Genomic DNA, 115,343 nt, shown 5'->3' on the forward strand with positions numbered 1-115,343 from the left:
ATTGCGGGTACGGCTAAAAATACGCCACATGATTTCTTGTTTACTGAAACTTTAAATGAAGCAATCACTTCCGATCCAGGTTGGAATGGCGGAGATTATCGTTCGCACACTGAAGTCGCTGACGGTTTAAAAAGACATGCAAACATTTGGGCAGTTTTAGGATTGTGTACGGAATTTTATCAGCAGGAAAAATGGAGATTATTCGGTGTGAATTCGGTAGAGGAATTTACGAATGGTTTCCTCCAACCTTTATTCCAAGGCATGGATCCAAATGCTTTACTTACAATGGCTTGGAAATGGCAACGAGGAGATGTGAGCAGAAATACAAATGGCAATCTGGAAGAGGCTCTTGGTAGCATCAAAGCGAAAGTTTTTGTTATGCCGATTGATGAAGATATGTTCTTCCCAGTGAAAGACTGTGAGGCTGAACAAAAACTGATTCCAAGTAGTGAACTCAAAGTGATTAAAAGCCTCTGTGGACACTTCGGCCTGTTTGGTGGAGAAGGTGCGGACTATCATAATCAAATTGATCACTATTTGAAAGAGCTACTAGAAGTTCCTGTTAATGCGGAGGCTTGTGGGAAATAACTTTCAGAGAAAATTATGTAATTCAATAAGGAGAGAACTCGATTATCTAGGATATTCTTCATCTTGGTCCCATTCTCTTCGCTCCCGAGAAAGACTTCGACGTCTGGAAGAAACAATGAACTATTACTTTCGAAATATAAAAATAGTATTTAAACTGGCTCTTCACCAAAGCATGTACTTGACTACTTTTATCAGCTAAAAAACTCATCGCTACATTCCAGCAAAATCCGGTTGTTTGCTGGTACTTTCAATTGTAGGGGATACAGGTGTTTTTCTGTATAATTTTTCATGACAAGAACAGACTTTGGTGTTGAGCCAAAAAACCATTACTTTATCTCATACTGTACCCCCTCGTTAGGATACTAATCATTCATAATTTCGTTATCATGTGATTATTTGAATCATTTGTCTTTCCGAATTTGATTATTGTATTTGGGGATTGAAGCATCCTAGACGGGTGCTTTTTTGTTGAAGTTATTAATTTAAAAGGATATCGGGGTTTATCACCAATCGAAGTGAAAAAATGACCAATAGGGGGTTAAAAGCCTTCCTCCCGTTGGTCAATAAAATATTTCATTCCCCTTGCAAAGCCCTGTCAATGTACTGATAAATTTCCGCATCCACACCATGTTGCAAATCATTTCCTGGATTATCTTTCGGTGTGAACTTTTGTCTGTTGTGCATATGCCAAAGCCATAATTTTAACAAAGTATTCAATCCAAGGAGCCATATCATCTGGGTTATGATGTCCGCTGTAATATAGAACCGGCAATCCCATTTGTCAATGTCTAGAATAGCCATTCAAATCTTCTACGCAATACTCTTCCAAGGATTGAAACCCTTTCATATCATATTTCTCCATAATTTCCTTAGTAGTTGATTTACCCTCACTTTTATCTTTGACAACAGCCCACTTAATTTCACTTGTATATACGTTTTTCCCTACTGAAAAACACCTCCGCTAAATGCACTTTGAACAAGTGTGTAGCATTTACGTAGGTGTTTTATATTATCTCAGCTGTTTAGGTTAGTTCACAACCAGTTCATGGTTAGAAGATGTTTTGCTTTTAAAAAGGGGGTGAAGTGTTTCAGAATTACTTTATATGCCGACGTTTATAAGCGATATTTGCTAATCGTTCCATTTACTTTTTCGCTCAAGTCCGTTAAGCCTTGTGCAAGTGTTGTAACAATAGCGATCGTTTGTGATTGTTCATCTACAGATGCCGTTACTTCTTCTGCAGAAGCGGCTGTTTCCTCCGCAATTGCAGATACATTTTGAATTGCATCAATGATAAGCGTACTTTGTTCGGTGACATGTTGAATCTCTACAGTTAACTGCTCCATTGCGGCTGCGGTCTCTTGAACAGTCGTTGCGATTTTATTGAATTCATCTTCAGTATCATTCACTGCACCATCCAATTTGTCAGCAATGGAAGCAGTCATTGCCATTGCTGCAACCGTTTCTTCGACTTCTTTTTCAATCCCAACAATCATTTGTTGAATTTGTATTGTCGATTCATTCGATTCTACAGCTAATTTCCTAACTTCCTCCGCAACAACTGCAAACCCTTTGCCGTGTTCGCCAGCACGTGCAGCTTCAATACTTGCGTTTAATGCCAATAAATTTGTCTGCTGTGAGATGTTATTAATGGCATCTGTAATGGTCGAAATATCTTTTAGTTTCGTATAAAGATTGGAAATGCCAGCACTTATTTTTTCAGATGCTTGCGTTGATTCATCGTTGGATTTTTTTAGGATTGTGACAATGTTTTTCCCTTTTAATGTCGCATCTTCAGAAATAGCAGTGATTTCTTTAATTTGTTGATTTTGATTGTTCATTTTTTGAACAGAAGTGGTTAACGTATTAAGACTCTCACTTGTATCTTCTAAATTAGCTGCCTGGCCGATTGCACCTGTCGTAATTTCTGTCATTGCAACGCCAATTTCATCACTACTTGCAGACGTTTCTTCCGACACAGCAGATAAATCACTTGCCGAAGTAACCAACAATTCACTTGTTTTTTTCACATCTTGTAGTAACATGCGGAGATTGTCCGTCATTTTATTGAAGGACACGCCAAGCTGGCCAATCTCATCATCCGATTCAGGGAGCTTTTTACCTGTTAAATCACCTGATGCGATTTGAAGAGAAATTTGTGAGACGTCACTTAATAAAGCAAACTTCTTCCTTGTGGCGAAATAAAAAATGCCTATACCAATGACAACTGTTGTCAATGTTAATACGAAGATAATCCACTTTAAGTCATCTAACGATTCATAAAACTCATCTGTATATGCACCGATTCCGATATTCCAATCCCATGGCTCAAAATAAGTCATATAGGCAATTTTTACTCTTTGCTTATTTTCACTAATATTCATCCAATTATATGAATAAAAACGATCCTCGTAGTTGTCAGACTGAGCAATGTCAACTAAATTTCTGATTGTATACTGTCCATCATTATCCTGAACATCCGTCTGATCTTTGTTTAGTGGGATAACAGGGTTCATGGTAACAATATAGTTTGAATCAAAAGCAAATAGATAGCTATCTTTCTTATACACAAACGCTGACTTGCTAAAGTCATAAAAAAGCCCTTCTTCACTTGTTGCTGGTCCAGTTATTAAAACACGCGCTCTTTCTTGTGCTTCAGCTAATGTAACGTTTCCTTTTTCGACCTCTTCATTCAATAGAGTTAGTACTTCGATTGATGTGTTTGCTAGATGAGCTAAGTCCATCTTTCCACTGGCAATCAATTCTTTTTTAGCGAAATGAAAGCTTGTCGCGCCAATAATCGAGCCAATGGCCGTAATCATAATAAAGATAAGAAATAATAACTTAAACGATATTTTGTTTGAAAAATCTTTTTTCTTTTGCATTTACTTACCCCTTTTATATGTGTGATGTGGTTGTGTAAAAAACAAAGAATGAATGACAACTCCTCTGAAGGAATAAACGACCACCTACTAAAGTAGATGGAATCCATTTAGACCAAATACTAACAAAGAATAAATTCCGGGAATTCAAAAATCAAAAGACCACGCTAAAGCGTATACAGTCTAAAGATGGTGATCTTTAATCACACATTTAAAAAATAAAACTTTAGGTTTAATTCAGATAAAAAAACCCGCATCTATTTTTTTGTTCTAGATTTGGGTTATTTAGTTAGATTAAACTTCAAGTCCTATAAAGGTATATTTCTATTTCTTAAATTTACAATCACTTCATTTTCACAATAATCTATGAGCTCTACTAGGTTTTCAAGGAATTTCTTATGATATTGTTCACCTATCAAACTGGAAGCATCAGTAGCATCTCCCATGATGCCTATTCCCTTGGTATCTTCTTTATAAGTATATACGTCACTTGAATTCAAAATACGATCACCCTCCACAAATGGGTCATGTTGGAAAAATCGGTGTTTTTCAGGTATATTTTTGGCTACTTTTGAAGGGTCACAAAGCTCCGGATATAGAAAAAACATATGCGAACTCTCCATCTCTTCGGCATGTCCAATTCCACCAGGTTCAGATTGTCTTAACTCCTTCCCTTTTTCAAAATTGAAATAGAAAGGGTCAACAATTGGTAGAAAAGCACCTGTTGTATTTCTTAGTCTTGCCGTTGCAATTTTTATAGGTGGTAAGTTAGCTTCCCTATGCCCATTAATAATTATTATTTTTTCGAATCCATGATAAATTAAACTTTGACAAATATCTTCTACTAGAGCTGTTAACGTTTCAGGTCTTAAAGTGATTGTTCCCGGATAAGCCATATGATGAGGCGCCCATCCAACCCATGATTGAGGAGCAACTAGTGTATTCGTTAATTTACCTGCGTCTTCTGCCAACCTTTTTGCAACAAACGAATCTGTTCCTAATGGTAAATGTGCAGAATGTTGTTCTACACTTCCAAATGGAACAATAATTGTTTTCTTTTTTTGTAAATAGGTTTCAATATCTTTCCACTTATTTTCTTGTAACCATATACTCCTCATCAGACGAAACCTCCATTAAATACTATTTTTAAATATCTCCTGTAATCTGTTTCATATCTTCTTCACTCAAATAATCCCAGCGTTTATGTGCATATGCAAAATACCAAATTGTAAGTAGTACGACCCATGAGAAACCAATGATAAGTGCAATTGGTTTAATGAAGGTAAGTATCCAAATACTTCCTACAGTCGCCACAATAGCTAAGATTGGTATATTTCTAATATTTAAAGGGAATCTGAACTTAGGTTTTAACTCGGGTCGGGTGACTCTCACAACAATCAATGCGATATTCATGATAGCCATCATAAACCAATTTGCAAATACGGCTGCACTTACAAGAATCCCAATTGCGGCTACATAGCCTAATGAAGCAGTAAAAGTAGCACCTAAAGCAATAATCCCCGTGAAAATAATCGCAAGACTGGGTGCTCCAGTTTTCTTATTGACTTTCCCAAATATAGTAGGGGCTGCATTTTCTCTAGCTGCAGCATATAGCATTCTCGAAGAACCTAATATACATCCGATTGTAGACGTTCCTGTTGCCGTCAAAGCGGCAATTGCAATTAATATAGCACCAATACCAGGCAATACATTTTCCATTACCAAAGATAATGGAGCGGGTGAGTTTGCTAAGTCCATTGGCGAAGCGGAAGATACGACGCCATAGCCAGTAATAATATACAAGATAACAACGGTAACTAAAGCAGATATTTGAGCAAGCGGCAGGTTTCTACGCGGGTTTTTCGCTTCTTCTCCTAACGTCAAGACAGCTTCAACTTGCATTTGACCGAAAGCAATTAGTGCTGTAGCCGCGAAGACACCATACCATCCATTAGGTAAAAACTCCGGATATTGAAAAGGTCCTCCTGGATTTGCGAATAACGCAATGATTGCGATTGCAAATAGTGAGACCACTTGAATGATTGAAAAAAACGTGTTAATTTTTCCGGTGGCCTGTATTCCCCCTAAAAGGAGTAAGGTAATCAAAATAGAAATGAGTGGTGCAGCTATTACTGGCGAGATGCTTGGAAAAATATAATTAAGGTAACCTGCAAATCCTAAGTTTACCGCACCTGCAGCAAATGCAAATGATAAAAAGTATAAACCCGCACACCATAAGGCAATTAATTTTCCTAGAGTTTTAGATATCGGTGCAAATGCGAATTTAGCGTATGCATAAGATGCACCTTGATAAGGCCAGATTGAGGCCATTTCTGCATAACTCATAGTAGATAATAACGCAACTACTCCCGCTATGATAAAAGCAATGAACAAAGCAGGTCCAGCTTGGGCTACTGCAGGACCGATTACGGTGAAAATTCCTCCTCCTATTAACGCACCTACTCCCACGCTCCATAAATCTACAAAACCGAGCCCTCTCTTTAAGCCAGATGAATTTGCAGACCGTATATCCGTAGTAGTTACAGATCCTTTAGCCATTATTCTGTCCCTCCATTCCGTATAATGAATTCCAAATTCCATTATAACACATTTCCAGGACGATGAAACTAAGCATTCTAATTTTTTCAACAAAAAAAGGAATCTGTTTTAGATTCCCATAAGTTAAGTAGTAGATTTAATTTTATCTGATATTTTTTCGGATGATTCTTTTAAAATATTGATGTACTTTGAAAGCTCAGACTCAAAATCACCTTCAATACCTACAATGCTGATTGTAGCAATAACCTCCTTAGTTATAGTGTTGAATATTGGGACGGCTACGGCTATAGTACCTTCAAATAATTCGCCTTTGCTTATACTATAACCATTTTTTCTAATCTCAATCAAAATTTCTTTGATTAAATCAGGATTCACCGGCGTATATTTAGTGAATTTTTTGTATTCGAAATTATTGATTAAAAAATTCTGCTCTTCCGATTCAGTATAGGCTAATAGAACTCTTGGACAAGCAGCGACATAAAGAGGTGCTCTTTTCCCAATAGTCGGATAGAGACGGATTGGACGCCAAGATTCAAATTGTTCAATATAAACGGCTTCTGAATTGTCGCGTATTGCTAATTGTACCGTTAAATTTGTTTCATTTCTAATATGAATCATTTCGTTTCGTGCTAATTCTCTTATATCCAAACCACTTTTAACAAGCTCTCCTTTTTCTAAAAAAGCGTAACCTAATGAGTATTGTGATTTACCCTGTACTAATACTTTCTTTATATACGCATAATCTTCTAGTTGAGTAAGTATTCGAAAAACCGTTGTTTTAGGAACTTTTGTTTTTAAAATTATTTCCTCCAAAAAAAGTGAGGAATCTTTACTATTAAAACAATTAATAATCTCTAAAGCTTTTTGAATGCTGGATGTTGGTAAATCGTTAGTAGTCATATTTTGTCCTTTCTTATAAAAATAGTTTTCAAAAGTATACTAATTTAGACGTACATGAACTAAGGGTGTTTTATTGTAGTATTCCCCAATCTTTATCTGGAATACATACGGGTCTTTGTCTTCGCCAAATGCTTCACAAATCTGGAATTTGTAGCTCGTTAGTCTTTTATATTTATCTGTAGTTTAGTTGCATAAGCAACCTGAAATAAATGTGCTAGACTTTAAAATGATCCTCGTATTGGTCAGACTGAGAAATGGCAACTAAATCTCTGCTTGCAAACTGCCCATTACTATTCTGAATATCCTTCTGATCTTCATTTAGGGATATAATAGGGTTCATGATAACAAGGTGGTCTGAGTCAATAGCAAATAGGTTGCCATTGTTCTTATACAAAAATGCTGACTTGCTAAAGTCATATAAAAACCCTTTTCAGTTATTTCTGGCCCGGTTAATAGGTTACTTACGTGCTCTATCTTTTGCTTCGTCTAATGTAATATCTCCTTGTTCGACCTCATCGTTCAATAGAATAAGTACTGCGGTTGCTGTGTCTATTAGGTGAGCTAAGTCCATGTGTCCACTGACAATCAATTCTTTTTTAGCGAAGTGATAGCTTGTCATACCAATAGCCAAGCCAGTTACAATAATCATGACAATGATAAGAACTAATCACTGAAACGATAGTTTGCTTGTAATACCTTTCTCCTTTTGCATATACTCACCCCTATTTTACGTACTAATTGGTCATGTGTAAAATTAAATAAAAGATTAGCATCCATCGAATCCAGAATATCACTATTCCAATATTTTTCCAAGCACCCCCCAGCCCATTCTACATGATTATATTTACTGAGGTAAGGAGGATAATCCGCTGCTGCCTTCGTTTCTGTAAACACAAGTTCAAGGGGGTCACTCGTCAGATTTAGTATTCCAAGGGAGGTTACATAGTCGTTCGCCGCGGAATTCCTTCGAGAAATGTCACAAGCCCCTGCTCTGCTATTGTCATGGCTTCTGTGTCGCTGTTTTCATATTGACTTTTCATGTACATCCCCTTCTTTTGCGTTAGCTGTTTACCGGTAAGTTCACTAGGAGTCATGAGGTAACTGACTTTTGTGCTATAATGGGAAAAAGAATTCGGAGGGGTTTTGATGGCACAATCAAAATCAAATCAGCGATTTACAATTACTGAGATTAACACCTGGGATGGAAGTTGGGAATTGATTGACGGCGTGCCTTATAATATGACGCCAGCCCCTTCTCCACTTCATCAACGAATCGTTGGCGAGCTCTTTTTCGAACTTCGCACACATTTTGGAAGTAGTGGATGCGCTGTATACGTTGCGCCTTTCGATGTCCAAGTAGATAAGGCGGATGACTACACGATTGTGCAGCCGGACATTTCTGTTATTTGCGATGAAAGTCAAGTCGGGACGAAGCGTGCAATAGGGGCACCTGAACTCATCATTGAAGTATTATCACCATCCACCGCTTTGAAAGACCGTAACAATAAGTTTAATTTATATGAGCGGACGGGTGTGAAAGAATATTGGCTGGTGGATCCGTACAATGAAACGATTGAGGTGTATGGCGTTTCGGGAGGCCGGTATCGGAAACGGAAGGTGTTTGGGCGGGATGATTCGCTCCTATCGTTTGTTTTTCCTGATTTGAGGGTTGAGTTAAGTGCTGTATTTGCGGATTGAAGCATCCTGGAAGAGGCGCTTTTTTGTTGGGCAATAGTTAATTATAGGCATTGTGAAGTTTATCACCGCCTTATGGTAGTTTATCACCGCCTTGGGACACTTTATCACCGCATTGGTATGAGTTATCACCGACGCTGGTGTGTTTATCACCACCTTGGACGCATTCTAACCTGTTGGAATAAAATAAAGCAAAACATCTTCCAACCAGTTTAGGGTTGGAAGATGTTTTGCTTTAGATACTGACAATTATAAGCGATATTTCCGAATGGTTTCATTCACTTTTTCACTTAAGTCTGTTAAACTTTGTGCAAGGCTACTCACGCTGTTGATCGCCCGTGATTGTTCGTCAACGGATGCTGTCACTTCTTCTGCAGAAGCAGCTGTTTCTTCCGCAATTACAGATACATTTTGAATCGCATCATTGATGATTGTACTTTGTCCCGTAACATTTTGAATCTCCACATTTAACTGTTCCATTGCAGCTGCAGTTTTTTGGACTGTTGTTGCAATTTTATTGAATTCATCCTCTGTATCATTTACAGCAGTATTTAATTGATGGGAAACGGAAATTGTCGTTGCCATTGCTGCAACGGTTTCTTCTACTTCTTTTTCAATACCCACAATCATTTGCTGAATTTGTTTAGTCGATCCATTTGATTTTTCCGCTAATTTCCTGACTTCCTCTGCTACAACCGCAAATCCTTTTCCTTGTTCGCCAGCACGTGCGGCTTCAATACTTGCGTTTAGGGCCAATAGATTTGTTTGCTGTGAGATATTATTAATGGCATCTGTTATGGTTGAAATATCCTTTAACTTCATATGAAGATTAGAAATGCCCACACTTATTTGTTCGGATGCTTGCGTTGATTGATCATTAGATTTTTTTAGAATTGCAACGATACTTTTCCCTTTTAATGCCGCATCTTCAGAAATCGCTGTAATTTCATTGATTTGTTTGTTTTGATTGTTCATTTCATCAACAGAAGTGGTTAATACACCGAGGCTCTCGCTTGTATCTTCTAAATTAGTTGCCTGCCCGACTGCGCCTGTTGTAATTTCTGCCATCGCATCGCCTATCTCATCACTGCTTGCGGACGTTTCTTCTGCTACAGCAGATAATTCATTTGCGGAAGTAACCAACAATTCACTTGTATCCTGTACATTTTGAAGTAATCCACGTAGATTAGCCGTCATTTTATTGAAGGACATGCCAAGCTGACCGATTTCATCATCCGATTCCGGTAGTTGTTTACCTGTCAAATCACCATCCGCTATTTGAAGGGCAGTCTGTGAGACGTGACTTAATGAAGCAAACTTCTTCCTTGTAGCCATATAAAAGGTTCCTAAACTGATGACAACTGCTATCGTTGTTAATACAATGATAATCCATTTTAAGTTAACGAGTGACTCATAAAATTCATCTGTATATGCACCGATTCCGATATTCCAATCCCATGGCTCAAAATAAGTCATATAGGTAATTTTCGTTCGTTCGGTCGTTTCACCAGGATACTTCACGTTACTTGAAATGAAATGATCTTCCTGATTGGAGGACTGAGAAATTTTTATCAAATCTCTGATTACATACTCTCCTCTATCATTCTGATAATCCGTCAAATCATCATTTATTATTCTAATAGGATGCATTGTAACACGATGGGCAGAATCGTACGCAAATACAAACCCATCTTTCTTATACACAAATGCCGACTTGCTATAATCATGTAAAAGTCCTTTTTCGGTTGTTGCTGGTCCATTTAATATGTTACGTGCTCTATCTTGTGCTTCGTCTAATGTAATATCCCCTTGTTCGACCTCATCGTTCAATAGAGTAAGCACTGCGACGGCTGTGTGTGTCAGATGAGCTAAATCTATCTTTCCACCGACAATCAGTTCTTTTTTAGCGAAGTGATAACTTGTCGCACCAATAATCGAACCAACGACTGTAATCATAATAAAGATGTGAACTACTAACCGAAAAGATAGTTTACTTGTAAAGCCTTTCTTCTTTTGCATATGCTCACTCCTATTTTACGTACTAGTTGCTCATGTGTAAGGTTCAAAAAGATGCACGATGACTTTATATATATATCGGATATATAGCCAATTAGTGAAGAGAACTTAAGATGCGGATTATATCCTTACAAGATGCTAGCTAACTTTTTCTTCGATCGATTCGATCAAGCTTTATATCACTCAACTCCGATAACCAGGATCAAACAATGTCAGATCTGAAACCATTGTGTCTGCATACATGAATTTAGGGTTGAATAGCGGCAATCACTCCTATTAAGGAATATATATACCTTAATTACACCTCATTCGCTCCTTATTAAGTCACTATTTATTATTTCGGACACCCTATTTGTTCATTAATCACAAAAACCTCACTTCACAGTGAGGTTTTTGAGTCCATTTTATTCTCTAACAACTGGCATGGAACAACATCTTTAGCCACTTCCTACTTTTCGAACTTTAGTGTACCCGCATATGAATAAGGTATCTTTTCACTATGCCCTACTTCGATCCAGCACTTTTCTTGATGGGAATAATCCGCTATTTGTGAGGCATTCATCGTACTGAATCTCTCGGATACAAATTTAAGAACAGCCGCTTCCTCTTCGGTGAGTGAGCTTTCCTCTAAATCTTGTATGGCTATTGCTTTAATACCGTAACCGTCTTCAACCATCTCAATACTAGGTATACTTTCATATAGGGTATTATATCGTACCGGTACAGGTCCATATTGCAAACGGTTATATGTTGCACCGCTTATCGAAGAATTATAGAGCCTAAAGTGGAAAAAGTCAGCGTAAAACATCAGTTTGTTTAATTTTGTGATAAAGGGTTTTTCCTTATCTGCGAAAAACGTGGCCATGCTTCCAAATTTTTCGAAACTAAATGGCATTTGACCCGTAAAAATAGTTGGCATATGTTGAAAGACATCTCTGATTTCTTTAAAAATAATTTCCTCGTATTTCTTTTCCATTTGGGATCCATTCAGTATATCCAGTAATTGTTCCGCTTTTTCATGATTTATCTCTCCCTTATTTTCTTCTAAAAGTTTTTTCATCCGTTCAGGTCTTCTACTTTCTTCGATCAGCTGACTCTGCACTTTAGTTGGCAAGGAACCGCGCTCATACCTTGAAATCGTAATTTCCCCAAAACCTAATAAATGCGAGTATTCTCGTTGTGTTAACTTATACTTTTCACGAGTCTCTTTAATTTCATCAACTGTGACAAGCCCGTTTGCCTCTCGGTAAAGATTAAAGGCTGTCTGCTGATTTGCTCGATCATACTCTTTGTGAAACAGTTCTTCATGATGAATTTCACAATATGCACGTTTGCCTTTAATGGTGAAATGCTCATTTTTAACGGGATAATTGAAGGTTTCATCAGCTATATAGAATTCAGTTTGTTCATCACACAAGTGACAAAATAGTGTTTCCTTCATTTTTATACCCTCCTATGATTAATCTAGATTCAATATATGCTTAATCCTATCTATTACTATGTTTCACAAAATGGATTTAAACACGATTCCCCCGATAAGGAAATCTCATTGCTCTTTCTGCACTGTGAAAAGACATCATCAGTATATCTGTTTCTTTAGGTTCTTTTCTTTTTCTAATGGCTAGTTTGATATATAAGTCACTCATTGGCTTTTCATTTTCTTGGAAGATGTTTTCTAAGCCAAATTCCCATACCTGCTGCTTAGGAAATTTGTGATCAGGATTAGGACCTCGATAATAGTTCATGGCCGTTAAATCAATAACTAGTGCGAAAGCATCGTCAAAACTTATTCCAAGATTACTCAAAGCATATTTGTTTTTACTGCTAGGCAAAAAATCAATTTTACCTAAACTAATAAATTTACGTACTTGTTCTAAAAATAATTCGATGTCTATTATCGTCGGCATGAATCCCCCTCCTCACAACATATGCCTAATTCTAATTATAAAGGATATCACACGCGTTATCAATTGATAACGAAGAGTTCATTCCTTAATCATAAAAACCTCACTCCACAGTGAGGTTTTTGAGTCCATTTTATTCTCTAACAACTGGCATGGAACAACATCTGAAGGAGCCGCCAGATTTGATAATTTCGGAGAAGTCGACTTCGATAACTTTGAATCCGTGGTCGCGCATTTGGGCGTTGACGTTTTTGTTTTGAGGTAGGCTGAATACTTTTTTGTCACCGATGGATAGGACGTTCGTACCCATAGTGAATTGTTCTTCTTCGGATACTTCGATAAACTTATATTGCCTGGATAACTTGTCGATTGTTTTCCGGTCGAGCGCTGTCGGGAAAATGAGACCGACTTCAGGCGACAGAATATTGAATACGCAGTCGAGGTGCAAGTATTTTTCATTGAACGGGACGGATACGATTTCGTGATTGGGCAGGTCATTTTTTAGTTTTCGTACCGCCTCTTCGGATGTACGGCTACTGATGCCCACGTACACTGTATTGCGGTCAATAATAACGTCGCCGCCTTCTACACGGTTTGTTGTTGTCTGGAATGGAATTTCCTCGTCATCTAGCCATTCTTCAAGGGCTTCTTCTTCACCTTTACGGATGTCACTTGCCATTTCAGCGACAAAGATTTCTTCGCCTACTGTAAAGCCGATATCGCGAGTGAATACTTGTTCCGGGAACTGTTCGGAAGAGGGGAGCTTAATCACTTCTACGCCATGTTCTTTGAGTGTTTTTTCGAAGTCTTCATGTTGTTTCATCGCGATGTCTACATTTATATTTTCGTCTTCGTATTTTTTCTGTACATCGTTGATTACTTCTTCGATTGCCATGAATTTTGGCTGGCATAGTATGACACGGCGTAGCGTATCATATTCTGTATGACATTTTGTTGCAGATGTTTCTTCCGTAGGGGAATTCATTGTCCATCCTCCAGATAATTTTTATCGTCTTCCTTGGTGTTCCCCGTTCGGTTTAATTTAAACATTACACAACCCCAACACTGGTATGGAGGCGGTTTTTTGACTCGAACAAACAAAGTGTTATTGTCGAAAGAGGATTTTGGGGAACGGCCCGATTTGCCGGATTGGTTGTTAAATGAGTACAAGTCATTCCACGAGACAGTAACAAACAAGACATTTCCGTGCTATTTCGGGATGGTTGGTGAGCTGAAAGGCGAGTTACGCTATGCCTATATATTGCAGAGGGATTGGTCGAATTTGCCGGCTGCGTTGAAGTCTTTTTTGGTACTTTTTGAAAATCCGATACACAAGCGACATGGATTATTCGTCTTTGTCGAGCCACTTGAAAAGGAGGGCTCGTTGGGAGATTATCGCAAGCAGTTTTGGGAAATATTGCAGTATTTACATTGGGTGGATGAAGTCGAATGGCCATCAGGAAGTCCACGTGATCCTGCGCATCATTTATGGGATTTTCGTTTCCATGGCGAGCCGATTTTCGTTTTTGGCAATACACCTGCTTACAACCAACGGAAAACACGCAATCTCGGCAATGCAATGGTACTAGGATTTCAGCCACGCCGGATTTTTGAAGGTTTGGAAGGGACGGAAAAAGGTGGCATCATGTCGCGCGAGAAGGTCCGCGAACGCGTTGAGGTGTGGGATCAGTTGCCAAAGCATCCGGACATTAGCCATTTCGGCGATCCAGAGCATAATGAGTGGAAACAGTTTTTCATCGGGGATGATAGTGAACCGATTGTCGGGAGATGCCCGTTTTCTCATAAGGAAATGAATTAAAAGCCGTCCTAGGTGGGCGGCTTTCGCTGTTAGGCTCATGATTCTTTTAAAGCCGTTTCTGTTGTGTCATAGTTTTCAGACGCTTCGTTTAGCGTTTGAAAATAGTCTGCTGATAGTCCGTCAGACGAGTCAACAGGGATAATTTTTCGAATGACCAATTCATGTTCTCGCATTTCCACTTGGACATTTTCTCCTTCAATTACTTTGAGATGGTCGAGCATTTCTTCGGATAGGGTGACAGCGTATGCATCGCCATTCTGGATGATCTGTTGTAGCTGGATTGTTGGTTCTTTCGGGTTCCAATCATTGTTCAATGAAAATCCCTCCATCTTTTGGATTTATTTATCACCATGGACTAAAAAAAGGCCTAACTCTTCAACAATTTTCGCAACTTCCTCTTCTGCACAATCGTGTTCATCATGTGCAATTTTTACTGTGTAGTCTTCCAAGAAGATGTCCTCTACATTCAATGTGTAATTATTTATCTCCAACAAGACTAGGAATACGGAAAGTGCGGTCCGTTTGTTGCCGTTGAAAAAGATATGCATTCTAACAATCGTGTGATAATAACAGCATGCTTTATCAAAAAGTGTTGGAAACAATTCAACTCCGAAATATTTCGCATAGGGTCTTGCCAACATCGCTTCGAACTTCGCTTCTATTTTCACCCCCGCTTGGTTATCTTCATGATGCTCTCCCATGATTGCATAATGAATCAGCAAAATTTCTTCTCTAGTCAAGCAATTCATTAGCGGTCCTTAAGATTGCTTAGTGTTTGACCATATCGTGTCATGACTTTGTCAAGTGCTGATACAATTTCTGGACGGACGTTTTCTGGGAGAGACGGCCTTTTTTTAACAATGAATTCATTGGCAGACGATTCGTAGATGACAGATACGTCATCTCCTTTTTGGATACCCAACTGTTTCACCACTTCAGATGGGATGCTAACAGTAAGGCTATTGCCTGTTTGATTTACTTTTCGGTTGTATTCATATGCCATTGTAAAATGCCTCCTTTGTAATTACAGTAATTATATACTTACCTTGTAAGGATTACAACTTATAAATAGCGAATCGTACTTTTTAAATGTGATGAGTAGTAAACACATGTATTTAACTTGTTTAGCCACAGTACCTTTCAAGGCACAAAGTTTTGTTTTGCTGATAAATGTACTGCTCTTGCTGATATAATTCGGCTGAGTGCTGGATTAGTTAAAACATGAAAAAACCCCACATCTCTGCGAGGTTTTTCATTATTCATATGACTTTTCTTCATGCTCTACCGATTTCCTGGGGAATAAAGTATGTTATTTCCTGGCCATGCCGTAATATAGAGCCATTTCAGATTCGGGAACCATGCTGCCACCTGTTGCCCAGACAAGATGGGTTGCATTAGCGGAGTTGGCGTCTTTCACGTTGTCACGGATAACGTTTACGGGTCCAGTCATACCAGCGAGTGCGGATGGTTCGAGTCGGATGTCTTCTGTGTCGGCGAGCAATTTTAATAGGTGGAACATTGTTGAGTCGGCGATTGTGTAGCAGCCGGATAAAAGTGGTTCCATCGTTTTCCCGACGAAGCCAGATGCTGTGCTAACTGCGAGTCCGTCTGCTGCGGTTTTATTGTCGAGGCCGAAGTCTTGAACGGCTATTCTATCGTGCAAACCGGTTATCATGCCAAGCATCATAGACGGAGAATGTGTCGGTTCCGCGAAGAAACAGTAGACGTTGTCGCCGAATGCGAGCTTGAGTCCGAATGCCACTCCACCTGGTCCACCGCCAACACCGCATGGTAAGTAGACGAATAGCGGATGGTCTTCATCGACAACCGTATCACGTTCTTTTAATTGTGTTGCAACACGTTCACCTGCTACGGCATAGCCTAGAAACAGATCGCGTGAATTTTCATCGTCAACAAAGTGACAGCTTGGTTCTGCATCAGCTTGGCGACGACCTTCTTCAACCGCCTTGCTGTAGTCTTCGGCATATTCGACGACCGCCACGCCTTTTTCACGTAACAGATCCTTCTTCCACTGTTTTGCATCGGCAGACATATGGACAGTAACATTGAAGCCAAGTTTTGCACTCATGATTCCGATGCTAAGTCCAAGGTTGCCAGTTGAGCCGACTGCGATTTTATGCTTTGCAAAAAGGTTTTTGAATTCAGGTTCAGCAAACTTTGCGTAGTTTCCTTCTGGTGTTATTAACCTGTGTTCGATTGCAAGTGTTTCTGCGTGTTTCAGAATTTCATAGATACCGCCACGGGCTTTGATGGAGCCAGAAATGGGCAGCGCATTGTCTTGTTTCAATAGAAGTTTACCTGATATGAGTGTCTTGTATTCACTGCCGATTGCTTCTTTCATCTGTGGGATCGACGTAAGTGGTGATTCGATGATGCCATTTGATTTCTTTGTTTCCGGGAAGACACATTCAATATACGGCGCGAAACGTTTTAGTCGGTCTGATGCATCTTGCACATCCGCTAGGGTTACACTCGTTTTCCGGAGTCCGGTTGCTGTCGATTCAATCAGTGGGTTAAGCCAAAGGACTTCTTCGTGATGAATCATGTTTTCGATGAGCGGAAGCTTCTTTTTCCACTTGTTCACTTCGGTTGTATTCAACATGTTTGTCGCTCCTTTTTCGGAATGTCGTCGTTTTCATTCGTTAATTGAGCTTGATAAACGATATTTTCTCAACAAGAAAAAAGTCAATAGAAGCGAAAGTATTGAACATAGCAACGCCGGGAAAAAGTGCGGCGGATAATACGTTAGTTCAATATCATTCATGCCTTCCTTCAATTTCAAGCCAGTGAAAGCGTAATTCGCCCGTTCAATTTTTTGCTTTTGCCCATTAATTTTCGCTGTCCAACCCTTTTCAAAAGGAATCGGGAGTGTCATATGAGTTTGGCCTGTGTTATTGTCATACGCCAAGGCGACACGCCCACCTTCCCATACCACTGGCACCTCAGGCTCAAGTTCACTTGCCCCTTTTAACGTTTTGAGAAGTTCATAATTCTCTTCATGAAGTTCAAAGTTTGCAATCGTATAATTTCCTTTAGGAAGTCGAATCGAAATTCGATCTGTATGTGAAACTCTTATTGTAATATCATTCATATTTGTGCGATAGATTGAGGTACTTCTTTTGCGATAGGTGTTAAATTCATTCACTTTCAACTTAAATGATTCGTCATGTTCAATGCCTTCTATGAAAAATGATATGAAATAATCGCTGTCATCTTCGCTCGGATTCGTAAGCACAAGATCCAATCCGCCTTCATCTCCCAAAACTGTTAACTTATTCTCTTGGTACGTTGAAGCAACTTCTTCAATTTTCGTTTGTTTGATGATATTTAAGCTTTCTGGGATTGGGTTCCCTTTACCTTCATCTACTATAATTCCCTCAAGCATTGCCCGCTCTTTTGCAATAGGCGAGGCGTTTTCTAAATCAGTTTCTGAAAACACCTTTTTCGTTGTACGGACAAACGGCAGTATATAGTCATTCTTGTAAGCAACAAAGTCCCCTACTTCAGCAAACCGTGAAAAACCATAAGGGATTGCTTTCTTCGGTTTTTCAGCAATATAATACTTCCCACTAAGTACACTATATAGATTCGCGCGGTCTCCAAGCGATGCATAACGACTTACACTTTCTCTACCCATCGCAATTCTCAAGTCAGTCAAATAGAACGTTAGAAGCTCTTTGTTTAAAATACTTGAATACACACTCATCCCTTTAAACTCTTGCACAATGGGCGTGTTGTTCCGACCTCTAGCCATCCAGTCAATACGTGCTAAAGGATCGCTTTCTTCAGCTTGAATCATATTTATTAACTGACGCTGATCTTTTCCATAATAAGCTTCACTCATCATGAATTCTTTAGTAATTCCATATGTGGTTCCCTTATTGTATGTCAGTGTTTGTTTTTGATAAATATTTGCGGACAAAAGGCTCGTTACAAGTACTAACGACGTCAAAAGCACCAGCGTCCATTTCTCCTTCTTCCATGTGTATAACAGAACGGCTGCAAATGTTAGCAATATGCCTGCCAGTTGATAGTTATCGAGTAGGATTGAAATAACTAATGTTGGATCCACCCAATATGCAAAGGTATACAGACTTGCTGTGATGGAGATTGCAATGACGAGTTGCTTAATTTTCACAGTAGAAAATTGTTGAAGACTTACGGCGACAACTCCCGCAACGGTGAGGGACATGAAATATTCCCAACGGTATTGAGGTGCTGAAAGCCCATTAAATAGACTTCCGACGACAGGGCTGTAGTGCATAACCGCCAATAGTAGCGTTAAACTAGCAAAGAATCGAAAAATGCGGATTTTATAAAACGCAAACAATAATAGGCATATAACAGCAAATACCGGCAACATAACAATCCGGCTATTCAGTAGCAAATTATCGACAACACCAAATAACGGGATTTCCCCCTCGTATGGTGGTCTATGATTGTTTAAATAACCATACACAGATGGGATGAAAAACACTGCACTAATGCCAAAACCTGCGATTCCACTTAGTAAAAAGATCTTGACTTGCTGCATCTTTTTAACTTCGTTTTCACTGAGAGGGATCATCCAGCGTAAAAGAATATACATCCCTGCTACCAAGAAATTAATATACGCAAAGTAAAAGTTGTCAATCATACTTAAAGAAACAGCAGCAACAAACCACAACGCATTTTTTTCACGAATCACTTTTTCAGCACCGAATAACAGTAACGGCAAGAAAATCATTGCGTCCGCAAAGAACTCCCAATAGGTCACATGCCGAAAATAGATAATACTCGTTCCATACAATACCGCTCCAACGAAGGCTGGGATTGGTTTGAATTTTATGTACCGGAAATAGCCTATCGTTAGTAAAATCACGACCGTCATGCGCGCAATACTAACAAATAGTATTGCGTTCGCCCAGTATAATACATCTGGTTTGCCAATCACATTCATGGTTTCCAATAAAAAAGTTATAGCGACCGTCAACATAAAAACAATTGACGTGGAAAAATAGTACCCTAACTGTGAGAATGTGCCTCCCCCAAAACCAAATCCATTGGAATAAAAGAAGTTTCCACTTGTGATTTCATTGTACAAAAGGTGTTTAAAGGGAATCATTTGTGAAAGACCATCATTCCTACCCGTCATAAATCTTTCTTCAAGAAACTCAGTAAAAAAGAAGAAATGCGCCAGAAAAGCGATACTTAAACTTGCGAGTAGTAAAACGACTATGTGAACCTTTTTATGTTCAAAAAATCCAGCTTTTGTCATGATGATTTCATCACCCTCCCAGTAACCACAAACGTAATCGGAATTGTGACAAACAGTGCAGCGATTGGCGCAAAGCTGCTATTTAAATGAAGGATATCGACCAAAATGAATAATAAAATTGCTGTAATCGTTATATTGACCGCTTGGGTTAGAGGGAAATAGAAAAACTTCTTCCATGTAGGCTTCACTTTATAGGTATAGAGCGAGTTTAAAAAGAAGGATCCGATAATGCTGATCACGACGCCAATCACATGTGCCAAAAGATAATGCAAAGTGAACCCATGAAGACACACTAAATAGAACGCATAGTAAACGACCGTATTCACACCGCCTACGACTACAAATTTAAAAAATTCAGTATTAATAAATGACATTCTTCTCTCTTTTCTCAGTCACTTGCTCAATGTTTGACTGTTGAATTAAATAATGCGGCCTTTTTTTCGTTTCGTTATAAATTCGTCCAATATATTCACCGATGATTCCTAATGATACCAGTTGAACTCCACCTAAAAAGAGCACCGCTGAAATCGTTGTAAAGTAGCCAGGGACATCAACTCCGTGTTTTAAAATTTGAACAAACGTTGTCCCAATATAAAATAATGCCAATAATAATATAAAGGAGCCCATATAAAAACAAAGTCGTAATGGCTTATTGTTAAATGAAACAATTCCGTCAACTCCGTAATTCAACAGCGCCGCAAAGGACCACTTCGAATCACCTTTTCCGCGGACTACGTTTTCATATGAAATATTTTTTTGTTCCAAACCAATCCATGAGTAAAGTCCTTTAGAGAATCGATTTCCCTCACTTAGCTGCAGAAGAGCATTTACTGCTATTCGACTAAGTAATCTAAAATCGCCCTCTCCATTCGTCAATTGTACGTCTACAGTCTTATTAATGAGACTATAATAAATGACGGATAGAGCAGAACGTATACGTGAATCGCCTTTTCTATTCCTCTTCGCGACGACCTGGTCATAACCTTCTTCAAATCCTTTTAAGAACTCTGGTATCATGTATGCAGGATGTTGTAAATCGGCATCCATTATAATCACAGCGGCCCCAGTTGCATGTTGAAGCCCTGCCAAAATAGCCGCTTCTTTTCCAAAGTTCCGGGTGAATGAAACATATTTCACTTCTTGAAACGTAAATACCAGTTTCCGAATCACATCGATTGTTTCATCTGTGCTTCCATCATCTATGAAAATTACTTCGTATGCATAATGTTGTTGCCGCATTTCTTCATTGATTGCCTTCATGACATTTTCTAAATTGTCTGCTTCGTTATGTGCAGGGATGATAAAAGAAATCGTTAGCAAATCCATTATTCCACCTGTTTCTTTTTATATTCTTAGCGTACAAGTATTAGTTGAAACGTTCAATTAGTTCGCGGGTCAGATCGAATCGTGAGTTAATCGTATCCTCCCCCTCTACTTCGACGCCGATGACGACCGTTATGTTGCGTCTTCCGTCAAAAATCCCTGTACCTGCAAAGCAGGATCCGGCTTCGTCGGTGAATCCAGTCTTCAATCCGTCGATTCCAAGCATCGCTTGTGGCATACCCGCCAACATGAGGTTTGTGCTCCAAAGTGTGATGCCTTCACTTGTTTGGAAACTCGTCATTTTGGTGAATTCGAGCACTTCGGGATATTTACCAATCAATTTTTGGGCAATGACTGCGACATCCTGGGCAGAAGAAAGATTTGTTTGCTCTTTTCCTTGTCCGACGTAGTTACCATCAAGACCACTTGCATTGAAATAGGTCGTCTCTTTCATGCCAAATTTTACCGCCTGGTCATTCATTAATTCTACAAAAGATTCTTCCGTTCCGCCAACCATTTCGGCAAGCGCGATTGCTGCATCGTTTGCGGAGGCAACGGTCATTGCTGTGAATAGTTCTTTTACGGTGTAGGTATTTCCGGGCTTCATCCCTAGTTTAACGATTGCAGTGGACCCGAAAAGTCGTTGTACATGTTCGCTTGGTTCATAGGTGCTTTCCCATGTCAACGAGTTACTTTTAATGGCATCTAGTACAAGATACTGCGTCATTAACTTTGACATACTTGCGATTGGTAACGGTGTTTCGCTATTTTTTTGGTAGATGACTTTTCCTGTATCCGCATCCATAAGGAGCATAGCTTTCGCATTGACGTTCAAATCGATAGGTTCGGTATTTGATTTTTTGTCTTTCAGTATGATGGCAATACCTAGCACGCAAGCAAGTAGGATGACTATCATTTTCTTCATTAAATTCACGCCTTTTCAGTTATGGGAGTCTGTTCATCCTAATCATGCATGATAAGTATTAAGTATAACAAATCTGAAGAGATTCTTAAGGTTTAGTTTGTGGAAAGAAATAACCCCTCTGAGTTGGAAGGGTTATTTCTTTCATTATTGAATGAAGTTGATGAAGGATTCCACTTTTCCACCTCAATCGAATAACCTGAAAATAATTCAAGCTAGAAATCTTCCGTGCCGACCGCACACACGACAACCGGCTTTTTCGAATACTATAGGATAATGATTCGATGATGGGGGGCGTTTGAAGGTTGGGACAATGGGCCACAGCGGTTCGAGGAGGCGTTCCCACAGTCGATGGGCAATCATTTCGACGGTTCCATTGCCGGCACCTGTTTACGGGAGATGGACGGACTATCAAACTTTATAGAACGACTAAAAACTCCACCAAACGGCGGAGTTTTTCGGGTTATTATTTCATCCCTACGTCCCAATGGTCCTGGAATAATTAGTGATCGAGCCAAGCCTTAAATAATTCACACCAGCTTAGAATACAATCAGCCTAGAGGCTTATTCATTAGTCGTCACCGCCAAGTACCGCGTGGGTTTAGCCATCAAAATGTGCAAAAGTTGGCTAACACATTACAAATCGATTCTTACGGGCACTATTACACCAAGAGACATCTACTCAAGTTAGCCCTTCGATAACATGGTATCCAGCTTCATTTGGAGTCACAGCATCACTAATCAAGTGAATTTATTACCACTTCTACTCACGTACAAATTACTTTCTAGTACACCAAAAAAAGTTATGGGGGTGTCATACACTGTCTGTTGGCAAGAATAAGACCAACGAATCCGCCGGCTATTACACACTATTTGAACCAACCTTTTTCCTTGAACCGAGAAATCGCTTCAATCCGGTTGCCGACGCCTAGTTTTTCAAGAATCGCAGAGATGTAATTACGCACTGTTCCCGGCGTCAAATACAATTCACCCGCAATCTCCTTCGTCGTTTTTCCGTTTGCGATGAGACCAAGCACTTGGCTTTCGCGCTCCGTCAGCGGACTTTCCGTTTCATCGTTGTCACCATAAGCAATATCAACGAGTTCCGGCGCGTAAATTCTTCGTCCATCCATAATGGTTCGAATTGAACTGACCAGATCCTCAATCGGACTATCTTTCAATAAATACCCGCGTACACCCGCTTTCCGAGCACGTTCAAAGTAGCCAGTACGCGCAAATGTCGTCAAGATGATGATTTTGCAGTCGTTCCCCTGCAACTCCTCTGCGGCATCCAACCCCGTCTTCACCGGCATTTCAATGTCCATGATGCATACATCGGGTTGGTGCTCTTTCACTAACCCGACAGCCTCTTCGCCATTTTTAGCCTTTCCAACGACTTCCATGTCATCTTCCAAATTCAATAACGAACCAAGTGCGCCGAGCATCATTCCTTGGTCTTCCGCTATGACAATACGTATCATTTCAATCACTCTCCATAATATGTGTTATGACAGCCGGGACACGGATAGCTAATTTCGTACCCTTGCCACCTTCGACCCGAAGACTACCGTTCACGAACTCAAGCCGCTCACGCATTCCCCTCAAACCGTTCCCTGGCGACGATTCTCCACCTCTTGTGATACCGATGCCGTCATCCTCTATAGTAATAACAAATTCGTTTGGCAATTGTTCAAATGAAATACGGCAAGACGTCCCATAACTATGTTTCACGACATTCGTCACTGCTTCTTTCAGGCACATACTTAAGACGTTTTCCACGATTGTCGGGATATTTGTAAACGCCGGATCTCCTTCAATCGTAAAATTCATTTCAGCCGCCTTCAAAATTTGCTGGATACGTAGCATTTCATCTTCCAACTTCGTCGCTCGCATATTCGAAACAAGTTCCCGCACTTCCTTCAATGCCGTGCTCGCCGTTTGCCGAATATCATGCAATTCCTTCACCGCAGCTGCCGGATCACGTGACACAAGTTTCCCCGCCAAATCACTTTTCAAGCCAATCAAAGATAACTTCTGACCCAGTGTATCGTGCAAATCACGTGCAATTCGCTGCCGTTCCTCAAAGATAATCAGTTCCGAAATCCGCTCTTTCGCATTTTCTAACTGACCTTCTAATTTCTCTCGCTTGTTCCGGTTATACAGATTGAATGGGAGGAGCACCACACCAATCACCGTGATGAGTATGAAGTGGACTTGCGCAAGGAATAGGTCAATTTCGATGAAAAAACCCGCCACAATCGCACCAATTGTAAACGCTATATGCAGACCGTACATGATGAAAAAACCAACTGAGTTACGGATATTACCGATAAAAAACGCAGTGAATAAGGACAAGTAAACGTAGCCGAACAATAAAGTCATGACGACATTAATGACCATCTCGAAACTAAGCCACATATAAACAAGTCCACTTTTCGATTTGAAAGAAAACATATATGAAAGGAAAAATAAAAACAATATGAAAATCCCTACACTAATCTGAATCGACGACGATGACCTGAATATGAAAAAGAACGGTAGAAGACAAAATATAACCCACGCATAGATACTAAGCCATGGACTTTTTGGAAATATGCTATACCAGCTTTGCATTTTTTTCATTCACCGCCCCATCTGTTATAACTTCATTGTAACAAATTCCTCAGATAATAAAACAACCATCTCAGTGAATGAGACGGTTGTTTTCACTATTACTTATTTTCAAAACCCGTTCGTTTCGGTTTCAAATCGATTTTCGACCTTCCACTCGCTAAAATGTTTTTGATTTCCTTGAATGCCACGAACTTTTTTCGTTCTGGATCATACAGACGGTAGCTGAACGATTCCAAACTTGTTTTGATGTTGATTGTTGTCGCTTGTTGCAAAGGTGGAGTAGAATCATGCGCTACTTCCAAGTTGTAATTTGGTACACGTGGTGCTAGGTGATGCACATGGTGGAAGCCGATATTACCTGTCGCCCACTGCAATACACGTGGTAATTTATAATATGAACTGCCATCAATAGCTGCTTTGACATAATCCCATTCAGATTCCTCTTCGAAATAAGAATCCTCAAATGTATGCTGAATATAGAACAACCAAATGCCAAGCGCACCTGCGATGAACATGATTGAACCTTGCACGATAAGGAACGCCTGCCAGCCTGTCAGCAAGATAATTCCTGTGTAAAGCGCAATAAGCGCTACATTCGTTAAATACGTATTGTACCGTTCTTTCTTCCGCGCATCTTTACGGTTGAATCGGCTTGAAATAAGTACAAGATAAAGTGGGCCAAATCCAAACATGACCAGTGGATTACGGTACACGCGATAAGAGAATCGTTCCCATTTCGACGCTGCAAGATACTCATCAATCGTCATTACCCAAATATCACCTACGCCGCGCTTGTCGAGATTAGAACTTGTTGCATGGTGAATCGAATGCTCGCGCTTCCATTTTTCATAGGCAAACAATGTGAGTACGCCGGTAATTGTACCCACGATGTCATTCGCTTTTTTATTTTTAAAATAGGAACCGTGCGTACAATCGTGAAATATGATAAACGTTCGGATGACAAACCCAGAAGCCACAACAGCGATTGCGAGCGTCAACCAGATTGACACGGGCAAACTTTTATACGCTAAAAACCATAATATGAAAAATGGTGGGATTGTATTGATCATTTGCATAATACTTTTCTTTTTATCCGACTTTGCATAGGGTGCAACATTCTTGTGCAACTGCTTTGTTTTTTCTTTACTCATTGTGATCCTCCCTCAAATAGGTGATTTATTCGTTCAAACCTTAACTTAACTTCTATGATAAAGTGTTTTCACGCATCACAAAAGACATAAATGTCATGACTTTCAACATGACATCTGTCATTTATTGTGAAATTTTTCACAAATCGTGTGAAAACTTCCATGTACAAATCACCAATTACGTATTACAATACGTAATATAACCCGTATAATGAGTTAGAATAAAGCATATAGTAAAGGGAGGTCCAATGAAGGTGGGTATTATAATGAAGAAACCGACATTTAACACAGATCAGCTTGTTTCTGCTTCCACTGCTGCCAAAACATTTGGCGCGGTAAGAAAAAAAGCGAAAATACTTCCCCAGTTCATTACGGATAATGGCGAAGTCGATACAGTCGTGATGGAATACAGATATTTCGAAGAGATGTATGCGCGCCTACAAGAGTTAGAAGATAACGAGGAGGAGCGGGTTCTCCAGGAGAGAATTGAGCGTTTGGAGGAAAATCCTTCTGTCGCTATTCCGTGGAAATCTGTCCGACGTACTGAATGACTCCTCCTAAATTTGATGTCCGACTCGATCCCGACGCGCTAAAGGAATACGAGAAACTAGATGGTTCTGTTATTCAAATGGTCAATAAATCAATAGACGAACTTGAATATAGGGCCCATGAAGTTGGAAAAGTATTAGAGAACAAAAGAAATGTAAAACTTCACGGATGCAAAGAAATCAAGTTGCAAAGTTCTGGTATTAGGATTATCTTCAGAATCACTGATGAGATTGTCGAAGTCTTGAGAGTTGTATATGTCTTGGCAGTTGAACGTAGAAGTGATGACTTTGTTTTCAAAGTTGCGTCTAAACGATTTAAACGTTTTCATCACACTAAAGAGTTTTCAAAAACGTTGAGTGACTTAAAAAAATGGCGTCATCCACAAAAGGATCCGGATTGATTTTCCAGATTCTTTTTTCTATTCGGGCCCCCACCAAAACTGTCATGCCAATCCTACTCAAACAAGAAGGACTGTCCCCAAATTCACGGGTTCAGTCTTTCTTGTCCACAGTGGGATGAATACAATCCGTCGCTATCCACATGTGTACAGTCCGTTTTTCATCCCATCTAAACGATTTGTGGATAACCTTATTTTCAACAATTTATCACTTCAACATGCCGCCATCTACTTCTAAAACAGTTCCATTCACGAAATCGGATTCGTCAGAAGCGAGAAATAAATAGGCGTTTGCAATGTCTTCGGGTTTTCCGAATCTTGGATATGGTGTCATCAGCTGAAGTTGACCTAGGACTTTCTCCGGAATTGTGCCAATCATCTCCGTTTCGATGAAACCCGGTGCGACTGCGTTCACATTAATGCCTCTGCGACCGAATTCTTTCGCCCATGTCCTCGTCATCCCAATAACGCCCGCTTTTGAAGCTGCATAATTCGTTTGACCGACGTTACCACCCGTTCCAGCAATCGATGATGTGTTAATAATTTTCCCTTTTCCTTGCGCAAGCATTGCTGGCAGGAAAGCTTGTGTACAATTAAATACGCCTGTCAAATTCACGTCAATCACTCGTTTGAAATCCATGATGTCCATTTTCAACATCATAGCATCCTTCGTAATACCGGCGTTGTTGATAAGTATGTCCACTTTACCAAACCGCACAATGACTTTTTCCGCCATCTCTTTGACGTTGTTTATATCTGCAACATCTGCTTTGAAAAAGGCGACATCCACCCCTTCAGTTCGAAGTTGTTCCGCTGTCACCTCTCCTGCTTCTTCATTAAAATCCACAATCGCAACTTGCGCACCATGTTTACCAAAAAGCGCGGCGGCGACAGCTCCGATCCCATTTGCACCGCCCGTAATGACGGCCGTTTTCCCTTGTAAACGCAATTTACTCCCCTTCTTTCCTATTTTTCTATAATTCTTATTTTATCATAATTAAAAAAACAAGCACCTCCGTGAATTTTTATTAAAAGTCAATAGTTAAAGTGAAAGTCTATAGATAACAACATTGCTATAGAATGTGCAACATTATAATGAATAAAATCAAAACTGAACTAAAGATTATATTTACGTATAAAATTTAGTGATATGATCTTTGTGAAAAAGAATAGCTATTTGCCTCCATTATCGTTATAATATTACAACAATTGGATGTTTTATAAAATTAGTGGGGTGATGATGTTGAAAAGATATTTATATACTGGGGTTTTACTTGGAACTATCATTTTAGCAGGGTGTAGTGCAAATGAGGAAACTGAAGAACAGGTAAATAAAGAAACGACGGAAGGTTTGACTGATGGACAAACAGTAGAAGTTGAGGCTTTATCTGATACCGATAAAAGAGAAGTAGTGGTGTCAGTAACTCCTTTAGATTTAACTCAAGAACAAAAAGAAGACTATCACAAGCAATATTTTGAGATTGTAGAAGACCTAAAAGCTGAATATCAATTCTCGGATATGACTCTTGTACCTTTAGACGAGTTTCTTAAGGTAGATTGGGTTGAACCAGAAGAATTTAAAGGGAAATTAGTTGATATTTTGGAAAAAGGGTGCATTTCATGCTAATTAAAGAACATAAATAAAAAAGCTTGTTCAACTAACGGATGCGCGTGACAAGTTCTGTTATAAACGCTTCTCGGCGTGAAAATACAGGTAATTTTTAAAAAAATTCCAACTTTACAACGGAGGATAGGAATGACCCCCTCTGTTAGGATAGAAGTCGTACAAAGTCTTATGCGCCATGAGAAAAGTGAAACTACAAGGATATACGCTCAATTAAGGAGAAGGTTAAGGAGAAGGTTAAGGAAAGAGTATTATCAGAAGTACTTTTAAATGTAAAAGGAGCAACGTCTAAAAAGACGTTGCTCTACTTGACTAAAGCACCCCGTTAGTTTAATAAGCACTATATGAATTAGATAGACTTTTATTTTCTAGCTCAACTTCCTGATTGCAATACTCATCATAAAGTAATTTCATTGCATCAATAATTATTTCATCTGCTAATTTCTCTTTATATCGATTTGGTAGCCCCTTTGCACCCAAAACAAATAATAGTGGTTTTTTGGAAAACTCCCCCATTACACCAATGTCAACTACTACATTATCTAATCCACCAGTCATATGATTTAAGAAATGGCTTGGTATACCTTCTATATCACCTCGTTGCCTAACTAAACCATTAATAACTGGAATCCATAAATCAGGATTAGTTTTGTATCCATGATGTATTAATCGTAAAAGTTCCAGCATCTCACTCAATTCTCCGTTGTTATCCAAGTCTCTTGGATTTTGAGTAATATTTATGTTTTTAAAATATGATTTTATTTTATTGTTAATCATTTCCCATCCACCACAAAATTGAACAATTCTATCTGCAACAAAGCTATCGTGACAGGCTATCATCACTTCTACCGCATCTTGGAGTGCCAAATTTTCTCTACTTTGAAAGTGAGGATACAATTCGTTACTATCCTCTTCTGGATTTAAAATTATATTTTCAATAATGTCAGTCCATTTATAGTGTCTTTCTTCAACTAATTTTGCTATACAAAAGGCAATTGCAACTTTTGCCGCAGAAGCAAGAGGCATTAATAAACCTTTATTTAATGATAAAAGTATATCCTGTTTTACTTGAGAATATATAATAATTCCCACTTCACCTGACTCTAATTCCTTTAGTTTTTCAAGAACTTTCTCCATTTTCGAACCCACTTTCCACTATTTTTTATTTACTTATTCTCACTGTGAACTTGTCCTTGTTCAACTAAACTGCTACGTTATATAAGTTGAATTTAAGTTTTACCCTTTTGTTGAATCTACATATGCTTGTTTGACGCGTTTGTTTCGACTATTCAAGTATAAATGGGCCGTTGATCTTTCGTTCAACTTATATAGTTGAATAATGAACAAGAAGTATTTTATTTTGTTATTATACACCAATCACCCCATGAATTTTATAAATATTATCTGTATTCAGAATAAAAACTGAACTAAAATATAATCTTTAGTTCAGTTTTTATTTTATTCATTATAATGTTGCGCATTCTATAGCAATGTTGTTGTCTACAGACTTTAACTATTGACTTTTAATAAAATTTAAATGGAATGCCTGCTTTGATTCAACAGAAATCTTCTACCGCGTTTTTAATTTTACCTTTGTTAATTTCATAATGCGTAGCCTGCCAGATCGCTTTTCCATCTTTCAACAGAAATAATTGTGGCGATTGGTGTTGAATGCCGAGGTCGTCCTCGATTTCATTGGAAACGGAACGACTATCCTGCACGATTAAGTAGTTTTTCTCTAAATCTGTTTCGAATGCTTTGAATTCCCGATAGGCCGACGCACTAATTGGGCATGTCGCACTATGTTTCAAAACGAATACCGGTTGCTCTCTCGACTGCTCCAACACGTCGCGCCATTCATTGACTACCCGAATTTCTTTCACGTCCATCATCTCCCTTGTTTATTTACTTCAATACCCCTGAGAGCTATTCGTAAACACCTGCCTGTTTGCAGTAACTAATCGACGCAATACATCAAGCATGCGATTGAGTTCCTTTTCCGGCACGTCGTTCATGCAGGCAATTTGGAGCCAGTTCCTTTCCCGCAAATAAGCACTTTCATAATGAACGGTGAAATTATTCAAAAATAGGTTATCACCTAGTTGCATCGCGGAAAGTCCTCCTGGCATTAGAAGCGTCAATATAGCAGGCGTTGCGGATTCTTCTGGTATAAGAATTTTAATGCCCATACTTTCTACTACACTTCTTACTTTATGCGCGCGCACTTCGATAGCTTTGAACACTTCGCCTGGATGATCATATTTCAACAAAGCCACGTCGAGAGCAGAAACCAAGTTAGACGATTGGGAGTAAGGGATTCCACCCGCCTCCATATAAGCGCCTAAGTCAAGATAACGTGGCAAACGGTCACTTTGCGTTACAATTTCGTTGTGGAATACGAATGAAAGTCCTGTATAACTGGCGAGTCCCTTACCGCTGACACCTGATGCGAACTTAACACCCGCAAGATCGGTTGGCACCGTTCCTATTGCACTCACACAATCGAGAGCAAGTGAAATTCCGTGTTCTGAACATACCTTTTTCAGCAAATCAATATCGTTAAGCACACCTGTTGATGTCTCACTATGGACAGTCCATAACCAAGTGTAGTGGTCGGTCTGAACGGCTTCAATGATGCTCTTTTCATCAAAGATACCGCCCCATTCCGTTTCAATCACATCGAATTTCATACCGAAGCGCTTTGCATGATCCGTAAGTCTTAATCCGAACTCTCCATTCACAAGAATAAGACCTTTTCCTTCTATTAAACTTAACTGCGCAGCAACAACATCGTTCGCAAGCGTTCCAGTCCCTTGTAGAAGTTGAACATGTTTTGAACCAGTCAATGCGGTCAATTTGTTTTTCACGCGTTCCATTTTACTTTCAAATTCAACTGAACGATGCGAGAACGGTTCTCCCATCATCGCTGTCCGTACCTCATTGGAAATCGTCGTCGGTCCTGGTAGGAGATTGACGTAGGGTTTCGATAATCTTCCCGCAATCCCAGCTTCGAACGTCTCCTTGGTTAGATACATCGGTTGGAACGTAGCTTCCTCAGTTCCCGTCAAGTGAGCGAATGGTAAAAATCCAAATTGCCCATATAATTTTTGTTCCCGCGTTGTACCTGAAATAAGCGCAGCATCATAGCCCACTTTCAGGCAATAACGCACAAGTGCCTGCATCAATCCGAGAAACGTTCGGCCATTCCGATACTTAGGATCAATTGCTAGGAGTCTGACTTCAACAGGGCTTGTTATTTGAATTGGCAAATGATTTTCCACTTCCCCAATTTTCCCGTCGAGCGAAAAAGGCCGTTCGCCTCTTAATGCACACATTCCAACGACATGCTCCCCTTTCAAGCAGATGATATATGTATTTTCATCATGGAACTTATCAACGATTTTTTGCTGTTCGTTCCGTTCATGTTGTGGAATCTCCTCGGCAAACGTCCGATAATTTAATTCGTGAATCTGCTCGAATTCGGAAGGTGTTTCTGCTATTTTATAGATAAAACTCATTAAACCCCTCCCCTTTCTTTCATAAATTTCTCTTTCAAATCATCTTTATGGGCAAGGAGGACTAGACTCGACAAGAAGCATGTTGCGATAAATACCTGAAGCCCAAGCGAAAGTGAAAGAACGATAACTGGCACCACTACAATCGCACTCAGCCCGGCAACTGTGAAACTTCTTATAAATGCATAAAGAAGTAGGAAAATCCCGACAAATACAGCGAACGTAGGCAGATTGAATGCCAGCAAGCCCCCTATGAACGCCGATATCCCCTGCCCACCACGAAACTTGAAGAATACAGGATAGATATGCCCTAACAGGACAGCTATAAGAGCAAGGATTTCGATTGTCATTCCAAATCCGAGCCACTTTGTAGCTAATACCGCCAGTGCACCTTTTATAGCGTCTCCAAAAAACGTCGCAACGAAGGCTTTCTTGCCAAAAACGCGTCCCACATTTCGTGCACCGGGATTGCCGCTGCCTTCTGAATGAATTTCTTTCTTATAAAAAAGATTGCTGATGATAGTGGCGGTCAGGATGTTCCCAAGCAAATACGATCCTAATAATAGATATAATAGCGTCATAATCGGTCCTTTTTGGAAAATGATATGTTCCTTCTAGTTTAGCATCTTTATGGAAAAATGATAATGAATTTTCAATCTTTCTATATAGGTGTTTTCTACTTTATTTTAGGGAAGTACTGTACAATGTTTGAAAATGAAAGGTGTGTAACCTCTGCGCGAACTTTCACTACGTCTGTTGTTGGCTTTTATCCTCTGTATCGGTCTCGGTGTTCTATTTGGTTATATAGTAACTGGTATCAGCAACGAAACGATTTTAAACTTTGACAATACAATCATCACGTTTGTACAAGGATTGGAAACGCCTTGGCTAACCGTTATTATGAAAGGGTTCACTTGGGTTGGTTCCGGTTACGTCGTTGCACCGATTGCTTTGATCACGATTTGTGTTCTCTACTTTATGTTGCATTATCGACATCAAGCATTTCTCTTCGTAGCTGTTATCGGTGGGACAGCCGTGTTGAATGGCCTTTTAAAAATATATTTCAAACGGGAACGCCCTGAAATTCACCGAATTATGGAGGCAAGTGGGTTCAGTTTTCCGAGCGGTCATACGATGATGGCGTTCAGTTTATATGCGATTATTGCTTATATCGCTTGGCGCAATGTGAAGACTGCTTTAAGCCATATTCTTCTTTTTCTATTTTCCGCCTTCATGGTCATTATGATTGGGACAAGTCGGATTTATGTCGGTGTTCATTACCCAAGCGACGTTTTGGGTGGAGTTGCCGCGAGTGCTCTTTGGGTGATTGTCGCAATTTCAGTTTATACATGGTATCAAGAGCGGTGGGAGAAGAAATTCACTTCGTAAGCGCTTCATTGAATGAATTTGGTGGTTATCACCGCCTTGCGGCTCGTTTAAGGTTAATCAAAATACAGCTTGCCATTCCATTCATTTCCGGGGAAATACTCCTGCAAATAGACCTGTATATTTGGTTTTGTCATCAATATTTTTCCGCTTCGACTTCCAAGAGTATTCGTGGTGTGAATCCTCCTAGTTCGACGTATTCTGTACGACCATCGACTTTTACAATGAAAATATCGCAATTCTTCGTTGGTGAAATCATGTCGATTACTTCGTTTTTATTCGCATAGAATTCTGTCAAGTATTGCTCAGATTCGAATGGAATAGTTCCGAAAGAAGTAGGAGTAGGTGAATCCAGCTCTTTCATCTCCATTTCGGGTTCGTTCTGATCGTGAATTTTTTGCAATAAGTCTATCACTTCACCAAATCCGATAAACAGCGCCCCAACAATAACTGGTGTGAATAGGATGGTGATGTTCAGCACAGGCATTATTCCTTCGAACTCCGGCGATACTTCGCTTATGATAATAATGGTTCTAACAGTTCCTCCAAAAATGATGATAAGTCCAATAATTTTCAAAATAAAACCCATTAAGCTACGTCGTTCAAATAATTTTTTCATGATAATTAACCCCCATTCCGATTTTATACCTTGCCCCATACTATAACTATACGAAATTGGATTGGAATTGGTTGCATCCGTACATTTGCTATAATGAAATAAGCATTGGGAGGTTATTTTATATGACTGATTTTACTAAGCGAGTGCTTCAAATTATCCAAGGAATTCCACCAGGGAAAGTCATGACATACGGGCAAGTTGCCGCGGTTGCTGGAAGTCCTCGGGGCGCAAGACAAGTTGTGCGGGTTCTTCACTCAATGAGCGCCAAGTATGGGTTACCCTGGCATCGAATCATCAATGTACAAGGCGGCATCTCGGCTCCAGATGAATCTGAAGGGAAAGTAAATTATCAACGAAGTTTGCTGGAAGCGGAGAGCGTTCGGTTTGATACGGCAGGGAAAGTGGATTTGACTGTGTATCGTTGGTTTCCGGAGGATGCAAAGGAGAGTTAGATTCGCAAATGGGTGATATTTTTTAGGACGCTGATTGGTATTCTTTTTCGAAAGTCTGTTTAGCGGATTAGTTGAACGGAAAATTGTTATGCCTATTATAGTTGATGTTTTCTTAGGAAATCTGATAGCATTCCTGATTTGCAGGAAAAAATCTTTGTAAGAAATGGATTTGCGCACTTCTTTTTTCATAAGAAAAGGTTTATAATATTATAGTTGAGGGTATGGGTGTTATGCAATACTATCGCATACGAAAAAGTAGGAGTGAGCATATATGTGGAAAGATTTTAAAGAGTTTGCGTTCCAGGGAAATGTATTTGACCTTGCCGTCGCAGTTGTTATCGGGGCAGCGTTTGGGAAAATTGTTTCATCGCTTGTAGCAAATATAATTACGCCAGTCATCGGCGCCGTTTTTGGAGGGATCGATTTGAGCCACTTAACCGCTCCAATAAATGGTGTAAACATTCCGTTTGGTGAATTCGTCCAATCTATTATTGATTTTCTTATCATCGCGTTTGTCATTTTCATGGTTGTTCGTTTACTATCGAAGTTTAAACAAAAAGAAGAAGTGGTTGAAGAAGCAGCACCAGAAATCAATCCACAAGAAGCACTTCTCACAGAAATTCGTGACTTGCTAAAAGAAGGAAAGTCATTATAATGTTGCATTAAGACAGGACAACCTCAAGACATTTGAGGTTGTCCTGTTTTAATTTAGTCCTTTTCCATTAGAGCCTCATCGCAATTGTAGAAAGCACAATGGGATATCCGTCAAGTCGACGAGGATATCCATCACTTACGCGTACATATCCATCACCTTGTAAAATATATCCACCACTTTTACACATATATCCGTCACATTCACAGATTTATTCACAAAACATGACTTTGGAATCACTACTTTTGAAGTTGAGTATAGAGCTGTGCAATCTCTTGCAAGCGCATTTCATATACTCGCCCCTTGTTTTTTCCTTGAGGTAATGCATTCATTTGTTTCATCAAACGGGTTGTTTTATTTGTATTGGAAAGATGCAGAAATTCTCTACATTCCCTATTCGTCATTGTGCAATTTATTAACATAAAGTATTCAAGAAATGCTTGCAAATGAGCTTCTCTACTCACTTGTTTGCATCCTGCACATACCCATCCTTTAAAGATTGGTTGCATGCCGTGCAAATCACAAACTTCACACCGCACACCAGTTATCAGCTGTGCGGCATCAATATTATACGTTTTACATATGGGAAATGGGTTATATTCTTGGTGAGCGTTTGCAAGATTTTTCGCTACAGACTGAAGTGTGGTTGCATCGAGGGTTGGGGGAGTCGCCTCTATCTTACGTAAATAAACAGGGATTTCAAGTGGAAATAAGATTTTCATATGTCCTCGAATGTTTTCGAATTGTTGCTGTGGCTTGGGGAATACCACTGCGCCACTAATTGGGATGGACAAATGACGTGTGTGAAACCAATCTTCTAAAAGCATCATATTTCTTTCTAGTTGAATAGATGGACATTCAAATGCATCGACTTGTCCATTTTCAAGTGTGCGAACGAGCTGATTTTGTTTCTCCGGAAAGCTTATACGCCCTGCGATATTCTTCATTTCCAGAATAACAGCACCATGCCTCGAAAGAAACAGCGTATCTATTTGAAACAAGCCGGTTGATTTTAAATTCAAGTCATGAAGTATATAGTGTTCATTTTGGAATCGATACTTCTGAAAAACGTTTGTTAGAATTTTTTCACCATTTTCACCGGCACGTACAATACGAAGTCCTCTCTCGACTTCTTTGAGCCTACTATGACTTTCAGGCAACCTTCGTATTAGCGCCTCCAGTCCAATCCGCTTGTAGGACAATGATTTATTTTTGATAATCAATACTCGAACACCTCCTCGGATAATCATAACATGGTAAACACGAACTAACCACAAAGGGTCTGAATATTGAAATTTGAGTACTTTTTTAAAATTAGTGCTAATGAGTTTTTCGTGTCTAAAAAGTATCCGTCACTTACGCGTATATATCCATCACTTTACAGAATATATCCGTCACTTTATAGAATATATCCGTCACTTTTACACATATATCCGTCACTTTCACACCTTTATCAGTAAAATATGACCTTTGACCCATCTCGAAACAGTTCCGCCACAACTTACTACAGCCCAAACCCACACACCATTGCCTGCTCCACTATGAGATGGTACACTAGAAATAGGATTTTGTATAAAGTGAAACTTCAATCAGAGGGGGTCTTCATCCCCCACTGATTGTTAGTTGAACCATTCGGGCATTTACGGGCAGTTGATCCCCAACCTAGTCTTTTTCGGATATCCTTAAGCTATGAAGTGGGGATCTTACTGCCCGTTAATGCGGGATAAAAGGAGTGATAGTCTTATGTGGTTTCTATACATCATGTTTACATTGTTCGCATTCGTTCTTTTAGGCGTAGGCGCAGGCCTTGTACGTACATTCAGCAATCATAAATAATCAAAATGAAAAGGGGCAGTACCGAATACCGGAAATTCCCGGTTGTCGGCACTGCCCCTTTCTTTATGCTGTCACATCACGTTTCGTAAATGATACCAAGCTTAGCACGAGGAAAATAATCACATACCCAATAAGAACAGCAATCGAAAACGGCATCGTCATATCATCAAAAAACGTCTGGCCCGTTTCATATTGCGTCAAATTCGCATTGGCGAATAAAACATATTTCGCGATTTCATACTTTGATAAGAAAGCAACAATGACTGGTCCTGTAAAGAACAGAAAAATGGATACACCATTCGCCATCGAAGTTGAACGGAAAACAGTCCCAAGCATAAACGCTAACGTCGAAATAACCGCCGCATTAATGAACGCTAGAAACATCATATACAGTGATTTTCCCAAAAATGCGGATGTTGTAAGTTCAGTTCCATAAAACATAAACGAATTTTCCACGCTTGCCGGGAAGAATATAAATGCACCTATTGCACTCGACACGTACGTAATCGTCGTCGCGAGTAAACAAAATAATAACACGGTGATATATTTAGACGTAAGTATTTTCCATCTTTTAACCGGCCTTGAAAGTAACATTTTAATTGTCCCTTGTGAGAATTCCGTTGAGACAATCCCCGACGCTACAATAATTGTAAGAAGCGTGACCATCGACATAATCCCAAATGTCTCCGTAATCACTTTCTCACGAGTTTGAGGTTGACTACTTTCGATACTAAACGAAATATTTGATTCCATTTCTGACTTGCGCTCTTCTAATTCAACTTTTTTATCTTCCGTTAAATCTGGTGAGGCGAGCTCTTTCTCTACTTCCGCAAGATCTCCCTGTAAAGTTTCTGTCCAGCGGGAATCATCCATATATTTTTCCGATAATTTTGCAATCCCTTGAAATCCGATGATAATGGCCACAAGAAGGATTGCCATCACCCACGTCCCTTTTTTACTCCACAACTTCATCCATTCATTCTGTATGAGCTTCGGCAATTTGGCCACCTCCTGTCATTTCTAAGAATTGATCTTCAAGCGTTTTACGATGCGGTTCGACGGCGTATAGTTGCAAATCCTGCGCGGATAGTTGTTGAATAAGACTCGGAATCCGCGTCTTTTCCACATTGATAATGAACCCATCTTTATGCGGCTCAACAGTGAACCCTTCAGCGACAAACAAGTTTTTCGCTGCATCTGCTGGAAGCGCTTCGATGTAATAATGAGACTCCTGCTCCGCCGACATTTCACGGATATCAATCAATTTACCATTCTGGATGACTGCAATCCGATCACACATCAGTTCAATCTCCGACAGCATATGACTTGAAACGAATACTGAAACGCCTTCTGTTTCCGCAATCTTTCGCAAATACGTTCGGAACTCTCGAATACCAGCCGGATCTAATCCGTTCGTGGGTTCATCCAAAATCAGGAACTTCGGACGATGTAAAAGTGCTTGCGCCAAACCGAGTCGCTGCCGCATCCCAAGTGAATACGTCGACACTTTCTCATGGATCCGTTTTTGCATACCGACTTGATCCACAACCTCGTCAATCCGTGCTTTCGTGACACCTTTATGCATACGTCCAAAATGCACCAAGTTTTTATAACCGGACATATACTTATACATTTCCGGATTTTCTACGATAACGCCAACTTTCGACAGCCCTTCTTCAAAGTCGTCAGCAAGTGATTTTCCTTCTATGATAACATCTCCACTTGTCGGACTCATCAGCCCAACCATCATCCGGATTGTCGTTGTTTTCCCCGCACCATTCGGACCAAGAAACCCCGTAATTTGCCCCGGATACAACGCCAAATTCAAATCATCAATGATCTTTTTCTTGCCAATTGTTTTCGATAAATTCTTCAGTTCTACTACTGGTTTCATTTCCATTTCCATTTCAACTTCCCTCCCTAAACAATGACACCATCCAACTCGTGGCGTCTTTCCCGTATGTATCACGGATTTCGTCAACTGCCTCGTGCGCGATTACACGACCCCCTCTTAGTACTACGATTTCATCGAGCAATGGTTCCACTTCTTTTAATTCATGCGTCGACATGAACACCGTTTGTCTTTCCGTATCCGTATAACGAATAAGCCCTTTCGCAATATCATCCCGTACCATCGGATCTAGGCCGGAGAACGGTTCATCCAACAAATAATAGTCTGCTTCACGTCCAAGCGTCACCGCAATTTTGACCCGGCCCCGGTTCCCTTTGGACAGATTTTTTATTTTCGAATCAAGCGATATATTTACAAACTGCGCAATTTCTTTCGCTTTAATTAAATCAAAATCTACGAACTGTGATTCATAGAAATCGAAAAGCTGACCCACCGTGAAGTATGGATAAAACAAGTCTGCATCCGGCATATAAGCAACACTTGCAGCCACTCTTCGCGTAATACGACTTCCGCTAAACGTCGCACTTCCCGAGTCAGGTGTCAACAACCCCGCAACCAACTTAAGCAACGTCGTTTTCCCACTGCCATTTTCTCCGACTAAACCGATGATTTTTCCTAATGGCAGCATTAGCGTCAACCCTTCGAGTGCTTGCTGTCCCCCGTACTTCTTCGACACATTGTTCAGTTCAATCATTTTTCTTCACCCCATTCCTGAAGATATAACACCATTTCATCTTTCGAAAAGCCAAGCGCCTCCACGTTTTGAATGAATGATGTGACAAGTTGTTCTCTCATTTCATTCCGGAGCAAAGCAATCTTTTCCACATCTTCTGTTACGAAAGATCCTTGTCCCCTCTTCGTTTCAGTGATTTCCATCTGCTCCAGCTCCTTATAGACGCGCTGCATCGTATTGGCATTCACACCGGCCTCAATCGCATAATCACGAACAGACAGCAACTTCTCCCCGGGTTTCAACATTCCTCGAATAATATCGCCCATAATCCGGTCGATGAGCTGCTGATAAATTGGTTTGTCTGGAAGAAAATCTATGCCCATCGCTTACAACCTCACTTTCTTTTCAAACAGCATTGACCCGACTGCGAAATAGATTGCCGTCATAACACCGTGAAGGACAAGACTGCCGATTGTTAAAATGGCTCCGCCTGGGATAATATAATTGGGCTCCATCATCGTCAGCACCCCATTCATTGGACCCATTTCCTTAACGGTTTGAAACACTCCCGTAAACCAAATCATCCCCCATGCATACGCCCAAATGATGAACAAGACAAACATAATAATGACTGAGAAAAACCAATCCATACGCGAGCGAAACACCTGGTAAATTGACCAGAAGAAAAAAACGAGTGCCATTACATAAATGGCATTCAACAAAATGACTGCACCCACGCTAAACAATAGAGCAAGACCATCTACAATAGAAACTGTTCCACCACCCATATAATAGGAAACACCTACAATTGCTCCACACAATAAAAACGAACAACCTATGATGATGGTGATGAATACAACTTTTGCTCCAACAAGCTGCCACATGGATGTAGGAGAGTGGAGCCAAATGTCCAGTCGCTTCATTTCCTTGTTCAGACTATCCCAAAACCAAGACACTGCCGAAATCATATGAAGTAGAAAGCAAAATACTATCATGGATTTAATATCGACGTCAAAGTTTCCCAATGGCCCATAAAATGTGTGATTAATTATCAAAAACACAATCGTACTATTTAATAAGAGCTGTGGAATAACCCCCCATTTCAACAATGCCCATTCTTTGCGCACTAACCCTCTCCATCTTTTCATACGCTTACAACCTCACTTTCTTTTCAAACAAGACGGTTGCAACGATGAACATGATCACTGTGAAAAGTACGTCAAATACAATTTGTCCTGTATAAAAAGTCGCGCCGGTCAGTTCAAAATAACCTTTTTCAATATCGAGCTTAGGGTTTTTTAATTGTAATAAATCAACCGGGCCGACTTTTACTATCTTGTTGTATAGATCTGAATTCCCCGTTATTTGGACTACGTACGATGAAAAGAAGAACAAAATAATCGTGACGGGAATTGAAAACCCTTTAATATAAGGCCTCATCAATTGATACAGCACCCAGAAAAAGAATCCCGTGCACAGGATTGAAATCGAAGCTACAAATAATACAACCACGAAAATACTGCCATAAAACAGGAGTGCATTGAACGTTAGAATAGATGGTGTTAAAAATGCATAGTATAGCGCGAGAACAATTGTTGGAATGAACAATCCACCAGTACCAATTAGCATCGCAAAAACCACTTTCGATCCAATCAGTTTAAAAATAGATGCATTCGAATGAAGCCACATATCCGGACGCTTCATGTCCCTCTCCAACATGGTAAATAACGCAATCACTGGTGCCAACACACTTGCGCTCGCCCACATAAAACAAATAACAAGGGCAATTTCAAAAACATGCACACCCGCTCCCAAAAATCGGGTTATGATTATCGGAAGAATCGACATCGTAGCAACTGCAAATAGTGCACTCACAAGCAACAGCCTCTTCATCGTCACCCATTCTTTTCTCAATAACCCATTCCACTGTTGCATCAACTTACCTCCTTTCATACTAGTGTATTAGTTACATAGTACACTATATATAAAGAAATTGTAAAGAGATTTGTTGAGATGAAATTTTCAATATCATCATGTTGATATACAAAAAAGTTTCTACATACCTTTTCTGCTAGGCAGACAAGAATAAGAAACTCGCAGTCGTTCCATCTACTCAATCTATCAGTAAATTCAATGGAATTTAATCAAACCAATAAGAATTACTTATCAATTAGTATCCAAAAAGGTTCATAGTGCTTCGATGTATGGAAGACTATACTAAAGATACAACGTTCAAAGGAGAGATGGACAATGAGTACATTCCTTACAGGTATTGATCACATCCAAATTGCAGCTCCAACTGGTTCAGAAGATGCAGCTCGTCACTTTTACGGGGAACTGCTCGGTATGGAAGAGATTCCGAAGCCAGAAAACTTGAAAGGACGAGGCGGTTGCTGGTTCCTATGCGGTCCACATGAGGTGCATATTGGCATCCAAGCTGAGTTTACCCCAGCGAAAAAAGCGCATCCCGGATTTACCGTGAATACGCTCGAGCAGTTGAAATTACGATTGAAAGAAGCCGGCTCTATCATTAGTGAAGAACCGCCAATTGAAGGTCGTTGCCGCTTTTTCACACATGATCCGTTTGGTAATCGGATTGAGTTTTTAGAGTTTGAATGAAGAATGAATGACGGTTGGATTGCCATGGTAGTTCGGGTGTCCCATGGCAGTTTTTCGATTTGCCATGACAGTTTTACGGATTGCCATAACAGTTCCGCCGCGCCATTACAGTTTTTCACTTTGCCCTCACAGTTTCTCGATTTGCCATGACAGTTTCGTCGCGCCATTACAGTTTTCCACTTTGCCCTCACAGTTTCACGGATTGCCATGACAGTTCAGCCGAGCCATTACAGTTTCTCGCTTCGCCCTCACAGTTTCACGGATTGCCATAACAGTTCAGCCGCGCCATTACAGTTTCACACTTTGCCCTCACAGTTTCACGGATTGCCATGACAGTTTCGCCGCGCTCTTACAGTTTAGGAATCTTAATCCTAATAGTCGTCCCTTGTCCGCTCGATTCCACATCTATTTCACCGTCGTGTGCTTCGACTAACTGCCTTGCAATCGTTAATCCGAGTCCCGTTCCACTTTCATCCGAAGTCGTATTCGTTCCTCGGTAATATCGATTGAACAAATTCTCCACTATATCAGCAGTCATTCCTTCCCCTTCATCTCGCACTTCAAGTAGCACTGAATCATCCTTCGCAGAAATAGCTATATGAATCGGTGTGTGATCTGGATTATGCTTTACTGCATTTCCAATCACGTTATCGAGCACCCGGCTAAACCGTATGGGATCGATAAAGACGTAAATAGACCCTTCCATTTCGGACAAACGAATATCTTCCGCAATATACCTTTTAGCATACCCCACAATATATTCGCCAAGTTCAACGCGTTCCTTTTCAAGTAGTACCCCGTCATTTTTCAACTGATACGTATAGGTCAAGTCATCAATTAATGCGTCCATGTAATCCGCTTTGTCTCTCATCGTACATGCGAAATCCCTCACTTCATCACCCGTCCATGAATGATCCGATGAAAGCATAACCGCATATCCATATACTGAACTTAATGGTGTTTTCAAATCATGGGACAGGCCCGTAATCCACTCCTCCCGCAGTTTTTCCGTCAGTTGTAACTTTCGTTCATTGTCTGCAAGGTTCATCGATAACATGAAAAGTGAACGATCTATATCTTCATAAATCCGGTATTTCCGCTTCAATCTGCCGTCTGAATTTACACGAAGCTTAGTATCCTTAAGTTGTGAATAATCTTTTCGTGCCAACTGCTCGATCCGTTTAAGGAAATAGAGGACAGGTCTCCCAAGCCTCGTTCCAATCCACAGTGAATAGATAAGCGTGAATAATAGCAAGAAGACATGAAAAATAAGGAAAGCAAGTCCCATTTTTTTAAGTATAGTGATCATTTTCGAATCAAACGAGAAAAAATAGGGATTTTCCATTCGGACAACAGCTGTACTTCCATCAGAAAGTAAAACTGTTGCAATAATTTCCTTCTGCTCCGTTAATAAATTAGACGCACTTAATAAATCCGTGCCTCGAAGCGCTTCTTTTGAAGAGCCATTCACAACTTCAATACGATTACCAAGCGCATCATATCGTTCAAAAACCGCATCTGCCACTTTAACATATTCAGTTCCTTCGGTCGATAATAGTGGGAAATCCCTTTCTCTTTGGAGTGTCTCCAATAACGCATCGGCTTTTGTATACTCTGTAAAAAGTAAAAACACCCCATTTTCAAATTGCCATAAATAATTACCCTTGTCGTTTTGAAGTTTGCTGAAATCAGAAAAGGTATATATGTCGGGATGAATTTCTCCCTTCCCTGATGTTGCGACAACTCTCCCATCTCCTGCAATAAGTCGGACAATCCCCCCGCTCCGTTCCGCTAGCTCAATTAAATCATTGGACATTGAATATTTTCCGATTGCTGTTCGACTGATCCCCTTTTCCAAATCAGAAGAAACGGCCTCTCGAATGTCTTCTTCAAAACTAGAAAATGTCATCGTAAATGCACCCATTAAAATTCCGAATGAAACCACTATAAGGACAGCGTAAAACATGAAAAAATAGGTAACAAAACGAATGGTCATCTTCCGTGATAAATTCATTTCATCATCCCCTCGTTTGCAACTTATAGCCAAGTCCGCGAATCGTAACTAGAAGTTCTGGACTTCCAGGACTTTCTTCGATTTTCTCTCGTAACTTACGAATATGAACCATAATCGTATTGTCGTCGATAAAACTATCCGCCCCCCATACTTGTTCATAAAGTTGTTCTTTTGAAAGTACTTGATTAGGATGCTGACAAAATAGATGCAACAAGTGAAATTGTTTTCCTGTGATGGGGACCGTTTCTCCGTCCACAGTCAATTTTGCGGCATTTACGTCCAATAGAAATCGCCCATAATCATAATGAACTCTTTCATTGTTCGTCGTAGATACATAGCGGCTCGTCTGTACTTTTACGCGTGCTGCGAGTTCCATCGGGTTAAATGGTTTCGTTATATAATCATCCGCACCGTGCATGAATCCACGGATTTTATCCGCATCCGACGCTTTTGCTGTCAGGAAGAAAATCGGCGCATCTGATTGTTTACGAATTTGTTCTGCAAGTTCAAGCCCCGTTCCATCTGGCAGCATGATATCAAGAATATGTAAATCATACGTCTTCCCTAGAATAAGCGCTTCCGCTTCCCGATACGTTGTACAAACGTCAATATCCGTGAATCCTTCCTTACGTAAAATAATATCTACCATATCTCCAATTGCTCGTTCATCATCCAAAACGAGTATTTTTGCCTGTTTCACTAAATTACCTCCAAAATTTAAGGTCCTGTTAAGGTTTCTGTCACCTTTTTATAAGCTTCATCCTTCATACTAACAAATGAGCGTGTAAATCAACCATGACAATGCCTAACTATCCACGTATTATTAAAAGGTCTAGTATAATACTCGCGGCGATTGGCATGGGTAGTGGTCTTTATCTCGGCTATGTCGGGATTAAACTGTGATAATTTCTGTCGGTGCTGATGAAAGACCTATTTTTATAAGGGGAGATAAAATTTTGCCATCAACTACAACTAGAGTTAATTCAATAGACGGAATACGAGGATGGAGTTTGTTTGGAATCCTTCTTGCCAACTTACTTATTTTTCAATATGGGATTTTTGGAAAGGATGAAATTGCATACTTTGACCTTTCATCAGGCAACCTGTTTTCCTATTATTTCACAAAGATATTCATAGAGGGCGCGTTCATGCCGATCTTTACGTTCATATTTGGCTATTCACTTATTTTAATGAAGAATAGCCTTGAACGTAAACAGCTACGAGTCAAATGGCATTTGTTTAGAAGATTTATTGTATTAATGGTATTCGGACTTTTACATAGTATCTTTTTGTGGGAAGGGGATATTTTATTCCTCTACGGGTTAATGGGGATCTTTCTTTTATTATTCGTGAATCGCAAACCTAAAACGCTGCTTATATGGGCAGTCATTCTTTTTTCAATTATCACGGCTGGGAGTTTCTTTAATTCAGGAGAAGATTTTGAACTAACAAGTGCGGAAAAAATGGCAACGTATCTTGATGAAACCATGACCGCATACAGCACTGGAACTTACGGGGAAATTAAAGACCACCGGAATAATGAAGATCCCATGGAGTTGGATGGAGGAGAAGCTGCCTTCATGCTCTTACTCATGCCAATCCTTTTGAGTCCTTTGTTTTTATTCGGGATGTATGCAGCACATAGAAAGTGGTTGCTTGATCCTCTCAAAGAAAAGAGAACCTATTGGATTGGAATTTTACTCTTTATTCCACTTGGGCTATTTCTAAAAAACGCGCATTATTTAGGCTCGTTACCCGACATGGCTGAAACAGGAGGAATTATCCTTTCACTTGGATATATAAGTCTCTTTGCTTTTGCCTACACCAAACTCCATGCACACCCATTATTAACTGCCTTTGAAAACGTTGGGAAATTGTCTTTGACAAATTACATCACGCAGACTGTTATCTGTACGTTTATCTTTTACGGCTATGGGCTTGGACTTTTCGGGAAATTGGGCGCTACTGGCGGAATTATTTTGGGTATCGCAATCTTTTCCCTTCAAGTCGTTGGGAGTACCTTGTATTTAAAATATTTCAATCAAGGACCTCTTGAAAAGTTAATGAGGGTTTTCGTGTATTTGAGGATTTCTTCTTCTAGAGGAAAGTGACAATTGAAGTAATATCAAGTGAAACAATAAAATCCGCATTCACAGTAATGAGCCCTATTGACGAGGACGGGTAGGGTAGAAAAACATCATAAAGAGCTACAAACCGCGATGGTTTGTAGCTCTTTATTTTTGTTGATATAACAATGCTCCAATATCAAAATCAATCTCTACAGTATAAGGTGCTCCTGAATAGTATGACAGTCCGACCGAGCCATTACAGTTCTACGCTTTGTCCTTACAGTTTCTCGATTCGCCATGACAGTTCCGCCGAGCCATTACAGTTTTACACTTTGTCCTTACAGTTTCTCGATTCGCCATGACAGTTCCGCCGAGCCATTACGGTTTTACGCTTTGCCCTCACAGTTTCTCGGATTGCCATGACAGTTCTGCCGCGCCATTACAGTTTTCCACTTTGCCCTTACAGTTTCTCGATTTGCCATGACAGTTCCGCCGAGCCATTACAGTTTTCCACTTTGTCCTTACAGTTTCTCGATTTGCCATGACAGTTCTGCCGCGCCATTACAGTTTTCCACTTCGCCCTCACAGTTTCACGGATTGCCATGACAGTCCGACCGAGCCATTACAGTTTTACGCTTTGCCCTCACAGTTTCTCGGATTGCCATGACAGTTCCACAGAAATCAGAACACTCACCTCAGACTAAACCACGACTAAACATCGAGCCAAATAGTTTCTTCGAATACGTATGCGAAAACTCGAATTCACCATCCACCTTAACGCTTTCCTCCACAATTTTCCCATCTTTCATGATATAAATGCGGTCGCATATATACTCGACAACTTGTAAGTCATGGGAAATGAAGAGCATAGCCATGCCAGTTTCACGATTCAACTCGATTAGTAAATCAATAATTTCTCTTTGTATTAAACGGTCCAGGCTTGAGACGATTTCATCGCAAACTAGCAATTTCGGATTCACAAGGATAGACCTAAGCAAATTAACGCGCTGTCTCTCACCGCCGCTCAGTTCGGATGGACGTCGATTCAAGTGTGCATCGGTCAGTTTTACACTCCCAAGCATGTCGCGAATATGCGCCGCCCGATCCCCTTCGCTATTACGTAGCGGTTCCATCAAAATTTCCCTGACAGTCCAGGATGGATTAAGAGCAGCTGACGCATTTTGAAAAACGAGTTGGCAATCTTCGTAAAAGGTTTTCCTCAAACGCTTAGTAACGGGCGTTCCATTGAATGAAATAACCCCCGTTTCAGGAGCTTCAAGCTGCATGATAAGCCGTGATAGCGTGCTCTTTCCACTGCCACTTTCTCCAATAAGGCCAACAATTTCGCCTTCCCCGACGGATAAATCAATGTCACGAAGAACCTTATTCCCTTTGCGATAGCTTTTCGACACATTTTCCACCGTTAATAACATCAGCTTTCCCTCCATTTCCCCAGATTAAGTACGCCCTGGCATATTTGCGACAATAAGGAGGAATGAAATTCAATTCCTCCCCGCTAACTGACCTGAGTCGCCAAAAACGCCATGTCCTGTGACATTGCCAACTTACCTACACCGAGTAGGTCTTCAAGCAGGTCCAAGCTTGCTCAATTCACTCCCTTCAAAATCGACTGTCAAGTAGTCGCTTTGTATAAGGATGCCCCGGCTGTTTAAAAATCGTCGCCACACTTCCTGTTTCCACTACTTTCCCAGCCTGCATAACAACCATTTCATGTGCCACTTCCACCACGACATCTAGGTCATGTGTGATTAATAAAATCGTTGTCCCCTGCTCTTCATTTAAACGCTTCAATAATTCGATGAATTCCTTTTGCAACACCCTGTCGAGTGACGACGTCGGTTCATCTGCGATTAGAAGGTCTGGCGCCACATACAAAGCGCAGGCAATCATGCAACGTTGCAACATTCCGCCTGATAACTCAAATGGATACTGTTTCAATATATCCACGGAAAGCTCGAGTTCATCCAATAGGCCAGTCATTTTCGTACGGAACTGTTGAACAGTGTCCCCTCTTCGTCCACCAGAAAACGTATACAGCTGTCGTTCCATTTTCACAGACGGATTAAAACTATTCGCCGCATCTTGGAAAATTGTGAAGATATGCGTTTTCCGTATGGCGTCCATCTCTTTTTTCGAAGCATCTAGTAGATTCCGTCCATTAAATAGAGCGTGTCCAGTCGCCTTCGCACCAAGTGGCAAGATAGTAAGTAGAGCCGCGATAGTCATACTTTTTCCACTGCCGCTTTCTCCAATAATCGATGTAATCTTGCCAGGTCGAACCGAAAATGCACTCTCTTCCACAACACATTTTCCGTCGATTTCAATCGTTAATCGATCCACATTAAGCATCCAATCGCCTCCGTCTTGGATCTTTCAACACTTCTCCGATGAAATTAATGGCTAGAATCGTCAAGAAAATCATGATTCCGGGAAACAATCCAATCCACCAAGCACCAATCAAAATATCATTTTGGGCGTAGAACAGCATATTCCCCCACGATGGAATCGCTGATGGTACGCCAATGCCAAGAAAACTAAGTGACACTTCGATGAATACCGCTCCCGTAAAGTTTACTAACGTGACGACGAAAATAGCAGGCACACTATTACGAAGCAGGTGACCAAAAATGATTTTCCACATGGGTGTCCCAAACATCTTCGCCATCTTCACAAATTCAGCTTCCTTCAATCGAATAAATTCAGAACGGACGATACGTGCCGTGACAAGCCAGCCTGTCACGCCAATAATAAGCGCCATACTCCACATGCCGCCTTGCATAAACGCTTGGAACGCCAAAATAAGTATGAGTGATGGAATCGTGATAAGTGCTTCAAGAAACCGCATCATAATTACATCAACAGCGCCACCAATATAACCGCTAATTCCCCCGTAAAGTACACCGATAATGAAGGACAAAATTACAGACACACCTGCAACAGTGAGCGTCACTTTGCCACCTTCTAGCAGACGGGAAAAAACATCGCGCCCGAGATGATCCGTCCCTAAAACATGTCCTTTTCCTGGTGGTTGATAGATTGTATCCATATCCATTTCATTGGGCCCATACGTTGAAAAGAGACCAGCAAAAACGGTCATCGCGACAATCAAACCGAGTACTACACACCAGAAAGCCAAAGATTTTCGTGATTTCATTTACTATACGCCCCCTTTCGCAATTTGGGGTCCACTCCGTACATGACGAGGTCGATGATGAGTAGACTACTAACAACGAGCAACCCAATAGAAAGGATTCCACCCATAATAAGCGGAAAATCTTTCGTCATAACCGCTTTTACCATCAGCTGGCCAAGACCCGCCCATGAAAAGAGGGATTCAACAATAACCGCCCCACCAAAGAACGAAGGTATCGTCATGCCTATGTAATTTAGATAGGGAATGGATGCATTGCGCAAAATCCCTTTTTGGATTTCACGTTTCGCGACCCCGTTCGCCCTTGCAACTAGTACATAGTATTTGTTGCTTTCCGTCTTTATACTTTCTTGAAGGAAGCGCGCGTAAATTCCTACGTGGGTTAAAATGATGACCGCTGCCGGCATAATAAGATGCCGAATTTTATCCATCAAACCCCCATCTCCTCCCACATCCTCTGTGCCAGATGACGGAAGAATCCCAAGCTTCACCGAGAAAAAGGAGATGAACAAAATCCCTAGCCAAAATGGCGGAATAGAAGACGACGCAATACTAATTGTCGATAGTCCTTTATCCCACATGGACCCAGCTTTCATACCCGCTACCGTTCCAAGCCAGATTGAACCCACTATAATGAAAAACATCGTCACGCTGAAAAGTAGTAACGTATTCGGCAACCGCTCAAAAAGAATGACAGAAACCGGTCGACCTTCCTTAGATGAATAGCCAAAATTCCCTTGTACAGTTTCCCAAAGCCAGGCACCGTATTGCACGATTACAGGGCGATCAAGCGAAAAAACACGGCTGATTCGTTCCTTTTCAGCGGCGTTCAATGTCTGTGCATTGCCGCCGTAAAAAGCCGTCGCCGGATCGCCAGGGGCCGCATGCATGATGAAAAAAGAGAGGAAGCTCACGATGAAGAGGACAATTATCCCCATCACCACTCGCTTCCCAATCCACTTACTGATCATTCCACTTCCACTCCTCAACGTTCCAGAGGAAACCAGATCCATGATGGCCCAGTATTCTTTCTTTCACGCCGCCCAAGTTTTTATTAATGCCATAAACTGCATCTTCGTACGCGATAAAGTCAAATGCAGGATCCTTGGCAAGCTCTTCTTGAAACTTCATGTAGATTACTTTTCGTTGTTCAGGATCCGTCGTTAAACGGCCTTTATCAAGTAATTCATCCACTTTTGCATTTGAATAGCTTCCGAAGTTATACCCGGAGCTTGTCAAACTCGACTGATTCGTATGGAACAAGATGTGGGTGTGCTGATTAGCATCGTAAGGACTGCCCCAGCCAACCATAAATGCCTCTGTTTCTTCAATCGTAATGGCACTCCAATCAAGCGCATCAACCTTGACATCCGCACCGATTTTCTTGAATCCTTCAGCGGTGTAGTTTGCCATATTAACACGGACTGTATCCGATACAGGGGCCGTGATTGTAAACGCTAATTTATCACCATTTTTGTAACGGAAACCGTCCTGTCCTTCTTTCCAGCCCGCTCCGTCCAGAAGTTCTTTCGCTTTTTTAATGTCGTATACATACTTCTCTACGTTTTCGTTGTTGAAAGCATGTTTTTGAAGCGGCGAATAAGCTTCCGTACCGTATCCTTTCAAAATACCTTTAACGATTTGAGTACGATCTGTCGCATAGCTAAATGCACGTCTTACATCAACATCTTTCCATAAATCCTTGTTCATATTGAAAAGAATACCGCGATAATCTGCAGATTCAATCGCGTAAATCTTGATGTTCTTTTCTTTTTCCAACTCTTCAACCTGTACAGGATCGAGTAGCGTCATATCAACTTCTCCAGATTTGAGTTGCAGTGCACGCACATTGCTGTCTGGAATGAATTTAAAAATTACTTTTTCAATCGAAGGTTTTGTTCCGTGGAAATTAGCATAAGCTTTTAGTGTTAAACTGGTTCCGCGATCCCATTTATCAAACATGTACGGACCTGCACCGATTGGATGACTGTTGAATTCAGCCTTCCGCATGTCAACATTTTCAAATGCATGCTTTGGCAGAATTGGAACTGTCAATTTATCAAGTATGGGTGCAAATGGGTGTTTCAACTTCAGTACAAGTTTGTGATCGTCAATTTTCGTAACCGAATCCACTTCAGTGAAATCCGCTTTTAAGAAAGATGCATTCTTATCATCCAAAATGCTTTCAATTGTGAAAATAAAGTCATCAGCTGTAAGCAGTTTTCCGTCATGAAACTTGATGTTGTCCTTTATGACGAATGTATAGGTTAACTGATCTGGAGAAACAGTATAGGATTCTGCAACATCTGTACTCGCTTTGTTATTTTGATCGAACCTCATAAGACCCCGGAATAACAATGCATCTAGGTTCGTTTCCTCGAGAATCGGATTGAGTCCCTCGAATTCAGATTCAGAGGCGTACACGAGGCGGCTTTCTTTCGTTTGAACATTATTCTCCTCTTTTTTCATACAACCGGAAATAACCAATACTAGCATAATGACAATAAGAAAATATTTTGTATTCTTTTTCAACATAATGTCCTCCATCTAGAAAAAAATTAACTCATTATCGCCGACATCCTAAATTCCAAACTTTTAAGCTCTCTATACACTATCCCCACATTTTTATTTCATAACCCAGCAAATAATAGTATTTACTGGGTTATGACCATTAATATTTCCTTAAAAAACTTGGAGTTATATTAAACCATTCTCTACTGATAATACTGTGACACTCAGCGAAAATTCGTTCGATGGTTTGCGTGCTATTCGCTAATACTCTCAGGGTAAATCCTGCAGTAGGTAGTAACGACAGTCCCACTTTAAACTCTTTCGTATCCTTATGAATCGCCTGATATAACCGGTCAATAAGTTCCGGATCCGTTTCTTCACCAATCACAATCATGGAACCTAAATGGGAAAAACCTTCCATGTAGCCGAGCGCATCCATGTTTTGAGTTGCTGGACTTAATTTAATGTGATCATAAACAACTAGTTCGTTTTCCATATAGATTTCATTGATTAATTGAAGCATATTATAGCTAAATCGGTCGCCATCCGGAGACCAGCCCGGCGTAATAATATCCGAAAAAAGGAGTTTAGCACCTTTTTTCATGCGAATCACCGTTTTTTGTTTATAGCAAGCATCTCGATAGCCAATGATTGGATCAGGTATATATTCAAGATAACTGCCTTCTTTCAGGTCTATTTCTGTTTCCTGATAGGCAAGTGATTTAGGTGTTTTGTATATTTTTGTTGCCGATTGTGTTGTTAAGGTTAATTTTGTTTGTTTGTCCAATGTAAGCTGTATTCTATAGCGGTCACCGTCTAAATAGCCTCCGCCGGGGTTTAGAATGTAGTAACAAGCTTGTCCGGATTCGTCATGATAAATGGGACGCATGACTTTATATGCCCCTTGGAAATACACATTTCTTGCAACGGTCTTTCCATTCCTCACCTCGGCATCCAAACGTAGGATCCCTGTCCAGTTTTCCATGTTACTCTAATCCTTTTAATAGCACATTTTTCCGAATCCAATCAATGATTTGATCCAGACCCGTGTCATCTTTTAGATTTGTAAAAACAAAAGGTTTATTTCCACGGAAAACCTTCGTATCCGACTCCATAACTTCCAAGCTTGCTCCGACATAAGGTGCTAAATCTATTTTGTTAATGACAAACATATCGGACTTAATCATCCCTTGGCCGCCTTTCCTCGGAATTTTTTCTCCTTGAGCGACGTCAATAATATAGATGGAAAAATCGACAAGTTCCGGACTGAAGGTAGCGGCGAGATTATCACCACCACTTTCAACGAAAATCAGTTCAACGTCTGGGTGCTTTTCTTTTAATTCATCGATGGCTGCAAAGTTCATAGAAGCATCTTCACGTATCGCCGTGTGAGGGCATCCCCCTGTTTCTACGCCAATGATACGATCAGCAGGCAATACGCCGTTTTGCATTAAGAATTTCGCATCTTCTTTTGTATAAATATCATTCGTCACAACAGCCATGCTGATTTCATCTTTGAAATAACGGGTTAATTTTTCAACCAACATTGTTTTTCCTGCACCAACAGGTCCACCTACACCAATTTTAATAGGTTCCATGACTAACACTTCCTTTTTTTTTATTCAGACTCAAGCACCTAGCACCTCGAGTCGCTTTTCGTTGTTGTCCAGCTTCAGCGCCTAAAGGCTCGGGTCATATGCCCGTCCGGCTATGCGGCAAAGAACGCCGCTCCGCCAGCCCGTCTTATGCCTGTCGCCTTTGAACAGGCGCTTTCGCTTTTCGTTATTAAGACATAAAGATTCGAATGTTTACCCGTTCGTGTTTCATTTGGGATAGCTCTAAGCCGGGGGAGACGATTCCGAAATCTTCTTCATCCAAGCCTTGAATTTTTTCTGTTGCCCTGTTTAAAGGACCCTGAAATTGTTGAATGGTTTTTTGACCAGCAGTCTGTCCTAAAGGGATAGCCCGTACAGCATTTTGAACAAGAGTCGAGATTGTGGAGTACAAATAATAGAGGGTAGTGGTTGATTTTGGAACTCCCAAATGATGACCTATCATCGTGAATACAATCGCGGGATGTCCAAATGATTGCTTATTGGTAATTCGTTCACGATAGTCTAAAAAAACAGGGATATCATATAAGGATTCCATAAGTTTCAACATCCGCTCCCCTATTCTTTGCGTCCCTTCTCTCGTTTCACGTGGCAGATTTTGCACAGTCAGCATACGGTCTAATTGCCATACTTTTTGTAAGTCATCTTTCTCCAATGCTTCATATACAAGACGGGAAGCGAGCCCATCTGAATAGATGAGCTGCTCATTCAAATACACGTTGAGCCATTGTAAAAATGATGCTTGATCATGTACCCGGTCTTCTTGAATATAGCTTTCCAGGCCATATGAATGACTAAAAGCACCTGTTGGAAAACTCGAATCACATAGTTGGAATAACGACAGAATGTTATCATCCATGGCTATGCCCAATATGACGAAATGCTTGCTTCACTTTTCGATCTTCACGTTTATAAGGAATTTGAAGCTCTTTCAGCAAATCTTCAACAAGATAATCATACTGGACGAGCATGTCGTTATCTTCAAATTGGGCAGGGAGATGACGATTTCCTAATTGATGGGCAATCGTCCCCATTTCATTCAAATCGCGCGGGCTTATAATCAATAAATCATCCGAGATAACTTCAATCACAATCAGGTTTTTATCATCCATATAGAGGACATCGCCTGCAACTAGGTCACGTGATTCTGTTAAGCGTATACCGATTTCTTTGCCGTGATCCGTCGTGACCAGTTGAACCCGTTTCACCAAATACGCACTTTCGAGATAGACTTTTTCAATATGACGTTTTTCAATTTCTTCTTTTTCCAGGTCTTCGATATTCAGTAGGATTTTCTCAACTATCAATACTTTCACCTCAAAATAGGAAATACCGTTGCCCCATCGATACTTTATCAACAGGATCACATGTAATTAATTCCCCGTTTATTTTTACTTCATATGTTTGTGGGTCTACTGTAATGTCTGGCGTTTCAGAATTAAGTTTCATGTCCTTTTTCGTTAATTTCCGAATACCGTGAACGGGAAGAACCACTTTTTCCAATCCTAGTTTTTCATGTACTTTATCATCAAAAGCAGCTTGTGAAATGAATGTAATTGCACTCTTGGCTAATGCTTTTCCCATTTGTGCATACATCGGACGATAGATAACAGGTTGTGGTGTTGGAATCGATGCGTTGGCATCTCCCATTAAACTCTCGGCAATAAATCCATTTTTAAGGACTATTTCAGGCTTCACGCCGAAGAATGCTGGTGACCAGATGACTAGATCCGCAAATTTCCCAACTTCTAATGAACCGACATAGTCAGAAATTCCGTGCGTAATCGCTGGGTTGATCGTATATTTTGCGATATAACGCTTCACACGATTATTATCGGAAAGCTCGCTGTCACCCTCCATTGTTCCACGTTGCTTTTTCATTTTATCGGCAGTTTGCCATGTACGCAAAATGACTTCCCCGATGCGGCCCATTGCTTGTGCATCTGAGCTGACCATACTGAATACGCCCATATCTTGCAGGATATCTTCAGCGGCAATCGTTTCTTTTCTAATCCGTGAATCTGCAAACGCAAGATCTTCAGGTATGGATGGGTTTAAATGATGGCATACCATTAACATATCCAAATGCTCATCCACCGTATTCACCGTATAAGGCAACGTCGGATTTGTCGAAGATGGAAGAACGTTCATATAGCTGGCTGATTTGATCAAGTCAGGAGCATGTCCTCCGCCTGCACCTTCTGTATGGTACATATGAATGACGCGGTCTTTAATGGCTGCTATTGTATTTTCCATAAAGCCGCCTTCATTCAAGGTATCCGCATGAACTGCTACTTGAACATCATACTTATCAGCAACTCGTAGTGCATGGTCAAGTGCTGATGCTGTGGATCCCCAGTCTTCATGAACCTTCAGACCGATTGCTCCGGCCATTACTTGCTCAATAAGTGGTTCTTCTGCTGCCGCTTGCCCTTTACCAGTGAATCCTACATTGATTGGCATTCCTTCTGCCGCTAATAGCATACGATGAATATTCCATTCTCCAGGTGAAACCGTTGTGGCTTTTGAACCTGCAGCCGGGCCTGTTCCGCCACCAATAAGCGTCGTAAGACCAGAAGCGAGTGCTGTTTCGATTTGAGCGGGGTTGATAAAGTGAACATGCGAGTCAATTCCGCCCGCAGTGACAATCATTCCTTCTCCGGCAATGATTTCTGTTGAAGCACCAATTACAATATCAACATGATCCATTATTAGAGGATTACCAGCCTTACCAATCCCAGCAATTTTCCCGTCACGAATCGCAATATCGGCTTTGTAAATGCCTGTGTAATCTAGGATAACGGCATTTGTAATGACTACGTCTGGAACGCCATCTTTTCTTGTTGCTAGCGGATGTTGACCCATTCCGTCACGTATAACTTTCCCGCCACCGAACAAAACTTCGTCACCATATGTTGTATAATCTTTTTCAATCTGGATAAGTAGTTCCGTATCCGCTAGGCGAATGGAATCTCCTGTAGTCGGACCGTACATTTGCGCATATTGTTTTCTCGACATTTTAAAACTCATTTGTTGGACCCTCTTTCTAGTGACCCGTCAACTTTATTGTTAAATCCATAAACACGTCGTTCACCGGAATAATCGATTAACTCTATTTCTTTTTCATCACCAGGCTCAAAACGAACTGCAGCACCTGCTGGGATATTCAAACGTTTCCCGTAGGCTTCTTCTCTAACGAATTTAAGGGCTTCATTCACTTCATAAAAATGAAAATGAGATCCTATTTGGACTGGGCGATCCCCAGTATTTATTACTAAAAGTGTAGATACGGTTTTCCCTTGATTTATGATAATGTCTTCTTCTTTTAAAAATAATTGTCCCGGTTGCATTTACGTATTCCTCCTATCAGTTCTATCCCGCATTAACGGCAGTAATATCCCAACTACGTTCACTTTATCTAATCGGGTTATGAACTGTTACCAATTTTGTACCATCAGGGAATGTAGCCTCAACTTGAATGTCGTGAATCATCTCTGGAATACCTTCCATGACATCTTCCCGCGACAAAATTGTTGCGCCGTATTCCATTAATTGTGCTACTGTTTGTCCATCCCTTGCGCCTTCAATCACTTCATAGGTAATGAGTGCGATTGATTCAGGATGATTTAACGTCAATCCTCTTTCTTTTCGTCTTTTAGCAAGATCTGCGGCGACAACTATCATGAGCTTGTCTATCTCACGCGGTAATAAATGCATTAAAAAGCCTCCTTGTTTTCTTACTGAGTAATGTACCCACCTTCATAAAGAAAATACCAGAACGGGGCAATCCTATTTCTGTTGAATAATAAAAAAATCAATCATTCACCACTAATAATATCCATTATTCACTAGCACAAAAAGAAAATAGGAAAACCGAGCTATTTTAATTGAAAAGATAAAATAGTTCGGTCTTAACTTAAAATTTTTGTCGGTTTTTAGCGAAACATAGAATATCACCAATAAAAAACCATTGATTCTTTTACTATGTTAGAATATCATGATTTATATGGAATAACCAGCTTCAAGTTAATTACATTATTTCTCAGGAAATTACAAACCAGAATTTACTTTTCTGCATTTTGAGTTAAAAATATTCTCTTTTCATTAAATAATTGCTTAAATAAGACGATATCTTTAATTCAATTAAATGGAAAAAATAAATAGGTTAGATTGTCTTTGAGAAAGGGGATAATAGCTAATTTAGGCTTGTCAAGAGGGGCGGATTTCTGCTTCCCTTTATTAAAAATCGGTTGCTAATAAAAGAGGAGCTTATTTATGCAAGAAAACAAACGCAATTCATTCATTTCTTTACTAGAAGCTTCTTTCAAAGGAGTCTCCCAAGTCATATTCATTGAAAATGTCGTCACTGGATTTATTATCCTATTAGCAATAACGCTATCTTCTTATTCCTTAGGTGTGATTGCGCTGTTGTCCGCAATCATAGGTACTCTTGTGGGGAAAGTCGGTGGTGCGGATGAAAAAATTATCAACCAAGGATTAATGGGCTATAACTCCGTGCTATCAGGAATGGCCTTAGCATTATTTCTAAGCGGACCTTATATGTGGATAGTAGCGTTAGTTGGGGCTGCTGTCGCTGCAATTCTTACAGCGACTATGATGCATTTTATGAAGAATACAGGAATTCCAATCCTAACATTCCCTTTTATCATCCTGACATGGTTCACACTGCTTGCTTCTTACAAATTAGATGGGATTCAGTTAAGTTCGACATTGGCACCTCAAAATTTAAACAGTTGGAAATTAAACACAGCAGGGGAGATTCACTTACTAGACGCAATTTTTAATGGTATCGGGCAAATATTTTTTCTTACAAATGCTATACCGGGAATTTTAATTTTTATTGCTGTATTTTGGGCGGGAAGAAAGCTTGGTTTCTATGCGGTAATTGGTAATTTCTTCGCTTTACTTACGGCATATGCGTTAGGTGGAGAACACACATTGATGATGCTAGGCCTATATGGTTATAATGCAATTTTAACCATTCTGGCTGTATCGGCAGTATTTACTACTGACCAAAATCGTTTTTCACCATTAACAGGCATTATCGCAGCTTGTCTAACAGTGCCTATAACAGCAAGTATAAGCATATGGCTTTTACCCTATGGACTCCCAGCCTTAACGATGCCTTTTGTTCTTTGCACATGGCTGATACTAGGCGCAAGGAAAATCCTTCCTAGATTGTGATTGGAAATCAGTCGCTCGCGCGGTAGATTGGTCGCTTCGACGATGGAATCAGTCGCTTGCGCGATAGATTGGTCGCTTCGACGTGGGAATCAGTCGCTCACGCGGTAGATTGGTCGCTTCGACGTGAGAATCAGTCGCTCGTGCGGTAGATTGGTCGCTTTGACGTGGGAATCAGTCGCTCGCGCGGTAGATTGGTCGCTTTGACGTGGGAATCAGTCGCTCGCGCGGTAGATTGGTCGCTTCGATGGTGGAATTAGTCGCTCGCGCGGTAGATTGGTCGCTTCCATGAGAGAATCAGTCGCTCGCGCGATAGATTGGTCGCTTCGACGATGGAATCAGTCGCTTGCGCGGTAGATTGGTCGCTTCGACGAGAGAATCAGTCGCTCGTGCGGTAGATTGGTCGCTTTGATGAGGGAATCAGTCGCTCGCGCGATAGATTGGTCGCTTCGACGATGGAATCAGTCGCTCGCGCGGTAGATTGGTCGCTTCGATGAGAGAATCAGTCGCTCGTGCGGTAGATTGGTCGCTTCGATGGTGGAATTAGTCGCTCGCGCGGTAGATTGGTCGCTTCGACGTGGGAATCAGTCGCTTGCGCGGTAGATTGGTCGCTTCGACGTGGGAATCAGTCGCTTAACACAAAAAAGTCCGCAAATGAATGCGGACTTTTTCCTTATTTAATGCTTCAATTCATTTCGTAATTTACGGTGTTCACGCCGGGCGACTGCTGTTTCGAATAATCTCGTTTCCACTTCGGTTTCCGGGAATACGCCCGGTACAGGAGTAGACTTATTATTTTCATCCATGGCAACCATCGTTAGAAATGATTCCGTCGTTAGTTTTGTTACACCTGTCAAAAGGTTCATGGAATGGACTTTAACGAATACTTCCATAGAAGAACGACCCGTTGAACTGACAATTGCTTCGAGTTCCAGTACGTCACCTACTCGCGCGGATGAAAGGAAATCTACTGAGTCAATTGATGCCGTGACAACAGCTGTGTGCGCATGTTTCATAGCCGTTATCGCGGCAATTTCATCTATATATGAAAGAACATGGCCCCCAAAAATAGTCTGCAAATGATTCGTATCTGGCGGCAATACAAGTTTCGTCTGGATTGTGCGAGACTGGCCCATCGGTCGTTTTTCTGTCATCTATTTTTCCCCATTTCACTAATCGAGTCTATAGCCAGTATACCTATTTTCGAGGGAAATGACCGCATTTCAATTTAATTTTTCACAAAAAATCAGAAGTCCATATTATTTTTTATGAACTAAACAACGTCAGATTGTCTCACTCAACACCCGGCAAAATCGTCAGTGTGCGATTATCCGCGTCGAGTTTCGCTCCAACGCCAAGTGGGATAGCGAAATGCGGCTGGCAATGACCCATTTTAAATCCTTTAACAACAGGTTTGCCAAGGTCGCCAAAATAATGAGCAAACACTTCAGCGAGCGTAAGCGATGCTTTGCCCTTTTTCGGTTCCACAGCCGAAAAGTCACCCACAACAATTCCAACTGCATCCTCTAATTTCCCAGCTAACCGCAATTGATTCAACAAGCCATCGATACGGTATGGCTCTTCACCGACATCCTCGATGAAAAGAAGTTTCCCTTTTGTATCAATTTCAAATTTCGTACCGATTCCACTAGCGAGAAGTGATAGATTCCCACCGACAAGTTCACCTTGTGCCACACCACCGTTAATGGTTTCTAGCGGTGAAATCTCCTCTGTATAATGAAGTTCCATCGGCTCGAACAGCTGTTGAAACATTCTAGCAGATAATTCATGGAATGTTTCCTTCCCCACACAGGATGCAAGCATTGGACCGTGGAACGTTACAAGATTCGAATACAGTCCCATTGCCGTGTGGAGGAATGTGATATCACTGAATCCCCAAAAGATTTTTGGATTCTCCTGCATCAGTTGCAAGTCAATCTTATCGGTATAACGTGCAGATCCATAACCGCCACCTGCACAAATAATTCCCTTCACACTCGGATCCGCGAACATATCATGTAAATCTGCTAATCGTTCTTCATCCGTCCCTGCTAAATAGCCGTACCCATTTTTCACACTCTTTCCAAACCGCCATTTCAAACCGAGCTGTTCAAGAAATGCGAGCGACCGTTCAAGATTTTCCTGATTCGGCGGACTGGCTGGAGCAATGATGCCAATTGTATCTCCTTGTCGAAGTCGTTGTGGACGTATTTTCATAGTAACTCCCTTTCCATTGCTTATTTTCATGTTTATGCATACAAAAAGCTATAACCCCAAAGGATTATAGCATTTTATCATCACTATTCCGACAAGACGGTCTTTTAGCAATCGTGAAGTGCAACTGCATCTTCACGAGACATAACCGTTTCATCATACAAATGGCACGCAACAAAATGATTGGGTTCAGCTTCCCTATAGACTGGTTCAATTTTAGAACAGACATCCATCACATTCGGGCATCGTGTTCTGAATCGACAACCACTTGGAATGTCAATCGGGCTAGGGACATCCCCTTGTAAAATGGTTTGTTCCCTCGACCTCTCCATATCGGGATCCGGAATCGGGATGGCCGACAGCAACGCCCGTGAATAGGGATGGAGCGGCTTTTCATAGAGTGTATCACTCGCTGTAAGCTCCACAATTTTACCCAAATACATCACTGCGATTCGATCACTGATGTATTTCACCATCGACAAATCATGCGCGATGAATAAATACGTTAACTCTTTCTCTTCTTGAAGCTTTTTCAGCAAGTTTACAATTTGCGCTTGGATTGATACATCGAGCGCGGCTATCGGTTCGTCCGCAACGATGAATTGGGGTTCTACCGCTAAAGCGCGGGCGATACCAATACGTTGCCGCTGTCCCCCACTAAATTCATGCGGGTAGCGTTGTGAGTGCTTTTTACTAAGGCCAACGAGTTCCAATAGTTCGTTCACTTTCTCTTCCCGCTCCATGCGCGAAAGTTCCGGAGAATGAATGACCAATCCTTCTGAAATAATTTCCATTACAGTCATCCGTGGATTAAGTGAAGAATAAGGATCCTGAAAAATCATTTGCATCGCACGCTTTTTTTGTTGTTGGACCGCCTTATTTTGTTTGGTATGGAGTACTTCATTATCAAAAATGACTTCCCCGCTTGTTGGCTCATAAATTTGCGTAATCGTCCTGCCAACTGTGGACTTCCCACAACCAGATTCCCCAACAAGGCCAAGTGTTTCACCTTTCTTTATCGTGAAACTAATCCCATCTATCGCCTTTAGTGTACTCGTTTTGCCCATTTTAAAATGCTTCTTTAAATCTTTTACTACTAATAAATCCTCGTTTTTTTTCATCATTTCGCACTCCCAACTTCTTCTGGGATATGTGTCAACGGAGTTCTAGCATCCTGCAACCAGCACATCACCGTATGACTCTCATTTAAATGTGTATGTTCAGGTAAAAAGTCATGACAAACCTTCATTGTATAGGGGCAACGCGCCGCAAAAGGACATCCCGTCCCAAGTGTCGCTAAATCAGGTGGCGAACCAGGAATCGGTATCAGCGGCTCTGACCTGCTTGCACTCAAGTTAGGCATCGAGCGTAAAAGCCCCAGTGTATACGGATGCTGTGGCTGATAAAAGATCTCGTCCAACGTCCCTTGTTCTACAATTTCGCCTGCGTACATGACGGCAACACGATCCGCCATATTTGCCACGACACCTAGATCATGTGTAATAAGGATAATCGCCGTATCCATTTTCTCCTGCAAGTCCTTCATTAATTGTAGAATTTGCGCTTGTATGGTGACGTCAAGGGCAGTCGTCGGCTCATCTGCTATCAAAATCCGCGGATTACAGGCCAGTGCCATGGCAATTACGACACGCTGTCTCATGCCCCCAGAAAACTGATGAGGATACGCTTCGAGTCTTTCTTTCGCATTGGGTATGCCTACAAGTTCCAGCATTTCTAACGCCTTCTGCTTGGCAACCTTTTTAGAAAGGTGTTGATGTTTTAAAAGCCCTTCCATAATTTGCTTTCCAATCCGCATCGTCGGGTTTAAAGAAGTCATTGGATCTTGGAACACCATCGCAATTTCCGAACCTCTCACTTTCTGCATATCACTCAATGAAAGATTGAGTAAATCCCGTCCTTCATATGTGATATCGCCTTCTGAGATCAATGTATTATGCTTTGGCAGAAGTCGCATAATCGTCTTTGCAGTTACGGATTTCCCCGAACCTGATTCGCCAACAATCGCTAACGTCTCCCCTTTATTCAACTTGAAATTCACACCCCGTATAGCCGTTACCGTACCGGTTTGGGTCTTGAAGGAAACGTGCAAATTATTGACTGCCAATATTTCTTCTGTCATTGATGACCCTCCCCTATTTCCTCATTTTCGGATCTAACGCATCTCTTAATCCGTCTGCTAATAAGTTGAAACAAATCATAATCGTACTGATAACAAGTGCTGGGAAAATAAGCTTATACGAGAAAAAACGTATTGATTTATAGCCATCTTCTATCAACACACCTAACGAAGCAAGTGGCGCCTGTAAACCCAGCCCTATGAAACTTAAAAATGCTTCAAAAAATATTGCAGTAGGAATCGTGAACATAACCGTGACAATGATGGGGCCCATAACGTTCGGCATCAAATGCTTCCAGATTAACCTAGCGTTTGAAGCGCCCAACGTCTGAGAAGCCAAGACAAACTCCTGCCCTTTCAGTTGTAAAATCTGACCACGTACGACACGCGCCATGCCAACCCATCCTGTAATCACCATTGCCAAGATAATCGAGCGAATACCCGGCTCCAATATGAGGATGAACAGGATGATGACAATCAAGTTCGGGATTCCTATAAGAACCTCTATAATCCGCTGCATAATAGTATCTATTCTACCGCCATAAAAGGAGGAAATTCCACCATAAATAACGCCTATAATCAAATCTAACGTTGCGGCAACAAGTGCGATGAAAAGTGAAATTTGAGTTCCCTTCCACACCCTGGTCCATAAATCCCGACCGAATTCATCTGTTCCGAACCAATAATTCGTTTCCACATGCTGCGCTTCATAGACATCCATCCCTTTAGAATTTTTACCATCAAAGCCGAGCCATTCAAGACCCGAGACTTTTGGCGGCATATTGGAATGTGCTAAGTTTTGGCTTCGGTAGGTATGGTCATTCATAGACGGTCCAACGATAGCAACAATGATCAAAATCACAAGGGCAAAGAGCGCAATCACGGAGCCTTTATTTTTAAATAGTCGATGGAAAGCTTCCTGCCAAAAAGAAACGGACGGTTTTGAGATTTCCTCTTGCCCTGCAGTATCCAGCGGTGCAGGTACGAACAGATCAGCAGTAATTTGATCACGATTGTTAGTTTGAGCAGCTTTTAATTCATCAAGATGCTGTTCTTTACTTGTAGTCTTCATACCTGTCCCCCCTCTTTGTATTCAATACGGGGATCGAGGAACCCATATAATAGATCCACAATGAAAACGATGACGATGAACAACGTACTATAAAAAAGTGTGATACCCATAATGACACTATAATCGAGCACAAGTATGGATAACGTAAACTGTTCCCCTAAACCGGGGACGCCGAAAATCTTCTCAATCACGAGCGTTCCCGTCATAATTGAAACCGCAAGTGGCCCAAGCATCGTCACAACGGGGATCAGTGCATTTCGAATGACATGCCTTGTCACAACGACCGATTCCCGTAACCCTTTGGATCTTGCGGTGATTACATAATCCTGTCCCAGCACTTCGAGCATTTCACTCCGGATAAAACGTGCAACCGTCGCGATGACGGTCACCGAAAGCGCAAACGAGGGCAGTAACGTACTGTCATAACTTTCCCACAAAGCAACAGGAAGCCATTCCAGCTTTACGCCGATATAATATTGGAGTAAAGCCGCAAAAACGAATGATGGGATAGACATGCCAAGCACCGCCAAGGTCACTGATCCATAATCGAGGATTGTATTATGTTTTAGTGCTGAAATGATGCCCAGTACCAATCCTACAAGCGTTCCAAAAATGAGCGCTTGCAATCCTATGAGCGCTGACGGGCCAACACGATCGACAATCATACTTTTAACAGTACGGCCCTCGTATTGAAATGAATACCCCAAATCACCTTGTAAAAGGTTGCCTATATAACGGACATATTGTATTGCGGCAGGCTGATCTAATCCGTACTTGGCATTTAATATGACAAGCTGTTTATCGGACAACTTTTCCGGGTTCGTAAACGGTGTTCCAGGAAGGAATTGCATAAGGAAAAAAGTTAAGGTAATGATGATAAATAACGTGACAATCATGAAACCAAGCCGTTTTATCATATATCGCTTCAAATCAGACACCCCAATTCTTTGAAAAGTTCATGTTCAACGTTCGTACAATTCAGACTAATTAAGCAGGAGTTATCCCAATCAAAAACGCGGATGCACCAGTTGGTTACACCCGCGCCCTTTTCCACTTTATTGTCTATTATTCCTCAATATAAGCCCATTGGTAAGACGTATCTGCACCTGTTGGATGATCTACAAGTCCTTTTACTTTATTGTTAAGAAGAACCGACGATCCCCGTTGATAAAGCGGTGCGACTGCAACGTCATCTTCTAAAAAGATTTTCTCAATATTAAGCAATAGTTTGTAACGCTTGCTTAGGTCTGTCTCTCCGCGCGCTTCTGTAACTAATGCATCGAGTTTAGGATTGTAGTAATCCATACGGTTTGCTGAACTTCCTTTTACCCACATATCCAAGTATGTCATCGGATCTCTGTAATCAGGACCCCATGTTGAAAGAGAAAGGTCATATTTAATTGCTTTTTCAATTTCAAGACGTTGTTTGAATGGTACAGCTTTGATTTCAAGTTTGAAACCAGGAAGATTGTCTTCAAGCTGAGCTTGTAAAAATTCAGCTACTTTCTTCATTTCGTCTGTATCAGCGATGTTCAATGAAACCTTCACTTCTTTTTGCCCGATTTCAGCTAGCGCTTTTTCCCAATACTCTTTCGCTTCTGCCGGTGTTCCTTTGTTGAAATCTCCATTGAGTTCTCGATAATCTACCTTATCCGGTGAGAAGTAAAATGATTCTGCAACCACCCCGTAGATTGGTGAAGAGCCATCTTTCAAAATAACATCCGTCAATCCCTCACGGTCAATCGCCATGTTGACAGCTTTGCGGAGATTGACATTTTTCAATGCAGGGTTGTTATGATTGAATCGTAAGAAAACTGTACCGGCGGCTTTCACATTTTTGAAGTCTTCCTTTTCCTTATATTGATCGACAAGTGCAGATGTCAACTTGACACGATCAATTTTACCAGTTTCATAAAGATTAATGCCTGAAGAGGGGTCTTTTACTACAAACACATTGACTTTTTCAAGTTTAACATTTTCTGCATCCCAGTAATCTTCGTTCTTTACCATTTCCCAACCCTGTTCTTGTGTCCAGTTTACAAGTTTGAAAGGGCCATTTGCTAAGATATTGTCCGCTTCAAGGGCATATTGATCGCCAAGCTTTTCAACAAATTTTTGATTTTGAGGTAGGAATGTTGCAAATGCAAGCAATGTTTTAAACAAAGGATTCGGACTTTCGAGCGTTACTTCAAGTGTTTTATCACCTGTCGCTTTTATGCCAAGCTCTTCAGCATCCATTTCCCCATTCATAATTGCTTCTGCATTTTTAACACCCGCAGTGACGATCATATAATTATAAGCGCCATTATCTTTCATAACACGTTTCCAAGCATATTCGAAGTCCGCAGCAGTTACGGGGTCACCATTACTCCATTTTGTATCCTTTAGAGTGAATGTATGAACCATTTCATCATCACTCATCTCGTGTTTTTCAGCTAATGCAAGGACAGAATCGTTATCCTGATTTTGACGATATAGCCCTTCATTCACATTGTTTAATACGTTAAAAGCAATTGCATCATGCGCTTTCGTCGAGTCCAAAGTAGGAATATCCGATGGCTCACTCAAATTGAGTACTTGGTCGACTTTTTCGCCGCCTTCTTTGCCATTATCCTCTTTCTTTGGTTCATCTTCTTTTTTGTTTGATGAACTGAAGTTACATCCCGATAAAACTAGCGTAAAAATTGCAAGGAACATAAACCCTAACCATTTTTTATTCTTCATCATCAATTTCCCCCTTGTTAAATCTTTTGAATTTTATATAATTATATATGTAAATATCACAAATTACAATAACATTAATAATATTCTGCACCTTCCAATATTATCTAATTCAAGGAGCTGTTTAAAGAGATGAAAGATAGGTCCCTCATACTTCTAGCAATTATATTCACAGTCTCGGTTTCCATTTTATTGTTATTTTTTTCAGAAAGTATTATTTATTTTTTTGATGGGATATTTTACATCGGATTAATTCTGTTAATAATCGGGAGTGTATTGATGCTCATTCAAGCAGAATTCTTCAACGCCTTTGTAAAAAGTTCAAAGTACTTTTTTTCTGCTGTTAGTAAAAAGGAACAAGTAATTCGGGATGTTGAAAGCAGAAAGATAAATACAACAAGTTATAAAAGACAATTTTCCATCACTAACTATTTTCTACTACTTGGGCTCCTTTACTGCGTAATTAGCCTTATAGGTTCAATTGTTTAGGTGCCTGGTACCCACATAATTAAGACTTCTTACTTCGGACGATGGTCTAGGAAGTTTTGGTAGGCGAAGCCCTTCACTGTGTCTTCACTGTATCGTTTTAAAAGTTCATTTACCAAGTTAGGATACATTGAAGCATCTTCCAAATTGATAATTTTCTGTGTAATTCCATCGAAGTCGGAACCTAAACCAATTTGGTTTGCCCCTCCTAATGAGCAGAAGTGATCGATATGTTCAATAAGATTGGAAATTGTAACGTCCCCTTGCGCTTTCACAAATGGAGGACAATAGACGACGTGAATCATTCCATTTTTATTGAACATTGCCTTCGCTTGTTCATCCGAAAGATTTCGAACGTGATTGCATAATGATTTTGCATTTGAGTGACTTGCAATAGGGTACTTCGCTTCACCCATGACATCCCAAAAAGCTTTTTCACATAAATGGGATACGTCAGTGAGAATTTTATGACGATTGTTAAAGTCAACAATTTCTCTACCAAATGATGTAAGACCTGCTCCACGTTTTTCCCCTGCTCCGTCTGCCGCCAAGTTCGCATTATTCCAGGTAAGGCCGATTGACCGAACACCTAATTCATATAAAATCGACAGTTTTTGAAGGTCATTTCCGATTGCATCCACACCTTCTAATGTCAATAAAGCTCCAATCTCTCCCTCTTTCAAGTGATCGATATCACTCCATTCCTTAATCAGTTTCATATTCGGATTATTTGCAAGGACATCCGAATAAAAATAATGGATCTGATCTAAAGCGACTTGAAATTTTTCGTCCGACTTTATATCTGGATAGATGAAAATTGCGAATGCCTGTACTTTGACTCCGCCTTGTTTCAGTTTTTCATAGCTCATATCAAGCTCTGGAGCATTTTGAAACTTCAATTTCCCTTTCGATTCATATAGCTTTAGCAATACGTCACAATGTAGGTCAATAATATTCATTTTTACTTTCCCCCTTTTAAACTTATGTAATTTTCCGCAAATTAAACCCTTGTTATCCCCTACTTCTAACTAACATTCTTAGTCCAAAAAATAATGCCCAAGCCTGGTTATTTTCATCGAAAAAGAACTGTATTGGTTTCTCGAGAGGCGTAATGACAAGTGTTCTCTCGTCGCTCGCTCTAAGTGTGTAGGTTTGACCATCGATTATTGCCTTTATATTTTGCTGCTCTACAGAAATTGTCACTTTCAATCCTTCATTAGATGTATATGTACCAACTAATCGCTTTAATTGCTCTTTGCTTAAATTATAATGGGGTTCATAACTTCTCTTTTGGTCTATTGGAATCCCTAATACAACATTAACAGCGGCTAACCAAATAGCATCAGCACTTACTCCACTCCTATTTGTTAAAACTACTGCTACAATTCCTTTTTCACGTACAAATCCGAAATGGGATGATCCCCCGGCTGCCCACCACCATGTTCAACTAATGTGATTCCTCCGTAATTTGGTGTCATTTGTAAAGCATATCCATACGAACTTGTTTCATTTATTCGATGTACAGGCTCAGACATTCCGCGTAAAATTTTATCTTACCAGGAAAATGCCACCTATATCTGAATACACCAATGTATTAGACTCGTGAATTAATTTTAATCCTAACAAATATTTATGAATAGTACAACATAATTATTCAAAACAAAGAAACCGTCACCAGTTCCCCAGATGACGGTTTTACGTTTTAATTATCAGCCAAAACTGATTCGTTTTTTAACTTCATCAACAGTAATTTTTGCAATTCTACATTCTTGGGTTTGAGTCATTAGATTTATTTAAGTTATTTTTAGTTTTTTGAGTCTGAATCAACAAATTTATTCTAACAATTTATAAGGTTTAAACCTTGTCCACTGGAGAATTTTCTATATAGCTCATGTGTACGAATAAGTTCTTCATGACTCCCTATCCCAGTGATGCGTCCCTCTTCAAGGAAAATTATCTTATCTACGTGTGTTACTGTGGCTAGACGATGAGCGATAATAAGTGTAGTTCTGCCAAACATAAGGCGCTGAAGAGCAGTTTGTACATGCATTTCCGAGCCACTATCCAAATTTGATGTTGCTTCATCAAGTAAGAGAATTTGCGGGTTATGTAATAAGGCTCGTGCAATGGCAATTCTTTGTCGCTGTCCACCTGAGAGCTTTATTCCGCGTTCACCTACCAATGTATCGAACTGATTTGGTAGCTCTTTTATGAAATCTAGGGCATTTGCATCTTCAGCTGCCTTACTAATTCGATCCATGGAAGGAATTTTTTTTAATCCATATGCCATATTATCGAGAATAGTACCGCTCATTAAAGGGCTTTCTTGAGAAACGTAACCAATTCTACCACGCCATTCGGATAATGAAAGCGTTTGAATGTCTTTTTCATTAAATAATATCCTCCCGTTTGAAGGAGTATAAAATCGTTCAAGCAATGAAAATAGTGTTGTTTTCCCTCCCCCACTCGGACCAACAAATGCTGTTACTGTGCCATTTGGAACCTCAAATGATAAATCGGATATTACCTCACCCTTTTTATCATAAGAGAATCCTACATTTTCAAACCGGATATTGCCTTCCTGATTTATAGATTGACCTTCATCTCGCTCACTGTCCATTGTCAATATTTGCTGAATACGTTCTGTAGCCCCTACCGCCCTTTGAAAAGAAGTGAAAAAGGAAGCCATTTGCGATGAAGGTAACATAATTTGGAATAGATAGAATATTATAGCAATAAGTGCGCCTGCTGACAAAGAACCACTAGCTACTTGTATCCCGCCGTAACCTAAAATTACGATAAAAATCCCCATCATAATAAGTGTCGTAATGGGCGACACTATTGCTTGTATCTTAGCGTCCTTCATTCCATAGCGAAAAAGTTGGTGAATTACACGGTCGCCATTTCCGCTTTCTGAGTCTTCTGCCCGGTAAGTTTTAACAAGTCTTATCTCACTCAAAACACGACCTTGAAGCCCTGAAAATTTCGACATTTCTTCTTGTGTAGAACGTGCTACCCTATACATGATACGTCCAAGAGGAATAATTACAACCATGCATAATGGCACACTAACAAGCATAATAAGAGTCATCTTCCAATCAATAAACAAAAGGATTGTTATTGAACCAGTAACAGAAAGAATACTTGAAAAGAAAGTTACTAAATGAAATGAAATAAGAAACTTCAACGTGGAAGTATCTTGTGTGATTCGACTCATAGTCTCACCAGTTTCAATTTCATCATAATAGGTAATAGGTAGCTTTAATATCTTGCGCCATATTCTCTTTCGAAGATTAGCAACAATAGATTCTCCTATATATGATAACAAATAATAAGAACCACCAGCTGCAACTGCTTGGCTAATGAAAATTAGTATAAGTATGAAACTAATCTCCCAATTGAAGAAGTCCATTGTCATTGTATCAATAATATTTTTTGTTATCAATGGAATGATCAGTCCAATTGCAGTCTGAACGATTGCGAGTATAATAGCAATAACAGTTATTACAACTGGCCATTCAAGTGACCTTAAGAGTACTAAGAAATCTCTAATCGGTCTACCTGACTTTAAACTTTCCGCTACTTCCATGGAGTTCACCCTTTCTAATAATCACCACTCAGCTTTCAGAACCTCCGCCTAAGCGTATTCATTAGGAGCTCTCGACTTTCTTCATGTCCCTTGCCATTTAAAATTCATCATGAAAACAAACACCCTCTATGGCAAGTCGGAATTGTTGAAAAACCAGTATCATATTATAGTAGTTGTCCTCTATATAATGAATTAAAAGCATACCCAATTCATACAATATCCAATTTCCTATACAATATCTTACAACCTATTGATCAATTTATTACCCTGTTCAATTCACCGCATCTGAAATACCACGGTCAACTTATATAAATCCAAGATTCGCTATTGATGACTTGACTAAGTCTAACCACATAGGATTTTCACCCGCATAATTATGCAATCTTATGTGGTCGCTCCGAGGTTTGGATTGATAATAAAATAATTCCGTTATCTCACGGAAATGGTAATGCTCTCCCTCTATTTGGAAACCTGGAGACATTTAACGAGGAAGAATAAATGTAATCGGTGGGCTCCAAAAATGTTGTCAGCATATGGGGATATCCATTCAAGCTAACTACCTTCACTATTTTAGTAGGTAAATTTTTAATAACCGAAGGTATAAAAACTAGTTGAATATCTAAATTTAACGTAGTGCAAATTGTGCGAATTGATTCTATATAATTGAAATCAATATCTTCAGAGCAACAATAATCAATACTTTTGGATTTATCAAATAAATATGAGTATACTTCCCTTAGCTTTTTTGAGTCATAAGTACTAAAAAAAGTATGTGCATAAAAATGAGGATCAGACGATCGATCACCTTCATAATCGGGTGATTTTTCTTCATTTGATTTTGCAAAATCCTTATGCGGGCTAGTGCTGAAAAATTCGAAAAACTCCTCTAATGAGGAAACAATAGCCTTTTCCATACCCCAATTAGCACTAATACCCATTCCCATATACCTCTCTCCAAATCCTAAAGTCAAAATAACAGATACGTCGGGATGTAATGAAATGTCGAAAAAATATATGTCGTCTATGAAGTTCTTGGCTTTTTTAATCAAATAAATAACTTTTTCCGATGAAATAGATTTTAAATCGATTTGTTTACCTGGGGATTCTGTTAACCAATTATGAATTAAAGATTGTCTTTCGAAAAACTCTAGGAATGCACTATTTATTGTTTCAAAAGATCTAATATGAGAAGCGACTCCGCAAGAATCATTATACGCAGTATCCTTATCTAGATAATCCTCTAACACTCTTGTATGATAACAATGAACAATTTTTTCAAGGGGTACATAAGACTCTTCAAACTTTCTCAGGTCAAAAGACTTTACATATCTATTTTTAAAATTTCCAGCATTTAAATAGAGAGAGGTTCTTTCAATTTGTTCTCCGAAAGCAGCTTTTATTACTCTATTACTACCAAAATGAGTTGCACTACCCAGCGCTCCTTCTAAATAAGATGGAATTACAGAAACTTTTATTGGTGCCTCCCTCAATAAAGATTTAAAAACACTTAGCTCTTTTATTAAAAATGGTATTCCACTATTAGTTAGACTGTACAATACATTCACCTCAAATAAATATACATTCTGGGATAACGTTAAAAGATTTTTCATCAATATTAATTGTCTGCAAGTTCACTTTACGTTTTAATATAATATACTTCTTGAGTGGCACATGATTATATAATTCTGAGGAAAAAACTTTAATACACTTCAGTGATGGGTAGATACTATTTCTCAAAAATATTATATGTAAATCAGATAACCATTCAGGGAAAAAACTTTTAGGGTCAGGTTTTTTATATTCCTTAAATACTTCTGGTCCTAAAAAAGGAAGTTTTTCGAATTCCGATAAATAGTCATTTTTTATTGATATATTTCCAGGTTCTACTATTGTATTAAAATAGTCTTCTGCAATAATATTATTAGACTCTTTGTGCCACTTTAATAAATAAGTTTCTTCCAAAGCTTTTTTTATTGCTTTACTAATACAATAAGAAGTTCCAATACCTGTATATATAATCGAATTAGTTTTTTTCAAAACCACAAACACTACAAATAAGCTATTGAAACTCATATTACAGTATAAATCAATTGAATTATTTTGCTCTTTTAAATGCTGAAAAATCTCTAAAGCTATTATACTTTCATCAACATGTATTCGTTTCCCAATTTTCCCATACCAAAATAGAAACAATGCATTTTTCTCCAATATTTCCATAACCGCTATTTCAATTGCTGCACTACTATTTTTATGTGTAGCAGTACCTGTTGTATCTGATGGATTTTCTCCAGTAGCTTGGTAAACCGTGGAGCTGTATGGTAGGAGTTCTACCGCATCAGTAACTAAATTCCAGCTGGGAACCAATTTATCCTGGTTTCCGTATCCTCCCAACAGTAAATTTCTTCTTTCCAGTAATTCAGAAAAGCTTTTTTTTAATGACATTATTTTGGATTGATCTAAGGCGTTTGCACCGTCAGGACTTGTGTGCCCATCGATTAATAAACAAGAGGCTTTTGAGTATGAAGGGTAAAAGGATTTATGAACTATTAGGTTATCAGGAACATTATAAAAACTATTTTGTAGATTTTCAAATAGCATAGTATTAATAGCTCCTTTTTCAAAATAGTTATGAAAGCCAATCTTCTTATTTATGCATGCTGCCCTTAAAAGTTATTAATAAGTTGTTTTTTCTTACCAAACCATTGTAATAAGGTAACTGGTGCTAATCTCACGTTTAGTCCAGCCAAATACGTAAGAGAATAATCGTTAAATCCAGACCAACAAAGATCACCATAATATACTTCCGTATCAAGAAGACTTTCTCTAAAACCCTGTGTCATACTCCCTAACTCTATCAAAGCATGTCGATATCCTCTTGTTCTATATTTTGTAATTGATCTTCTTATATCTATAGCATAACCAATCGCAAAATTTGAAATAAATTCATTATTTGTTTTATCTAGTACAATCGAGGATTTCAAATCCTCAATATCCTCCTCATCCCATCCCTTAACCTTATAAAGAGAATAATTAAAAGGATCAATCATGTATACACCGCAATCGGGAACCCTTTCAATAGAATTTTCTTTAAATATGAGTAGTAAGGGAATAATGGGAAATAAAGCGCCAGCCGATGGATATCTTTTAGACAAAGTGTGTGAATCTCTACCAAATGACTTGATTAAAACATTGGAAATCTTTTCAAAGGGAAATACATAGTCTAAATCATACTTAGAGGTACTTCCATTATTATTGATAATAGAAGTGTCTAGTTTTATTGTTTCTTCAAAAATATCTGGCAAAATATCTGTGTTTTCAACTGCTTCTAACCATGTATAAATAAGCGGCGAGGAAGAATTTTTTATTGAGTTTTTGTTTCTAAGTAGTGAACCTGATTGATGAAATTTTATTACATTGTTCAATAATTCAGTAGACAATATTTGGTTTTGGAATAAATCGGATTTTATTCTGTTTTTCGACTTATCATAGAATTCCACACTACTCATAACAATCACACATCTCCCAATGAATTGGATTATCTTTATGAACTTTTTTTGTAATTAAATTATACACACTACTTTCATTGAATGCTTCTGGATGAATAACAGTATTTATATCGGCGAGAAATAAATCTCCGATTCTATTTGTTAATTGGGTCGCAACATTTAAATTTCCATTAAAATTTAATGGAGTTTCTATTTGATAATAATTATTATCGGCATATAAGCTATCAACCATCTGCTGGTAAGTAATATTTTCTCCGTTTGTAATTCTCAATTGTGATTCTATATAAGAAATATGACATATATGGCATGGGGATTTAAAAAAACCGTTGTATAGGGAATCTATATAAAATGAGCTATTATATGTATATGAAAAAATTAAAAAAGTGTCTTTTTTTTGTGAAATTAAATCCCGAATTTCTTTAGCAAATTTTCTGTTGTAAGGATTCATAAAAACCACGATTAATTCGTTTGAATTCGTGTCAAAGTGATTAATGTTTAATTTTTCATCGTAAATATAATTACATTTCAAAAAAGGGGAATAATCCTCATCTAAAACATTTTTTAAAAGTGAGCCAATATTATCATTATTAGTATAAAAACTAATTGTATCAATACCTAAGTTGGGAGGCGTAAAATCAGTTATCACTAATAATGACTTCAAAAAATCAACAGCCGCGCTGGTTTCTTCCCCCATGTATACGTGTATATCATTGTATTCAATTAGTGAGTTCGATTTACTGTCCCACTCTAATAAAAATGCTTTTAATCTTGAATCCGTAATTCTAGATACTCCCTGAGAGTTTTGTACAATGAGTTCTCCCCCAGGTAATTCAAAACTAATATATTGATTTAATTTTAATTGTGATTTTATTTTCATCACGCCTTCAATTATCGTCAATTTTTACACTCCATTCCCTAAAAATATTAAATTAAAACTATTAAAAGGTTGATCTACCCCTAAAAATTCTATAAGTAATTTATATCATCCAAATAACATTTGAGGATTTCACTATGTTTACGAACAGAAGATTGGATAAGGGAGAAATCAGAAAAAGTACTTTATCAGCCCGAAGTAGAGAAATATAGTACTAAGATGGCCTAGTAAGCACGCTTAAAGCTGCTCTCCTCTCATAGATTAATTTATTGTAGAAAGTTTTTTTGAGTTTATAAGATATTCCTACCCTTCCCGAGGGCAATTAACTTATTAATTAATAAGTGTATTTCCCTGTTAGCAATTCGAAGGTACTAATAAAACCATTCCATCGAATATTAAATTCTCGATGGAAGGTTTTTTAATTTCAAACATGTTATCTGATATTTACTGCACCCGAACAAGTATAAGTACAACAACAACAATAATTACCAGGGCTCTGTCCCGGTATTCCTGTTGGTCCTTGTACTCTCAAAGTAGTGGCCCCACTTCCGAATAAATTACCCTCAGAAATTTGTTCAGGATAACGAGGTGCCCCTTTTGATGGTGGTGGTGATGATGGTGGTTTACTCATAGATCTACACCTCCCTCCAAAGTAAGATTAGAAAGAATGAAAAGACTAATATTAACATTCAAACTATTCAACTATAACTATATAACAAGTTGAAATAATTGTCAAATAAAAGTATTATATTGAATTTATGAAACTATCTAGGGGTTTTTAAGGAGAAAATAAGATTGTCCATACCAGAATAAATTACAAGAGAAAAGTACTATACATTTTTATTATTGAAAAGAAGAGCTGAATAATCCGATTTATCCGCATTGTTCAGTAACTATATTTACACGTGGAAAAACTAAGATTCTTCTTCTTTATTTCATCATTCGGGTATTCCGTCTTGCCAAAACATTTTCAAAAGAAAAGCGGTTATTCCAAATTACCCATATCGTCCGAGAGCGCAACTTCCATCCGAAGGTTCTAATAAAACCATTCCATCGAATATTAAATTCTCGATGGAAGGTTTTTTAATTTCAAACATGTTATCTAATATTTACTGCACCCGAACAAGTATAAGTACAACAACAACAATTACCAGGGCTCTGTCCCGGTATTCCTGTTGGTCCTTGTACTCTCAAAGTAGTGGCTCCACTTCCGAATAAATTACCCTCAGAGATTTGTTCGGGATAACGAGGTGCCCCTTTTGATGGTGGTGGTGATGATGGTGGTTTACACATAGATCTACACCTCCCTCCAGAGTAAGATTAGAATGAATGCAAAGACTAGTATTAACATTCAAACTATTCAACTATAACTATATAATAAGTTGAAATAATTGTCAAATAAAAGTATTATATTGAATTTATGAAACTATCTAGGGGTTTATTAAGAGGAAATAAGATTGTCCATACCAGAATGAATTACAAGAGAAAAGTACTATACAGTTTTATTATTGAAAAGCAGAACTGAGTAATCCGGTTTATTCGGATTGTTCAATAACTATATTTACACGTGGAAAAACTAAGATTCTTCTTCTTTATTTCATCATTCGGATATTCCGTCCTGCCAAAACATTTTCAAAAGAAAAGCGGTTATTCCAAATTACCCATATCGTCCGAGAGCGTAGCTTCCATCGCATTTAAGTGTTAATAGGGCATAAAAAAAGAAAAGATTGTATGGGCAATATCGATGTTTGTAAAGATATATATGTTGAAATAAAGAATTACATTGAATCCGCTGCGGCGCTAGGGAAGGATTGAACTACATCCTTCCTCGAGGATGCGTCAGACTAGCTTCGCCGCCAGTCTTATGGCTCCGGCTAGCCCTTGGAAGGCGCCTTCGCTCAGTTTATATAGTTATTCATATGTTCAATTTACACGTCTGTTGATTAGCTAGTTTCTTCCAATAGAATCATAGAAAAAAGACACCCAATCTGATATGATGTAATGCGACAAAACAAACATCTATATACAGGAAGGGTGTCCTCAGGGAAGGATTGAACTGCATCCTTCCTTTATGAAACAGTTTAGCACGATTTTAAATCTTTTATCCACCCTAATTTCACGGAATGAATTGATGGAGCTTGTAGAAAAGCATAATCTACATTCGGGAAAAAACAGTATTGATGACGGATTCTTTTAGCCACTACCAAACGCCTTCCATCAAATTTAGTTGGGGACTATAAGGCGGCAAAAAAACAAGTTCAATTCTATCCTTATTTTTTTCGAGAAAAGGTTGAATGAGCTTTGCGTGATGGATTCGTGCATTGTCAAGAATCATGACGGTTTTTCCTGTCGGGTACTTGTTCAAAATCATCTTTAAAAAATCAAGAAAGGCACCCGCATTAAAGGATTCTTGCTCAACACAAACTATTTCGCCTGTTTCATAGTTCAGTGTACCGAGTAATTTCACGCCTTTATGTTGGCCATATGTCGGAATGATTCGCTGTTTGCCTTTCAAAAACCAAGTACGTCCAATTGCTTGGTAGTCCCGGATCATGGACTCATCTTCAAAAGAATTCGCTCAATCTCTTCGTTCAGAAGTTTTTTTAGTGCTAGAAAGGTTGTTTCTATAAATTCTTCTTGTTTCACGGGATCCGCCTTTTTCAACGTGTAAGTGGGTCTCGTATAACTGAGTCCCAATTTGTGTAGCAGTAATGAGGCTCCTTTTAAGCTATAGCTTTTCCCCCATTCCCTTTGGATATAAGGCACAACAAGCGCAAGCGTCCAGTTATAATGCGCGGGAAATCCTACATCTGATGGCAAGTAGTTCGACACAGTGTCTTTAAGTTGTTCCATTTTTTCCGTTGACAACCTTGACGCTTTTCCTGGTGAATAGCCCATATTGAGCCCGATAATACCAGCTTTACGATAAGTAGAAATAGAGGTATGAACAGTTTTTCTTGTACGCCCAATAACTTTGGCAATCTCTTTTTGTGTATATCCAATCATTGAAAGGTAGACGGCTTCGTAGCGTTCAAAATGACGGCGATCTTTCACATTTTTCATCGCCTTACGTAGTTCAGCAACTTTCACTTCGTGTGTCATGATGAATCAACTCCTTCTGGGCTTTTATTAATCTATACCCTAAAAGGTAAAGAGTAAATCCATAATTCAACATATATAGTTGTGCCTGTAGCAACCGCTTTAATAGCTTATTTCGCAGCATCAAAAAAAGCTTCAGCAAAAATGAATCAGATTAAAGAAACGAATAAATTAGAATTAGAAAAAGTGAAATTACAAACAGAAAACGAAATGGTTAAAATACAAGCGCAACTAATAGGGGAAGCTAAGTTACATGAAGAAAAGGTGAAAACTGATTTAATCGCGAAGCAGTTTGAAAATCCTGCAATCCAAGAAGTTATGAGCAAAATGCTTGGAGCAGAAATGGGAAAGCTTTTTTCGGGAAAGTGATACCTTATTATGAAGGTCTACTCAATTGAGTAGACCTTCTGATGTCATAAAATTCAAAAAACATGACATAGAATAAGCTTACAAAGTCTGCAAAAATAAAAGGAAGAATAAAAAAGGGGGGGCGCGAGCGACATAACCCCTTCTACAACCTCGATACATACGAGTTCCTACCTGTTAATTTAATCAAAATTTCTTGAATATTATTGTTGGTTTGCTTTTTTTTAAGAAAAATAAAGGGTTTTAACTAAAAATGAAGAATATAACAATTACTAAAGGAATAAGGAGGTGTGAATATATGAAAAGGAAAAAATCGATGCTCTCTTTCATCGCGGGTACACTACTACTTTTAAGTTTGTCGTTTGCTGGCAATGCAGGCGCTGTGCCACTGGATCATGGAGGAGGGTACCCTTATAAACCGATATGCGACAATAAAGGAAATTGCGCAGGACGACCATGATTGGATAGTTTTAGATTAGTTATTAAGCACCTAGATGAATAGGTGCTTTTCTTTTGCTCAAAACAAACATAATAGGGAGGTGGACGGTGATGTAATGTGCTTAATTGGGAAGAGATTCAGAAGGAATGGGAATCTAGTGAAATAACGTTTAAAGATTTAGCGGAGAAACACGATTTGAAAGATTCCACTATTCGCAGTAGGAAGAATCGCGAAAAATGGTCAAGAGGAAACGTGAAACGCAACGCACGAACGTTGCAACGAAAAGAGCGGAAAAAGAGGTCTTTGTAGAGTCGGATGATTTAACCGATAAGCAAAGGCTTTTTTGTGTTTACTACATTAAGAGCTTTAATCAGACGATGACCGCAATTAAAGCGGGGTACAGTCGGAACAGTGCTCATGTGGAAGGGGGTAGCAGGCTGATAAGAATTCCTAAGGTTGCTGATGAAATCAGAAGGCTCAAAGGTGAGTTGCAACAAGGTATCTTCATTGATGCGATGGACGTGCTGAATAAGGCATGAGCAAAAAAATAACTAGTCAATTTTAGAGAAAAAACCAGAAATACCCCTTGAATTATGTTTTAATTGTTAATAACAACAAAAACAAAAAAATATAACAATAGGTACTGATAATATCATACGCACATTTTTGGAGAAATGCAAAGATATTCTTATAGAAACCGCAGATAAATTGAAAGGCTCAGACAAACGTATCACGCTAGCAAAAATCGCTGCGGCCTATGGGCAAAGGCGGTCATTCCGCGGTTGCCAACGAGTTTCATGTTAGCCGAGATACCATAAGAAAAGGACGAGATGAATTACAATCGGGAATTGCTTATATATATTATACATTATTCGGGTTCCCGCCGAAGAAATAAACTAGCGTTCCTCCTGGAAAAGTGACACTAGGGGATGTGTGCACGTCTCCAATACTATATTTATGCCTTTCTAACCCAAAATCAGGTCAAGGTCTCCTATCCATTAAAGAAAAAACGCTACTAAACGTATAAAACCGCCACCCAGTTTCCCGGATAGCGGTTTTTCATTGTGAAACTTCCTGTGTAATTCAACAAATTGAAACTTATTTTGTGACTCCCCACATCCATATGTCACTGTTAGGAGAACCCGGATCTATTGAGTAGTTGGTAACACGTTTATTGACTGCTTTGAGATCATGACGATAAAGCGTTGGAGCTAGTGAAACTTCTTCGACCATCATCTCTTGCCATTGATTGTAGATGTCTCTACGATACTCTACGTCAAATGCTTTTTCAGAAGTACCTGCCTTAAGCAATTCATCGTTCTTTTCGCTTGTATAACGAGAGAAGTTATTAAAGGATTCTCGACCGTAAATATCTGAAGGATCTGGATCAGTACCAGCTACCCAAGCTCCCATGAAAATATCAATGTCTGGACGATCAGTGTCAATCATGTCATAGAATGCTTGCATCTCATGCAAACGTCCGTCTAAAAGTTGAACTTTAAGACCTACATCATTCCAATTCTGCATATACCATTTTGCAAGTGGTTCTGCTACTTCCCCACCCGACATTGAAAGAAAGTTTATAATGAGTTCATTGCCATCCGCATCTTCACGGAAACCATCATTATTTACATCTATAAGCCCAGCTTCATCCAAAAGCTCTTTTGCTTTTTCGGGATCAAATGAACGACCTTTGTTTTCAGCATCGTGGAAACCAAGCGCCGGGGGGATAAGTGTTGTTGCCGGGACACGAAGGCCATGGTACATTTCTTTACCGACTACTTCGTTATTCATTGCATGCCACATCGCTTGTCGAATTCGCTTATCAGCAGATTTCGATTTTGGATTCATTATGCTTGTTTTATTCTTTTTATCCCATTCACCAAGGTTAAATCCGATATACGTATAGGTGAAACCTATTTTTCCAAGTAGCTCGAACTGATCCACATCTTTCGCATTTAAGTACTGATCAGTTGGGAAACCTGCAATATCAACTTCACCTTTTTTAAGCGCTTCAAGAATTGTTGCACTGTTAACAACTTTCAAAACGATCGATTTAAGATTCGGTTTCCCTCTCCAATAATCGTCAAATCTTTCGTACTGAACAGCTTCGCCTGGAATAACTTTCTTAACTTTGTATGGACCGAAACCAATCGGCTTTGTACGAATCTTGTCAGAGCCTTCAATTTCCTCAATTGTAATCTCGCCTTTTGTTACATCACCAAGATAGTGCCTTGGGACAGGATCTGTAGCCACTCCGGACAGTATGGACGGGGACGGTGCTTCAAATGTAATGGCAATTGTTCTATCGTCATCAGAAACTGTTATACCAGAAATCGTATCAGCTTTGCCTTCGTGGTATGCAGTCATTCCACTAATGTTGTTAGTTGGAAATACGTAACCTGAAGCTGTATAATCTGGATGACCAATAATCTCATATGCATAAAGTAGGTCAGATGCTTTTACAGGCTCTCCGTCATGCCACTTCACACCGTCTTTAATCTTTATTGTAATTGTTTTGTTCTCATTAGAAATATCATATGTTGCTGCCCCATCGTTTGTAATGAGGTAATCACCATCTCCGGCTAGTAGGCTTTCAGAAAAGAAACTTAATATAGTAGCATCATGTGTATCGTCATAAAATACCGGAGAGAGAGTGCCTTTGAATGGGTCATCCGTAACAAGCGCGTAAACTAGTTCTCCGTCTTCAAGTACTGCATCTTTGTTCGAAACATCAACAGGGAAAGATAGCTCCTCTGTATTCTCTACCTCTTCAATCTTTTCAGAATCCGGTTTTTCTTTCTCTACTCCCTCAACCTTTTCTTTATCCTTGCTACATGCAGCTAGAAATACGCTGAGAACAAGCATAAGGCTGACGAGCATCATAAGTTTCTTCTTTACCAATTGTATTACCTCCCCTATTTTTTTAGGCTAACCTTTGCCTTGCGTCGGACGCACGTTTGATTGCTTGACCGACATAATTTATACACAGCATCATTACTAGAATTAGTAATGCTGCGGGTAACCATACCCACCACTTATTTTGCACAATATCAGGGTTTCTCGCAAAAGAGATTAGCGTCCCGAGAGAGGGAGTGCCAGTCGGAAGACCGAAACCTAGGAATGTAAGGCCAGTTTCCAACCCGATATTTCCTGCAAGTGTAAGTGTCATGTTCACAATAACGAGGGAACTCAAGTTAGGGAACATTTCAAAGAACATAATTTTCCAACCCGGCGTTCCTAACGTCTTGGAAGCATTGATATAATCTAGCTCCCTCTCCGCAAGTCCCCTTGATCGGATGAGCCTTGCTTTCCCAAACCAAGCGAAAGCGCTCACTATTAGGATGAAATTGAATACCGTATATTGTGGAACGATTGTTATGAAAACGATAATGAACATGAGTGATGGCAAAACCATCAGAAAGTCGATGATACGCATAATAATATTATCGACGGTACCACCGTAGAAACCTGCGATGAGACCTACTGTTAAGCCGAACAGACCCGCAATCAAAGTAACGCATATGCCGATTGTGAACGAGTTTCTCGCGCCAAGCATTAGCTGTCCGAAAACATCCCGTCCGCCGTCATCCGAACCGAGCCAATTATCAGCGGAAGGTGCTTTGTAGATATTCCCCATGTAAACTCGGGTAACGTCAGCCTGTTCGATAAATAACGGCGATAGGTAGGCGGCTAACAATAGGAACGTAAGTAGAATAAGTGATCCTAATGCTATTTTGTCGTTTTTTATTTCACGCCAAATTGTTTTCATGAACGATGGATTATTAACTTTTTCTTTCGCCATCAGTTGCTTGTCGTGTAGATATGCTGTATCTTTCATTTGTTTCCCCTCCTCTGCTTTCATTTCCATCATTCAACGCGAATACGTGGATCCACTATGCTTAAGATGATATCTGATAGCATTGTTCCGATGATAGTAGCCGTGCCTAAAATCATGACAAGAGCTGTAACAACGGTGAAATCACGGGCGCCGATTGATGTTAAGAAAAGTTGTCCGAGTCCGGGATAACTGAAAATCGATTCAATGAAAATGGATCCCCCAATAAGTCCTGCTATTTCATAGCCTAGAAATGCCGCTATTGGTAGAAGTGAATTCCGTAAGATGTGCTTCGTATATACCTTTCTTTCAGGTACCCCTTTAGCACGGGCTGTTTTGACAAAGTCTTTTAGTTTCGTATCAATGATATCATTCCGCAAGTATTGGATTGTTCCAAAGGTTGCAAGAAGGGCTCCTGACATGACTGGTAGGAAAAGGTGCTCCATTTTGCTCACAATATAATCCCACGTACCCTCTTCGATTTTTATATCGACACTACCTCCGATTGGGAACCAACCGAGAATAAAGCTGAACAGGAATAACATTAGCAAGGAGAAAACGAATAACGGTGTGGCAAAAGAAAAATAGTTATAGGTGACAATCAGCTTATCGGCCCATGTGTCTGTCCACCGTCCCGCCACGATTCCAAGGGGGATAGCGATTATATATGTAATAATTAATGTGAATAATGCCAATAGCACAGTATTCCCGACTTTTCCCGCAAGCAATGTAGTGACCGGTTGCTTATACATATAAGACGAACCAAAGTCGCCTTGGACCGCGTTTCCAATCCAGCGCCCGTACTGCTCATACCACGGATCATTCAACCCAAACTTTTCACGGAGTTCCTCTTTCCGTTCCTCAGTCGCATTCGGGTCTCCTGCAAATGCCCCCGTGATTGCATCACCCGGCATCGCTTTTGCAAGTACAAATACAATTAGACTGAGCAGAAACAGCTGCGGAATCATGATTAATGTTCTTCTTAAAATAAACTTTAGCATTATTTCATAATCCCTCCTTTACTGCAATGCAACGGAATGCGTAGTTGAGATACTTTTCAGGTCAAACATCCGTCCATCTTTGTCAAAATAACTATCATAATCTGTGCGGTATTCCTCATTAATAGACTGTCGAAGATGCGTTTTCTCGAAACGCTTTTCAGGATCCATTTCCGGTATCGCTGCAATAAGTCTTTTCGTATATAAATGCTGTGGATTGTTGTAAACATCATCAGCTGTTCCTTCTTCAACGAAACGACCATGGTACATGATGCCGATTCGATCACACATATGCTTGATAATACCTAAGTCATGGGAAATAAATAAATACGTCAAATTAAACTCTTTCTGAATTTCTTGCATAAAGTTCAGCACTTGTGCCTGAACGGAAACATCAAGTGCCGAAACAGGCTCATCCGCAATAATTAATTTTGGGTTCAATGTAAGCGCGCGCGCAATTCCGATTCGCTGCCTTTGACCGCCTGAGAACTGATGTGGATATTTGTAGATTGATTCTGGACTTAACCCTACACGTTCAACAAGTGCTTGAACTCGTTTTAATTCTTCACCAGGTGACATGCGCTCAAAGTTCCGCAGTGGCTCAGCAATAGTATTCAAAATATTTTTCCTGACATTCAATGATGAATATGGATCTTGAAAAATCATCTGGATGTCCTTTACATATGTCCGTCTGTCCGAGCGTTTTTGCTTCGCAAGGTCTGTACCCTCAAAAAGAATCTCCCCGCCCGTCGCTTTATTCAACCCAATAATCGCACGGCCCGTCGTCGTTTTTCCACAGCCTGATTCACCAACAAGACCATATGTTTCACCTGGCTGGAGCTCAAAGCTGATTCCATCGACGGCCTTTACATGATTGACCACGTTACGGAAGAACCCTCCGCGAATTGGGTAATGTACTTTTAAATCATTTACTTTAAGAAGTGACATAATCTTTTTCTCCTACTCTTCCCTCCGGAAAATGGAAGTTTTTATAGCATGTACACCGGACGAAATGATTCGGTTTCACTTCATGCATCTGCGGATTCGTTTCATGGTCTTCCTCTGGAACCCATGCAACCCTCGGAGCGAACCGACAACCTATACGATCAAGGTTTTGAATGGATGGAACAATTCCCTCAATGACGTGAAGTTTTGCTTTCGCTTCCATATTCGAAGGAATTGAATTCAACAAGGAACGAGTATATGGGTGCAACGGATTCACAAAAAGCTCACGCACTTCAGCGATTTCCACTAGTTCTCCTGCATACATGACCGCCACACGATCGGCCATTTCAGCTACGACGCCAAGGTCATGTGTAATAAGAATAATTCCTGATTTTATCTGATTTTGTAGTTCTTTCATGAGATCTATAATTTGTGCTTGAATTGTAACATCCAAGGCCGTTGTTGGCTCATCTGCTATCAGAAGAACTGGATCACATGCAAGTGCAATGGCGATGACAGCACGTTGTCTCATCCCTCCCGATAGTTCATGTGGATATTGCCCATAAACACGTTGTTCGTTTTTAATGCCTACACGACGAAGCAGATCAAGCGTACGCTTTTTCTTGGCAGCAGATGATAGTTTTAGGTGATAGTCCATTGGTTCTTCAATCTGTCTTCCGATTGTCGCAAGTGGGTTAAGTGCAGTCATCGGATCTTGGAAAATCATACCAGTATCTCTCCCGCGAACTTTATTCAATTTTGAAATAGGTAGTGACAAAAGATTCTGTCCTTTAAAATTCACTTGCCCTTCAAGTTTCGTTGTCTTTAAATCATGAAGTCCTATGATAGATAGGGCAAGTGCACTTTTTCCACAACCTGACTCTCCTACGATTGCAACAACTTCATTCTCGTGGACTGTTAAGGAAACTCCATCTACCGCAGCGTGATAGTCACCCTTGATGCTAAATGATGTGCGGAGTTCTTCAATTTCCAATACTGGATTTCCCAAAAAACTTCCTCCTTATGTATACGATAAACTCCAATTCTAAACAGTAAATTTTCAGTTATTAAATCACTTGACTCAATATACTACACAAACTATTAGAATACAACACCATTTTTGTAGAATTCCGAATGCATCTACTATTTAATAGGTCGCAAATATGTTGCAAACGTTGATGTCAAAGCCTTTTCAAGAACTTCAAGTTTTTGGATTTTTTCAATTCACGTTATCCTACTAAAACATAAAAAAGATTCAGTTCTAATTAGAACTGAATCTTTTTTATGTAGCTTTCGCAACTTGAGCAATATAATTTTAAGAGTAAACAATTTTCAAGCCGCATGGTCATATTGTTTCTTGTCAGCTCCTAATTCCTTGATTCTTTCTGAAATTTTTTTAGTGAGTATACATACCTGTATACAAATAAAAATTCACTTAGACCGTTTGAGTTCCTTCTATTATAATAGTCTATTATCAGATAGTTATTATCTTTAAAAAAATAATGACTATGATTTAGCAGAATTACTTACAACTGATTCCGCTATTGTTACGGCCATTGCCGCATATTAGACTTGTAAAGTATCTCCCAAATATCGTAGGACTAATAATTGCTTTTTCTCCACTTATCATCAATTTATGCATGAAATATCCAATATTAATTGATAGCCCCATCTCCTTATTTCAAAATCGCCAGTCTCCGCCGAAGGGTTTGGACCCCACTGAACCGTCTATACACTTTACAATCATCTCCTCACTTACTAAAGTGGGAGACCTCTACTGAATGAAGTTAAATAGTTTAGACTCCTTCAACGAGATGATTTATTTTTTTATTTCGCAACAACCGATTTTTCTTGGCTTACACCCATTTCATACAACCATAGTTCAGATCCTGGGTCGATTGAGTAGTTAACAACGCGATTGTTTACAGCTAATAGAGCGTAACTGTATACAGTTGGGGCAACCGGTACATCCTCAATCATTAACGCCTGCCATTCATTGTAGATGTCTCTACGGTAGTCAGTGTCAAACGCTTGTTCAGACGTTCCAGCTATAAGCAGTTCGTCATTCTTTTCGCTCGTATAGTGTGTGTAGTTCAACGCAGCTCTTCTTCCATATAGGCCTTCTTGATCCGGATCTGATCCAGTTCCCCATGTGCTTTGGTAAATATCAACGTTCGAATCGTCAGCTTTTAACAACTCGTGGAATTCGTTATATTCATATAAGCGACTGTCTACTAATTGAACCTTAATGCCTACGTCAGCCCAATTTTGGATATAGAATTTCGCATTTGGTTCAACCTTTTTTCCACCTTCCATTGCAGCAAAGGTAAGCACAAATTCTTCACCTTTATCTGTTTCACGGAAACCGTCACCGTTTACATCAAGATATCCCGCCTCGGTAAGAAGTGTTCTTGCTTTTTCAGGGTCATATGGGCGCCCTTCGTTATCCCCATCGTGAAAGCTTGCAAATGCAGTGGGAATCGCAGTGTTCGCCGGGATACGAAGTCCGTGGTAAAGTTCTTTACCAATTGTTTCATTGTCCATTGCGTGCCACATTGCTTGGCGAACAAGTTTATTACTCATTTTTTTAGTTGGATCCATTACGTTTTCATTCTTTTTTTCATCCCATTTACCAAGATTGAAACCGATATAGGCGTATGTCGATTCAACTCCTGCTAAAAGCTCGACATTTTCAAGCTTTTTAGCATTTAAGTACTGGTCTGCGGGAATACTTGCGTAATCGATTTCACCTTTTTTCATTAATTCAACAACAGAAGACGGGTTCACTACTTTCAAAAAGACTGATTTCAAAGAGGGTTTCCCTCTCCAATAATTTTCGTTTCTTGCATAAAGTACAGATTCTCCCGGAATGATTTCTGCAACTTTATACGGTCCAAAACCGATTGGATTAACACGAATTTTCCCGGATGACATTATTTCTTCCATTGTAACTTCACCAGTAGTCACATCCCCAATATGATGTCTTGGAGTAGGAGTCGACCAAATGCCTGATAGAATAGTCGGTGAAGCCTCTGTAAATGTGATTGTAAGATTTTTGTCATCAATTACATTGATACCTGAAATTTTATCCGTTTTTCCTTCGTTGTATGCTGGCATACCTTCAACGTTCGAGATTGTAGCGTCATAAAAGTCACCTGCATAATCTGGATGTCCTAGAAGCTCATAACTATAAAGTAAATCAGATGCTTTTACAGGCTCCCCATCATGCCAATTGACATTGTCTTTGATTTTCAATGTGATCATTTTATGGTCTTTAGACATTTCATATGTTGCAGCACCATCGTTTGTGATCAAATAATCGCCATCATAAGATAGCAGATTTTCATCGAAAAAATCCATTACTCTTGCATCTGATTCACTGGAATTGAACACAGAATTCAACATACCCTCGAATGGAGATTCGGATACGAGTCCGACTGTTAGTTCACCGTCTTCAATCACTGGTTCTTTGTTTGAGACAGTATGAGGGAAATCAAGACTCGCTTCTTTTGGGTCAACCTCTGTTATTTCTTCTATTCCTACGCCTTCGTCTTTCTTGTCTGGCGCTTTTTCGCCTTCACCCGTTTTCTCTTTTTCCGTACATGCAGCTAGAAATACGCTGAGGACGAGCATAAGGCCAGCGAACAGCATTCGTTTCTTTACCAATTGTAAGACTCCCCTTCCTTAAACCAATCTGTACCTTGCGCTGGACACGTGTTTAAGCGGTTGTCCAACCTGATTTATATATATAGCATCATTTCCGGCATTAGCAATGCTGGTAACCATACCCACCTTCTATTTTACACATTATCCGGGTTCCCGCCAAAGAATATAGGTTATATAATGTTCGGTTCTATCTGTTCGAGTAGGAGAGAGCGATTAACTCCCGACATAGGATGAGTAGGTTAATCTTGATTGATTACGATGAGACTCTACTACCAGACTGATAATACCCTTTCTTCTAATTAATTCCTCAGTGATTTTCTAAGTAGAAGCCTTTTCAATGGTTATCACCTCCTTAAATTCATTCTTTTTTTGTTGCATTTTATAACATAGAAAAAGCACCCCGAAGGATGCTATTAACGAAAGGATTTATTATCTGTATATAAGTTACTACGGTAACATGCAATTCCCTTTATTATCACAAATTGGTACGGGTTTTTTAATTCCACCTCCACCATCCCCTTGACCCAGTTCAGGATGAGATCCTGCACTGGCTAATGGTGTAAATGCCATACTCAGCAAAATAACGACGGAAAATAAAAAGGATTTCTTTTTCATTTATCTCACATCCTCTCTAAATGTTTAACTTTCGCCATCGAAGAGCGAACTCCTTTATAAATCGTTCGACAAAAGACGTCAATGGGTTTCTAAATTGAGTTAAGAAAGATCCAGATACCGTGATAAATAGATTATGCTTTAGGATGTAAAACAAAGATTCAGCCCCCTATATATATGTTGATGTTTCAACGATTCAGGCCGCTGTAAGGGTGTCAAAAAATATTTTTCGACACCCTTAACTATTAGAAAAAAAGACACTGTCAAGCACAGAAAACCGCCACCCAGTTTCCCAGATAGCGGTTTTTCATTGTGAAACTTCCTGCGTAATTCAACTAATTGAAGCTTATTTTGTTACTCCCCACATCCATGGGGCATAGTTAGGAGAACCTGGATCTATTGAGTAATTGACAACACGTTTGCTGACCGCTTCAAGATCATAGCGATAAAGCGTTGGAGCTAGTGATACATCTTCGACCATCATCGCTTGCCATTGATTGTAGATGTCTTTACGGTAATCTACGTCAAATGCTTGTTCAGAAACACCTGCTGCAAGCAGTTCATCGTTCTTTTCGCTTGTGTAATGAGAAAAGTTACTAACAGATTCACGACCATGAATCCCAGAAGGATCTGGATCACTACCAGTTTTCCAAGCTCCTTGGAAAATATCAATGTCTGGACGACCAGTTTCAAGCATGTCATAGAATGCTTGCAATTCATGTAAACGTCCGTCTAAAAGCACAACTTTAAGACCTATCTCTTCCCAGTTCTGCATATACCATTTTGCAAGTGGTTCTGCTACTTCCCCACCTGACATTGTAAGGAAGTTCAGAACGAATTCTTTGCCCTCCGCGTCTTCACGGATGCCATCACCATTTACATCTACAAAACCGGCTTCATCAAGAAGCGCTTTTGCTTTTTCAGGATCATATGAACGTCCTTTGTTTTCATCGTCTCTGAAACTTATCGCTGGAGTGATAAGTGTAGTTGCAGGGATACGAAGGCCATGGTACATTTCTTTACCGACTACTTCATTATCCATTGCATGCCACATCGCTTGGCGAACCCGCTTATCAGCAAGTTTTGCCTTTGAATCCATGATGTTTATTTTGTTCTTTTTATCCCATTCACCGAGGTTAAATCCGATATACGTATAGGATAAACCTAGTCTTCCAAGTAGTTCGAACTGATCTGCATCTTTCGCATTCAAGTATTGATCAGTAGGGAATTTTGCAATATCAACTTCACCTTTCTTAAGTGCCTCAAGAACTGATGCACTGTTAACAACTTTCAATACGACTGATTTAAGATTCGGTTTCCCTCCCCAATAATCATCAAATCTTTCGTATAGAACAGACTCACCCGAAACAACCTTTACAACTTTGTATGGACCGAAACCAATCGGCTTTGTACGAATCTTGTCAGAGCTTTCAAGTTCCTCCATCGTAATCTCACCCTTTGTTACATCGCCAAGATAGTGCCTAGGCGTAGGTGCTGTCCATACTCCGGACAGTATAGAAGGAGATGCTGTTTCAAACGCAATAGCGATTGTTTTATCGTCATCAGAAATTGTTATACCAGAAATTGTATCGGCTTTACCTTGGTGGTATGCAGTCATTCCCTTAATGTTAGTAGTTGGAAAATCGAAACGCATACCCGTATAATCCGGATGACCCATAATCTCATATGAGTAAAGCAGGTCAGATGCTTTTACAGGCTCTCCGTCATGCCACTTCACACCGTCTTTAATCTTTATTGTAATTGTTTTGTTCTCATCCGAAATATCATATGTTGCTGCCCCATCGTTTGTAATGAGGTAATCACCATCTACAGCTAGTAAGTCTTCAGCAAAGAAACGTAATAATTCGGCATCATATGCATCTTGATAGAATACCGGAGAGAGAGTGCCTTTGAATGGGTCGGACGAAACAAGCCCGTAAACTAGTTCTCCGTCTTCAAGTACTGCATCTTTGTTCGAAACGTCAACAGGGAAAGATGGCTCCTCCGTCTTCTCTACCTCTTCTATCTTTTCAGAACCCGGTTTTTCTTTCTCTACTCCCTCAACCTTTTCTTTATCCTTGCCACATGCAGCTAGAAATACGCTGAGAACAAGCATAAGGCTGACGAGCATCATAAGTTTCTTCTTTACCAATTGTATTACCTCCCCTATTTTTTTAGGCTAACCTTTGCCTTGCGTCAGACGCGCGTTTGACCGCTTGCCCAACATAATTTATACACAGCATCATTACTAAAATTAGTAATGCTGCAGGTAACCATACCCACCACTTATTTTCCACAATATCAGGGTTTCTCGCAAAAGAGATTAGCGTCCCGAGAGAGGGAGTGCCAGTCGGAAGACCGAAACCTAGGAATGTAAGGCCGGTCTCCAACCCGATATTTCCTGCAAGTGTAAGTGTCATGTTCACAATAACCAGGGAACTCAAGTTAGGGAACATTTCAAAGAACATAATTTTCCAACTAGGCGTTCCTAACGTCTTGGAAGCATTGATATAATCTAGCTCCCTCTCCGCAAGTCCCCTTGATCGGATGAGCCTTGCTTTCCCAAACCAAGCGAAAGCGCTCATTATTAGGATGAAATTGAATACCGTATATTGTGGAACGATTGTTATGAAAACGATAATGAACATGAGTGATGGCAAAACCATCAGGAAGTCGATGATACGCATAATAATATTATCGACGATACCACCGTAGAAGCCTGCGATGAGACCTACTGTTAAGCCGAACAGACCCGCAATCAAAGTAACGCATATGCCGATTGTGAACGAGTTTCTCGCGCCAAGCATCAGTTGTCCGAAAACATCCCGTCCGCCGTCATCCGAACCGAGCCAATTATCAGCGGAAGGTGCTTTGTAGATATTCCCCATGTAAACTCGGGTAATGTCTGCCTGATCGATAAATAACGGCGATAGGTAGGCGGCTAACAAAAGGAACGTAAGTAGAATAAGTGATCCTAATGCTATTTTATCGTTTTTTATTTCACGCCAAATTGTTTTCATGAACGATGGATTATTAACTTTTTCTTTCGCCATCAATTGCTTGTCATTTAGAGACACTGTATCTTTCATTTGTTTCCCCTCCTCTGCTTTCATTTCCATCATTCAACGCGAATACGTGGATCCACAATGCTTAAGATGATATCTGATAGCATTGTTCCGATGATAGTAGCCGTGCCTAAAATCATGACAAGAGCTGTAACAACGGTGAAATCACGGGCGCCGATTGATGTTAAGAAAAGCTGTCCGAGTCCGGGATAACTGAAAATCGATTCAATGAAAATGGATCCCCCAATAAGTCCTGCTATTTCATAGCCTAGAAATGCCGCTATTGGTAGAAGTGAATTCCGTAAGATATGCTTCGTATATACCTTTCTTTCAGGTACCCCTTTAGCACGGGCTGTTTTGACAAAGTCTTTTAGTTTCGTATCAATGATATCATTCCGCAAGTATTGGATTGTTCCAAAGGTTGCAAGAAGAGCTCCTGACATGACTGGTAGGAAAAGGTGCTCCATTTTGCTCACAATATAATCCCAGGTACCCTCCTCGATTTTTATATCGACACTACCTCCGATTGGGAACCAACCGAGAATAAAGCTGAACAGGAATAACATTAACAAGGAGAAAACAAATAACGGTGTGGCAAAAGAAAAATAGTTATAGGTGACAATCAGTTTATCGGCCCATGTGTCTGTCCACCGTCCCGCCACGATTCCAAGGGGGATAGCGATTATATATGTAATGATTAATGTGAATAATGCCAACAGCACAGTATTCCCGACTTTTCCCGCAAGCAATGTAGTGACCGGTTGCTTATACATATAAGACGAACCAAAGTCGCCTTGGACCGCGTTTCCAATCCAGCGCCCGTACTGCTCATACCACGGATCATTCAACCCAAACTTTTCACGGAGTTCCTCTTTCCGTTCCTCAGTCGCATTCGGATCTCCCGCAAAGGCCCCTGTGATTGCATCACCCGGCATCGCTTTTGCAAGTACAAATACAATTAGGCTGAGCAGAAACAGCTGCGGGATCATGATTAATGTTCTTCTTAAAATAAATTTCAGCATTATTTCACAATCCCTCCTTTACTGTAATGCGACGGAATGCGTAGTTGAGATACTTTTCAGGTCAAACATCCGTCCATCTTTGTCAAAGTAATTGTCATAATTCGTGCGGTATTCCTCATTAATAGACTGTCGAAGATGCGTTTTTTCGAAACGCTTTTCAGGATCCATTTCCGGTATCGCTGCAATAAGTCTTTTCGTATATAAGTGCTGTGGATTGTTGTAAACATCACCAGCTGTTCCTTCTTCAACGAAACGGCCACGGTACATGATGCCAATTCGATCACACATATGCTTGATGATCCCTAAGTCATGGGAAATAAATAAGTATGTCAGATTATATTCTTTCTGGATTTCTTGCATGAAGTTCAACACTTGTGCCTGAACAGACACATCGAGTGCTGAGACAGGCTCATCCGCAATGATCAATTTCGGATTCAACGTAAGCGCGCGCGCAATTCCGATTCGCTGCCTTTGACCGCCTGAAAATTGGTGTGGATACTTGTAGATAGATTCCGGATTTAGCCCTACACGATCAACAAGTGCCTGAACCCGTTTCAACTCTTCACCGGGTGACATGCGTTCAAAGTTTCGAAGTGGCTCGGCAATAATATTTAATATATTTTTCCGGACGTTCAATGATGAATACGGATCTTGAAAAATCATCTGGATATCTTTTACGTGTTTTCGTCTGTCAGAGCCTTTCTGTTTTACAAGATCTGTACCTTCAAAAAGAATTTCCCCGTCCGTCGCCTTATTCAACCCTATAATTGCACGACCTGTCGTTGTTTTTCCGCACCCCGATTCACCGACAAGACCATATGTCTCGCCTGGCTGGAGTTCAAAGCTGATTCCATCGACCGCCTTTACATGATCGACCACACCGCGGAAAAAACCTCCTCTGATTGGATAATGCACTTTTAAATCATTTATTTTAAGTAGCGACATAATCTTTTTCTCCTACTCTTCCCTCCGGAAAATGGAAGTTTTTATAGCATGTACACCGGACGAAATGATTCGGTTTCACTTCATGCATCTGCGGATTCGTTTCATGGTCTTCCTCTGGAACCCATGCAACCCTCGGGGCGAACCGACAACCTATACGATCAAGGTTTTGAATGGATGGCACAATCCCCTCAATGACATGAAGTTTTGCTTTCGCTTCCATATTCGAAGGAATTGAATTCAACAAGGAACGAGTATATGGATGTAATGGATTCATAAAAAGCTCACGTACTTCAGCGATTTCCACCACTTCCCCTGCATACATGACAGCTACACGATCGGCCATCTCTGCTACGACACCAAGGTCGTGCGTAATGAGTATGATGCCCGATTTTATCTGGTTTTGCAATTCTTTCAAAAGGTCCATGATTTGTGCTTGAATTGTAACGTCTAAAGCTGTCGTCGGTTCGTCCGCTATAAGGAGAACTGGGTCACACGCAAGTGCGATGGCGATGATGACACGTTGTCTCATTCCTCCCGATAGTTCATGCGGATATTGCCCGTAGATGCGTTGTTCGTTTTTGATGCCGACGCGGCGAAGAAGGTCCATCGTACGTTTTTTCTTGGCGGCTGACGATAATTTCATATGGTAATCCATTGGTTCTTCAATCTGTCTTCCAATTGTCGCTAGTGGATTGAGCGCAGTCATAGGGTCTTGGAAAATCATCCCGATATCTTTTCCGCGGACTTTGTTCAGTTTTGCCGGCGACAGGGATAGAAGATTTTGACTCTGAAAATTCACTTGTCCTTCAAGTTTCGTAGTCTTCAGATTATGAAGTCCCATGATAGAGAGGGCAAGTGCACTTTTCCCACAACCCGACTCTCCAACGATTGCAACAACCTCATTCTCATGGACTGTTAAGGAAACGCCATCCACTGCCGCATAGTAGTCACCTTTAATGCGAAATGATGCGCGGAGATTCTCAATTTCCAATACTGAATTTCCCAAGAAAACTTCCTCCTTATATAAACGATAGATTTCAATTTCAAACAGTAAATTTTCAGTCATTGAATCACTCGATTTAATATACTACACAAACTATTAGATGACAATACCACTTTTTTAGAATAGCAAACATATTTTATATTTCACATGTTACAAACCGGTTACAAACGCTGCTCTGAAAGCGTTTTCAAAACTTCAAAGATTTTATATTTTTTTATGAAATATTTTTTATTTCCTTAATGAAACAAAAAAGTTACGCTCGAAAATATAGAACGGAACCTTCATCTTATCTAATCAATACAGGTCTTTTTCATTTCCTTATCCACCTACGACGCCATTTACTCCTTCTTGGACATGTTCCTCAATTTGGAATATACCTCCCTCGAATAGATATAATAGTTTTCCAATTGTAGGCATTTCGTGACATGCAACGATATTTCATTTCGCTATTTCCTTCCAACCTAATTAACTACTTTTATATAAATTAAATACATTAATTACATATAAGCCATTATATTAATGCTTATTTCCCCGAAATAAAGAAGTTTATTTTATTACAATAATCCGTTATCTGTAAATTATCACTTTTCAAGAATAATAGTTATGGGTTAGCGGAGTTGCTTGCAGATGATGCCACCATCGCAGATTGTTGTGCTTGTAAAAGCATCTCTACAGACGTAGCAAGACTAATGCTTGTTGCCTCCACATTATCCATCAATTTTTGCATGGTGTTTTGTGGATTGGTCGTTTGATTCAGAGATTGGTCGCTTCGACGGCGCAATTGGTCGCTTGATTCAGAGATCAGTCGCTTCGACGGCGCAATTGGTCGCTCAGTTCGGAGATCAGTCGCTTCGAGGGCGCAATTAGTCGCTCGTGTGACCATCTACCAAAATAAAAAACGTCTCCCCTCACGCAACTTACACATGAAGAGAGACGTTTTCACGCTTTCACAAGGGCTTCCACCGCTTGCAGGTCTTTCCGATGGAAGGCATCCACAATCGCACTACCGACGATTACACCATCTGCTAAGGCGCCAATTGTACGGACTTGTTCGGGCGTCGATATACCGAAGCCCGCGAGTACTGGTACAGGACTTACCGCTTTTAATCGTTCGAAATGCGCAGCAAGATCGTCATCAAATCCGTCCCGCACGCCTGTAATACCGTTTACCGTCACTGCGTAAATGAATCCTTCACCCTTAGCAGTAATTTTCCGAATGCGATCTGGTGGACTCGTTAGCGAAACAAGTGGGATGAGTGCGATACCGGACCCCACAAGCGAGTCTCTTAGTAACGCACTTTCCTCTAAAGGTAAATCTGGGATGATTAGACCGTCAATTCCACTGTCCCCACAATCTTTTATGAATTCATCAATCCCGTAGCGTAAAATCGGATTTAAATACGTCATGATAACAAGCGGAATCGTCACCTCTTTATTGAATGAAGCAAGCTCCTTCAACACGTTGCGAAGCGTCACCCCATGAGCAAGTGCACGCTCGCCAGCTTCTTGAATAACAGGGCCATCTGCGACAGGATCTGAAAAAGGAATCCCTATTTCAATCGCAGTAACCCCGGCTTCTTGGAGAAACAATATATTTTTCTTCAATGTTTCAAGGCCATCATCACCCGCCATAATATACGGAACAAACGCCTTTTCTCTACGTTCGATACAATCATTGATGGCTTTTGTTAGCTTCATGTCAGTCATTCAATCCACCTCCGAGTGCATTACGAACAGTTTGGACATCTTTATCTCCACGTCCTGAAAGGCAAATGACGAGAATTTCTTCCTTTGCCATATCCTTAGCCAACTCTACCGCAAATTTAACTGCATGCGCACTTTCAAGCGCAGGAATGATGCCTTCCGTTCTCGCCAACAATTGCAGTCCTTCCAAAGCACCTGCGTCAGTCACGGACGTATATTTTACTCGCCCTATATCATGTAGGTGACAATGTTCCGGACCGACCGCCGGATAGTCGAGACCCGCCGAAATGGAGTGGGCCTCCTGTATGAAACCATCATCATCTTGCAACACATACATGTATGCCCCATGGAGCACACCTTCTTTACCATCCGCAATCGCAGCAGCGTGAAGTCCTGTTTCAATTCCACTTCCTGCCGCTTCGACTCCGTACAGTGCTACGTCTTCATCGTCCAAAAATGGATGGAACATACCGATTGCATTGCTTCCGCCGCCTATACACGCTACAATTGCGTCCGGCAACCGCTCTTCTTTCTCCATGATTTGCCGTCTCGTTTCCACCCCGATGACCCGTTGGAAATCCCGAACGATTTTCGGAAACGGATGCGGACCCAGCGCTGACCCTAAAATGTAATGCGTATCCTCTACATTCGCCACCCAGTAGCGTAGTGCCTCGTTCACCGCGTCTTTCAGCGTCGCTGCTCCTTTATTAACCGAAACGACTTTCGCCCCCAGCAGTTCCATTCTGAAAACGTTCAGCTCTTGTCTCCGAATATCTTCTGCGCCCATGAAGATAACGCAATCGAGGCCGAACAATGCACAGGCCGTTGCAGTTGCCACGCCGTGTTGGCCCGCTCCCGTTTCTGCAACGATTTTCTTTTTCCCCATCCGTACTGCAAGCAGCGCCTGACCGAGTGAATTATTGATTTTATGAGCGCCGGTATGATTCAAATCTTCCCGTTTCAAATAAATCTTCGCCCCTCCGGCTGACTTGGTAAGTTTTTCTGCGAAATAGAGGGGATTCTCACGTCCTACATAGTCCTTCAAGTAATAATTCACTTCATCGACAAATGTTGAATCAGCCATCGCCCCGTCGTATGCCTCTTCCAATTCAATAAGTGCTGTCATTAATGTTTCGGGAACGAACTGTCCTCCAAACTTCCCGTATCGCCCTACTCCATTCGATTGTGTCAAACTCGCTTCCTTTACCATCTCGCATCACTCCTCATTTTTGACAGCACGCACAAATGCGTGAATCATTTGCTCGTCTTTTCTCCCCATATTCTCTACTCCACTTGAAACGTCAACCATATAGGGCCTCACACGCTGAATCGCTTCCCTTACGTTGTCTACATTCAGTCCACCTGCAAGAATCAGTCTGTCAGTGGGTATATCCGTGTCATTTAATAATTGCCAATCAAACGTTTCTCCACTACCCCCTTTGAACTCTTTTCCCGGCGTATCAAATAATAAAAAATCCACATCAAAGCTCGTCGCTTTTTCCACATCTTCTACACTTTGCACTGATAACGCTTTAATAGAAGGAAGTCCCATTTTTTTTATAAAATCGGGGCTTTCATCCCCATGAAATTGGATGAAATCTAGTGGTACTTCGTGAAATGCGTGCGTCATTTCCTCCTGCGAAGCATCTACAAATACACCAATTTTCATAACCCCCGACGGTATCGCCCGTGCAAGCTCTTTTGCCTGCTCAACCGTCACACGGCGCTTACTAGGCGCGAAGACAAAACCGATTGCATCCACACCTGCCTCGACCACCGCTTTTACATGCGCATGCTCCATCAGTCCGCAAATCTTCACTTTCGTCATCGAATCACGTCCTGTAGCGCGACTTGCATCGCTCGAATCGCATTGGATACTGAACCGCATCGCATTAGTGATTCTCCGACCAGGATTGCACTTGCACCCATCTTCGACACCCTCAACGCATCTTCCGCCCCTGAAATTCCACTTTCGCTAATCAACACACGCTTTTCATGAAATGGGAATTTTAAAGCGATTTCCTCAGTCCGTGCCAAGTCCACTTCGAACGTGCGTAGATCACGATTATTCACACCAATCAGCCTTGCATCGATCGCAAGAGCACGGTCAAGTTCCTGACAATCATGAACTTCCACAAGTACTTCGAGTCCTGAAGCAACAGCATACGCATGAAGCATATCAAGCTCCTCACCACTAAGAGCAGCAACGATAAGCAGGATGACAGAAGCACCTGCTCGTTTCGCCCGGTCAATTTGCACTTGGTGAATGATGAAATCCTTGCATAATAGAGGCGTCGGAACAGCTTCTGCAACTGCCGCCAAATCATCGAATGAACCTTTGAAAAAAGGTGCATCCGTTAGTACTGAAATGCATGCCGCACCTGCTTTGTGATAGGCAAATGCCTGTGCAACAGGATCAGTCCCCTCAGCAATAAGCCCTTTTGAAGGAGATGCGCGTTTCATCTCTGCGATGACTTGCAAATGCTCTGTTCCGTATAATGTGTTGAATAAAGAGGGACGAGATCGGTCGCTTACAGCATTCACTACCTCTTGCTCCAGCATCTGCTTCACTTCTTGACGTTTTTCATGCAATATTTTTTCTAAAATTGTCATCTCGCCACCACCTTCTGATTAACAAGTTCGCTAAACGTAACAACCGCTTCTAATTTTTGCAATGCCCGGCCTGATAAAATACTGTCAATCGCTTGTTTGACGCCTTCTTGAATCGTCTCCGCCTGCCCATTCGCAAACAGCCCGATGCCTGCATTCAATGCGACCGTATCAAAGCGCGGACCACGTTCTCCACCTAGCACCGCTCGAATGATTGCTGCATTTTCCTGCGCATCTCCCCCTCGGATAGACGAAGGGTCTGCATACTTAAGCCCGACATCATCCGCCGTCAATGAAAACGGGATGAGATCTCCTTTATCAAGCAAAACAAATGCATTTTGCCCCGCAAGCGACGCCTCATCCATCCCACCTGCACCCGATACAACAATCGCACGATCTCTTCCAAGCATCCGAAGAACCGAGGCATATTCCATGATGAAATCGGGCCTGTTAATCCCAGTAAACTGCGTCTTCAACGTAATGGGGTTCGTCAATGGACCGACAAGATTGAAAATCGTTGGCTTCCCAATCTGCTGTCGAACTCCGCCGATTCTTTTCATTTTCGGATGAACATTTGGTGCGTAAAGGAAAGCAATTCCTTCTTGATGAAGTAATTCCGCAGTTTCTTCTGTACTAAAATCGGAACGGATGCCAAGTGCTTCTAAGACATCATGACTGCCAGTTGCGCTGGAAATTTTACGGTTACCGTGTTTTGCGACAGAAACACCAGCTCCTGCTAAAACGAATGCAGACGTGGTACTGATATTGAAACTGTTGGAGCCGTCACCACCTGTTCCACAGTTATCCATGTAGTTACCTTGCGGGACGTTCAAATCGACAGCAAATGACTTCATCACCGAGGCAAGCGCCGCGACTTCGTAAGCCGTCTCTCCTTTCTTCGATAAGGCGACAAGGAACTCCGCAATTTCCTGCTCTTCCGTTTGTTCATTAAACAATAACTTTGCTGCATCCATCATTTCTTCGTACATTAAATGCCTGTTCTTCTCAACTATGCTTACGTACTTTCTCATACTCATCTCTCCTCTACTCTGCTAATGGGTCATTCAGTTAACAACTTCCAATAAAGATTTCGCCTTATTGACCGTCTCCATATATTCCGCCGCCGGATTTGAAGCTTGCACAATTCCGGCTCCTGCCTGCACATACGCTTTTCCGTCTTTCACCAACATCGTACGAATCGTCAACGCGAAATCGATATTACCGTTGAGGCCAATATAGCCGATTGCCCCACCGTAAATGCCGCGATTCACCGTTTCCATTTCATCAATCAATTCCATTGCCCGCTGTTTCGGAGAACCTGATACCGTACCCGCAGGCATGCATATTTTCAGTGCATCCAATGCGTGTAACCCTTGTGCCAATGTCCCTTCCACTTCAGAAACAAGATGCATGACATGTTCATAACGAACGGTTTCCATATAATTCGTTACATGGATGGAATCCTGATCACAGACAATCATCATTTCCCTTTTACTCAATTCGACCAGCATATCGTGTTCCGATAGTTCTTTCGGATCCGCGCGCAACTCTTTTTCGAGTGCCGCATCTTCTACATCATCTTTTCCACGTCTACGCGTTCCAGCAATTGGGTTTGTCATCACTTTTCCATCCGATACACTGACAAGACTTTCCGGTGACGTACCGATAACGGTATGGTCATCGAATTCCATGTAATACATGTATGGCGAAGGATTACGCTTTCTGAGCTTCCGATAGACCGAAAAAGGATCTCCTTGGAAATCAGCTTCCATTCTTCTTGATAACACAATTTGCTCAATTTCACCCTTTTCGATATAGGTAATTGATTTACGAACAAGGTCTTCAAATTCCTGTTGTGTCGTTGCGCATTTGTACTCAGATATTGCAAAATCCGATTCCTCTTCGGTTGAACCAGACAAAATACTTTCCGCCAGCACATCCAGATTAGGTGCTCCATGTTCCGGATTGATTTGTGTGTGCAATAGCGTCACTTCATTCAACTTATGGTCGAAAATGACGATTGTATCGTAAATATTGAAATAGACATCCGGCGTGCCAAGGTCATCTTTGCAATGCACCCCCCCGGCTCCCGTCGCTCCATAACCAACATAACCGACCGCACCACCTACGAATGGAAAATCCATATCGTCCATAACCCGTGGCATCAGCCTTTTTAGTAGTGTAAACAATTCCCCTTCGTGAACATATTTCTTCCCAGTCGCATAAATGAATTCCTCAATCTGTCCATCCCGTTCGCGATAGGATTTCAGCGGATTCATCCCCATGAACGAATACCGACCAGCCCCCTCTTGTTGTGATGAACTCTCAAGCAAGAACTTCTGCTTACCCTGCATTCTTCGGAAAATCAATATCGGCGTTAAGCAATCCCCATCTAACTTTTTCATCGTCATTCGTAAACCCATCTGTTCTGTACTCATCTAATCTCTCCTCTTCTCAGCTAGTTTTGACCAATAACACAACTGACCATTTACTCGTGACAAACGACCAGTCTTCCAATCAACTGACTAATTTTGGCCAATAGAAAAATCCCCTGCAAAAGGACAGTAAAGTCCGATTGCAGAGGACGGTTTCGACCGCGTTGCCACCTCTAATTGAAGCATTTCTGCTTCCTCTTAGCGTGCCTCATAAATGAGACACATCCCGTAACGTGGGATTAACGTCCATTTAAAAAACCTTTTAAAGATTTTCCAAAGGGCTCTCATAAGTCCATTCACGTCGGCTACGAATCAGTTTGCACCACCCACTGACTCTCTACAATCGCACACCAACGCTACTCTTCTTATTCAACAATTTCTCAGCTATGCTCATCTCAGCTCATCTGTTCCGTGGGCGGTACCGCTCTCGGTACCTCCTGCCCGTCTTCGAACAAAAAAAGTTAACCCCATCTTATAACGAATTAAAAGAATTGTCAACCATTTGCCGTTGCATGGCATGCACCAACAAATACGCTATAATAAAAGAAAGAAATCTCTTGGGAAAGGTGAAAATAATGAGGATTAATAAATATTTAAGCGAAGCAGGAATCGTCTCTCGCCGCGGTGCGGATAAGTGGATTGAAGATGGACGCGTGATGATTAATGGACAACAGGCCGAACTCGGTAGCAAAGTTGAAGAAGGCGACGAGGTTCGGGTTGACGGAAAACCAGTGAAGACAGAAGACCAGCTTGTCTATATCGCTCTCAATAAACCCGTCGGCATTACAAGCACTACTGAACATCATATTACGGGGAATGTCGTCGACTTCGTAAACCACCCGCTCCGAATTTTTCATATCGGTAGACTCGACAAAGATTCCGATGGCCTCCTTCTCCTGACAAATGATGGCGATATCGTCAATGAACTATTACGCGAAGAACACGGTCATGAAAAAGAATACATCGTTACTGTTGACCGCCCTCTCACACAATCGTTCATCACTAACATGCAGTTAGGTGTCAACATACTTGGCACAACAACGAAACCGTGCAAAGTGAAACAACTGGGTCCACGCAAATTCAACATTACATTAACACAAGGACTAAACCGCCAAATCCGCCGTATGTGTTCTGCACTTAACTATAATGTGAAAAATCTACAACGTACACGCATTCTAAACATCCACCTTGGCAACTTACCCATCGGCCAATGGCGTGATTTGACTAAGGATGAATTAAATGAAATGTTCCATGTGATGGATTATAAGCCTAAACGATGATCTTTTTCCTAAGGCAAAAGAACAGGTTGCCGCATCCCCAAATGGGCTTCAGCAACCTGTATTTTATTCGACAAGAAATGATTCATTCGCTTATCTTTGGGTCAAACGCATCACGCAAGCCATCTCCAATAAAGTTAAAGGCCAGAACAGTTATTAAAATCATAAACCCTGGGAATAAAGGATACCACCATGCACCAAGCATTATTTGAGGATTTTGTGCACTTTGCAACATATTACCCCAACTCGGAGTTGGAGGTTGGATACCGAGCCCAAGATAGCTAAGTGCGGCTTCCGCCAAAATAACGCCCCCAACTCCAAGTGTCGCCGAAACAATAATCGGCCCCATTGCATTGGGTAAAATATGAGAAAATATAATCCTCGAACTTCGGATGCCTAATGTCTTTGCAGCTAATACAAACTCTGATGAACGAAGAGATAAAAATTCTCCACGGACCAATCGAGCTGTTCCTGTCCAACCAAATACTGCAAATACACCAATTAAAGTAAATACACTAGGTTCGAAAATGGTAACAAGCGTGATGAGTAAAAACAATGATGGGAAAGAGATGACAGCATCAACAATTCTCATAAGAACCGCATCAAGCGTGCCTCCATAATAGCCCGCTATCGCTCCAACTGCCGTACCTATAAAAATTGAGCCCGCAACGGATGCGAAACCTACAAGTAAAGAAATCCTAGCCCCATAAAGTAATCGGCTTAATGTATCCCGACCTAAAATGTCCGCGCCTAAAATATACTTTTCACCCGGTGGACTTAATTTATCAAGTAATACTTGTTTACTTGGATCCTGTGGTGCTAACCATGGAGCAAAAAGTGCACTCCCTATGATGATTATCATTAAAAATGCACCGATGACGGCAAGCTTATTCGCCATAAACTTTCTGAACATTAATCTCCAAATTGATTCGTGAACATAATTATGATTTTCTTCTACAATAAACGGTTCAGTCACCATCGCTTTTTGTTCTAGAAAAGACACTTTATTCCCCCCTAATATTCAATTCGCGGATCAAAAATAGCGTAAAGTACATCGGCTAGCAAGTTACCGATTACAACCAACGTTGCTGCAATCACCACTACAGCCATGATTACCGGATAGTCCCTTTGGAATGCGCCATCAATAAAAAGTAAGCCGATGCCAGGCCATGCAAAAATACTTTCTACTATGACAGAACCTCCAATAAATGACGGCAACATTAACCCAAGAATTGTAATAATCGGTATAAGTCCATTACGGAGTCCATGTTTAAAAATAACGGTTTTATTTTTAAAGCCATTTGCTTTAGCTGTACGAATATAGTCCTGTCGTAGCACTTCTAACATACTAGAACGGGAATATCTTGTAAGCCCCGCCATATCTGCGGTAGCCAGTACAAAGGCCGGGAGGATTAAATGATGGAGACGATCCCATAGACTAAAAGGTGATCCTAGGGTAGATACGCCGCCTGTCGGAAACCATCCCATATGGACAGACGTAAACATTATTAACATAAGCCCTATCCAAAAGTTTGGTGTAGCGATTCCCAAAAATGAAACAAACGTAATCGAATAATCCGTTAATGAATTGCGTTTTGTTGCTGAAATAACGCCTAGCGGAATCGAAATAAGAAACGCAATAACGGATGAAACACCCATTAATAGCAAGGTATTTGGTAGCCTGGCCAATAGTAACTCACTGACAGGAACCCCTTGACGAATAAGGGAATACCCAAAGTCCCCTTGTACCATATTTCCTAACCATCTGAAATATTGCACCATGACATTATCATTTAAACCATTTGCCTCTTTATACGCCTCTAAATTTTCCTTTTTAATCATAGGGTCCATCATTAAAGCCGTTGGATCACCTGGTGCCATTTGCATCATAGCAAATGAAATGATTGTTATAAGAAAAAGTAACGGAATAGCCATTAATATTCTTCTTACTATATATGTAGTCATTCCCAGTCCGCTCCTTCTTTTAATTATTATTCACTTGGAACTTCCTGAATGTCTAAGCAAGAATATGCTGGACATTTATATTCGAAGGCTAAGTTTTCGAAGGGTCTGTCGATTGTAAGAATAAGACGAACATCTCCACTTTTGTGGGAGATGCTCGCTTATCATTACACAATTCATACGCTATTTCCTTAAAGCTTTTTAACTATTATTCAAAATACCATTCATGAATTTTATAGTATGTGTTTGAAGCGTTAAATATCGGTCCTTTAAGGTTAGGTGCTGTCGCAAGAGTCCCATTTGGATGATACAAGAATGAGCTCGGCTGATCTTCAGCAACGATAGCATCTGCCTCACCAATGATTCTCTTTCTTTCTTCCAAATCGGATATCAGCGTGTTCTCTGATAATAGTTTATCAACTTTCTCGTTTGAATACGCGCCGTAATTCAGCCCATTTTCAATTTCTGAAGTATGCCAGAACCAAGTTGGATCTGGATCACTACCGATAGACCAACCAGCTACAATTGCATCGAAATTCCAAACTGGTGGGCCTGTTTGCTCTACATAAGCACTCCACTCAAGTAATTCAATAGATGCTTTGATACCAATTTCATTTAACTGCTGTTGAACAATCTCTGCGATTTGCATACGAATTTCGTTTGCTGAAGTCGTTTTCAATACAAATTCAAACTTCTTACCGTCTTTCTCCATAATGCCATCTGCACCTGGTTCCCAACCTGCTTCTTTCAACTTTTTCTTCGCTTCATCTTGATCATATTCAAATTTCGGCATATCAGGATTAAACGACCAGTTTGCTGGGCTACCAGGTCCATTTGCCACAATTCCAGCTCCATCTAGAACAGCTTGTACAATTGCTTCCTTATCAATTGCATGCGTAAGTGCTTGACGAACCAACTTATCTTGGAAGAGTTCGTTCCTTAAATTGTACCCAATATATTCCCAGGAATTTGAAGCCCCGGTAGACAGAGCTACTGTCCCTTCACTCTCTAGTTTCTTTGCCATTTCAACATATTGTGGTGAAATACCCGTCATGCTAACGTCGCCCACTTGCAACTGCGCCATCAGGGTATTCTCATCCGGAACAATTTTGTAAATAATTGAATCTAGTTTTGGCTTTCCTTTGAAATAGTCTTCATTCGCTACGAGTTCAATATACTCGCCATCTTTCCATTCTTTAAATTTGAATGGGCCTGTCCCGATTGGCTCTTTCGTATTAAATCTATGGGTAGCTAAATCCGCAATAGGAACATCACCTAAGATATGCTTCGGTAATATCTCAAATTGAGCTGTAATCGTAATAAATGGTGCATAGGGTTCCGAAAGAATCATTTCTACTGTATAATCATCGATTTTGTTTACTTCTTTGATGTTTTCAAAAGGTAATCCACGTGGACCGACATAAGCTTTATCTTTTGGAATGCCGTAAGTGAACACGACATCATCTGCTGTAAAGTCTTCTCCGTCATGCCATTTGACACCTTTCCGTAAATAGAAAGTCCATTTTAATCCGTCTTCTGTGAATTCCCAGCTTTCTGCTAAATCACCTTCAGGATTAAAATCCCGGTCGACCGTAACGAGACCCCCGAAAATAAATCCTTCAATTGTTGAGCTGGAAGTATCCGTTGAAAATAACGGATTAAATAGCGTCGGGGCAGCTGTCGTTCCTAAAACTAAGCTACCTCCAGATTTCTCTACTTCCTCCACTTTTGGTTTATCTTCACCTTCCTTTTCTTTTTCTTTGCCACTGTCCTTAATTTCTCCATCCGAACATGCTGAAACGATAAGCATTAGTGCCAAAATGATTAATAGTAAGAATCGATTCTTAAACATTTTTAATTTCCCCCTTATTTTTTAAGTAGAATTGGCAGAACTACGAATCACCCCTTTCAAATTGCTCTGTTTTTATTGATATAAATGGCAAGCGATTAAATGGTTTGGTTTTACCTCTTTAAATTCTGGAATTTGCGTTTCACAAATCTTCATTTTCGCTGGACATCTTGTATGGAAGACACATCCTGGGGGTTGATTGGCAGGACTCGGAATGTCACCTTTCAAAACAATTCTTTCCTTTTGTTGAACCCCGGTATTTCGAATAACTGGGACTGCAGAAAGTAATGCCTGTGTATAAGGATGAAGCGGTTCTGCATATAAATCATTTTTGTTGGCTAACTCGACAAGTTTCCCTAAATACATAACGCCTACCCGATCTGCAATATGTCTCACAACACTTAAATCATGGGATATAAATATGTAAGTTAAGTTAAATGTAGACTGTAAATCTTCCAATAAATTAATGATTTGCGATTGAATAGACACATCTAACGCTGAAACAGCTTCATCCGCAATTATTAATTCGGGATTTAACACAAGGGCCCGTGCAATACCTATTCTTTGGCGTTGTCCCCCCGAAAACTCATGGGGATAGTAATTCATTGATGATGAATGTAAACCGACAACATTCAAGAGGTCTTTTATTTTTTCATCCCGCTCTTTTTTACTACTGTATAATTTATGTGCCAATAATGGTTCATTTAAAGTACTTCCCAACGACTTTCTTGGGTTTAATGAAGCATAAGGATCCTGAAAAATCATTTGCATTTTTCTTCTAATGATTGGTCTTAACTCTCTTTCTGATAAATTAGTAATGTCGGTGCCATCGAAGAGTACGTTCCCCTCGGTTGGTTCGTATAACCTAATGAGCGACCTTCCCATCGTCGATTTACCGCATCCCGATTCCCCGACAATTCCCAAAGTCTCCCCTTTATTCACATGAAAGCTAATGTCATCGACAGCTTTCACATGTCCTACCGTTCGTTGTAATATACCCGCTTTAACAGGAAAGTACTTTTTTAAATTCCGAACTTGCAAAAGTGTTTCTTGAGTTGTTAGTTGTTTTGTTTTTCCAAGCTCTAATCGTTCCGTTGGTTCTAGTAAATCGGTTGATTCCATTATTCTGCCTCCTCATCGTCATATAAAAAACAACGCACAGACCTTGACTCATCCATTTTTCTTAGAGTAGGCATTTCTTTCCTACAACGATCAAATACTTTGCTGCATCTCGCGGCAAATTTACAACCTTGAATAACTTCTCCTGGTGCGGGGACATTCCCCGGAATTGAATAGAGTCTTTCTATTTCCCCCTCTATCTTGGGAACCGATTCGATTAGTCCAACCGTATATGGATGGAAAGGACTTTTAAATAAATCATCAATATCTGCTATTTCAACAATTTGTCCCGCATACATGACAATCACTCTCTCGGCGAGTTCAGAAACAACTCCAAGATCGTGAGTTATCAAAAGAATCGATGTAGAGAATTCCTTACTTATTTTTTTCATCAACTCAAGTACTTGCGCTTGAATCGTTACATCTAATGCGGTTGTAGGTTCGTCCGCTATGAGCAGCTTAGGATTACAAGACATTGCCATCGCAATCATTACCCTTTGCCTCATCCCACCCGATAATCGATGCGGATAATCCTTCAACAGTTTTCTTGAATCAGAAAAACCTACTAGATCTAGCATTTCGACAGCCCTGTTTTCAGCCTCTTTCTTTCCCACTTTTAAATGGTGAATGATGACGCTTGTCAATTGGTCTCCGATTGTAAGCACCGGGTTTAGGGATGTCATCGGTTCTTGGAAAATCATCGCAATTTCTTTTCCCCGAATTCCATACATCCTTTTTTCGGGCAATCCTACCAAATCGACACCTTCCAAAAGAATTTCTCCGTCTACAATCCTGCCTTCTGGGGCTGGAACTAAACCCATGATAGATAATGAAGTCATGCTTTTACCGCACCCCGACTCACCGACTAGTGCGACAGTCTCACCTTTCTTTATCTTAAAATCAATTCCATCAATCGCTTTAACTACACGTCTTTTATTTCCAAAATGTGTTTTTAAATTGTTTACCTCTAATAAAGTTGACATCGTAATCCACCTCACAGCCCTTATTAATCACTATTTCGAATTCTTGTTAATCACTAGATTTTCTGCAATTCTATTAGTTAAATGCAAGATTCATGCCAATATGTTAAAAAATAAGGTGAATGGGTTTATTTCGGTTCTACTCTTTATCGATTAGTATTGACCGTAGGGCCGATTACATAACTTTCTCTGCGTAAATAAATTTGTATAGAGAAAATTTAAAAATCAGTTTTTGTGTTACCACTATAAAGATCCCCACACCAAATTAAAGCGCCTACACATTAATTCATCCTAAAGTGTATAATTTATCTATATTCACCTGAGGACTGTAAACTTTTTTATATATTGAACAATTCAAAAGTTACCATTTCTAAATAGAATTCGATTTAGGGATGAATTATGAACGTTGACTTTTTCCTAAAATATAAAAACAGGTTGCCTCACCCCATGACGGGCTACAAGCAACCTGTTTTTCTATTCGATAATGTTCAGACAATCACCAATTCCTTCGTAGAAGGCGATAAAACCTCGCATCCTCCTTCAGTAATTAGCAGCATATCCTCAATTCGAGCGCCACCGATGTCCTGCAAATAAATGCCTGGCTCAATTGTTACGACCATCCTTGGAAGTAAGATTTTTTCGGAATCGACTGAGAAGAGCGGTTTCTCATGCACTTCTAAACCAATCCCATGCCCGGTCCCTGTTCCAGAATATTTTTCATAGCCCGTTTCCCTCAAATGATCTCTCATCAATTTGTCCACTTCTTGATCTGTCAGTCCCGCTTTTATATTATTTATACAGTTGGTAAATGAATGAAGGAGGACTTGTTGAATCTCTTTCATTTTACCGTCAGGCTCACCCAATGCCACTGTCCGAGAAATATCCGACCAATAACCATCGTAATTTGTCCCGAAATCGATTGTAATCATATCACCTTTTTCAATTATTTTATCACTTGCCCTTCCATGAGGTAGAGAAGATCTTTTTCCCGAGGCGACGATTGGGCTGAATGTTGAAGTGATCCCACCATTCTTTTTGATGAAACTCTCCAACTCTTCAGCAACCGCCAATTCTGTCAATCCTGGACGGATGAAATTTAAAATATGTAAGTAAGCATCGTCTGTAATTTTCGATGAGATTCTTATCTTTTCAATTTCTCTTTCTGTTTTCACCATACGCAGGTTTTCGACTAAATCATACGTCGGAATCATTGCTGCATCTATCAAACTCTTTAACTTTGCGCAGTTCCCAACATTCACATGTTGCTGTTCAAATCCTAAGCGCTTGATGCCCATCTTCTTAACTTGCTTGGCGACTTCATCATAGATTTTATGTTTGTGACCTGTATGTTCTGCATGCAGGACAACATCCATATCTGTCTGATTTTTCGCCTGTTCAAAATAGCGGTAATCCGTTATTATTTTGACGTCATTTTCAGTAATGAGAATCACGCCATTACTACCCGTAAAACCTGAAAGATATCTCCGGTTCCAATCGCCAGTAATCATCAGTCCGTCAATAGTCAACTCTGCGAATTGCTTCACAAGCTTTTTGACTTTCTCCATTTAGTCCACTCCTTTCCATTTAAGACATCACATGAGTATGATTGAAAAAATCGTAGATAACGCGATTAAGAATAATCCACTTCCAACAATTTGGGGCGAAATTGCTGCTTTCGTATAGGGTACAGCTGTTTTTTCCGATCCCACTTCTTCATCCGCATACTGATTCAATTTAGAAGAACGTCTAAAAAACCAGCTGAAATGTTTAAAACCAGCTTTAAATACCCCTTTTTCAATCAAAAGCAACAGCCCGCCGACCATAAAACAAGCTAATCCAAACATGAAAATGTTATTCAAGATATGGATTGTCATGCTATGCGTAATTAAGAAATATCCGAAAATGATCAAAACCAGTACATTCAACACAATGAAAAACTTCTTGAATAACATTTCCCATCTACTCCTTTGACCCTACTACAAAATTATGAAGTTACCATCTCTGGCGAACTATTTTTCTTAAACATTTCATATTCCCGTTCTGTACAAGAAACCCAATGCCCTTTTTTCACTTCCCTCAATTCGACAGTGCCATACTCTGCCCCCCAATGAAAATCAGTCTGTAATGCAACATGCTTTTTTTCACTTTTACCGATTTGCGGAATTGAAGATAACAGCCTTCTCGTATAAGGATGCATCGGATTATCATAAAGCTCATCACTTTCTGCAACCTCAACTAATTGTCCTTGATACATGACACCGACGCGATCACTAATATACTTCACCATGGAAAGATCATGCGCAATAAACAAGTACGTTAAATTCTTTTCACGCTGTAATTTTCTCATCAAATTAATGATTTGAGCCTGGATTGACACATCCAATGCAGAAATTGGCTCATCAGCAACGATGAATTCCGGTTCAACCGCAAGAGCCCGAGCAATTCCAATACGTTGACGTTGCCCACCACTAAATTCATGTGGATATCGGTTGGCATGCTCGCCCCTCAAACCGACAACTTCTAACAATTCAAGAACCTTCTTTTGCCGTTCTGCTTTACTTGAATACAACCCATGGATAATCATGCCCTCTGCAATGCTATCCCCAACAGTCCATCTTGGGTTCAGTGATGAATACGGATCCTGAAAAATCATCTGGATTTCCTTGTTCAAATTATTTCCCACATGTTTCTTATTAATATCCACTCCTTTGAACAAAATTTCCCCTTCAGTTGCGCCATGAAGACGCAAGATTGTTTTGCCCGTTGTCGATTTACCACAACCTGATTCACCTACTAAACCGAACGTTTCACCTTTAAAAATATCCAAAGTGAATCCGTCAACCGCTTTTACAACATTGCCGCCTTTACCTTTGAAATATTGCTTTAACCCTTTTATCTCCAAAACCTTTTCACTAGCGACTTCTTTTCTTGTGGTCATGGAGGAGTTAACATCGCTCGTTTGCTTTTCAGCAATTTCTTTTACACGTTTCGCTGCCTTCTCATGCAACATCCATGTTGCGGCTGAATGTGTTGCAGACACTTTAAACATAGGAGGCTCATACAAGAAATCTACTTTTAGCGCATTTTCATTTCTTTCTGCAAAAGCATCACCCACTGGAGGATCCAATAGATTTGGAGGTGCGCCCGGAATTGTTTTCAACGCATCCTGACCTGTATTCAAATTCGGCATCGCTGAAAGTAAACCTTTTGTATAAGGGTGTTGCGGATTAAAAAAGACTTCTTCCATTTTTCCAATTTCAGCAATTCTACCTGCATACATGACAGCCACGCGATCTGCAACGTTGGCAACAACACCCAAGTCATGCGTGATGAAAATGATGGACGTTCCTAACTTCTTTTGGATATCTTTTAGAAGTTCCAACACTTGGGCTTGAACAGTCACATCTAGTGCGGTCGTAGGTTCATCTGCGATAATGATTCTTGGATTGCAAGCAAGTGCCATCGCTATGACCACTCTTTGTTGCATTCCACCGGAAAATTGATGTGGATAATTATTCAGTTTCTCTTCTGGATTCTTTATACCAACCAACCCCAAAAGCTCCACTGTTTTTTTCTCCGCTTCTTTACGGGAGATTTTTTGATGCTTGATAATACCCTCCATGATTTGGTTTTTTATGGTCATTGTAGGATTAAGTGACGTCATAGGGTCTTGAAATATAATTGAGATTTCGGAACCCCTTAAATTCCGCCATTCCTTCTGGCTGTTTTTTAAAATATCTTTTCCTTGATACATAATACATCCGTCAGTAATTTCACCAGGAGGTTGGGGAATTAATCCCATCAGACTTTTCGACATAACAGATTTTCCCGATCCCGATTCGCCAACGATGGCTAAAGTCTCCCCTTCGAAAAGTTCAAAAGAAACGCCCCTAACAGCCTGTACTTCACCCTCGTACGTTCGAAATGATACTCTCAAGTTTTCAACCGTTAAAATCGGTTCCACATTTCCCACCTCTATCTCCTCATTTTAGGGTCAAATGAATCTCGTAATCCATCACCTAGTAAGTTAAAGCTAATCATCGTTACACTAATAATAACGGATGAAAATAGCAGCATATGCGGGTAGATTTTCAACATTTTGAATCCATCGTTTACAATCGTCCCAAGCGATGCAATAGGTGGTTGAAGTCCTAATCCGATAAAGCTTAAAAATGCTTCTGTGAAAATAGCGGTCGGAATTGTAAACATTGTCGTAATGATAATCGGGCCAAGTGAGTTCGGTATGAGGTGACCTAATAATAATCTTCGATCGTTTGCACCTAATGTTCTCGATGCTAAAACAAATTCCTGATCTTTTAACTTCAATATTTGTCCCCTAATAATCCGCGCCATGCTTACCCAGCCCGTAATAACCATCGCTAACGTGATTGTTAAAATTCCCGGTTGCAATACCAAAATCAATAAAATGACAATGATTATATTTGGAACACCCATTAAAATTTCAATAATTCTCTGCATCACGTTGTCTATTCTACCGCCATAATAAGCAGAGATACTTCCATAGGCAACACCAATGAGCAAATCAAGGGTGGCTGCTAAAAAAGCAATGTATAAAGAAATCCTTGTTCCTTGCCAAATGCGGGTCCAAAGATCTCTTCCAAGGTCGTCTGTACCGAACCAATAATAGTTGGTGACTCCTTTAGCTGCATACTGATCTACTCCACGAATATCTACGCCATCAAATCCTAAAAATGAAATACCTTCTAACATCGCTACTTTAGGGGGGAGGTTCGTTCTAGTCAAATCTTGATCATCAAAACCATATGAATTCATGTACGGTCCAGCAATCGCAAAAAAAAGAATGCCCATAATCATGATCAAACCGAATAATGCCCCTTTACTTCTTCGCAAACGTAACCAGGAATCTTTCCAAAAACTATTGGAAGCACCACTTATTCTTACCGCATCAACCTGTTGCTCATGCGCAATTTCAAATAACTCATCTTCTAATTCATAGTCATGGTCATGTATTTTTATGATGTCCACCCCCAGAAAGCCTAATGCGTGGATCGACAACCCCATATAGAAGATCGACAATAAACACGACTACAATGAACAGGAAACTGTAAAATAATGTGACACCCATAATCACAGGGTAATCATTCGTCATAATCGACTTGATAAATTGTTCACCTAAACCGGGTATGCTAAATATCTTTTCAATGACTAATGTTCCAGTCATTAAATTGACTGTAAGTGGTCCCAAAATCGTCAAAATCGGAATCATCGCATTCCGCATGCCATGCTTTACAATTACAACGAAGTCATTTAATCCTTTCGCCCTTGCCGTTGTTATATATTCATTACCCAACACTTCGAGCATTTCTGTACGCATAAACCGAGCAATCGTTGCGACTACAAATGCAGACAAAGCAATTGTCGGTAAAATGGAGTATTCAAATCCCTCCCAAAAAGCGACCGGCAACCATTGAAGTCGAACTCCCACCCAGTATTGAAGTAGCCCCGCAAAAACAAAGTTCGGTACGGATAACCCAAAAACAGCGATAATCATGGCCCCATAATCGATAATGGTATTATGCCTGAAAGCAGCGATTATCCCTAAAAAGAGACCCAGTATCGTTCCTACAATGAGCGATTGTGCACCCAATATGGCCGAGACCCCTATCCTTTCCCCAATAATCTTAGTTACAGGCCTACCATCAAACTGATAGGATACCCCCAAATCACCCTTCGTTATGTTGACTAAGTATTGAAAGTACTGAATAGCTACCGGTTTATCCAATCCATATCTTTCATATAATGCTTCTTTTTGAGCCGGAGAGAGTCGTTCATCATTAAAAGGAGATCCCGGCAATGTTTGCATTAAGAAAAAAGTGAATGTCGCGATTAACAGAAAGGTGAAAAACATATATCCAATCCTGCTAAATATATATTTTCTCATAAAGTGGACCACCTCAATTCATTTACATTACTTTTTTAAATTGGAACTCCTATACGTCTTTTTACAAAAAAGACGTATAGGAGCTTCTTTTGTCATGGAATTACGTTCTGCTTTAGTCGATTGTCACCCATTTATATGTTGACGTTGAGTTCGAGTGAGCAGCTAGCCCTTTAACATGTGGTTTCACTAACTTTGCAGTACCTGATTGATGAAGTGGCGAAATAGCAGCCTCATCTCCTATTAAGATTTTTTCAGCATCTTGTAAATCAACATATCGTTGGTTCGTATCTGAAAAATCCGTCATTGCTTTGTTAACTAGCTCATCATACTTTTCATTCTTAAAGTCCTGCCAGTTGTACGGTCCGTCCGAAAGGAATATTGAAAGGAATTCCACTGGATCGGAAACGTCATTTCTCCAACCTGAATA

Annotated in this window: 110 protein-coding genes, 1 pseudogene and 1 other annotated feature (2 of these 112 only partly in view); of the genes and pseudogenes, 18 read left to right on the forward strand and 93 right to left on the reverse strand. The window is 40.2% G+C overall.

Going from position 1 to position 115,343, the window contains the following annotated elements; all coding sequences use genetic code 11:
* Positions 1-588: the 3' portion of an alpha/beta fold hydrolase gene (locus H4683_RS01425; RefSeq protein ID WP_192597029.1), read on the forward strand. 486 nt of this gene lie to the left of the window's left edge; the window shows 588 of its 1,074 coding nt (coding positions 487-1,074); its start codon lies beyond the left edge, outside the window; the stop codon is at positions 586-588.
* Positions 589-1,161: 573 nt separating this feature from the next.
* On the opposite strand, the gene H4683_RS01430 is transcribed toward H4683_RS01425, so the two are convergent.
* From H4683_RS01430 to H4683_RS01450, 5 genes are all read right to left on the reverse strand, one after another.
* Positions 1,162-1,389: a hypothetical protein gene (locus H4683_RS01430; protein WP_192597030.1), complete on the reverse strand. Its 228-nt coding sequence runs from the start codon at positions 1,387-1,389 to the stop codon at positions 1,162-1,164.
* 312 nt (positions 1,390-1,701) lie between these two features.
* Positions 1,702-3,471 (reverse strand): methyl-accepting chemotaxis protein, encoded by a 1,770-nt coding sequence (locus tag H4683_RS01435; RefSeq protein WP_192597031.1) that lies wholly within the window; start codon positions 3,469-3,471, stop codon positions 1,702-1,704.
* Positions 3,472-3,776: 305 nt separating this feature from the next.
* Positions 3,777-4,586, reverse strand: coding sequence for a creatininase family protein (locus tag H4683_RS01440; RefSeq protein ID WP_192597032.1), 810 nt, complete (start codon positions 4,584-4,586; stop codon positions 3,777-3,779).
* Positions 4,587-4,614: 28 nt separating this feature from the next.
* Positions 4,615-6,027 (reverse strand): APC family permease, encoded by a 1,413-nt coding sequence (locus H4683_RS01445; protein WP_192597033.1) that lies wholly within the window; start codon positions 6,025-6,027, stop codon positions 4,615-4,617.
* A gap of 123 nt (positions 6,028-6,150) precedes the next feature.
* Positions 6,151-6,927, reverse strand: coding sequence for an IclR family transcriptional regulator (locus H4683_RS01450; RefSeq protein WP_192597034.1), 777 nt, complete (start codon positions 6,925-6,927; stop codon positions 6,151-6,153).
* A gap of 1,146 nt (positions 6,928-8,073) precedes the next feature.
* On the opposite strand from H4683_RS01450, the gene H4683_RS01460 reads away from it, so the two are divergent.
* The gene (locus H4683_RS01460; protein ID WP_192597036.1) at positions 8,074-8,625 is read left to right on the forward strand and encodes a Uma2 family endonuclease; all 552 of its coding nucleotides are present in this window, start codon (positions 8,074-8,076) and stop codon (positions 8,623-8,625) included.
* Between the two features lie 246 nt (positions 8,626-8,871).
* Here H4683_RS01460 and H4683_RS01465 read toward each other — a convergent pair whose 3' ends face one another.
* The 4 genes from H4683_RS01465 to H4683_RS01480 all read right to left on the reverse strand — a co-directional run bounded on the left by H4683_RS01465 (position 8,872) and on the right by H4683_RS01480 (position 13,527).
* A complete protein-coding gene (locus H4683_RS01465) occupies positions 8,872-10,641 on the reverse strand; it encodes a methyl-accepting chemotaxis protein (protein ID WP_192597037.1) in 1,770 nt (589 codons plus the stop codon).
* A 445-nt stretch (positions 10,642-11,086) separates the two neighbouring features.
* On the reverse strand, positions 11,087-12,079 hold the full coding sequence (locus H4683_RS01470; RefSeq protein WP_192597038.1) for a type II TA system antitoxin MqsA family protein: 993 nt from the start codon (positions 12,077-12,079) through the stop codon (positions 11,087-11,089).
* A gap of 76 nt (positions 12,080-12,155) precedes the next feature.
* Positions 12,156-12,545, reverse strand: a complete 390-nt coding sequence (locus tag H4683_RS01475) for a type II toxin-antitoxin system MqsR family toxin (RefSeq protein ID WP_192597039.1) — start codon at positions 12,543-12,545, stop codon at positions 12,156-12,158.
* A 130-nt stretch (positions 12,546-12,675) separates the two neighbouring features.
* Positions 12,676-13,527, reverse strand: coding sequence for a dimethylarginine dimethylaminohydrolase family protein (locus H4683_RS01480; RefSeq protein ID WP_192597040.1), 852 nt, complete (start codon positions 13,525-13,527; stop codon positions 12,676-12,678).
* A 99-nt stretch (positions 13,528-13,626) separates the two neighbouring features.
* Between H4683_RS01480 and H4683_RS01485 the strand changes: the two genes are divergently transcribed.
* Entirely contained in the window at positions 13,627-14,361 is a 735-nt protein-coding gene (locus tag H4683_RS01485; protein ID WP_192597041.1) for a YqcI/YcgG family protein, read from the forward strand.
* Between the two features lie 35 nt (positions 14,362-14,396).
* Here the strand turns inward: H4683_RS01485 and H4683_RS01490 are convergent, their stop codons facing one another.
* The 11 genes from H4683_RS01490 to desA form a co-directional block, all read right to left on the reverse strand.
* Positions 14,397-14,675, reverse strand: a complete 279-nt coding sequence (locus H4683_RS01490; protein ID WP_192597042.1) for a hypothetical protein — start codon at positions 14,673-14,675, stop codon at positions 14,397-14,399.
* A 24-nt stretch (positions 14,676-14,699) separates the two neighbouring features.
* Positions 14,700-15,110 carry a type II toxin-antitoxin system death-on-curing family toxin gene (locus tag H4683_RS01495; RefSeq protein WP_192597043.1) on the reverse strand — a complete coding sequence of 137 codons (411 nt, stop codon included), beginning with the start codon at positions 15,108-15,110 and terminating at the stop codon, positions 14,700-14,702.
* Entirely contained in the window at positions 15,110-15,364 is a 255-nt protein-coding gene (locus tag H4683_RS01500; RefSeq protein ID WP_192597044.1) for an AbrB/MazE/SpoVT family DNA-binding domain-containing protein, read from the reverse strand. The genes H4683_RS01495 and H4683_RS01500 overlap by 1 nt, the downstream gene beginning before the upstream one ends.
* Positions 15,365-15,670: 306 nt before the next feature.
* The gene (locus H4683_RS01505) at positions 15,671-16,984 is read right to left on the reverse strand and encodes a D-serine ammonia-lyase (protein ID WP_192597045.1); all 1,314 of its coding nucleotides are present in this window, start codon (positions 16,982-16,984) and stop codon (positions 15,671-15,673) included.
* A gap of 33 nt (positions 16,985-17,017) precedes the next feature.
* Positions 17,018-19,639: a YfhO family protein gene (locus tag H4683_RS01510; RefSeq protein WP_192597046.1), complete on the reverse strand. Its 2,622-nt coding sequence runs from the start codon at positions 19,637-19,639 to the stop codon at positions 17,018-17,020.
* A complete protein-coding gene (locus tag H4683_RS01515) occupies positions 19,636-20,013 on the reverse strand; it encodes a GtrA family protein (protein WP_192597047.1) in 378 nt (125 codons plus the stop codon). Before H4683_RS01515 ends, H4683_RS01510 begins: the two co-directional genes overlap by 4 nt.
* Complete coding sequence (locus H4683_RS01520) at positions 20,000-20,965, reverse strand: glycosyltransferase family 2 protein (RefSeq protein WP_192597048.1); 966 nt, start codon at positions 20,963-20,965, stop codon at positions 20,000-20,002. The genes H4683_RS01515 and H4683_RS01520 overlap by 14 nt, the downstream gene beginning before the upstream one ends.
* A gap of 40 nt (positions 20,966-21,005) precedes the next feature.
* Positions 21,006-21,887, reverse strand: a complete 882-nt coding sequence (locus H4683_RS01525; protein WP_192597049.1) for a D-alanyl-D-alanine carboxypeptidase family protein — start codon at positions 21,885-21,887, stop codon at positions 21,006-21,008.
* An 866-nt stretch (positions 21,888-22,753) separates the two neighbouring features.
* Positions 22,754-23,365 carry a response regulator transcription factor gene (locus tag H4683_RS01530; protein ID WP_192597050.1) on the reverse strand — a complete coding sequence of 204 codons (612 nt, stop codon included), beginning with the start codon at positions 23,363-23,365 and terminating at the stop codon, positions 22,754-22,756.
* Between the two features lies 1 nt (position 23,366).
* Positions 23,367-24,497 (reverse strand): sensor histidine kinase, encoded by a 1,131-nt coding sequence (locus H4683_RS01535; protein ID WP_192597172.1) that lies wholly within the window; start codon positions 24,495-24,497, stop codon positions 23,367-23,369.
* Positions 24,498-24,595: 98 nt separating this feature from the next.
* On the reverse strand, positions 24,596-25,648 hold the full coding sequence (gene desA, locus H4683_RS01540; protein WP_192597051.1) for a Delta(5) desaturase DesA: 1,053 nt from the start codon (positions 25,646-25,648) through the stop codon (positions 24,596-24,598).
* A gap of 263 nt (positions 25,649-25,911) precedes the next feature.
* On the opposite strand from desA, the gene H4683_RS01545 reads away from it, so the two are divergent.
* A complete protein-coding gene (locus H4683_RS01545) occupies positions 25,912-26,196 on the forward strand; it encodes a type II toxin-antitoxin system Phd/YefM family antitoxin (protein WP_192597052.1) in 285 nt (94 codons plus the stop codon).
* The gene (locus tag H4683_RS01550; protein WP_192597053.1) at positions 26,193-26,594 is read left to right on the forward strand and encodes a type II toxin-antitoxin system RelE family toxin; all 402 of its coding nucleotides are present in this window, start codon (positions 26,193-26,195) and stop codon (positions 26,592-26,594) included. The genes H4683_RS01545 and H4683_RS01550 overlap by 4 nt, the downstream gene beginning before the upstream one ends.
* 205 nt (positions 26,595-26,799) lie before the next feature.
* Here H4683_RS01550 and fabG read toward each other — a convergent pair whose 3' ends face one another.
* Complete coding sequence (gene fabG / locus H4683_RS01555) at positions 26,800-27,540, reverse strand: 3-oxoacyl-ACP reductase FabG (protein WP_192597054.1); 741 nt, start codon at positions 27,538-27,540, stop codon at positions 26,800-26,802.
* Positions 27,541-27,834: 294 nt separating this feature from the next.
* Between fabG and H4683_RS01560 the strand changes: the two genes are divergently transcribed.
* Positions 27,835-28,218 (forward strand): putative periplasmic lipoprotein, encoded by a 384-nt coding sequence (locus H4683_RS01560; RefSeq protein WP_192597055.1) that lies wholly within the window; start codon positions 27,835-27,837, stop codon positions 28,216-28,218.
* Between the two features lie 327 nt (positions 28,219-28,545).
* Here H4683_RS01560 and H4683_RS01565 read toward each other — a convergent pair whose 3' ends face one another.
* From H4683_RS01565 to H4683_RS01580, 4 genes are all read right to left on the reverse strand, one after another.
* Complete coding sequence (locus H4683_RS01565; protein ID WP_192597056.1) at positions 28,546-29,352, reverse strand: serine hydrolase; 807 nt, start codon at positions 29,350-29,352, stop codon at positions 28,546-28,548.
* A gap of 419 nt (positions 29,353-29,771) precedes the next feature.
* Positions 29,772-30,104 carry a bacillithiol system redox-active protein YtxJ gene (ytxJ, locus tag H4683_RS01570; protein ID WP_225941808.1) on the reverse strand — a complete coding sequence of 111 codons (333 nt, stop codon included), beginning with the start codon at positions 30,102-30,104 and terminating at the stop codon, positions 29,772-29,774.
* 21 nt (positions 30,105-30,125) lie between these two features.
* Entirely contained in the window at positions 30,126-31,733 is a 1,608-nt protein-coding gene (locus tag H4683_RS01575) for an aminotransferase class V-fold PLP-dependent enzyme (RefSeq protein WP_192597058.1), read from the reverse strand.
* Positions 31,733-32,311 carry a glycerol-3-phosphate acyltransferase gene (locus H4683_RS01580; protein WP_192597059.1) on the reverse strand — a complete coding sequence of 193 codons (579 nt, stop codon included), beginning with the start codon at positions 32,309-32,311 and terminating at the stop codon, positions 31,733-31,735. Before H4683_RS01580 ends, H4683_RS01575 begins: the two co-directional genes overlap by 1 nt.
* A 178-nt stretch (positions 32,312-32,489) precedes the next feature.
* Here H4683_RS01580 and H4683_RS01585 point away from each other — a divergent pair, with 178 nt between their 5' ends.
* Positions 32,490-33,119, forward strand: coding sequence for a phosphatase PAP2 family protein (locus tag H4683_RS01585; protein WP_192597060.1), 630 nt, complete (start codon positions 32,490-32,492; stop codon positions 33,117-33,119).
* A gap of 133 nt (positions 33,120-33,252) precedes the next feature.
* Here H4683_RS01585 and H4683_RS01590 read toward each other — a convergent pair whose 3' ends face one another.
* The gene (locus H4683_RS01590; RefSeq protein ID WP_192597061.1) at positions 33,253-33,735 is read right to left on the reverse strand and encodes a hypothetical protein; all 483 of its coding nucleotides are present in this window, start codon (positions 33,733-33,735) and stop codon (positions 33,253-33,255) included.
* Positions 33,736-33,857: 122 nt separating this feature from the next.
* On the opposite strand from H4683_RS01590, the gene H4683_RS01595 reads away from it, so the two are divergent.
* Positions 33,858-34,187, forward strand: a complete 330-nt coding sequence (locus H4683_RS01595; protein WP_192597062.1) for an MGMT family protein — start codon at positions 33,858-33,860, stop codon at positions 34,185-34,187.
* 271 nt (positions 34,188-34,458) lie between these two features.
* Entirely contained in the window at positions 34,459-34,842 is a 384-nt protein-coding gene (mscL, locus tag H4683_RS01600) for a large conductance mechanosensitive channel protein MscL (protein WP_192597063.1), read from the forward strand.
* Positions 34,843-35,078: 236 nt separating this feature from the next.
* Here the strand turns inward: mscL and H4683_RS01605 are convergent, their stop codons facing one another.
* From H4683_RS01605 to H4683_RS01635, 7 genes are all read right to left on the reverse strand, one after another.
* Entirely contained in the window at positions 35,079-36,062 is a 984-nt protein-coding gene (locus H4683_RS01605; protein ID WP_192597064.1) for a nuclease-related domain-containing protein, read from the reverse strand.
* A gap of 676 nt (positions 36,063-36,738) precedes the next feature.
* Positions 36,739-37,674 (reverse strand): ABC transporter permease, encoded by a 936-nt coding sequence (locus H4683_RS01610; RefSeq protein WP_192597065.1) that lies wholly within the window; start codon positions 37,672-37,674, stop codon positions 36,739-36,741.
* Complete coding sequence (locus H4683_RS01615; protein WP_192597173.1) at positions 37,652-38,575, reverse strand: ABC transporter ATP-binding protein; 924 nt, start codon at positions 38,573-38,575, stop codon at positions 37,652-37,654. Before H4683_RS01615 ends, H4683_RS01610 begins: the two co-directional genes overlap by 23 nt.
* A gap of 7 nt (positions 38,576-38,582) precedes the next feature.
* Positions 38,583-39,281, reverse strand: a complete 699-nt coding sequence (locus H4683_RS01620) for an ABC transporter ATP-binding protein (RefSeq protein ID WP_192597066.1) — start codon at positions 39,279-39,281, stop codon at positions 38,583-38,585.
* Positions 39,278-39,643 carry a GntR family transcriptional regulator gene (locus tag H4683_RS01625; RefSeq protein ID WP_192597067.1) on the reverse strand — a complete coding sequence of 122 codons (366 nt, stop codon included), beginning with the start codon at positions 39,641-39,643 and terminating at the stop codon, positions 39,278-39,280. Before H4683_RS01625 ends, H4683_RS01620 begins: the two co-directional genes overlap by 4 nt.
* Before the next feature lie 3 nt (positions 39,644-39,646).
* The gene (locus H4683_RS01630; RefSeq protein WP_192597068.1) at positions 39,647-40,408 is read right to left on the reverse strand and encodes a hypothetical protein; all 762 of its coding nucleotides are present in this window, start codon (positions 40,406-40,408) and stop codon (positions 39,647-39,649) included.
* A gap of 4 nt (positions 40,409-40,412) precedes the next feature.
* Entirely contained in the window at positions 40,413-41,195 is a 783-nt protein-coding gene (locus H4683_RS01635) for a hypothetical protein (RefSeq protein ID WP_192597069.1), read from the reverse strand.
* A 315-nt stretch (positions 41,196-41,510) separates the two neighbouring features.
* On the opposite strand from H4683_RS01635, the gene H4683_RS01640 reads away from it, so the two are divergent.
* A complete protein-coding gene (locus H4683_RS01640; RefSeq protein ID WP_192597070.1) occupies positions 41,511-41,879 on the forward strand; it encodes a VOC family protein in 369 nt (122 codons plus the stop codon).
* Positions 41,880-42,228: 349 nt separating this feature from the next.
* Here the strand turns inward: H4683_RS01640 and H4683_RS01645 are convergent, their stop codons facing one another.
* Positions 42,229-43,893 carry a sensor histidine kinase gene (locus tag H4683_RS01645; protein WP_192597071.1) on the reverse strand — a complete coding sequence of 555 codons (1,665 nt, stop codon included), beginning with the start codon at positions 43,891-43,893 and terminating at the stop codon, positions 42,229-42,231.
* A 4-nt stretch (positions 43,894-43,897) separates the two neighbouring features.
* Complete coding sequence (locus H4683_RS01650; RefSeq protein WP_192597072.1) at positions 43,898-44,593, reverse strand: winged helix-turn-helix domain-containing protein; 696 nt, start codon at positions 44,591-44,593, stop codon at positions 43,898-43,900.
* A gap of 256 nt (positions 44,594-44,849) precedes the next feature.
* Between H4683_RS01650 and H4683_RS01655 the strand changes: the two genes are divergently transcribed.
* Positions 44,850-46,004: a DUF418 domain-containing protein gene (locus H4683_RS01655; protein ID WP_192597073.1), complete on the forward strand. Its 1,155-nt coding sequence runs from the start codon at positions 44,850-44,852 to the stop codon at positions 46,002-46,004.
* Positions 46,005-46,657: 653 nt separating this feature from the next.
* Here the strand turns inward: H4683_RS01655 and H4683_RS01660 are convergent.
* The 12 genes from H4683_RS01660 to H4683_RS01715 form a co-directional block, all read right to left on the reverse strand.
* Positions 46,658-47,395 (reverse strand): ABC transporter ATP-binding protein, encoded by a 738-nt coding sequence (locus H4683_RS01660; RefSeq protein ID WP_192597074.1) that lies wholly within the window; start codon positions 47,393-47,395, stop codon positions 46,658-46,660.
* Positions 47,396-47,582: 187 nt separating this feature from the next.
* Positions 47,583-48,332 carry an ATP-binding cassette domain-containing protein gene (locus tag H4683_RS01665; protein ID WP_192597075.1) on the reverse strand — a complete coding sequence of 250 codons (750 nt, stop codon included), beginning with the start codon at positions 48,330-48,332 and terminating at the stop codon, positions 47,583-47,585.
* Positions 48,325-49,137 (reverse strand): ABC transporter permease, encoded by an 813-nt coding sequence (locus tag H4683_RS01670; RefSeq protein ID WP_192597076.1) that lies wholly within the window; start codon positions 49,135-49,137, stop codon positions 48,325-48,327. The genes H4683_RS01665 and H4683_RS01670 overlap by 8 nt, the downstream gene beginning before the upstream one ends.
* Positions 49,134-50,105, reverse strand: a complete 972-nt coding sequence (locus H4683_RS01675; RefSeq protein ID WP_192597077.1) for an ABC transporter permease — start codon at positions 50,103-50,105, stop codon at positions 49,134-49,136. The genes H4683_RS01670 and H4683_RS01675 overlap by 4 nt, the downstream gene beginning before the upstream one ends.
* Entirely contained in the window at positions 50,095-51,666 is a 1,572-nt protein-coding gene (locus tag H4683_RS01680) for an ABC transporter substrate-binding protein (RefSeq protein ID WP_225941809.1), read from the reverse strand. The genes H4683_RS01675 and H4683_RS01680 overlap by 11 nt, the downstream gene beginning before the upstream one ends.
* 139 nt (positions 51,667-51,805) lie before the next feature.
* A complete protein-coding gene (locus tag H4683_RS01685) occupies positions 51,806-52,630 on the reverse strand; it encodes an urease accessory protein UreD (protein ID WP_192597079.1) in 825 nt (274 codons plus the stop codon).
* A 1-nt stretch (position 52,631) separates the two neighbouring features.
* Positions 52,632-53,243, reverse strand: coding sequence for an urease accessory protein UreG (gene ureG, locus H4683_RS01690; protein ID WP_192597080.1), 612 nt, complete (start codon positions 53,241-53,243; stop codon positions 52,632-52,634).
* A gap of 187 nt (positions 53,244-53,430) precedes the next feature.
* Positions 53,431-54,117 (reverse strand): urease accessory protein UreF, encoded by a 687-nt coding sequence (locus H4683_RS01695; protein WP_192597081.1) that lies wholly within the window; start codon positions 54,115-54,117, stop codon positions 53,431-53,433.
* Positions 54,110-54,565: an urease accessory protein UreE gene (gene ureE / locus H4683_RS01700; protein WP_192597082.1), complete on the reverse strand. Its 456-nt coding sequence runs from the start codon at positions 54,563-54,565 to the stop codon at positions 54,110-54,112. The genes H4683_RS01695 and ureE overlap by 8 nt, the downstream gene beginning before the upstream one ends.
* Positions 54,566-54,575: 10 nt before the next feature.
* On the reverse strand, positions 54,576-56,288 hold the full coding sequence (ureC, locus tag H4683_RS01705; RefSeq protein ID WP_192597083.1) for an urease subunit alpha: 1,713 nt from the start codon (positions 56,286-56,288) through the stop codon (positions 54,576-54,578).
* Complete coding sequence (locus tag H4683_RS01710; RefSeq protein WP_192597084.1) at positions 56,285-56,608, reverse strand: urease subunit beta; 324 nt, start codon at positions 56,606-56,608, stop codon at positions 56,285-56,287. The genes ureC and H4683_RS01710 overlap by 4 nt, the downstream gene beginning before the upstream one ends.
* A 64-nt stretch (positions 56,609-56,672) precedes the next feature.
* A complete protein-coding gene (locus tag H4683_RS01715) occupies positions 56,673-56,975 on the reverse strand; it encodes an urease subunit gamma (protein WP_192597085.1) in 303 nt (100 codons plus the stop codon).
* A gap of 558 nt (positions 56,976-57,533) precedes the next feature.
* Between H4683_RS01715 and H4683_RS01720 the strand changes: the two genes are divergently transcribed.
* Complete coding sequence (locus H4683_RS01720; protein ID WP_192597086.1) at positions 57,534-58,463, forward strand: urea transporter; 930 nt, start codon at positions 57,534-57,536, stop codon at positions 58,461-58,463.
* Positions 58,464-59,137: 674 nt separating this feature from the next.
* Here the strand turns inward: H4683_RS01720 and H4683_RS01725 are convergent.
* From H4683_RS01725 to H4683_RS01755, 7 genes are all read right to left on the reverse strand, one after another.
* Positions 59,138-59,614: an acyl-CoA thioesterase gene (locus H4683_RS01725; RefSeq protein WP_192597087.1), complete on the reverse strand. Its 477-nt coding sequence runs from the start codon at positions 59,612-59,614 to the stop codon at positions 59,138-59,140.
* A gap of 139 nt (positions 59,615-59,753) precedes the next feature.
* Entirely contained in the window at positions 59,754-60,677 is a 924-nt protein-coding gene (locus H4683_RS01730; RefSeq protein WP_192597088.1) for a S66 peptidase family protein, read from the reverse strand.
* Positions 60,678-60,781: 104 nt separating this feature from the next.
* The gene (locus H4683_RS01735; protein WP_192597089.1) at positions 60,782-61,798 is read right to left on the reverse strand and encodes an ABC transporter ATP-binding protein; all 1,017 of its coding nucleotides are present in this window, start codon (positions 61,796-61,798) and stop codon (positions 60,782-60,784) included.
* Positions 61,795-62,814 (reverse strand): ABC transporter ATP-binding protein, encoded by a 1,020-nt coding sequence (locus H4683_RS01740; RefSeq protein WP_192597090.1) that lies wholly within the window; start codon positions 62,812-62,814, stop codon positions 61,795-61,797. Before H4683_RS01740 ends, H4683_RS01735 begins: the two co-directional genes overlap by 4 nt.
* Positions 62,815-62,827: 13 nt before the next feature.
* Positions 62,828-63,883, reverse strand: coding sequence for an oligopeptide ABC transporter permease (gene opp3C / locus H4683_RS01745; protein WP_192597091.1), 1,056 nt, complete (start codon positions 63,881-63,883; stop codon positions 62,828-62,830).
* Positions 63,880-64,812 carry an ABC transporter permease gene (locus H4683_RS01750; RefSeq protein ID WP_192597092.1) on the reverse strand — a complete coding sequence of 311 codons (933 nt, stop codon included), beginning with the start codon at positions 64,810-64,812 and terminating at the stop codon, positions 63,880-63,882. Before H4683_RS01750 ends, opp3C (H4683_RS01745) begins: the two co-directional genes overlap by 4 nt.
* A gap of 136 nt (positions 64,813-64,948) precedes the next feature.
* Positions 64,949-66,610, reverse strand: a complete 1,662-nt coding sequence (locus H4683_RS01755) for a peptide ABC transporter substrate-binding protein (RefSeq protein WP_192597093.1) — start codon at positions 66,608-66,610, stop codon at positions 64,949-64,951.
* A 126-nt stretch (positions 66,611-66,736) separates the two neighbouring features.
* Here H4683_RS01755 and H4683_RS21850 point away from each other — a divergent pair, with 126 nt between their 5' ends.
* A complete protein-coding gene (locus H4683_RS21850) occupies positions 66,737-67,093 on the forward strand; it encodes a DUF3899 domain-containing protein (RefSeq protein WP_192597094.1) in 357 nt (118 codons plus the stop codon).
* A 29-nt stretch (positions 67,094-67,122) separates the two neighbouring features.
* Here the strand turns inward: H4683_RS21850 and H4683_RS01765 are convergent, their stop codons facing one another.
* The 10 genes from H4683_RS01765 to H4683_RS21200 form a co-directional block, all read right to left on the reverse strand.
* On the reverse strand, positions 67,123-68,049 hold the full coding sequence (locus H4683_RS01765; protein WP_192597095.1) for a dipeptidase: 927 nt from the start codon (positions 68,047-68,049) through the stop codon (positions 67,123-67,125).
* A 52-nt stretch (positions 68,050-68,101) separates the two neighbouring features.
* Complete coding sequence (locus H4683_RS01770; protein WP_192597096.1) at positions 68,102-68,293, reverse strand: hypothetical protein; 192 nt, start codon at positions 68,291-68,293, stop codon at positions 68,102-68,104.
* 634 nt (positions 68,294-68,927) lie between these two features.
* On the reverse strand, positions 68,928-70,679 hold the full coding sequence (locus H4683_RS01780) for an ABC transporter ATP-binding protein (RefSeq protein WP_192597098.1): 1,752 nt from the start codon (positions 70,677-70,679) through the stop codon (positions 68,928-68,930).
* Between the two features lie 434 nt (positions 70,680-71,113).
* Complete coding sequence (locus H4683_RS01785; protein ID WP_192597099.1) at positions 71,114-72,235, reverse strand: YcaO-like family protein; 1,122 nt, start codon at positions 72,233-72,235, stop codon at positions 71,114-71,116.
* 10 nt (positions 72,236-72,245) lie between these two features.
* On the reverse strand, positions 72,246-73,277 hold the full coding sequence (locus H4683_RS01790) for a YcaO-like family protein (RefSeq protein ID WP_192597100.1): 1,032 nt from the start codon (positions 73,275-73,277) through the stop codon (positions 72,246-72,248).
* Positions 73,278-73,342: 65 nt separating this feature from the next.
* On the reverse strand, positions 73,343-74,185 hold the full coding sequence (locus tag H4683_RS01795; RefSeq protein WP_192597101.1) for a nitroreductase family protein: 843 nt from the start codon (positions 74,183-74,185) through the stop codon (positions 73,343-73,345).
* Entirely contained in the window at positions 74,178-75,083 is a 906-nt protein-coding gene (locus tag H4683_RS01800) for an McbB family protein (protein ID WP_192597102.1), read from the reverse strand. The genes H4683_RS01795 and H4683_RS01800 overlap by 8 nt, the downstream gene beginning before the upstream one ends.
* A gap of 409 nt (positions 75,084-75,492) precedes the next feature.
* Positions 75,493-75,690 (reverse strand): hypothetical protein, encoded by a 198-nt coding sequence (locus H4683_RS01805; RefSeq protein ID WP_192597103.1) that lies wholly within the window; start codon positions 75,688-75,690, stop codon positions 75,493-75,495.
* A 1,569-nt stretch (positions 75,691-77,259) separates the two neighbouring features.
* On the reverse strand, positions 77,260-77,613 hold the full coding sequence (locus tag H4683_RS21195; RefSeq protein WP_225941810.1) for an IS630 family transposase: 354 nt from the start codon (positions 77,611-77,613) through the stop codon (positions 77,260-77,262).
* Positions 77,610-78,161 (reverse strand): helix-turn-helix domain-containing protein, encoded by a 552-nt coding sequence (locus H4683_RS21200; RefSeq protein WP_225941811.1) that lies wholly within the window; start codon positions 78,159-78,161, stop codon positions 77,610-77,612. The genes H4683_RS21195 and H4683_RS21200 overlap by 4 nt, the downstream gene beginning before the upstream one ends.
* 141 nt (positions 78,162-78,302) lie before the next feature.
* Here H4683_RS21200 and H4683_RS01815 point away from each other — a divergent pair, with 141 nt between their 5' ends.
* From H4683_RS01815 to H4683_RS22280, 4 genes and pseudogenes are all read left to right on the forward strand, one after another.
* Complete coding sequence (locus H4683_RS01815) at positions 78,303-78,527, forward strand: hypothetical protein (RefSeq protein ID WP_192597104.1); 225 nt, start codon at positions 78,303-78,305, stop codon at positions 78,525-78,527.
* A 295-nt stretch (positions 78,528-78,822) separates the two neighbouring features.
* Positions 78,823-78,984, forward strand: a complete 162-nt coding sequence (locus H4683_RS01820) for a hypothetical protein (RefSeq protein WP_192597105.1) — start codon at positions 78,823-78,825, stop codon at positions 78,982-78,984.
* Between the two features lie 215 nt (positions 78,985-79,199).
* Entirely contained in the window at positions 79,200-79,502 is a 303-nt protein-coding gene (locus H4683_RS01825; protein WP_225941812.1) for a terminase small subunit, read from the forward strand.
* Between the two features lie 112 nt (positions 79,503-79,614).
* A pseudogene (locus H4683_RS22280) lies at positions 79,615-79,810 on the forward strand (ISAzo13 family transposase); the annotation flags it as partial.
* Positions 79,811-80,061: 251 nt separating this feature from the next.
* On the opposite strand, the gene H4683_RS01830 reads toward H4683_RS22280, so the two are convergent.
* From H4683_RS01830 to H4683_RS01915, 18 genes are all read right to left on the reverse strand, one after another.
* Positions 80,062-81,867, reverse strand: coding sequence for an oligopeptide ABC transporter substrate-binding protein (locus tag H4683_RS01830; RefSeq protein ID WP_225941813.1), 1,806 nt, complete (start codon positions 81,865-81,867; stop codon positions 80,062-80,064).
* 22 nt (positions 81,868-81,889) lie between these two features.
* A complete protein-coding gene (locus H4683_RS01835; RefSeq protein WP_420826529.1) occupies positions 81,890-82,804 on the reverse strand; it encodes an ABC transporter permease in 915 nt (304 codons plus the stop codon).
* 29 nt (positions 82,805-82,833) lie between these two features.
* Complete coding sequence (gene opp4B, locus H4683_RS01840) at positions 82,834-83,802, reverse strand: oligopeptide ABC transporter permease (protein ID WP_192597106.1); 969 nt, start codon at positions 83,800-83,802, stop codon at positions 82,834-82,836.
* Positions 83,803-83,820: 18 nt separating this feature from the next.
* A complete protein-coding gene (locus H4683_RS01845; RefSeq protein WP_192597107.1) occupies positions 83,821-84,747 on the reverse strand; it encodes an ABC transporter ATP-binding protein in 927 nt (308 codons plus the stop codon).
* Positions 84,734-85,753, reverse strand: a complete 1,020-nt coding sequence (locus H4683_RS01850; RefSeq protein ID WP_192597108.1) for an ABC transporter ATP-binding protein — start codon at positions 85,751-85,753, stop codon at positions 84,734-84,736. The genes H4683_RS01845 and H4683_RS01850 overlap by 14 nt, the downstream gene beginning before the upstream one ends.
* An 818-nt stretch (positions 85,754-86,571) precedes the next feature.
* Positions 86,572-88,410: an oligopeptide ABC transporter substrate-binding protein gene (locus H4683_RS01855; protein WP_225941814.1), complete on the reverse strand. Its 1,839-nt coding sequence runs from the start codon at positions 88,408-88,410 to the stop codon at positions 86,572-86,574.
* A 447-nt stretch (positions 88,411-88,857) separates the two neighbouring features.
* The gene (locus H4683_RS01860) at positions 88,858-89,025 is read right to left on the reverse strand and encodes a hypothetical protein (protein ID WP_192597109.1); all 168 of its coding nucleotides are present in this window, start codon (positions 89,023-89,025) and stop codon (positions 88,858-88,860) included.
* 343 nt (positions 89,026-89,368) lie between these two features.
* A complete protein-coding gene (locus H4683_RS01865; protein WP_192597110.1) occupies positions 89,369-91,174 on the reverse strand; it encodes an oligopeptide ABC transporter substrate-binding protein in 1,806 nt (601 codons plus the stop codon).
* A 22-nt stretch (positions 91,175-91,196) separates the two neighbouring features.
* On the reverse strand, positions 91,197-92,111 hold the full coding sequence (locus tag H4683_RS01870) for an ABC transporter permease (RefSeq protein ID WP_192597111.1): 915 nt from the start codon (positions 92,109-92,111) through the stop codon (positions 91,197-91,199).
* A 29-nt stretch (positions 92,112-92,140) separates the two neighbouring features.
* Positions 92,141-93,109 (reverse strand): oligopeptide ABC transporter permease, encoded by a 969-nt coding sequence (gene opp4B, locus H4683_RS01875; protein WP_192597106.1) that lies wholly within the window; start codon positions 93,107-93,109, stop codon positions 92,141-92,143.
* Between the two features lie 18 nt (positions 93,110-93,127).
* Positions 93,128-94,054 (reverse strand): ABC transporter ATP-binding protein, encoded by a 927-nt coding sequence (locus H4683_RS01880; RefSeq protein WP_192597112.1) that lies wholly within the window; start codon positions 94,052-94,054, stop codon positions 93,128-93,130.
* A complete protein-coding gene (locus tag H4683_RS01885; RefSeq protein ID WP_225941815.1) occupies positions 94,041-95,060 on the reverse strand; it encodes an ABC transporter ATP-binding protein in 1,020 nt (339 codons plus the stop codon). The genes H4683_RS01880 and H4683_RS01885 overlap by 14 nt, the downstream gene beginning before the upstream one ends.
* A gap of 936 nt (positions 95,061-95,996) precedes the next feature.
* On the reverse strand, positions 95,997-96,764 hold the full coding sequence (trpA, locus tag H4683_RS01890; protein ID WP_192597114.1) for a tryptophan synthase subunit alpha: 768 nt from the start codon (positions 96,762-96,764) through the stop codon (positions 95,997-95,999).
* Positions 96,757-97,971: a tryptophan synthase subunit beta gene (trpB, locus tag H4683_RS01895; protein ID WP_192597115.1), complete on the reverse strand. Its 1,215-nt coding sequence runs from the start codon at positions 97,969-97,971 to the stop codon at positions 96,757-96,759. The genes trpA and trpB overlap by 8 nt, the downstream gene beginning before the upstream one ends.
* A 6-nt stretch (positions 97,972-97,977) precedes the next feature.
* Positions 97,978-98,589 carry a phosphoribosylanthranilate isomerase gene (locus H4683_RS01900; RefSeq protein WP_192597116.1) on the reverse strand — a complete coding sequence of 204 codons (612 nt, stop codon included), beginning with the start codon at positions 98,587-98,589 and terminating at the stop codon, positions 97,978-97,980.
* Positions 98,586-99,374 (reverse strand): indole-3-glycerol phosphate synthase TrpC, encoded by a 789-nt coding sequence (gene trpC / locus H4683_RS01905; protein ID WP_192597117.1) that lies wholly within the window; start codon positions 99,372-99,374, stop codon positions 98,586-98,588. The genes H4683_RS01900 and trpC overlap by 4 nt, the downstream gene beginning before the upstream one ends.
* On the reverse strand, positions 99,371-100,408 hold the full coding sequence (gene trpD, locus H4683_RS01910) for an anthranilate phosphoribosyltransferase (protein WP_192597118.1): 1,038 nt from the start codon (positions 100,406-100,408) through the stop codon (positions 99,371-99,373). Before trpD ends, trpC begins: the two co-directional genes overlap by 4 nt.
* Positions 100,409-100,435: 27 nt before the next feature.
* Positions 100,436-101,809, reverse strand: coding sequence for an anthranilate synthase component I family protein (locus H4683_RS01915; protein ID WP_225941816.1), 1,374 nt, complete (start codon positions 101,807-101,809; stop codon positions 100,436-100,438).
* Between the two features lie 139 nt (positions 101,810-101,948).
* Positions 101,949-102,188: a binding site (T-box leader), on the reverse strand.
* Between the two features lie 193 nt (positions 102,189-102,381).
* On the opposite strand from H4683_RS01915, the gene rluF reads away from it, so the two are divergent.
* Positions 102,382-103,086, forward strand: a complete 705-nt coding sequence (rluF, locus tag H4683_RS01920; RefSeq protein WP_192597119.1) for a 23S rRNA pseudouridine(2604) synthase RluF — start codon at positions 102,382-102,384, stop codon at positions 103,084-103,086.
* Positions 103,087-103,168: 82 nt separating this feature from the next.
* On the opposite strand, the gene opp4C is transcribed toward rluF, so the two are convergent.
* From opp4C to H4683_RS01975, 11 genes are all read right to left on the reverse strand, one after another.
* Positions 103,169-104,062 carry an oligopeptide ABC transporter permease gene (opp4C, locus tag H4683_RS01925; RefSeq protein ID WP_192597178.1) on the reverse strand — a complete coding sequence of 298 codons (894 nt, stop codon included), beginning with the start codon at positions 104,060-104,062 and terminating at the stop codon, positions 103,169-103,171.
* Between the two features lie 35 nt (positions 104,063-104,097).
* The gene (locus H4683_RS01930) at positions 104,098-105,048 is read right to left on the reverse strand and encodes an ABC transporter permease (RefSeq protein WP_192597120.1); all 951 of its coding nucleotides are present in this window, start codon (positions 105,046-105,048) and stop codon (positions 104,098-104,100) included.
* Positions 105,049-105,253: 205 nt separating this feature from the next.
* Positions 105,254-106,897, reverse strand: a complete 1,644-nt coding sequence (locus H4683_RS01935; RefSeq protein ID WP_192597121.1) for a peptide-binding protein — start codon at positions 106,895-106,897, stop codon at positions 105,254-105,256.
* A gap of 72 nt (positions 106,898-106,969) precedes the next feature.
* Complete coding sequence (locus H4683_RS01940; RefSeq protein WP_192597122.1) at positions 106,970-108,016, reverse strand: ABC transporter ATP-binding protein; 1,047 nt, start codon at positions 108,014-108,016, stop codon at positions 106,970-106,972.
* Entirely contained in the window at positions 108,016-108,996 is a 981-nt protein-coding gene (locus H4683_RS01945) for an ABC transporter ATP-binding protein (RefSeq protein WP_192597123.1), read from the reverse strand. Before H4683_RS01945 ends, H4683_RS01940 begins: the two co-directional genes overlap by 1 nt.
* Before the next feature lie 485 nt (positions 108,997-109,481).
* Positions 109,482-110,558: a M24 family metallopeptidase gene (locus tag H4683_RS01950; protein WP_192597124.1), complete on the reverse strand. Its 1,077-nt coding sequence runs from the start codon at positions 110,556-110,558 to the stop codon at positions 109,482-109,484.
* Positions 110,559-110,585: 27 nt separating this feature from the next.
* Positions 110,586-110,945: a DUF3899 domain-containing protein gene (locus H4683_RS01955; RefSeq protein ID WP_192597125.1), complete on the reverse strand. Its 360-nt coding sequence runs from the start codon at positions 110,943-110,945 to the stop codon at positions 110,586-110,588.
* A 32-nt stretch (positions 110,946-110,977) separates the two neighbouring features.
* Positions 110,978-112,957 carry a dipeptide ABC transporter ATP-binding protein gene (locus H4683_RS21855; protein WP_192597179.1) on the reverse strand — a complete coding sequence of 660 codons (1,980 nt, stop codon included), beginning with the start codon at positions 112,955-112,957 and terminating at the stop codon, positions 110,978-110,980.
* Between the two features lie 11 nt (positions 112,958-112,968).
* A complete protein-coding gene (gene opp3C / locus H4683_RS01965; protein ID WP_420826530.1) occupies positions 112,969-114,000 on the reverse strand; it encodes an oligopeptide ABC transporter permease in 1,032 nt (343 codons plus the stop codon).
* The gene (opp3b, locus tag H4683_RS01970; RefSeq protein ID WP_192597126.1) at positions 113,978-114,916 is read right to left on the reverse strand and encodes an oligopeptide ABC transporter permease; all 939 of its coding nucleotides are present in this window, start codon (positions 114,914-114,916) and stop codon (positions 113,978-113,980) included. Before opp3b ends, opp3C (H4683_RS01965) begins: the two co-directional genes overlap by 23 nt.
* A 112-nt stretch (positions 114,917-115,028) precedes the next feature.
* Positions 115,029-115,343 carry the 3' portion of a peptide ABC transporter substrate-binding protein gene (locus H4683_RS01975; protein ID WP_192597127.1) on the reverse strand. Its footprint extends 1,365 nt past the window's final position, so 315 of the gene's 1,680 nt are visible here — the last part of the coding sequence; its start codon lies beyond the right edge, outside the window; its stop codon occupies positions 115,029-115,031.

The organism is Sporosarcina limicola (assembly GCF_014873855.1).
Taxonomy (GTDB): Bacteria; Bacillota; Bacilli; order Bacillales_A; family Planococcaceae; genus Sporosarcina; species Sporosarcina limicola.

Bases quoted from the DNA above. Each gene is read 5' to 3' on its own strand.
- opp3C (WP_192597091.1), bottom strand. From the start codon at position 63,883: ATGAAGACTACAAGTAAAGAACAGCATCTTGATGAATTAAAAGCTGCT.
- H4683_RS01765 (WP_192597095.1), bottom strand. From the start codon at position 68,049: ATGAATATTATTGACCTACATTGTGACGTATTGCTAAAGCTATATGAA.
- H4683_RS01815 (WP_192597104.1), top strand. From the start codon at position 78,303: ATGAATCAGATTAAAGAAACGAATAAATTAGAATTAGAAAAAGTGAAA.
- H4683_RS01675 (WP_192597077.1), bottom strand. From the start codon at position 50,105: ATGATCAGTAAGTGGATTGGGAAGCGAGTGGTGATGGGGATAATTGTC.
- H4683_RS01580 (WP_192597059.1), bottom strand. From the start codon at position 32,311: ATGACGCTATTATATCTATTATTAGGATCGTATTTGCTTGGGAACATC.
- H4683_RS01535 (WP_192597172.1), bottom strand. From the start codon at position 24,497: ATGCAAAGCTGGTATAGCATATTTCCAAAAAGTCCATGGCTTAGTATC.
- H4683_RS01595 (WP_192597062.1), top strand. From the start codon at position 33,858: ATGACTGATTTTACTAAGCGAGTGCTTCAAATTATCCAAGGAATTCCA.
- H4683_RS01575 (WP_192597058.1), bottom strand. From the start codon at position 31,733: ATGAGTTTTATCTATAAAATAGCAGAAACACCTTCCGAATTCGAGCAG.
- H4683_RS21850 (WP_192597094.1), top strand. From the start codon at position 66,737: ATGAAAGATAGGTCCCTCATACTTCTAGCAATTATATTCACAGTCTCG.
- H4683_RS01715 (WP_192597085.1), bottom strand. From the start codon at position 56,975: ATGCATTTATTACCGCGTGAGATAGACAAGCTCATGATAGTTGTCGCC.
- H4683_RS01755 (WP_192597093.1), bottom strand. From the start codon at position 66,610: ATGATGAAGAATAAAAAATGGTTAGGGTTTATGTTCCTTGCAATTTTT.
- H4683_RS01510 (WP_192597046.1), bottom strand. From the start codon at position 19,639: ATGACAAAAGCTGGATTTTTTGAACATAAAAAGGTTCACATAGTCGTT.
- H4683_RS01635 (WP_192597069.1), bottom strand. From the start codon at position 41,195: ATGCAACAGTGGAATGGGTTATTGAGAAAAGAATGGGTGACGATGAAG.
- H4683_RS01935 (WP_192597121.1), bottom strand. From the start codon at position 106,897: ATGTTTAAGAATCGATTCTTACTATTAATCATTTTGGCACTAATGCTT.
- H4683_RS01945 (WP_192597123.1), bottom strand. From the start codon at position 108,996: ATGTCAACTTTATTAGAGGTAAACAATTTAAAAACACATTTTGGAAAT.
- H4683_RS01440 (WP_192597032.1), bottom strand. From the start codon at position 4,586: ATGAGGAGTATATGGTTACAAGAAAATAAGTGGAAAGATATTGAAACC.
- H4683_RS01870 (WP_192597111.1), bottom strand. From the start codon at position 92,111: ATGAAAGATACAGTGTCTCTAAATGACAAGCAATTGATGGCGAAAGAA.
- H4683_RS01500 (WP_192597044.1), bottom strand. From the start codon at position 15,364: ATGGCATATGAATACAACCGAAAAGTAAATCAAACAGGCAATAGCCTT.
- H4683_RS01915 (WP_225941816.1), bottom strand. From the start codon at position 101,809: ATGAGTACAGAACAGATGGGTTTACGAATGACGATGAAAAAGTTAGAT.
- H4683_RS01940 (WP_192597122.1), bottom strand. From the start codon at position 108,016: ATGGAATCAACCGATTTACTAGAACCAACGGAACGATTAGAGCTTGGA.
- ytxJ (WP_225941808.1), bottom strand. From the start codon at position 30,104: ATGGACGTGAAAGAAATTCGGGTAGTCAATGAATGGCGCGACGTGTTG.
- H4683_RS01615 (WP_192597173.1), bottom strand. From the start codon at position 38,575: ATGGAAATGAAACCAGTAGTAGAACTGAAGAATTTATCGAAAACAATT.
- H4683_RS01685 (WP_192597079.1), bottom strand. From the start codon at position 52,630: ATGGAAAACTGGACAGGGATCCTACGTTTGGATGCCGAGGTGAGGAAT.
- H4683_RS01640 (WP_192597070.1), top strand. From the start codon at position 41,511: ATGAGTACATTCCTTACAGGTATTGATCACATCCAAATTGCAGCTCCA.
- H4683_RS01720 (WP_192597086.1), top strand. From the start codon at position 57,534: ATGCAAGAAAACAAACGCAATTCATTCATTTCTTTACTAGAAGCTTCT.
- H4683_RS01710 (WP_192597084.1), bottom strand. From the start codon at position 56,608: ATGCAACCGGGACAATTATTTTTAAAAGAAGAAGACATTATCATAAAT.
- H4683_RS01900 (WP_192597116.1), bottom strand. From the start codon at position 98,589: ATGACGAAAGTGAAGATTTGCGGACTGATGGAGCATGCGCATGTAAAA.
- H4683_RS01820 (WP_192597105.1), top strand. From the start codon at position 78,823: ATGAAAAGGAAAAAATCGATGCTCTCTTTCATCGCGGGTACACTACTA.
- H4683_RS01730 (WP_192597088.1), bottom strand. From the start codon at position 60,677: ATGAAAATACGTCCACAACGACTTCGACAAGGAGATACAATTGGCATC.
- H4683_RS01725 (WP_192597087.1), bottom strand. From the start codon at position 59,614: ATGACAGAAAAACGACCGATGGGCCAGTCTCGCACAATCCAGACGAAA.
- H4683_RS01695 (WP_192597081.1), bottom strand. From the start codon at position 54,117: ATGGATGATAACATTCTGTCGTTATTCCAACTATGTGATTCGAGTTTT.
- H4683_RS01735 (WP_192597089.1), bottom strand. From the start codon at position 61,798: ATGATGAAAAAAAACGAGGATTTATTAGTAGTAAAAGATTTAAAGAAG.
- H4683_RS01545 (WP_192597052.1), top strand. From the start codon at position 25,912: ATGAAGAAACCGACATTTAACACAGATCAGCTTGTTTCTGCTTCCACT.
- H4683_RS01670 (WP_192597076.1), bottom strand. From the start codon at position 49,137: ATGAAATCACGAAAATCTTTGGCTTTCTGGTGTGTAGTACTCGGTTTG.
- rluF (WP_192597119.1), top strand. From the start codon at position 102,382: ATGAGGATTAATAAATATTTAAGCGAAGCAGGAATCGTCTCTCGCCGC.
- H4683_RS01480 (WP_192597040.1), bottom strand. From the start codon at position 13,527: ATGAATTCCCCTACGGAAGAAACATCTGCAACAAAATGTCATACAGAA.
- H4683_RS01825 (WP_225941812.1), top strand. From the start codon at position 79,200: ATGGTCAAGAGGAAACGTGAAACGCAACGCACGAACGTTGCAACGAAA.
- trpC (WP_192597117.1), bottom strand. From the start codon at position 99,374: ATGACAATTTTAGAAAAAATATTGCATGAAAAACGTCAAGAAGTGAAG.
- H4683_RS01665 (WP_192597075.1), bottom strand. From the start codon at position 48,332: ATGCTTAATGTGGATCGATTAACGATTGAAATCGACGGAAAATGTGTT.
- H4683_RS01780 (WP_192597098.1), bottom strand. From the start codon at position 70,679: ATGGAAGTAGCGGAAAGTTTAAAGTCAGGTAGACCGATTAGAGATTTC.
- ureG (WP_192597080.1), bottom strand. From the start codon at position 53,243: ATGGAACCTATTAAAATTGGTGTAGGTGGACCTGTTGGTGCAGGAAAA.
- ureC (WP_192597083.1), bottom strand. From the start codon at position 56,288: ATGAGTTTTAAAATGTCGAGAAAACAATATGCGCAAATGTACGGTCCG.
- H4683_RS01515 (WP_192597047.1), bottom strand. From the start codon at position 20,013: ATGTCATTTATTAATACTGAATTTTTTAAATTTGTAGTCGTAGGCGGT.
- H4683_RS01740 (WP_192597090.1), bottom strand. From the start codon at position 62,814: ATGACAGAAGAAATATTGGCAGTCAATAATTTGCACGTTTCCTTCAAG.
- H4683_RS01445 (WP_192597033.1), bottom strand. From the start codon at position 6,027: ATGGCTAAAGGATCTGTAACTACTACGGATATACGGTCTGCAAATTCA.
- H4683_RS01790 (WP_192597100.1), bottom strand. From the start codon at position 73,277: ATGCTATTTGAAAATCTACAAAATAGTTTTTATAATGTTCCTGATAAC.
- H4683_RS01460 (WP_192597036.1), top strand. From the start codon at position 8,074: ATGGCACAATCAAAATCAAATCAGCGATTTACAATTACTGAGATTAAC.
- H4683_RS01470 (WP_192597038.1), bottom strand. From the start codon at position 12,079: ATGAAGGAAACACTATTTTGTCACTTGTGTGATGAACAAACTGAATTC.
- H4683_RS01525 (WP_192597049.1), bottom strand. From the start codon at position 21,887: ATGAAGAAAATGATAGTCATCCTACTTGCTTGCGTGCTAGGTATTGCC.
- H4683_RS01835 (WP_420826529.1), bottom strand. From the start codon at position 82,804: ATGAAAGATACAGCATATCTACACGACAAGCAACTGATGGCGAAAGAA.
- H4683_RS01805 (WP_192597103.1), bottom strand. From the start codon at position 75,690: ATGAGTAAACCACCATCATCACCACCACCATCAAAAGGGGCACCTCGT.
- opp4B (WP_192597106.1), bottom strand. From the start codon at position 93,109: ATGCTGAAATTTATTTTAAGAAGAACATTAATCATGATCCCGCAGCTG.
- H4683_RS01625 (WP_192597067.1), bottom strand. From the start codon at position 39,643: ATGGGCATAGATTTTCTTCCAGACAAACCAATTTATCAGCAGCTCATC.
- desA (WP_192597051.1), bottom strand. From the start codon at position 25,648: ATGAGTAAAGAAAAAACAAAGCAGTTGCACAAGAATGTTGCACCCTAT.
- opp3b (WP_192597126.1), bottom strand. From the start codon at position 114,916: ATGAGAAAATATATATTTAGCAGGATTGGATATATGTTTTTCACCTTT.
- H4683_RS01860 (WP_192597109.1), bottom strand. From the start codon at position 89,025: ATGAAAAAGAAATCCTTTTTATTTTCCGTCGTTATTTTGCTGAGTATG.
- trpD (WP_192597118.1), bottom strand. From the start codon at position 100,408: ATGAGTATGAGAAAGTACGTAAGCATAGTTGAGAAGAACAGGCATTTA.
- H4683_RS21200 (WP_225941811.1), bottom strand. From the start codon at position 78,161: ATGACACACGAAGTGAAAGTTGCTGAACTACGTAAGGCGATGAAAAAT.
- H4683_RS01550 (WP_192597053.1), top strand. From the start codon at position 26,193: ATGACTCCTCCTAAATTTGATGTCCGACTCGATCCCGACGCGCTAAAG.
- H4683_RS01845 (WP_192597107.1), bottom strand. From the start codon at position 84,747: ATGTCACTTCTTAAAGTAAATGATTTAAAAGTACATTACCCAATTCGC.
- H4683_RS01450 (WP_192597034.1), bottom strand. From the start codon at position 6,927: ATGACTACTAACGATTTACCAACATCCAGCATTCAAAAAGCTTTAGAG.
- H4683_RS01950 (WP_192597124.1), bottom strand. From the start codon at position 110,558: ATGGAGAAAGTCAAAAAGCTTGTGAAGCAATTCGCAGAGTTGACTATT.
- trpA (WP_192597114.1), bottom strand. From the start codon at position 96,764: ATGACTGACATGAAGCTAACAAAAGCCATCAATGATTGTATCGAACGT.
- opp4B (WP_192597106.1), bottom strand. From the start codon at position 83,802: ATGCTAAAGTTTATTTTAAGAAGAACATTAATCATGATTCCGCAGCTG.
- H4683_RS01520 (WP_192597048.1), bottom strand. From the start codon at position 20,965: ATGGATTTGCTAACGATTTCTTTTATCATCCCTGCACATAACGAAGCA.
- H4683_RS01795 (WP_192597101.1), bottom strand. From the start codon at position 74,185: ATGAGTAGTGTGGAATTCTATGATAAGTCGAAAAACAGAATAAAATCC.
- mscL (WP_192597063.1), top strand. From the start codon at position 34,459: ATGTGGAAAGATTTTAAAGAGTTTGCGTTCCAGGGAAATGTATTTGAC.
- trpB (WP_192597115.1), bottom strand. From the start codon at position 97,971: ATGGTAAAGGAAGCGAGTTTGACACAATCGAATGGAGTAGGGCGATAC.
- opp4C (WP_192597178.1), bottom strand. From the start codon at position 104,062: ATGGTGACTGAACCGTTTATTGTAGAAGAAAATCATAATTATGTTCAC.
- H4683_RS01645 (WP_192597071.1), bottom strand. From the start codon at position 43,893: ATGAATTTATCACGGAAGATGACCATTCGTTTTGTTACCTATTTTTTC.
- H4683_RS01930 (WP_192597120.1), bottom strand. From the start codon at position 105,048: ATGACTACATATATAGTAAGAAGAATATTAATGGCTATTCCGTTACTT.
- H4683_RS21195 (WP_225941810.1), bottom strand. From the start codon at position 77,613: ATGATCCGGGACTACCAAGCAATTGGACGTACTTGGTTTTTGAAAGGC.
- H4683_RS01465 (WP_192597037.1), bottom strand. From the start codon at position 10,641: ATGCAAAAGAAGAAAGGCTTTACAAGTAAACTATCTTTTCGGTTAGTA.
- H4683_RS01430 (WP_192597030.1), bottom strand. From the start codon at position 1,389: ATGGCTATTCTAGACATTGACAAATGGGATTGCCGGTTCTATATTACA.
- H4683_RS01880 (WP_192597112.1), bottom strand. From the start codon at position 94,054: ATGTCGCTACTTAAAATAAATGATTTAAAAGTGCATTATCCAATCAGA.
- H4683_RS01565 (WP_192597056.1), bottom strand. From the start codon at position 29,352: ATGGAGAAAGTTCTTGAAAAACTAAAGGAATTAGAGTCAGGTGAAGTG.
- H4683_RS01435 (WP_192597031.1), bottom strand. From the start codon at position 3,471: ATGCAAAAGAAAAAAGATTTTTCAAACAAAATATCGTTTAAGTTATTA.
- H4683_RS01590 (WP_192597061.1), bottom strand. From the start codon at position 33,735: ATGAAAAAATTATTTGAACGACGTAGCTTAATGGGTTTTATTTTGAAA.
- H4683_RS01530 (WP_192597050.1), bottom strand. From the start codon at position 23,365: ATGATACGTATTGTCATAGCGGAAGACCAAGGAATGATGCTCGGCGCA.
- H4683_RS01505 (WP_192597045.1), bottom strand. From the start codon at position 16,984: ATGTTGAATACAACCGAAGTGAACAAGTGGAAAAAGAAGCTTCCGCTC.
- H4683_RS01475 (WP_192597039.1), bottom strand. From the start codon at position 12,545: ATGCCGACGATAATAGACATCGAATTATTTTTAGAACAAGTACGTAAA.
- H4683_RS01955 (WP_192597125.1), bottom strand. From the start codon at position 110,945: ATGTTATTCAAGAAGTTTTTCATTGTGTTGAATGTACTGGTTTTGATC.
- H4683_RS01660 (WP_192597074.1), bottom strand. From the start codon at position 47,395: ATGTTATTAACGGTGGAAAATGTGTCGAAAAGCTATCGCAAAGGGAAT.
- H4683_RS01630 (WP_192597068.1), bottom strand. From the start codon at position 40,408: ATGAAAAGATGGAGAGGGTTAGTGCGCAAAGAATGGGCATTGTTGAAA.
- H4683_RS01620 (WP_192597066.1), bottom strand. From the start codon at position 39,281: ATGATTGAACTGAACAATGTGTCGAAGAAGTACGGGGGACAGCAAGCA.
- H4683_RS01495 (WP_192597043.1), bottom strand. From the start codon at position 15,110: ATGAATTGCTTGACTAGAGAAGAAATTTTGCTGATTCATTATGCAATC.